The following is a 102,561-nucleotide window of genomic DNA, read 5'->3' as shown; positions in this document are numbered from 1 at the left end:
ACGAGGACTTCGACGCCACCGCGGCAGCCGAACGCTCCATGGCCTTCGAAGCCCTCGACCAGCTCGCCATGGAACACCTCATCGGCGCCCGCTGACACCCCGGTGTCCGGCGGCCCAGCGTCGCCGGACACCCCCAGCTCCCCCGCCGTGACACCGCCGGATCCGCGCAGGGGCTTGACGAGCACCCCGTGGGAGCGTTCCCATGACTCCGGCCACCTCTTACCGCAAGGGCACCACCGTGACAGAACCTTCCCCGGACGGGCGGATCCGACGCCGCAGCCGCCGCACCAGCCGGATCGTCGTCCCTCTCACCGTCGTCTCCGCGATCGTCGCCGGCACCGTTCTGTCGGGGTGCGCCCAGCAGCGGGACGAGGACGTCTACACCGTCATGAACTCCTCGACCGACGAGTCGTACCACCGCTGGGACGGTGACACCCTCGAACGCTGCAGCAAGCAGCTCGGGATCACCATCGAGCAGCAGAGCGTGCCCGCCGCGCAGCTGATGACCAAGGCCCTGCGCATGGCGTCCTCGAAGTCCCTCCCGGACGTCCTCCAGCTGGACGCCTCCGAGATGCCGACCTTCGCCGAGGCCGGCGGACTGATCCCCCTGAAGGATCTCGGGCTGAGCACGACGGACATCCCCGAGGGGATCGTCGACTTCGGCTCGTTCGACGGGAAGTACTACGGGGCCGCGCGCACGGTGAACACCCTGGCGCTGTTCTACAACAAGGACACCCTCGCCAAGGCCGGCCTGGAGGTGCCCACCACCTGGGCCGAGATGCAGTCGACCGCCAAGCAGCTGACCCAGGGCAAGCGGTACGGTCTGGCCCTCAGCGCGGGCGGCGCGGAGGACGGTGTCTTCCAGTTCACGCCGTTCATGTGGTCCAACGGCGGTGACGAGTCGAAGCTCGACACCCCCGAGGTCGCCGAGGCCCTCGACTACTGGAAGGCGCTCCTGAAGGACGGCTCGCTCTCCAAGTCCACGGTCAACTGGACCCAGGCCGACGTGAACGACCAGTTCATGGCCGGCAACGCGGCCATGATGATCAACGGCCCGTGGCAGGTCGAGACCCTGAACGCCAAGAAGGGGCTCAACTGGGGCATCGCCGAGATCCCGGTCCCCGAGGCGGGTGACGACTCGGTCGGTCCGCTGGGTGGCGGCGTGCTCACCGTGCCCAACACCGGCGACACCGAGCGCGAGAGGACGGCCGCGAAGATCATCGGATGTATGGCGGGCGAGCAGGAGCAGATCACCTACGCTCTGAACAGCTGGATGGTCCCGGCGAACACCAAGGCCGCCGCCGTGTGGCGTACGAAGGCCCCTGAGCTGGCCGCCCTGGCCGGACAGGTCGCCACGGCCCGTTCGCGTACCGCCAAGGTCGGCGCGCAGTGGTCCTCCGTGTCGCTGGCCCTGCAGAGCGCCTTCCAGTCCGCGCTCACCGGCCAGTCCAGCGAGGCCGCTCTGAAGCGTGCCCAGCAACAGGTCACGAGCGGGAACTGAGGTAACGAACCATGTCATCCACCACAGCCTCAGCCTCCGCGCCGACGGCCGGCCCGAAGGCCTCCTCGGCCGGCGCGGTCAGGAAGCCCGCGAACCCGCGGAGCGCGAAACGGCGCAGGACACTCGCCCAGTGGGGGTTCATCGCCCCCGCCGTGATCTTCATGGCGCTGTTCTTCGGCTACCCGCTCGTCCGGAACATCGTGATGAGCTTCCAGGACTACTCGCCGTCCACGTTCTTCACCGGCGAGGCGCCGTTCAACGGCACGGACAACTGGAGCAACGTCTTCAACGACGGTCTGTTCGGCAAGGCCCTCTGGCAGACGATCCTCTTCACCGTCGGATCGCTCGTCGGGCAGTTCTGCATCGGCCTCGCCCTCGCCGTCTTCTTCACCCGCCGCTTCCCGCTGAACGGGATCCTGCGCTCGCTGATCCTGCTGCCGTGGCTGGTCCCGATGGTCGTCTCCGGCATCGTGTGGCGGCGCATCTTCGACCAGGACACCGGTGTCCTCAACTCGTTCCTGGGCACCGTCGGCCTCCCCGGTGACACTCCGTGGCTGACGAGCACCAGCATGGCGCTGGTCTCGGTGATCCTGGTGAACATCTGGATCGGCATCCCGTTCAACATGGTGATCCTCTACGGCGGCCTCCAGGAGGTCCCCAAGGAGCTGAACGAGGCCGCCGCGCTCGACGGCGCCTCCGCCTGGCGTACGTTCCGCTCGGTCACCCTGCCCATGCTCAAGCCCGTCATCACCGTGGTGCTGGTGCTCGGCTTCATGTCGACGGTCAAGATCCTCGACCTGGTCCTGGCCCTCACCGACGGCGGGCCCGCCGACTCCACCCAGACGCTCGGCACGCTCACGTACCAGAACTCCTTCGTCCAGATGGACTTCGGAGCCGGTGCCGTGGTCGGCAACATCCTGATCCTGATCTCCGCCGTCTTCGCGGTGTTCTACCTGCGGGTCAACCGCAACGAGGGGAAGTGACCGGCATGGCGACCACCACCCAGATCCCCGCCGCCCCGGCTCCCGCCGCCGTCCACCGGCCCAGGCGCCGCTGGGGTGCGACCGTCTTCGGCGTCGTCGTCCTCGCGGTCATGCTGTTCCCGCTGTACTGGATGATCAACACCGCGCTGCAGCCCGACGCGAGCCTGGTCGACGTGGGACCCGTCCCGACGGGCATCGACTTCTCCGGCTTCACCTCCGCCATCACCGAGCAGGGGGCCAACCTGCTGACCTCGCTGGCCGTGGCGCTCGGCGCGGTGGCCATCTGCCTGGCGATCTCGGCCCCGGCGGCGTACGGCCTGGCGCAGTTCAAGCTGCGCGGCAGCAAGACGATCGTCTTCGGCACGCTCATCACCCAGATGGTGCCGGGGATCGTCATCGCGAACGCCCTGTACAGCGCGTACGTGGACCTCGGCCTGGTCAACTCCTACTTCGGCCTCATGCTGGCGGACGCCTCGCTGGGCATCCCCTTCGCGATCGTGCTGATGCGCTCGTTCATGGTGTCGATCCCGCGAGAGGTCATCGAGGCCGCCGAGGTCGACGGCGCGGGCCGCATCCGTACGTTCGTCCAGGTCGTCCTGCCGATGAGCCGCAACTCGCTGATCACCGCCGGACTGTTCTCGTTCCTGTACGCGTGGAGCGACTTCATGTTCGCGCTCACGCTGAACACGACGGACGACGTCAAGCCGATCACGCTGGGCATCTACCAGTACATCGGCGCGCACGTCGGTGACTGGGGTTCGGTCATGGCCGCCTCGGTCCTCTCGGCGGTGCCCGCAGCCGTTCTCCTCGTCCTGTCCCAGAAGTACATCGCCGCCGGCATCACCGGCGGCTCGGTCAAGTAAGGGTTCCCATGAGTGACTTCCCGGTCTTCCCGCCCGGTTTCGTCTTCGGCGCGGCCACGGCCTCGTACCAGATCGAGGGTGCCGTGGAGGAAGACGGCCGCGGGCCGTCCATCTGGGACACCTACAGCCACACGCCGGGCCGGACGGACGGCGGCGACACGGGTGACGTGGCCTGCGACCACTACCACCGCTACCCGGAGGACGTGGCCCTGCTGCGCGACCTGGGAGTGGAGTCGTACCGCTTCTCCATCGCCTGGTCCCGGATCCAGGCGACGGGCAGCGGCGCGGTCAACCCCAAGGGGCTGGACTTCTACTCCCGGCTCGTGGACTCGCTCCTGGAGGCGGGCATCGAGCCGGCCGCCACCCTCTACCACTGGGACCTGCCGCAGGCCCTGGAGGACAAGGGCGGATGGCGGGTACGCGAGACCGCCGAGCGCTTCGGCGAGTACACCGCGATCATGGCCGAGCACCTCGGCGACCGGGTGCCGCGCTGGATCACCCTCAACGAGCCGTGGTGCAGCGCCTTCCTCGGCTATTCGGTGGGCCGGCACGCACCGGGCGCGCAGGAGGGCCGCGGGGCGCTGGCCGCCGCGCACCACCTGCTGGTCGGCCACGGCCACGCGATGAACGCCCTGCGCGCGGCCGGTGTCCGCGAGGCGGGCATCACGCTCAACCTCGACCGCAACGTGCCGGCCACCGAGTCGGACGCCGACCTCGCCGCCGTCGTCCGGGCGGACACCCAGCACAACCTGGTGTGGACCGAGCCGCTCCTCGCGGGCCGCTACCCGGCCACCGAGGAGGAGACCTGGGGCGAGCTCATCACCGGTCAGGACTTCCGCCGTGAGGGTGACCTGGAGCTGATCTCCCAGCCGATGGACTTCCTGGGCATCAACTACTACCGGCCGATCGTCGTGGCCGCCGCCCCGCACCGCGAGGCGGACCCGGCGCTGCGCGTGGCCACGGACAACCGTTACGCGGAGGGGACCTACCCGGACGTCCGCAGGACGGCCATGGGCTGGCCCGTCGTCCCGGAGTCCTTCACCGATCTGCTGACCGCGCTGAAGCAGACCTACGGCGACTCCCTGCCTCCGGTGCACATCACGGAGAACGGCTCGGCGGAGTTCGACAGTGTCGAGGCCGACGGTGCAGTCCACGACGCCGACCGGGTGGAGTACCTGCGCACCCATCTGACGGCGCTCCGGGCTGCCATGGACGCCGGTGTCGACGTACGCGGGTACTACGTGTGGTCGCTGCTGGACAACTTCGAGTGGGCACTGGGCTATGCGAAGCGGTTCGGGATCATCCGGGTCGACTACGACACCCTGGAGCGCACCCCGAAGGACAGCTACCGCTGGTACCAGCAGCTGATCGCGGCGCACAAGGCCTGATCGCCGCTCACGGGTGCGGGCCGGGCCGGCTGGTCAGCCGGCCCGGCCCGCACCCGTATCCGCGTGCCCGGACGGATCCGTCCCGGCGGAACCGGTTTCCGTTCGGCTGTGGCGGTTACCGGACTCCCATGGCACGGACACCGGAACCACAGGCTCACCCCACCCGCGACGGCCATGACGCCGCCGACCGCCACGGAGACGGCGCGGACGACCCCACCCGGAAGCCGGACCGCTTCGGGCCGGACCCCGAGGTGGAGCGCGACGCGCCCGACGGGCCGGCCGGCATTCCCAGGAGGTCGTGGTGGGCGGTGCTGAAGCGCACCGTGCGGGAGTTCGTGGAGGACGAGCTCAGCGACCGGGCGGCGGCCCTGACGTACTACAGCGTGCTCTCGCTCTTCCCGGCCCTGCTCGTGCTGGTCTCGCTGCTCGGTGTCGCGGGGAAGTCCGCCACCCAGAAGGTGATGGACAACCTCCAGGACCTCGCCCCCGGCCCGGTCCGGGACATCCTCTCCGACGCCGTACAGCAGTTGCAGGGCAACGGCGGCACGGGATCGCTGATGGCCGTCGTCGGTCTGCTCCTGGCGGTGTGGTCGGCCTCCGGCTACATCGCGGCGTTCATCCGCTGCTCGAACGCCGTCTACGACATGCCCGAGGGGCGGCCTGTGTGGAAGGTGCTGCCCCTGCGACTGGGCCTGACGGTGACCCTGATGGTGCTGGCGGTCCTCAGCGCCCTGATCGTGGTGTTCACCGGGCCCATCGCCCAGCGGGCCGGCTCCGCCCTCGGGGTCGGTGACCCCGCCATGACGGCCTGGTCGATCGCCAAGTGGCCCGTTCTGGTCCTGCTCGTCACGATCATGATCGCGATCCTGTACTGGGCCGCGCCCAACGCCCGGGGCCGGGGCTTCAAGTGGGTGACGCCCGGCAGTGTCCTCGCCCTGTTGCTCTGGATGGCCGCCTCGGCCGGCTTCGCGCTGTACGTGGCCTACTTCTCCTCGTACAACAAGACCTACGGCGCCCTCGCCGGCGTGATCATCTTCCTGGTGTGGCTGTGGCTCACCAACCTGGCGATCCTGCTCGGCCTCGAATTCGACGCGGAGATGGCCCGTCAGCGGGCCATAGAGGGCGGCCACCCCGCGGCCGAGGAGCCGTACGTGGAACCGCGCGACACCGCCAAGTGGACCGAGGAGGACCGCCGCAACCTCGGCTGAGCTTCCCCGGGACGGCCCGTGGGGCGTACGCGTTCACCGCAGCGCGTACGCCGCCGGGTTCTCCAGCACCTCGTGCACCACCCTGGCCGCCGCACCTCGCGCCGCGTCACCGGAGACGGACGACGCCCGCAGTCTGCTGCCGTTCTCGTGCCAGCGGCCCGACACCACCCGTGCGGTCAGCTGGGCGTCGGCCGAATCCTCCAGCCAGGGCATCAGGCTGCGGTAGATCCCGCCCAGGACGACGGCCTCCGGGTCGAAGAGGTTCACCGCCCCGGCCAGCACCACGCCCATCCTGTCCCCCGCCTCCCGCAGCGCCGAGACGGCCCGCTCCTGACCGGCGGCGGCGCGCTGCTCCAGCTCGGCGATGCCGCGCACGCCCGTGTCCGGGTCGATGCCCGCCGAGCGCAGCAGAGCGGCCCGCCCGGCGTACTGCTCCAGGCAGCCGTGCGCGCCGCAGCGGCAGAGCGGGCCCTGCGGGTCGACGACGACATGGCCGATCTCGCCCGCGAACCCGTGGGCGCCCCGGAGCATTTCGCCGTTCACCACGAGCGCGCCGCCCACGCCGATCTCACCTGTGAGATAGAGGAAGGTGCGTACGCCTCCGAGTCCGCCGAACCACAGCTCCGCCAGGGCCGCCAGGTTGGCCTCGTTGTCCGAGCCGACGGCCAGCGCCCTCCCGGCGGGGCGCAGCGTGCTGAGCGCCTGCCCGAAGATGCCCTCGGCCGCGACCCTGCTCCAGCCGAGGTTGGGGGCCTGCCGGACGACGCCGCCGGAGACGAGGCCGGGCAGGGCCAGCTCGACACCGACGACCCGCAGTTCCTGTTCCCGGGTGGACGCGATGACGCGGTTGGTGAGCCGGGCCGCGTGTGCCAGGACCTCCGCGGGCGGGACGTCCCGGTGGTCGGTGTGTTCGGTGACCCGGACCCGGTCGGTGCCGGTGAGGTCGACGGCGCACACGGAGACGTAGTCGATGTTGATCTCCACCCCGAGACCCGCCGGCCCTGTCCGGGAGAGTTTCAGGACGGTGCCGGGGCGCCCGGCGGATCCGCTGGAGGTCTTGCCGGACTCGCTGAGGCAGTCGAGCGCGAGCAGTTCCTCGACGAGCGAGGAGACGGCGGCCCTGGTGAGCCCCACGAGGCTCGCCACCCGGGCCCGGGTGACCTCGCCCTCGTCGCGGACGGTCCGCAGGACCAGGCTCAGGTTGTGACGGCGCACGGACTCGTGTCCGGCCTTGGCCGCGGGCGAGGTGAGGGTGTTCTTCATCAGACCTTCGAGCCTAACGGCGAAGGGCCGCACCCCAGGGTGCGGCCCTCGCTCACTTCGCGGTGCCCTTACTTGCGGATCAGGCTGCGCAGCACGTACTGCAGGATGCCGCCGTTGCGGTAGTAGTCCGCCTCACCGGGGGTGTCGATGCGGACGACGCCGTCGAACTCCACACCGGTGTCGGTGGTGACCTTGACGGTGCGCGGCGTGGTGCCGTCGTTCAGCTCGGTCACGCCGGTGAAGGAGAAGGTCTCCTCGCCGGTCAGGCCGAGGGACTCGGCGGTGTGCCCCTCCGGGAACTGGAGCGGGAGGACGCCCATGCCGATGAGGTTCGAGCGGTGGATGCGCTCGTAGGACTCGGCGATGACGGCCTTGACGCCCAGGAGCGCGGTGCCCTTGGCCGCCCAGTCACGGGACGAGCCGGAGCCGTACTCCTTGCCCGCGAGGATGACGAGCGGGGTGCCCGCGGCCTGGTAGTTCTGCGAGGCGTCGTAGATGAACGACACGGGGCCGTCCGCCTGCGTGAAGTCGCGGGTGAAGCCGCCCTCGGTGCCCGGCGCGATCTGGTTGCGCAGGCGGATGTTGGCGAACGTGCCGCGGATCATGACCTCGTGGTTACCACGGCGCGAGCCGTAGGAGTTGAAGTCACGGCGCTCGATGCCGTGCTCCGTGAGGTACTTGCCGGCCGGGGTGTCGGCCTTGATCGCACCGGCCGGGGAGATGTGGTCGGTGGTGACCGAGTCGCCGAGCTTGGCGAGCACCCGGGCGCCGGTGATGTCCTCGACCGGGGTCGTCTCCATCGTCATGCCCTCGAAGTACGGGGGCTTGCGCACGTAGGTGGACTCGGAGTCCCACTCGAAGGTGTTGCCGGTCGGGATCGACAGCGCCTGCCACTGGGCGTCGCCCGCGAAGACGTCCTGGTAGGACTTGTTGAACATGTCCTCGCCGATGGAGTTGGCGACGACGTCGTTGACCTCGGCCTCGGTCGGCCAGATGTCCTCGAGGTGGACGGGGTTGCCGTCCTGGTCGACGCCGAGGGCGTCCTTGGTGATGTCGACCTTCATCGAACCGGCGATGGCGTACGCGACGACCAGCGGCGGCGACGCCAGGTAGTTCATCTTGACGTCGGGGTTGATCCGGCCCTCGAAGTTGCGGTTGCCGGAGAGCACCGAGGTGACGGCCAGGTCGTGGTCGTTGACGGCCTTGGAGACCTCTTCCGGCAGCGGGCCGGAGTTGCCGATGCAGGTGGTGCAGCCGTAACCGACGAGGTTGAAGCCGACCTTGTCGAGGTAGGGGGTCAGGCCCGCCTTGTCGAAGTAGTCGGTGACGACCTTCGAGCCCGGGGCGAGGGTGGTCTTGACCCACGGCTTGCGGGTCAGGCCCTTCTCGACGGCCTTCTTCGCCACGAGCGCCGCGGCGACCATGACGTACGGGTTGGAGGTGTTGGTGCACGAGGTGATCGCGGCGACGGTGACGGCGCCGTGGTCGAGCTCGTACGTCGTGCCGTCGGGGGCGGTGACGGTGACCGGGTTCGACGGGACACCGTTGGGCGAGACGGCCGGCGAGTCGGAGGCCGGGAAGGACTCCTTGCTCGCCTCCATGTCGTCGGTGACGTAGTTGCGTACGTCCTCGGCGAACTTGGACTTGGCGTTCGCCAGGACGATGCGGTCCTGCGGGCGCTTCGGGCCGGCGATGGAGGGGACGACCGTGGAGAGGTCGAGCTCCAGCTTCTCGGAGAAGTCCGGCTCGGCGGCCGGGTCGAGCCAGAGGCCCTGCTCCTTGGCGTACGCCTCGACGAGCGCGACCTGCTGCGCGTCGCGGCCGGTCAGGCGCAGGTACTTCAGCGTCTCGTCGTCGATCGGGAAGATCGCGGCGGTGGAGCCGAACTCGGGCGACATGTTGCCGATGGTGGCGCGGTTCGCGAGGGAGGTGGCGGCGACGCCCTCACCGTAGAACTCGACGAACTTGCCGACGACGCCGTGCTTGCGGAGCATCTCGGTGATGGTCAGCACGAGGTCGGTGGCGGTGGTGCCGGCCGGGAGCTCGCCGGTCAGCTTGAAGCCGACGACGCGCGGGATGAGCATGGAGACCGGCTGGCCGAGCATCGCGGCCTCGGCCTCGATGCCGCCGACGCCCCAGCCCAGCACGCCGAGGCCGTTGACCATGGTGGTGTGCGAGTCGGTGCCGACGAGGGTGTCGGGGTACGCCTGGCCGTTGCGGACCATGACCGTGCGGGCCAGGTGCTCGATGTTGACCTGGTGGACGATGCCGGTGCCCGGGGGGACGACCTTGAACTCGTCGAAGGCGGTCTGGCCCCAGCGCAGGAACTGGTAGCGCTCCTTGTTGCGGCCGTACTCCAGCTCGACGTTCTGGGCGAAGGCGTCGTTGGTGCCGAACTTGTCGGCGATGACGGAGTGGTCGATGACCAGCTCGGCCGGGGCCAGCGGGTTGATCTTCGCCGGGTCGCCGCCGAGCTCCTTGACGGCCTCACGCATGGTGGCGAGGTCCACGACACACGGGACACCCGTGAAGTCCTGCATGATCACGCGGGCCGGCGTGAACTGGATCTCCTGGCTGGGCTGGGCCTGGGAGTCCCACCCGCCCAGCGCACGGATGTGGTCGGCGGTGATGTTCGCGCCGTCCTCCGTGCGGAGCAGGTTCTCCAGCAGCACCTTCAGGCTGTAAGGGAGGCGCGCGGAGCCCTCGACCTTGTCCAGCTTGAAGATCTCGTACGACTCGTCGCCCACGCGCAGCGTGCTGCGGGCGTCGAAGCTGTTCGCCGACACGACAGTCTCCTTCTTCAATGTGCGCGTTCAACCGCGCCGCGCCTCATGTGCGGCCGGCGCCGCCTGCGGCCCCCACCATCCGCTAAGGTAAGGATTAGTTAGGTAACCCTTACCGAGCGGCGGCTGCGGTGCGCCTCGGCAGATATCTCGATGTCGAGATAACTCTAGTACATCGCCGCCGCGCGGTCATGCCCGGGCACCTGTGTCCTGCGCCGCTCCGCGATGACCCGCGGCCGCGACCAGGGCCGGGCGGTCCCCTCCGAAGCCCGGCGAGACCGTGTCCCCGCAGCGGAGTACGGGCGCGCGCGCCGGAACGTGACGAGAGGTCGCGGTGTGCGGGCTCCGGCGCGCGGCAGGAGGACCAGGACACATCGACGACGACCACCCCGCCCGGGAAGGCACCGTGCACTTCACCAACACCTCCGAGGCCGTACGGGAATGGGTCCACGGCTGGGCCCTCTCACGGGGAGCGGCCGAACCGGACCCCTCACCCTGGGGCTTCACCGTGAACATCGGCCTCCCCGGACACGTCATGAGCCACGTCCTGCCCACCGCCGACGCGGCCACCGTGCGGGAGATCACCGGAAGCGCCACCGGGCCCGGCGTCTGGCTGAAGGCCTTCGTACGGGCGGAGTCGCTCGCGTCCTGGATCGCACCCGGCTGGTCCCTCCCCGGCGAACCCGGCTACCTGATGTCCACCCCGCTCCGCCCCGCCCGTGCCCCGGCCCCTCTCCCCCCCGGCTACCGGCTCCGCACCTGGACCCGCGACGGCGTCACCCACGCCCGGGTGTCCGCCGCCGACGGCACCCGCGCCGCGCGCGGCCAGACGGCCGTCACCGGCGCCACCGCCGTCGTCGACAAGGTGGAGACCCACCCCGCCCACCGGCGCCGCGGCCTGGGCCGCCTGATCATGCACACCCTCACCGACGCGGCTGCCGAGCAGGGCGCCACGGTCGGCCTGCTGGCCTCGACGGCGGAGGGACGGGCCCTGTACGAGACCACGGGATGGGCCGTATCGGCGCCCCTGGCCAACGCCCTGCGGGGCCCGGACCCGGTGCCACGCTGACCACGCCCACGGCGGCGCGCGGCGCGGGGCGCACGGCGCGGGTGCTCGCCCACGCCGTGCGGCGCGGGTCGCGGGTCGCGGGTCGCGGGTGCTCGCCCACGCCGTGCGGCTTCTCGCGCATGACCCGGCCGCTTCGGGATACCCGTACTCCTGACGAAGGAGGCGCAGATGCCGCTCACATTCCGAAAGAGCTTCCAGATCCTTCCGGGCGTCCGGCTGAACATCAACCGCCGCTCGTGGTCCGTCACCACCGGCGGAAGGCACGGGCCGAAGCACACCACGAGCAGCACCGGCCGGCGCACCACGTCCATGGACCTGCCGGGCCCGTTCGGCTGGCGCAGGACCACGCGCCGCCGTCGCTGACCTTCACCTGTTCGGCCGCATTCCGGGTGCCGGGCCGTCGGGCGCGCCTGATCCTTCAGACAGGCGGCCACCCGCGGCCGGGCGCCCGGCCGTCACCCGAACCGCGCACCCCGGCGCGATCTTCATCTCATATCTGAGATAGCGTGCAGACATGGAAGATGACTACCTCGCACGTATCGGCAAGCTCATCCGTGACGCCCGTCAGCATCGTGGCTGGACACAGAGTCAGCTTGCCGAGGCGCTCGCCACGAGTCAGAGCGCCGTCAACCGCATCGAGCGCGGCAACCAGAACATCAGCCTTGAGATGATCGCCCGCATCGGTGAAGCCCTCGACAGCGAGATCGTGTCGCTCGGTTACGCCGGACCCATGCATCTGCGGGTGGTGGGCGGACGCCGGCTCTCCGGGTCCATCGACGTCAAGACGAGCAAGAACGCGTGTGTCGCGCTCCTCTGCGGTTCCCTGCTCAACAAAGGCCGCACCGTGCTGCGCCGGGTGGCCCGCATCGAGGAGGTCTTCCGGCTCCTGGAGGTCCTCAACTCCATCGGCGTACGCACCCGGTGGATCAACGACGGCGTGGACCTCGAGATCCTGCCGCCCGACCGGCTGGAGCTGGAGTCCATCGACGCGGACGCCGCGCGCCGGACCCGCTCCATCATCATGTTCCTCGGCCCGCTGCTGCACCGGACGGACCGCTTCACCCTGCCGTACGCCGGCGGCTGCGACCTCGGCACGCGCACGATCGAGCCGCACATGATCGCGCTGCGCCGCTTCGGCCTGGAGATCGCGGCGACCGACGGGCTCTACCACGCCCAGGTCGACCACGAGGTCCGCCCGGGACGCCCCATCGTCCTGACCGAGCGCGGCGACACGGTGACGGAGAACGCCCTGCTGGCCGCCGCACGGCACGACGGCACGACGGTCATCCGCAACGCGTCCTCCAACTACATGGTCCAGGACCTGTGCTTCTTCCTGGAGGCGCTCGGCGTACGCGTCGACGGCGTCGGGACGACGACCCTCACGGTGCACGGCGTGCCGGAGATCGACGTGGACGTCGACTACTCCCCCTCCGAGGACCCGGTCGAGGCGATGAGCCTGCTGGCCGCCGCCGTGGTGACGGAGTCCGAACTGACGATCCGTCGCGTGCCGATCGAGTTCCTGGAGATCGAGCTCGCGGTCCTGGAGGAGATGGGCGTCGACTGCGACCGCACGGCGGAGTACGCCGCCGACAACGGCCGCACCCGTCTGGTGGACCTGACGGTCCGGCCCTCGAAGCTCGAGGCGCCCATCGACAAGATCCACCCGATGCCCTTCCCCGGGCTGAACATCGACAACGTGCCGTTCTTCGCGGCCATCGCCGCGTCCGCGCACGGCAAGACCCTGATCCATGACTGGGTCTACGACAACCGCGCGATCTACCTCACCGACCTCAACCGGCTGGGCGGCAGGCTCCAGCTCCTGGACCCGCACCGTGTCCTGGTCGAGGGCCCGACCCGCTGGCGCGCCGCCGAGATGATGTGCCCGCCCGCACTGCGGCCCGCGGTGGTGGTGCTGCTGGCGATGATGGCGGCCGAGGGGACGTCCGTACTGCGCAACGTGTACGTGATCAACCGGGGGTACGAGGAGCTGGCGGAGCGGCTCAACTCGGTCGGCGCGCAGATCGAGATCTTCCGGGACATCTGACCGGCGGGGTGTCGTGCCCCTTGAGGGCAAGGGCACGACACCCCAATGTGCCCGCTGACCTGCGGATACCTACCTTCGCAACCCCCCACAGATCACTGTTGCCTTTCAGCACCTTGTGCAATGCATGTGCAAGATGATCTTGAATAGAGGCGGCACATCAAAAAAATCTGAGTTCCCGTCAGCCTTTACGGAGGGTTGTCGCCGAAGCGGCCTCGCCACGTCCGATGCCGTTCGTGTCACGTCGGGTCGCTATTCGCCTGCGTCTGGTGAGCAGCCCGGGCTCGACCTCGAACAGTGCCACGAGCGTCTCGCACTCTGTCGGCTTTCGGTCGGTCAGTGCGAACGCGTCGGGCAGGCCGCGCAGAGTGCACACCATGTGCAGCCGCAGCCTCAGAAGGGCCGTGAGCGACTGGGGGCAGGAGACGCACTCGGCCCACCCGGGGATTCGTCAGCTGAAGCGCTGGGTGAATGTGCGGGCGGCACGCAGCGGCAGGCCGCTGGGAGCCGTCGGGGTGACGAGGGTGGCCTTGAGGGCCGCGGTGGCACAGACCGGCGCGGGTCCCCAGATCAGCGGTCGCACGGTGAGCGGGAGTCGGATGCCTGCCGCGCGCAGAGCTCGAACCCTCCGACGCGTCAGCAACTCCGCTCGTAGACTCTGTGGTTCACACCGAAACAGGGGGAACGGTGACGTTCGAAGACGAGTGGGCACAGCTCACATCAGATGCACGGGATCGCCGGTCCGCACAGATGCGACTGAATGCAGCCGGGACGACACCGAGTGGGTCCGGAACTCACGGGGACCTGGTGGTCCACCAGGACGACCTGGGCGCTGTTGGCAATGAAGCGTTTCGGGTCCATGGGGCGCTGCAGAAGAGCGCCGATATCGCCGGAGCCGGGATGGACAAGTCGGGTGCCGGGACTACGGCCCGCGCCGCGGCGGAGTTGAAGAGTCGGAATTTTGACCTGGGCACCGAGCTGTACACAACGCTCGAGGTTTGGACCTCGCAGGTCAAGACCGCCCTGCAGATGTGTGCCCACATCTCCAACCACTTGGACTACTCGAAGAAAAGTCACGCCAAGGACGAGGCGGAGGTCCTCGCCACCCTCACGCGGAGGGATGGCTCCGCAGTCCCGGTGTCCGAGCTACTCAAGTACGTGAAGTGAGCAGGTCGGACCCCATGGGAACGTTCAGCTATACAGATCTCGTCGAAGTCGACCTCGGAAGGCTGAGTACCGCCGCCACCGACTGGAAGTCCACGGCCGCGAGCCTGGCAAAGCTGAGGGCCGAGGTCTACAGCGGCCTTCTCCTACTGTCGGACGGGGCTCAGTGGGCAGGCGAGAACGCCTCGGTCACCAAGGAGTTCGTCCGTAAGACGGCGAAAGAGGTCGCGGATCTGCACCTGGAGGCCACCAGCGTCTCCGCGGTGCTCGAAGACGCCCACGCCGAACTGACACAGATCCAGAAGAAGGCCCGAAACCTTTCCGCGGAAGCACGTCGGGGAAATCCCGCTCGCAGGGCGGGCCCAGATCCTGGCCTGATGGTGACGGACGGCCCCAACGGCACGGTAAAGGTGACAGAGGCCTTCTGTGATGCGGATGGAACCTCACAGCGGACCAAGGACTTGATGCAGTGGTACGCGGATACCCTCACAGGATTGGTGGCTCATGCGGCCGAGGTCGACGCAGCGGTGACTCGCGCACTGAAGCGCAGCCACGGCGGTGACCCGCACAACGCAGGGCATGCGGCATACACCTCGCTGGACGAGGACCAGCTGCCCCGTGCCACGAAACTCGCGTCGCTCGGCGACGACGCGAACGCCGCGCAGCGTGCCGAGCTACGGCGGCTGTGGACGTCCTTGAGCCCCAAGGCTCGCGGGGAGTTGTGGGCAGGACACAGGGGCGACCTTCTGGCCGCCGGGTTGCTCGCTCCTTCGGTCAAGCAAGCCGCTGCCGACCGGGGCTCCGGCCCGTACGCCGTCGAGGAGCCGGGCGCGGAGGAGCGCAGGAACCGGGAGAAGATGAACCTGGTAGCCGAGTTGGCCGACTGGAAGGGTGACAACGACGCCGCCCGGCACATGGCGCACTACCTGGGCAATAGCGGGACGGACATGGACCTGCCCATCGACAAGATGATGTCCGAGGTACCCGAATTCCGCTCGCACATCGACCGCACTGTCACGGATCACCAGGACGCATGGCGTGACCAGGCGCTGGCAGAGTTCAGGAGGAACGGTGGGCAGCCCGTGTCGATACCCGTGGAGACCGAAAACCGGGACTTCAGCTTCACCCCGGATGTCAATGAGAACTGGTTCTACGCGGTGGGTTCGACCAGGTCGAACGTGACCGGAGTCGTCACGGTCGAGCCCGATGCGAACGGAAAGCCTGTGGTCGGCTTGGACTATCAGGCCAACGCGTGGGACCGCTACAACTGGGACGAGGACAAGGGAGTGACAATCCCCGTCCCGGGAGTCGACGACATGAGCGTCCCTGATGGTCAGATGGCACGCTTCCACACCACCGGCATTGCCCGCGAATTCGACATGGCGGGCAGCAGTTCGGTCAAGCACTACGATCTGGGCGTGTCCGACCCGCACCAAGGCCCGCTGCCGCAGCCCGACGAGCCCGGACGTGCTGGCGATCGTACAGATCCCGGTCGTGAGCAACAGGAAGGGCGATAGAGACTCGTATGAATGGTCCCGGTCATGAAGTCGAGGGTGGACAGCCCAAGCCTCCGCGTCGCCTGTGGGTCCCGATCGTCATCGTCGCTCTGGTGTTCTGCGTCGGTGGCGCGGCCGTGGCCGGCGGGTTGTGGTGGGTGGCCGACCGCGCGGAGTCGGATCTGCTGGACCAGGAGATGAACTGCTGCTGGGAGGAGGGGGCGACCCCGGCCTGGATGAGCAAACAAGTGGGCATCCGCTTCCCGGAGCAGGCATCGGACCGGCGCGCTGGCTACAAGGTCGGGCAGCGCTACGACACGGGACTGCTTTCCTTCGTGCTGCCGAGTGCAGAAGCGCAGACCTACACGGACCGGCTCGTCCCGGGCAACATCAAGATGTCTGGAAACACCCTCATCAAGGGGAAGGACTACCGCCCTGCGGCTACGTTCACTCATCTCGGGCTGCCGGAGCCGGAAACATTCACCCGGGACCTTCGGAGGACCAGCCTCTGCCCCGAAGGGCTCGACACCCCTGAAGGCGCACAGCTTCAGCGCTGCATCGACCTGTTCGTCCACGAGTACAAGCCGGGCACAACGCGGATATACGTCCGGTCGACCATCGAACCGTCGATGAAGCCGCCGCCGGCGGGCAACAGGCAGTAGGCGTGCGCGCGGCCCTGAACAACCCCCAGGAGACGGGGCAGCAACCTCCGGCCTCGGCTCTTCGGAGGTGCGTCGTCCGGTGGATCCGGGCCCATTCCCGAGCAGGCCGAGATCCGTCAGGATATCCGAATCGGCTGCATGCGATACGTCCGAGGTACGAAGTACTGCTAGCGGGCGGCGTCGATGTAGGAACAGTCGGCCACGATCAGGGATTCCCCGGCGTTCGCAGATCCGGATGATGCGGCGGGTGTGCAACGGTCGAACCTGAGCCGCTGCAGACCAACCCGCGCCGGTCACCGCCACCGCAATCCACGTCCTGGAGAGATGACGCTGAAAAGGCTCAGCGAGGGGGCTACGTCCGGGGACACTCAAGCGACCGTTGACATCGTCAACACGTCGATGTGATCCTTGATAAACACGCAAGGTGTACGCTCCCTACAGAATGTACCCACCTTGTATGCGACGGGTGAAGCGGGGAGGGCCAGTGGGCCAGGGGACGGTCGACGGACGATTCCAGATCACGGGGGTTCTGGGGCGCGGGAACATGGGTGAGGTCCACCGGGCCCAGGACCTTCAGGCGGATCTCGGCTCCCCCCACCGGGAAGTCGCGGTCAAGACGGTGCTGCGCGCCCGGACCGGAGTCGCCGTCGACACCTCGGGGTCGAGCAAGGACATCAAGCGCTTCCACCGTGAAGTGCGGATCATGCGCATGCTGTCCCAGGGGCACCCCAACCTCACCCTGCTGATCGACGGTGGGGTGGACCAGGCCCCCGCCGGTAGCGGGCTCCCCTATCTGGCAATGGAGTTGCTGGACGGTAACCCCCTCGCGGAGCTGATCGACGAGGAGCCCCAGCTCCCCGTCTCCTGGGTCGCCGCGATCGGAGCTCAGATCGCCTCCGGGCTCGCCGCCGCACACACCGCCGGGGTCGTCCATCGCGACCTCAAGCCGGCCAACGTGATGCTGACGCGCGACGGCACGGTCAAGGTTCTCGACTTCGGTATGGGATCGGTCGTCGACGATCCCGACCAGACTCGGCTCACCAGCACGGGTGTCAGTGTGGGTACAGCCCGCTACATGGCGCCCGAGCAGTTCCGCGCCGAGCAGGTCACCGCCCTCGCCGACCTGTACGCGCTCGGCTGCATCCTGTACGAACTGCTCATCGGGCGGCCGCCGTTCTCCGCCCGGACACCCTACGAGCTCTCCGAACAGCACCAGCACCAGCAGCCGCCTCAGCTCACCCTCGTCCGGCCGGACCTGCCGACCCCGCTGGTCCGTCTCGTGAACCGGTTGCTGGAGAAGGACACTGAGCTGCGGCCCGAGCATGCCGCCCTCGTCCACGACGCGCTGGTACCGCTCGCCCTCGCTCCGGACGACACGGCGGATCTCCTCGCGCCACACTGGCAGGTGATGGATCCGGTCGCGCGGCTGCGCGCCCTGCTCCCCGAGCGCGCGCCGGCGGCCCCGGTGCCGGTGCCGCGCAGGGCGCCGCGCCTGCCCGAGACCATGGACGTCTTCGGTATCCACGCCGACCTGATCCGTGAGTACGAGAGTTTCACGAAGAGTGCGACGGTGATCCGGGACGCCCGGATCGACGGCTTCGTCGAGGACGACCTCGGGGCGAAGTCACAGTGGCCCGATCCCTGGCTGTCGCTGAACCCGTTCTTCGCCGACGGCGGCCATGTGACGGACCTGGTGAGGGACGGGGTGCTGCACCCACGGTGCGCGGAGATCTTCCAGGCGGGCAAGAAGGAGGATTCCCGTCGCCCGGACGGCCGTCCGCTGACCTTCCATCTCCACCAGCGCCAGGCGATCGAGGCCGCCCAGGCGGGCGACTCCTACGTGCTCACCACCGGCACGGGCTCCGGCAAGTCCCTGGCTTACATCGTTCCCATCGTGGATCGTGTCCTGAAGGAGCGGCAGGCTGCGGGCCCAGGCGTCGGCGGCCGGGTGCGGGCGATCGTCGTGTATCCGATGAACGCGCTGGCCAATTCACAGCTCGGGGAGCTGGAGAAGTACCTGCGCCACGGCTTCGGGAAGGACCGGGAGCCGGTCACCTTCGCCCGCTACACGGGGCAGGAGTCCGACGAGGTCCGCAAGGAACTGCGTAAGAACCCTCCGGACATCCTGCTGACCAATTACGTGATGCTCGAACTGATGCTGACCCGGCCCGAGGACCGGTCCGGGCTCATCGACAAGGCGGCGGGGCTCCAGTTCCTCGTCTTCGACGAACTGCACACCTACCGCGGCCGCCAGGGTGCCGACGTGGCGTTCCTGATCCGCCGGGTCCGTGAGGCGTGCCGGGCGTCGGCGACGCTCCAGTGCATCGGCACCTCGGCGACCATGTCGACCGAGGGCTCCTGGGAGGACCAGCAGCGGGAGGTGGCGAAGGTCGCGGGCCGGTTGTTCGGCACCACCCTGCTGCCGAAGCGGGTCATCGGCGAGACGCTCGTCCGGGCGACGGAGGAGGGGCCGGTGGCGGTTCCCGCCGAGCGTCTGCGGGTCCCGGCGGCGCCCCGCGCGTACGAAGCGCTGACCGAGGACCCACTGGCCAGGTGGATCGAGTCCCGGTTCGGCCTGGAGCGGGATGAGACCGGCCGGCTCCGCCGCTGCGCTCCGGGCACGGTCGAGTCGGCAGCGGAGGAGCTCGCCGCCGCTTCCGGAGTGAACGAGGAGGCGGTGCGCGAGGCGATCCGCACCACCTTGGAGGCCGGCGCCCAGGCCAAGAATCCACGGACGGAACGGCCGCTGTTCGCCTTCCGGCTGCACCAGTTCCTCTCCAAGGGCGACACCGTCTACACCACGCTTCAGGACCCGCTCACCCGGCCGCTCACCCGCACGTACCAGCTGGAGCAGCCCAGGAGCGGCGGTATGCCGCTCTTCCCGCTCGCGTTCTGCCGCGAGTGCGGCCAGGAGTACCTGACGGTGTGGCGTACGGAGGAGAGTGGTGCCTTCCGTTACGAGCCGCGCCGGGACACCTCGGCCTCGGGAGGCCGGGAGGGCGAGGGCTATCTGTACGTCGGCGTGCCCGGCCAGGACTACGAGTGGCCCGCCGATCCTCAGAGCGCGGTGGACGACAGGCGACTGCCGGAGTCATGGCTGGAGGCGGACGCCCAGGGCGTGACGGTCGTCAAGAAGTCCTACCGGCCCCGGGTGCCCAAGCGCGTCGTCGTGGACGCGTTCGGGCATGAGGCGGGCGAGGGCCTGGTGGCGGCGTTCGTCCCCGCGCCCTTCCTGTTCTGCGTGCACTGCCAGGTCTCCTACGAGCAGACTCGTGGCCGGGACTTCGCCAAACTGGCGACGCTCGACCAGGAGGGGCGTTCCTCGGCCACGTCGCTGATCTCGGCGTCGATCGTGAAGTCCCTGCGGGCGGTCCCCGAGGAGAGTCTGGGCAAGGAGGCCCGCAAGCTTCTCACCTTCGTCGACAACCGGCAGGACGCGTCACTGCAGGCCGGTCACTTCAACGACTTCGCCCAGGTGACGCAGTTGCGCGGTGCCCTGTACCAGGCCGCTGTGCGGGCGGGCGAGGACGGGTTGCGTCACGACGACCTCGCCGAGGCGGTGACCGAGGTGATGGGCCTGTCCCCGCGTGACTACGCGACGGGCGCCTCCCTGCCTCCGTCGCTTGAGCTCCGTGCGAAGAAGGCCTTCCGTGACGTCGTGGGATACCGGCTCTACCGTGACCTCGAGCGCGGGTGGCGCATCACCATGCCCAACCTGGAACAGACGGGGCTGCTGAGGATCGGCTACGAGGACCTGGACTGGATCGCCGGGAAGCAGGAGCGCTGGGACGCGGCCCACGCCGAGCTACGCAACGCGGACCCCGCCCTGCGTGAGGAGGTCACCCGCACCCTTCTCGACTACATGCGCCGTGCCCTCGCCATCGACGTGCAGTACTTCCGGGATGACTTCGACACCTTGCAGCGGGCGAGCGAGGAGCGTCTGGCCGGCCCGTGGGTGCTGAGTGAGAGCGACCGCCCGACCGTGGGCACCGCCTACCCGTACGGCTCGAAGCCCGGCATGGAGCGTTCCGCTCTGTTCCTTTCGGCCCGCGGCAAGTTCGGCAAGTACCTCCGCCGGAACATGCCCGAGCTGCGTGATCTTCCGCTGGAGGACGTCCAGGGTGTGATCGAGGACCTGCTGAAGGTACTGCTCGACGCCGAACTCGTCCACGAGGTGGAGTCGGCCCCCGAACACGCCGGCCCTGCCTACCGCCGCCGGGCGGCCCAGAAGCGAACCGGGTTCCGGGTGTCGGCCGCGGCGCTGGTGTGGCGGGCCGGGACCGGTGAGCGGGGCACGATCGACCCGTTGGCGCGCACCTACACCAGCGGGGAGGGTCCGCGCGTCAATCCGTTCTTCCGTGATCTGTACAAGACCGCCGCAGCCGAACTGGCGGGTCTGTTCGCCCGGGAGCACACCGCGCAGGTCACACCGGAGGACCGGCTGGAGCGCGAACGGCAGTTCCGCGCTGCCGAACTTCCCCTGCTCTACTGCTCCCCCACGATGGAGCTGGGCGTGGACATCTCCTCGCTCAACGCCGTGATGATGCGCAACGTCCCGCCGACTCCGGCCAACTACGCGCAGCGTTCGGGCCGGGCGGGCCGAAGCGGTCAGCCCGCTCTGGTGACGACGTACTGCGCCACGGGCAACAGCCACGACCAGTACTACTTCCGCCGTTCCCAGGACATGGTGTCCGGTCAGGTGGCACCGCCGCGCCTGGACCTCGCCAACGAGGATCTGGTCCGCTCGCACCTGCAGGCCATCTGGCTGGCGGAGACCGGCATGAAGCTCGGCACCGCGGTCCCGGACGTCGTCGATGTCGCCTACGACCCCGAGGGCGGCGACCGCCCCGATCCGCTGATGCCGCTGCCCCTGCGGGCCGATTTCCGCGACCGGTCCCTGGACGAGGGGGCCCGTCGGCGCGCGGCGGTTGCCGCTCGCGGCGTGCTCGCCCCGCTGATCACCGATTTCGAGGCCACCACCTGGTGGTACGACGAGTGGGTCGAGGACCGGATCGAGCGGGCCCCGAAGCTGTTCGACGCGTCCTTCGAGCGGTGGCGCGACCTGTTCCGGGCGGCGGTGATCGACCAGTACGAGCAGAACAAGCGCGTCGTCGACCACACCCTCTCCCCCGGTGAGCAGTCCCGGGCGCGCACCCGGCGCCGTGAGGCGGAGACACAGACGCACCTGCTGCTGAACCGTTCCTCGGACAGCAAGTCGGTGACGAGCGACTTCAATCCGTACCGCTATCTGGCGTCCGAGGGATTCCTGCCCGGCTACAGCTTCCCCCGCCTGCCGTTGGCCGCGTACATCCCGCGGTCCGGCAACCGCCGCAACGCCGACGGGGACTACCTTCAGCGCCCTCGGTTCCTCGCGATCCGCGAGTTCGGCCCCGGTGCGCTCATCTACCACGAGGGCGCCCGCTACCAGGTGACCCGTGTGCAGCTGCCGCCGGACGCCTCCGGTGATCTGGCGACCGCGGAGGCCCGGCGCTGCGGCGGCTGCGGCTACCACTACGCGGTCAAGGTCGGCACCGACGTCTGCTCGATGTGCGGGGAGTCGCTGCGCGGCAAGCGCACGGGCCTGCTCCACCTGCACACCGTGTACACGACGCCCCGTGAGCGGATCTCCTCCGACGAGGAGGAGCGCCGCCGGGCCGGTTTCCGCCTGGAGACGTCGTACGCCTTCCAGGAGCACGGGGCCCGCAGGGGACGCCTGACCTCGCATGTCAGTGACGCGGGCGGCGCGCCCGTGCTCGACCTGGACTACGGCGACTCGGCAACCGTCCGCATCACCAACCTCGGCCGGGTGCGTGACAAGGAGGGCGAGCCGGACGGTTACTGGCTCGACCTCGGTGACGGCCGGTGGCTCAACGACAGGGCCGCCGCCGACGCCATCGAGGGCACGGGAATGCCGGTGGTCGACGAGGACGGCAACGAGAAGCGCCGCAAGAAGCGCGTCCTGCCCTATGTGGAGGACCGCCGCAACATCCTCGTGGTCACCTTGGACGAGGCGCTGCCCGAGCCGGTGGCCCTGTCGTTCCTGTACGCGCTGGAGCGCGGCATCGAGGCGGCGTTCGAGCTCGAGGACTCGGAGCTGACCGCGGAGCTGCTGCCACCGGACAACGGCCCCCGTGGGCGTCTGCTGTTCACGGAGGCCGCGGAGGGCGGCGCCGGTGTGCTGCGGCGTATCCAGCACGAGCGGGACGCTCTCGCGAAGGCGGCTCGCACCGCCCTGGCGATCTGTCACTTCGATCCGGACTCCGGCGACGACGAGGGCGGGCCGGCAGCCGATGAGGCATGCGCACGCGGCTGCTACGCCTGCCTGCTGACCTACGGCAACCAGACGCACCACCGCCGGCTGAGCCGGCACGCCGCCCAGCCGCTGCTCATGCGGCTGGGCCGTTCCCTCACCGCCCGGGAGGACCGCGGCGAGTCCCGCAGCGAGCGCTTCCGCCGTCTCGCCCCGGCGACGGGCGTGACGACGGGTGCCAGGGCAGCTGAAGGCACCGGCCCGGCGGCGGGCACCTCGGCGGCAGAGCCGGCGGAGAGCGCCACTTCCGCCGCGCAGTCGTCCGTGCAGGCTCCGACTCCGCTGGAGACCGATCTCGCCGCGCTCGTCGCGAACGGGGACCTGCTCGGCTGGCTGAGGGCGAAGGGCTACCGGGTACCGGACGAGGTCGGCCCCTTCGTGGGCGCCGCGGCGGCACGCCCCGACCTCGTCTTCCGCCTGGAAGGCGTCAACCTCGCCGTGTTCGTCGACGTGCCCGGCCAGGCGGCCGACTCATCGCGCGACATCGAGGCCGGTTACCGCTTGGAGGACGCGGGCTGGGATGTGCTGCGCTTTCCCACGGACGCCGACTGGGACGCCATCACCGCGCACAACGCCGCCTACTTCCACCTGCGCTGACCCGCCGGGCCCCTCTCGTCTTCTCAAGGAACTGGGACATCTCATGAGCCTCACGTACACAGCCGGCTCCCTGGTGGCCGCCCGCGGCCGGGAATGGGTGGTGCTGCCGGAGAGCGCCGCGGACATGCTGGTGCTGCGTCCCCTGGGCGGGAGCGAGGACGACATCGCTGCCGTCTTCCCCGCCTTCGAGGAGGTGCGTCCGGCGGAGTTCGCGGCCCCGAGCGCCGCCGACCTGGGCGACCAGCGGGCCGCCGGTCTGCTGCGTACCGCGCTGCGCATCGGGTTCCGCTCGGGCGCCGGGCCGTTCCGTTCGCTCGCCTCGATCGCGGTGGAGCCCCGCGCCTATCAGCTGGTGCCGTTGCTGATGGCGCTGCGGCAGCGCACGGTGCGCCTGCTGATCTCGGACGACGTCGGCATCGGCAAGACCGTGGAGGCGGGGCTGATCGCCAAGGAGCTGCTGGCCCAGGGCGAGGCGACACGGCTGGCCGTGCTGTGCTCGCCCTCGCTGGCCGAGCAGTGGCAGGGAGAGCTGCGGGAGAAGTTCGGCATCGACGCCGAACTCGTGCTGGCGTCCACCGTGACCCGGCTGGAACGGAACCTGGAGCTGGGCCAGACCCTCTTCGACCGGCATCCGTACACGATCATCTCGACGGACTTCGTCAAGTCGGCCCGGCACCGTGAGGACTTCGTACGCCGCTGTCCCGACCTGGTGATCGTCGACGAGGCGCACTCCTGCGTGGCCTCCGACGACCCCGCGCAGGGGGCCACGTCGTCCGCCGCGAACCAGCTCCGCCACGAGCTGCTGCGCAGGGTGTCCGCCGACGCCGACCGGCACCTGCTGCTGCTGACCGCCACCCCGCACTCCGGCAAGGAGTCCGCCTTCCGCAACCTGCTCGGCCTGGTCCGTCCCGAACTCGCCACGCTGGACCTGGAGTCACCGGCCGGCCGGGCGAAGCTGGCCGAGCACTTCGTGGCCCGCAAGCGCGCCGACGTCCGTGAGTACCTCACCAAGGAGGACGGTCTCGCCGACGACTCCCTGGCCGAGCGTACGGCGTTCCCGTCCGACCGCTGGACGAAGGACGAGCCGTACAAGCTCACCCCCGTCTACCGTGCTCTGCTGGACGACGCGATCGCCTACGCCCGCGACCGGGTCCAGGCGGCCGGGGAGCAGGGCAAGCGGGAGGCCCGCATCGCCTGGTGGTCGGTGATCGCGCTGCTGCGCTCGATGGTGTCCTCGCCCGCAGCCGCCGCGCAGACGCTAAAGACCCGCTCGGAGTCCGCCACCGCGCGCACCGCGCAGGAGGCTGACGCCCTGGGCTCGGTCGTGGCCGCCGACTCCGCGGAGAACAACCGACTGGAGGGCATGGACGTCGCCCCGGGCGCGGCCGAGTCGGAGGAGGCGGGCGCACGGCTCCTCGACCTGGCCCGCCGGGCGGCCGAACTCGTCGGACCGGCCGAGGACGCCAAGCTCAAGGCACTCACCCGGCATCTGAAGAGCCTGATCGCCGAGGGCTACCACCCCATCGTCTTCTGCCGTTACATCCCCACCGCCGACTACCTCGCCGCCCAGCTGGAGGGGAAGCTCGGCAAGAAGACGAAGATCGCCGCGGTGACCGGCACCCTCTCGCCGCAGCAGCGCCTGGAGCGCATCGAACTGCTCGCCGCAGAGGCTGCCGAGGAGGGCGGGGAGGGCGGCGACCCGGCCGTCCGCCGTGTGCTCATCGCCACCGACTGCCTGTCCGAGGGCGTCAACCTCCAGCACCACTTCGACGCCGTCGTCCACTACGACCTGGCGTGGAACCCGACCCGCCACGACCAGCGCGAGGGACGCGTCGACCGTTACGGGCAGAAGCGCGACCAGGTCCGTGTCATCACCATGTACGGCGAGGACAACGGCATCGACGGCAAGGTCCTGGAGGTGCTGTTCAAGAAGCACCGCCAGATCCTGAAGGACCTCGGCATCTCCGTCTCCGTCCCCGACGAGACCGCGTCCGGCGTCACCGACGCCGTCGTGGAGTGGCTGCTGCTGCACGGTCGGCAGGGCAGTCAGGAGAGCCTGTTCGAGATGGACGAGCACCAGGAGTCCTTCGACCGCATCGAACGTGAGTGGAGTTCGGCCGCCGAACGCGAGAAGACCTCCCGCTCCAAGTACGCCCAGCGCGCGATCCATCCGGAGGAGGTGGCCCTGGAGGTCGCGGCCGTGCGGTCGGCGCTCGGCGGTGCGGACGAGGTCCGCGGCTTCGCCCTGGAGGCGCTGCGCGAGCTGGACGCCCTGGTCCGCGATCCTCGCGACGGCACCGGTGACTTCACCGCGCAGCCCGGCGGCGCACCGGCGGGCCTGCGGGACGCCCTCGCGGCCACGCTCGGTGGCCGGCTCGTCGAGGAGGACCGGCAGATTCCGTTCCGTACGACCCCGGCGGTCGGCCGGGGCGAGGTGGCCCTGGTCCGCACCGATCCGGCGATCGGCGCGATCGCCTCCTACGTCCTGGACTCGGCACTGGACGCCGACACCTCCGGCCCCCGCCCGGCCCGCCGGTGCGGCGTGGTCACCACGGACGCGGTCACCACCCGCACCACCCTGCTGCTGGTCCGCTACCGCTTCCACCTCACCCTGCCGTCCCGCACCGGCGAGCGCCAGCTCGTCGCGGAGGACGCCCGGCTCCTCGCGTACGAGGGGGCACCGTCGCGCGCCCGCTGGCTGGACGACGACGCGGCGACGGCGCTGCTCGAGGCCCGTGCGGCCGGCAACACCCATGAGCTGGCGGCCCGTAACGCCATCGCCCGCGACCTGGGCGGTCTGCCGGACCTGGCGGGGCACCTCACCGAGTACGGCACCCGTCTGGCCGCCGAACTCGACGCCTCGCACCGCCGGGTCCGCAAGGCCAACGAGGAGATCGTCCGCGGCCTCAAGGTCGTCCCGCAGGAGCCCGCCGACGTCCTCGGCGTGTACGTCTACCTGCCGCAGCAGCAGTCCGTTCCCACGACGCCCGGAGCCGAAGCCTGATGCCCGCCGCCACCCGCACCGCCCTGGCCTTCACCGCCGTCACCACCGTCGGCGGCCTCCTGCCCGCCGACATGCTGCTGCGCATCGCCGAGGCACGGACCCTCCCCGGCACCAAGCCGGCCGACTACGGCCTGCCCGCCTCGGTGCCTGTGCGCGACGAGGCCGAACGCGCCTGGGAGTACCTCAAGCCGCTCTGGCGCGAGCTGCGTACCGCTCTGCCCGCCGACCCGGTCACAGGCGCCCCCGCCGCCGACCCGACTGGCCGCGCCGGCACCGACTGGCTGTCCCAGCTGTTCAGGAAGCTGGACTTCGGGGCGCTGAGCGAGGTCGGCGCCTCCGGCATCCCCGCCGACTCCGATCCGGAGAAGCGCTTCCCGGTCTCCCACCGCCACGGCCCGGCCCTGGTCCACCAGATCCGGTGGAACCAGGACCTCGACAAGCGCGCGACGGCCGGCCAGGTCCCCGCCCAGTCCATGGTCCAGGACTGCCTCAACCGCACCGAAGCCCACCTGTGGGCGGTGCTCACCAACGGCCGACGGCTGCGGCTGCTGCGCGACTCCTCGTCGTTCGCGACGGCCGCCTACGTCGACTTCGACCTCGAAGCCATCTTCGACGGCGAGCTGTTCAGCGAGTTCGTGCTGCTGTACTGCGTGCTCCACGCCTCACGTTTCGCGGTGCCGGAGGGGGCGGCGGCATCGGGGTGCTGGCTGGAGAAGTGGCGTGCGGAGGCGGTCACTTCGGGCGCCAGGGCGCTGGACCAGTTGCGGCTGGGCGTACAGAACGCGCTCACGGTACTCGGCACCGGCTTCCTGCGGCACCCGGACAACGCCCGGCTGCGCGAGGACATCGTCCCGAAGGACCTTCGGGACGCACTGCTGAGGATGGTCTACCGGCTGCTCTTCGTCTTCGTCGCCGAGGACCGTGACGCCCTGCTCGACCCGGCGGCGGGCGAGCGGCAACGGGATGCCTACGAGCGGTACTTCTCCTCGGCACGGTTGCGGGAGCGGGCGCGACGGCGTCAGGGGACGGCCCACGGAGACCAGTACGAGGCGCTGCGCATCGTCCTGGACGCACTGGGCGCGGAGGCCGGGCGCCCGGAGCTGGGTCTGCCGGGGCTCGGCGGTCTGTTCTCGCGGACGGACGCGGACGCGCCGCTGGACGGTCTGAAGCTGTCCAACGAGTCGCTGCTGACCGCCGTACGCCACCTCGCCCAGGTCCGGGACCCGAGGGCGCGGCGCTGGCGGGCGGTGGACTACCGGCATCTGGACGCCGAGGAACTGGGCTCGGTGTACGAGTCGCTGCTGGAGCTGGAGCCGAAACACTCGGCGACGGACCGGTCGTTCGAGCTGGTGGAGGTAGCCGGTAACAGCCGCAAGACGAGCGGGAGTTACTACACCCCGTCGTCGCTGATCGAGTGCCTGCTCGACACGACGCTCGACCCGGTGATAGACGACGCGGTCAAGCAGGGCGAGCGGCGGGCCACAGAGGCGGGACGCCCCGACCCGACTGCCGACATCGTCGGCGAACTCCTCTCCCTGACGGTCTGCGACCCGGCGTGCGGCTCCGGGCACTTCCTGGTCGCCTCGGCGCGCCGCATCGCCAAACGGGTGGCCTCGGTGCGCGAGCGCAACCCGGAACCGACGGTCGACGCCGTGCGCCACGCCCTGCACGAGGTCATCGGACGCTGCATCTACGGCGTGGACCTCAACCCCATGGCCGTGGAGCTGGCGAAGGTCTCGCTGTGGCTGGAGGCGATGGAACCCGGCAAGGCGCTCGGCTTCCTCGACGCCCACGTCAAGCGGGGCAACGGCCTGATCGGCGCGACGCCGAAGCTGCTGGCGGACGGTGTCCCCGACGACGCCTTCAAGCCGATCGAGGGCGACGACCGCAAGTACGCGTCAGGGCTCGTCAAGCGCAACAAGGCCCAGCGGGGCGGCCAGGACGAGCTGCTGTTCGACACGAGCGCCCTGCCGGGCAACGAGCGGTACGGTGCGGAGCTGGCCCGGATCACCGGCGCGCCGTCGGACCGGCTGGAGCAGGTCCGGGCGCAGGAGTCCGCCTACCGGAAGCACGTCGGCTCGGCGGCCTACCGCGACGACGTGCACGCCGCCGACGCGTGGTGCGCCGCGTTCGTCTGGCCCAAGCACGAGGGGGCGCCGGACGCCCCGACGGATCAGGTGTTCCGCGCGCTGCGGGGGCGTGACCGGTCGGTGGTGTCGGAGGCCACGCACGCGGCGATCCGGGAGCTGCGGGACGCGTACCGCTTTTTCCACTGGCACCTGGAATTCCCTGAGGTGTTCGCCGTCCCCGAGTCGGGGGCGGGCGTGCAGGAGGGCACGGGCTGGGCCGGCGGGTTCGACGCGGTGGTGGGGAACCCGCCGTGGGAGCGGGTCGAGATGGTGGAGCACGAGTTCTTCGCGCAGAGGGACCCGCGTATCGCCGGGGCCACGAACTCCGCCGCGCGCAAGCGACTCATCGCCGAGTTGCGCGATGAACGCGATGGCGCGCGGCTGTACGCGGAATTCGAGGCTGCTAAGCGGCGTGCGGAGGGTGAGAGCCACTTCCTGCGGAGCAGCGACCGCTTCACGCTGACGGGTCGGGGGCGGATCAACACTTATGCCGTTTTCACAGAGACGGACCGCGCGTTGACGGGACCGAGGGGACGAACGGGTGTAATCGTCCCGTCGGGAATCGCGACTGACGCGACGACACAGTTCTTCTTCAAGGACATCATTACGAAGGGGCAGCTTGTCGCCCTGTACGACTTCGAAAACGAAGACAAGGTCTTCGCCGAGGTACACAACCAGCTCCGCTTCTGTCTGTTTATGCTGCGAGGAGCGGGCGCCCTCAGTGAGCCGATCCGGATGGTCTTCAAGGTGCGCCAGCCCGAGCAGATCACCGGTCGGAGCTACCTGCTGACGGGTGAGGACATCCTGGCCATGAACCCGAACACCGGTACCTGCCCCGTGTTCAGCGGCAAGCGGGATGCAGACATCACCCGGGGCATCTACCGCCGCGTTCCAGTGCTGATCAACGAGACGACGAAGGCGAACGGGAACCCTTGGGACATCTCATTCACGCAAGGCCTGTTCAACATGGCGAGCGACTCGTCTCTGTTCCGCCCCGCCGCGCAGAGTAATGAGACCCTCGACGATCTACTCAAAACGGGTTGGGCCTTCGCTGGCAACACGCTCGTGCGCGGTGAGGAGCGCCTGCTCCCGCTGTACGAGGCGAAGATGCTCCATCACTACGACCACCGCTTCTCCACGTACGAGAACGCCACTGAAAAGCAGCTCAACAAGGGCACCCTCCCCCGTTTCACGCTGGAGCAGCACCAGGATGCTTCCGCCCTGCCCTTGCCGCGCTACTGGGTGCCGGAGCAGGACGTACCGACCGGGGAGGTCGACAAGCACGGCAAGCCCGTCATGGAGCCGGGCGTCCGCAGCCGCTTGGCCGCGAAGGGATGGGATCGGCAGTGGCTCTTCGGCTGGCGTGACGTCTGCCGGGCGAGCGACGAGCGCACCATGATTGCGTCAGCCGCTCCCGCCCACGGCTTCGGCCACAAATACCTGCTCGCCCTCGCCCGGGAAGCAACGCTGCTCACGGCTGTCTGGTCTTCGTTCGTCGTTGACTACATCGCTCGACAAGCTGTCGGCGGCACTTCGATGAGCTACTTCATTGTGCGGCAGCTTGCCGTCCCCACCCCCGACCAGCTCGCGTCCCACGCTGAGACTATCGGCCCCCGCCTCCTCGAACTCACCTACACCGCGCACGACATGACCCCCTTCGCCCGCGACCTAGGCGACACCGGCGCCCCCTTCCGCTGGGACCCCGAGCGCCGTGCCGTCATCCGGGCTGAGCTGGACGCGCTCTTCTTCCACCTCTACGGCATCAGCCGCGCCGACACCGACTACATCCTCGACACCTTCAACGTCACCCGCGACAACGACATCAAGGCCCACGGCGAGTACCGCACCAAGCGACTGATCCTCGCCGAGTACGACCGCATGGCCGCCGCCGGCCTGGCCATGGAGAACCCCCTCACCGAGGGCGAGAACGGCACCTACCACTCCACCCTCACCCCGCCCCCCGGGCACGGCCCCCGCCACGACTGATCCACGAAGGAGGCGAACACGCCGTGGTGCGCCGCAGCCAGAGCAGCAATCCCCGCTCGACCGTCGTCCTGACGTCAGGGAGCGACTGGGGCACCCGCGCGGCGGGACAGTCCCGGTCGAGCGGGGCCGATCTGCCGTTGCCCCGGAAGCAGCCGGCGAAGCTCAAAGCGCTGCGGCAGACCATCGGGGTGATCCGCACGGCGCTCAACGCCAAGCGCTGGCACCAGGCCCGCTTCGGGCTCAGCCGCGCCCAGGCCCTGGTGAACGCGCTACCGGCCGACCTCACAACAGACGAGCGCGCGCAGCTCACCGCCCTGCGGAAGAAGTTCGCGGCGCGCAACACCCGGGCCGCCGCCGATGCCCGGAAAGCCAAGGCAGCAGCCCTCTCCAAGCGCTCAGGCGGCAAGAGGTCCGCACCCAAGCCCTCGGCCAAGAAGTCCGCCACGCGAAAGTCCCCAGAGAAGGTGTCGCCCGCGCCCGTGCGCGAACTCGGCGACCGCCTCGTCAACCGTGCCGCCCTCGGTTACGGCCCGGAGGCACAATCCCGCAACCAGTAGGACTGACCCGCCGCACGGCAGCGCACGACGGGCCGGATGAAAGGAACAGCCGATGGAACCTCGCGGATATCGCATGGTCGTCTCGACCGATCTGGACTATGTGCAAGCCTGTGCCGTCGCCGAACGGGAACTCATAGCCTGGCTCCGCGACAAGGGCTACGATCCATCCGGCCTGGACGAGGGCAGGACGGAGGTCGCTCCGCACGCCGTCCTCGACCGGGACTCCGAATCCGGCAGGAACGGCGCGTACAGCCGGTGGCGCATGCGTGAAACGCCCACCGAAGCCTCAGGGACCTGGCAGTCCACCCTCGTCGTGCGCGCCGGGCTTCCGGAGGACGAGGGACGCGCCTGGCTGCAGGTCGACATCGAGCACCAGCCCGCCGACGAGAAGCAGTTCCCGACCAAGGCCAACACCCCGAAGCTCGTCCGGCTGCTGCTCGACTCCCTCGAAGCGCGCGACGGACAGGCCGACGTGACCACCGAGCCGGCGTTCATCGAGCCGGAAGACGTCGGTGACCTGATCGAGGAACTCTGCGACACCGAGCGCCGGTTACCCGTCGTCATCGCCACCGTGCCGTTCGGAAGGAACCCGGACGACTGGTCCCGCGATGTCGTTGAGCCTCTCTTCCGCAACCTGCACGGCCTGGCGGTGCTCTACGTGCTCGCACCCGAGGCCATGAACCGGTTCAACAAGGCGCTGGAATACCACCCCGTGTTCGGCGGCGGCGTACGCACCTACGTCCCCGGGCTCGACCCGGCCTGGAAGCCCGACGCCCAGCGGCACCCGGTGATGTCGCGCAGGACGATCGAGAGCAATCCCCGCCGCGCCTCGTCCATCCTCGCCGTCCTGCCTCAACGTCTCTCCGCCCGAAGCGCCCTGCCCGCCGCCCTGCTCAGCGTGCCGCGTCACCGCACCCGCACCCGGCCCCGTCCCAAGCCGGACGCCACGGACCTCGCCCAGCTCCGTGCCGATAACGCCACGCTCACCACCATGCTCGACGAGGCGGAGCGCGCGGAGGGCCTGCGTGTCGACGAGATCAACGACCTGTACGCGGAGGCCGCCAAGTCGGAACGGACCAGCGACGAACTCCGAGGCGAGAACGAGGAGCTGTACGACAAGCTCCAGGAGTCCCAGCGGCTGATCTCCTACCTGCGAGAACAGCTGCAATCACTCGGCGAGTTCACCGCCGCCTACGCCCCTGCGGACAGCCCGCCCATCGACTACCCCACGTCCTTCGCCGAACTACTGGACCGCCTCACCGAGCTGCCGTACCTGTCGTTCACCGGCAACCGCAAGATCACACAGGGGCTCGACAGCCAGTCCGTGGACAACTGGCTCAACGTCGCCTGGGACGGTCTGCTCGCGTTGAACCACTTCGCCGAGGCCTCGGCCGACGGGGGTGCAAGCGGCGACTTCCTGAGCTGGTGCAAGTCCGACGAGTCCGGCGCCTTCCCGTTCCCCGCGGCCAAGGTCGCCATGCGGGAGTCGGACGCCGTCGCCAAGAACGGAAAGCTCCGCAACGAGCGGATGCTGCCGGTCCCAGTAGCGGTGGAGCCGGGCGGCAAGGCGTTCATGCAGGCGCACCTGAAGATCGGCCGGGGCAACACCGTCGCGCCGCGCCTGCACTTCTACGAGGACGGCCCCCGCTCGGGCAAGGTCTACATCGGCTACCTCGGCCCGCACCTGCGCAACACCCTGACCTGACCGCTCGCCATCGCGCGTGTGCTGCCCGCCCGTGGCCGGGCAGCACACGCTGGTCGCTCAGCGCTCCGAGGCGAACCGCACGAACGGCTCCCAGGACTCCCGTCCCACGGCGAACGCCGGGCGGCTCACGTCCTTGGAGTCCCGCACGTGCACGGCCTGTTCGGCGGCCGCGATCTCCACACAGCTGTCGCCTTCACTGCCGCTGTAGCTGGACTTGAACCAGGCGAGTTCCGTCGTTCCGCTGTTCATAGCTCTCCTCGCAGTCGCTCCAGCAGGCCCCGGGAGTCCGACGGACTCAGGGCCTGCGAGCGCAGTGTTTCATAGCGTCGGCAGAGCACACTCACCTCTTTGGGATCCGAGATCAGCCGCCCGTTCTTCTGCCCCTCGGAGTATCCGAGCCGCCGCCCCTCCGGTGTCTCCAGCACCTGCACCGGCCCGTCCAGGCAAGCATGCAGACCCGCGCTCAAGGGCACCAGCTGCAAGGTCACGTTCCTCGGAGCACTGCGATCCAGGACGTGGTCCAGCGACTCGCGCATCTGCTCCGCGCTTCCGAAGCCCCTCCGGAACACGTGCTCCTCGACGATGAAGCTGAACGGTACCCTCGGCCGCTCCCGCATCATCGCCTGACGCTCCATCCGCGCCGCGAGCTGCGCCTCCAGCTCCTCGTCCGTCCGCAGCGGGATCGTGCCCTCGAACACCGCCCGCGCGTACCCCTCCGACTGCAACAGCCCCGGCACCAGTCGGCACTCGTAGGTGCACAGGCTCACCGCCTCCCGCTCCAGCCGGGCCCACCGCCGGAACCAGGCCGCGAGTCCTGCCTCGCCCCTGCTCAGGTGGCGCGATGCCTTCCGCAGCGCGCCAGTGTTACCCAGGGCCTCCTCGGCTCGCTCGACGAATGCCTCGTCCGGCATACGGCGGCCCAGCTCCACGGACTCGACGGTGTGCCGGGAGTACTGGACGCGGGCGCTCAAGTCACCCCGGCTGAGTCCTGCGTGCTCGCGCAGGGCCTGGACGACCGCGCCGAAGGTGCGCAGACTGTCCGACGGTGAGGGTTCGCGCTCGCACTCCCCCGCCTCGGCCGACCGCACGCGAGTGTTCCCGACCACGTCTGCGTCCACGCCGACACCGCCCATCCGCCGCCCCTCTCCGTACGCACCACGGCCGCGTTCCGCGCCGCGCGTGCAGGGCACTCAGCGTGACGGATAAGGGGCCGTACCGTCCACTCCCCGTGCCCGTACGCTGACTCCGCGTACGGGGCCGGGCTGTCGCTCTTGCCGCTTCCCCGCGGCCAAGATGCCCCCATGGACCACCTCGCCGCGCCCATCAACACCCCTGCCCACGCACACACGTTCACCCAGCTGTTGTCCCCCACCCGCCGGGGAGCCCGGCTCGCGCGCCTCCTCGCCGTCATGCAACTGCACGCCTGGGACGCCCCGCAGGACCTCACGGAGCGTGCCGAACTCGTCGTCGGGGAGCTGGCCGCCAACGCCGTCCTCCATGGCCTCGTGCCGGGACGTTGCTTCCGGATCACCCTCGCCTTCGAGCCTTCAGCGAGGCGTCTCCACGTCGAAGTCACCGACGCGCGCGGCGAGTCGCCCCCTCACTTCCCCGCAGCGGACGCCGAACCGGAGGCGCTGCTCACCGGCGGACGTGGCCTGCTGCTCGTCGCTGCCCTCTCCGATCGGTGGGAATGCGTCCCCTACCCGCCAGGCGGCAAGACCGTCCGGGCGGAGTTGTCAGCGCCGTGAACAGAGGGAGCGCGCAGGTCCGGTGTGCCCCCGGGGTGTCTTGAACCGGTGGGTTCGACATCCGGGACGGCTACGATCTTGCTCAACGCAGTCGACGGGTCTCAGGAACCCATCCCTTGCGATGGGCCTTCCGGTCCTGACGTCCGGGTGCTGATCACACCGGATCCAGGGGTCGAACCCTGTGCTTGTCACAGGGTGGTGGAGGGGACACAGCAGCCGCCCGTTCAGGGGCGGTGGAACAGCTCAAGGTGAGGCCCGTCGGCTGCGTCTCACCAGGGGGGGACGGGGCGGTTCGATGACGGCGGCAGACGACTTCTGGGATCTCAGACCCGAGGCGTTCATCCACGCGGTGGTCAGCGGCTCGATCTACCCGTACACCGAGCACCGGATCCCCAAGCCCCGCGGAGGACTGCGGACCCTGCACGCCCCCATCCGGCGCCTGTCGTGGATACAGCAGGAGATCCTGGCCCGCCTGGGGACTCTTCCAGCCAGGTTCCAGCCGCACCCGGCGGCGTTCGCCTACCGCAAGGGCCGCTCGGTCGTGGACTGCGCGGCCGTCCATCTGCGGGCCCACACAGTGATCCGCCTGGATGTCGCCGACTTCTTCGGGAGCATCAGGGAGCGGCATGTGCACGCGGCTCTGAAGGGCGCGTGGCCCCGCACGGCAGGTCCTGAGTACAGGATCGAACTCGTGGAGGGCGACGACGGCTCTCCGGAGATCGGCCTGCGCCGTGTCGGCCGTACCCTGGGTGCCTACACCACGGCCCGGCTGGTCACCGTCTCGCCACCCGAGTCGAACCACACCTGGCCGAACCGTGGCACCGGGCGCCGCGATGTGCGTCTGGAGGCCACCGGGCAGCGCTTCTCCGTCCGCCGGCCCACCCTCGTCCACCAGCACACCCACGAGGGCTTCCTGCCGCAGGGCGCACCCACCAGCGGGTACCTGTCGAACATGGTCATGCGCGACGTCGACGCGGTTCTCGCCCACAAGGCCGAGTCCTGGGGTCTGCGCTACACCCGCTACAGCGACGACCTGTACTTCTCCAGCCGTGGGCCCGTGCGCCCGGAGCGTGTGGACCGTCTCGTCACCGAGGTGAAGAGGGCCCTGGAGCCTCTGGGTATGAGGCTCAACGCGAAGAAGACTTACGTGGCTCGTCCCGGTGCCCGCAGGAGCGTTCTGGGCATCCTCGTCGACGGCTCCACGCCTCGCCTGACGCGCGCGTACAAGCGGCGCATCACCCTGCATGTGCGAGGAGCGGCGTCGTTCGGTGTCATGCAGCACTGCTATCACCAGAAGTTCGAAGATCTGGCGGAGCTGGACGCACATGTCACCGGGCTGCTGTCGTTCGCGCACATGGTCGAACCCCGGTGGGCCGGAGAGCAACTCGCGGCATGGAAGAGGCTGCGCGAGATTCCGCTGGAACACGAAGAACCGGTGATGACGCAGCACGGGCTGGACCTCTTGTTCGACGAGGAGGTCGACGTCTCGCAGGCGGACCTGGCCAAGGCCTCGATCGACGATCTCGTCCGTGGTGCCCAGCGCTACCGTTCGTCCGCCGATTACGTGCAGCTGCTCGACTTCGTGGGCCGCTTCAAGCGGTATGCCCCGTTCAATGCGATGGTGGTCCACATCCAGAGGCCGGGCGCTCGCTATGTCCTGTCCTCCGCGGAGTGGAAGTCGAAGTTCCTGCGGGTGCTCAGGCCCGGCGCCCAACCGCTGTTGATCTTCCAGCCCCGGGGGCCGTACATGCTCGTGTACGACGTCGGGGACACCGAAGCCCTTCCGGGAGCCCGGCCCCTGCCCAGGGAGGTGACCTCCCCGGTGGCGGTGACCTCCCGGGCCGGTGCGAAGAAGGTCGCCGAGGTCTGGCACCACACGGAGGCGAACCTGGCGCCCCTGGGAGTCAGGCTGACCCTCGTCGACCACGCGGCCTCCTCCTACGGGCGCACGTACCCGAGCAGGTCAGACGGTTTCGTCAGCCGTCCTGGCGGCAGGCCCGGGGACCGGCCGGAGAAGTACCCGATCCTCTTCGAGATCGAGGTCAACCGGAATCTGTCCCTGCTGGACCGGTACACCACGCTCGCCCACGAACTCGGCCACCTGTTCTGCGGACACCTCGGTGCAGGTCCTGGGGATGCCTGGCCCGACCGTCGGTGGCGGCCCCGCTCGGACGAGGAACGCATCGCGGCCCATGCCCGCGACGAGGTCGAAGCGGAGTCCATCGCCTACATGGTCCTCAAGCGGCTGGACCCGGATGTCCAGATGGGCGACTACATCACCGGACACCTCGGCCCCGACCAGCAGGTCCCCGACAGCGTCGCCCTCAACCTCACGTTCAGGGCCGCCGGCCTGATCATCGAGATGGGTCAGAAGCGCGTCCCGGCCGCCAAGCTCCAGAAGACGAAGAAGTGATCTCCAGGACAGCTCTGCGTGCCTTCTCGTCGGCTGCGGCGACGAGTCTCGTCCCACCACCATGGGTCCGGAAGTCCGCCGGAGACGTGCCCAGGAGGACTTCCGCCCTGCTCCACAGGTCTACGCCGGCACCGCGGGAAGCACGAACACCGAGCCGTCCCTGCCGCGGGCGATCTCGATCGCCACGTCTGTCGTACGGCTGTTGACGGTGACGCCACGTCCCAGCTGGTGGATCCGGTGTGCCGCGCCCATGAGGCGATCCACTTCACCGGTCGTGAAGACGGGCGCCCGCAAACCGCTCGGGCGTGCCAGCTCCAGTGCCGACAGGCGTACCAGGACACCAGCGATGCCCGACTCCATGTCGTCGAGGCTCTGCTGATCGCGCTTGAGTTCGCGGGTGAAGTTCTGGAACGGATTACCTTCGTCGCTCTGCGCGTGCTCGACGGCTTGGAGGATGATCACCCGCCGCTTCAGCGCGATGGCCAAGGACGCGAGTTCGATGTGGGTGCGGAACGTACCGCCATGGTCGTCGTCCACGCCGGGGAACGCCTTCGTCAGGGTGGCCAGTTCGACCGTCTCGCCGTCGCGGAACGCGTCGAGTGCGCCCTGCCACCGGGAAAGACGCCCGTCGGCCTTGCTCAGCGCCGTGTCGATGGCGTGCACCGCCGAGTCGAGCCCGAGGGAGACACCGAGCTTGCCCTGGTCGAGCAGAATGGCCGTGGCCTTGTCGACTGCGCCGCGGCAGCCGTCGAGTGCGCTGCGCTCGTCGTCGAGCCTGTCCTCCTGAAGGCTCTCAAGCAGCTCAGTGATGTGCTCGATGGCCTGCTGCCGCCTGCGGTCGGCGTGCGCGCTCACCCCAACCGCCACGGCCATGAGTACGAGCGGAGCCGCCACGGTGAGCGCCGTGCCGCCGGCGGCCACCGCACCGGCGGTCGCTCCGGCCCCGCCGGCCGTGCCCGCCGCTGCCGCGCCTCCGACGGGCACGAATTTCGCATGGGCGGCGATCTTTCCGCCGGAGTCGATGAGCGGACCGTAGATGCCTCCGGCCGCGCCCTTCGGCACCATCGAGCGGACGCACCCCTGCCCGAACTGGGCGGCGACCTTCGCCGGGATCACCATGCGGTACAGGTTCTCACCGGAGGCGGTTGCTCTGGCCGCCGTGAGAGAACTTCGCGTCGACTGCGTGATGAACTGCGACAGGTGCTGCGCCAGCGGGCTCGCGGCGTCGAGCGCGATGCCGCGACCCCGGTCGATCTTGTCCGGCAGCGGATGTACCTCAAGCGTAGCGATCGGCTCGTCGGCCAGAGCGGCCAGCACTCCGCGCAGTTCGGCGAGGCGTTCGCCCGTCAACGACTCACCTGCGGTCAGCCCCGGCACTCGGACGTCGGCGGTTGCCAGCGTCCACACCGGGACGGTCGCCCCGCGGTCCTCAGTCATCTTCTTCCCCTTGCGTTCTCGCAGCAGCCTACGTCCGACAGCGCACGGAATGGTCTCAACTCCGCATCTGAGCCCATCCATTCAGCCCTTCCAGATGCCGCGGAAGCCGGTTCCCCTGCCAGCCGACCACCAGCCGCTGCCGGGCGCGGGTGATCATCGCGTAGTACGCCATACGCAGGGTCGCCGACGTGGGATCGATGGCAGAGTCGGACTCCGCGTCGGCGATGACGACGGTGTCGAATTCGAGGCCCTTGACGCTGGCGCGGTGGACGACGACGACCCCGGGGCGGGCCAGGTCGAGGTCGCGGTAGCGGCCTGCGGAGGCTTCCGAGCTGTACAGCTGGGGTTCGTGGGCGAGGCCGGCGCGTTCCAGGCGACGCATCAGGTCGCCGCCTGTCGCCATGGAGTTGACGATGACGCCGAGGCGCTCATCCGGGAGCCTCACCGCCTTGATCACGATGTCGTCAGCGAGGTCCCTGGCGCTGGAGTAGTGCCGGATCAGTGGCAGGGTGCCGCTGCGGACGGGCATCCGGGGGATGGCTCCGCCGGTGCGGAAGTGTTCGGCGAGTGAGGCGATCTCTCGGGTGTTGCGGTGGTTGCCGGAGAGGTCGGCCCGCCCGGTGGATCGGCCGAGGGCGTCGCTGATCTCTGTGAGGGTGGAATTGGTGTCGGTGAGACGCTGGCACTCGTCGGCGAAGACCGACACCGACTCGGCAGCGAGGCGGACGAGCCGGTAGAACTCCGGAGAGACGTCCTGCCCCTCGTCGACGACAAGGTGGGGCGTGGTCGCGTCGTGTGTGCCGCGCATCCCGGCGGCCTGGCCGGTGAGGGCCGTCCAGTCGAACCAGCCGTCCTGGCTTCGCGGTATGCCGTCACCGAAGTGCTTCTGGATCCAGGCGTGAATGGTGGATGCCTCCACTGGGGCTCCAGGGACCGCGAGTCCCTTGAGCATGTCCCGCAAGAGCTGCCGCAGGAGGTTGGAACGCGACAGGAGCACAGTGGGGCGGCCGGTGAGCGCCAGGTGGACGGCACGATGCGCGGCGAGCAGGCTCTTCCCGCTGCCTGGTGGGCCGCTGACAACGTGGTTGCCGGTCAACGGCAGGGCATCCAGACAGTCGCGCTGGACCTGAGTGAGGCCGGGGTGGAGCACCAAGGTGCGGGCAGCGGTCATGGGTGTCATCCCTGGGCGATGGCGGCAGCGGACTCGCGGCTCGCGGTGAGGACTTCGGCGAAATAGCCGGGGACGCGGGCTGAGCCGACGACCAGGGCGCGGTCGAGAAGGGTGTTGCCTGTCTGGCAGCTGGTCTCGGGCAGCAGCGTGCAGGCGTGGCAGGCGGCCCGGTTGAGGTTGCCGAAGCCCTGGCCGGTGTGCTCGGCGCACAGCGGGTCGGCGGAGCACCAGGCGGCCGCCTCCAGCATGCGGATGAGCGTCTCGGCGAAGTGTGGTGCCTCGCCCTGGCGGACGAGGCCCCCGAGGGTCCCCTCCGCGTCACCGGCCGCCGTGTAGATCAGCAGCCCTCGCTGGCCGTGTTCGGGGCGGCCGTACACACGCTCTCGCAGGCTGGCCGTGGTGTAGCCGGAGTCGAAGGACAACTGGCGGATGAGCAGGTGAGCGACGGTGTGGAGGAGCAGGAAGCGGGGCGAGAGGTCGTCCCCGGTCGTCTCGGCGAGCTGCTCCTTGCGGAACGACGCGTCGAGGTCCGTATGGATCCCGCGGACGTGGGCCTGCACGCGCAGGTCGTTCTCCCAGGCGGTGAGACGCTGTTCGTCGAGGGAGAGGACGATGCCCTCGCCGTAGACCTCGGTCGCGGGGAGCCAGCGCAGTCGGCCACTCGTATCGGCGGGAACGAGGGTGCCGGCGGGCGAGCGGCGTCGGAAGCCGGTCAGTGCCCGCACCTCGCGGAGGCGGTCGGCGAGGATCATTCCGCCGATGTGCCCGTCGAGGGTGGCCCAGGGTTCCTCCTTTTCACCGTCGAGGCCGAGTCCGCCCCGCCGGACGGCGAATTCGGCGGTCGGTTCGGGAAGTAGGGAGGCATCGAAGGCGTACCACTCGTCGCGGCTGAGGTCGATGCTCCCGGCACGGGCGGACTCGGGCCGGCCGGGAGGCGTCGTGGCGGGGGCACCGGTGGCCTCCGCGACGAGCCGGTCGATGAGGCTGTCGGAGCAGTCGGTGTCCTCCTTGATCATGTCGCGGAAGACCGTGGCCCTGGGCGTGCCGAGCGCCCCGATCAGGTGCGTCCAGTATCCGTGGTCCAGGACGGCATCCGTCATGCTCCGCTCCGCCCGCGGGGCTTCGGCGGTCCGGGGTATGTCGAGTGCCGAATGGACGACCGGATAGTAGACGTTGCCGGCGGTGCGCTGCACGACGTGCACCTGCTGACCGCAGGGAGTCCGGGCATCCCGGTGCTGCCAGGGGTTGCGGCCCGAGCAGCGTCCGCTCTGGGGACCGAGGATGTCGAGCAGGCCACGTTCGGCACCGCAGGGCTTTCCGCTCCGCCCGGTGGCTCCGCATCGCACCGACAGTGCTTCGAGCCCGGAGGCGCGGTCGGCGACGCGGAAGCTGAGCCGGCCGGCCTTCCAGGCGTGCTTCGACTCGGAGCAGGCGTCCCGCTGTTCGGGCGGGAGCTTGGAGTGGGCCCAGTACCACCAGTCGACGTCGTCGAGGTGCCCGTCGGGGCAGATCCGGATGAACCGCATCGGGGTGAGGCGGGGCCCGGCAGCGCAGGACATGCACGCGGGCGGCTCGCCCGGCTTCTCGTTCTCGCGCAGGAAGCGGACCATGGTCCGGCAGGAGCCGCAGAACAGCCAGCCGGGGAAGCGCACATAGGGGACGCCAGGACGGTCGGCACTGTCGTAGCGATCGTTGAGCGTGTGCGGCGCGGCGAAGAAGCCCGTCACGCCGAGGCGGGCTGCGAGCCGTTCCGACGGGACGGGGGTTTTCAGCCTCGGCCAGTGCTCGATGCCGGCGGCGACGAAGGACTCGCCCTGGACGTCGAGTACCGCGCCCACACCGAACGGCAGCACGGTCTGCGCCTGGCGGACCCGGAGTCTGCGCTTCACTTCCCTGCTCCCGTCACGGTGATCTGGCACTCGCGGTCCACGCTGCGCATGGAGTTGGGGGTCTCCCACAGGCCGTATCGCTGCTCGAAGGCCTTGAGCAGGTTGTGCTGGCCCTTGCCCTGGCTGCGGTAGTAGAGGTCCTTGCCGTCGGCGGCGGCGGTGCCGGCCTGCCGGCACCAGTCGTCCAGCAGGTAGCCGAGTTCTGCTCGTACGTCGGCGCGTACGGCGTCGGCGTCAACCCCCGTGGAACCGGATTCGGCGACCGCGGCCCGCTCTGCGAGGCCATCGGCGATCCGTCCCGCCGCTTCCTTGTGGACGGCGATCCGTCCGGCCTGGTTCTCGGCCCCCAGGCCGAGTCCGTGGCGTACCAGGATGACGAGCGCCGCGTGCAGGGCGCGGCGGCGTGCGGGCGGGGCCCAGGGGGTGACGCTGGCCGGCTCGACATAGCGGTACAGGGCCCGGTGGTAATCCGTGAAGGTCTCGTAGTGGGACCGGTCGCGCGGGCGGCTGGCGTTGAAGTAGGTGACGACGAGTCCGGGCACGTGGTGGCGGCCGACGCGGCTGGTGGCCTGGATGTACTCGGCGGTGGTCTTGGGCTGGCCCTGCATGAGCATGTAGGCGAGCCGCTTCACGTCGATGCCGACGGAGAGCATGTTGGTGCAGGGCAGGAACGACACCGACCGGAGGTCCGTCCAGGGCTTTTCGAGGCGGTCGAGGAGGATGGGCTGATCGGCACGCTTCACGCTGCTGTCGAGTTGCTGCACCTGCTCGCCGACCAGCTCCCGCGTGCCCGAACCCTCGTCGAGGCCGCGGAGCTGGGCGGGGATGTCGTCGCCGGCCGCGGTGACGGTACGGCCGAGTTCACGCAGGCTGTGATGGTAGGCGACGAGGGTCCAGTAGTCGTCACGGTGTTCCTCGGGCAGTTGGTGGACGCCCTGGAGCATGGCCGCCGTGGTGGTCACGGCCCCTCGGCCGGCGGTGTGGCCCTGAGCCATGACGCCGAGGTAGAGGCGGCCGGTGCGGTCGGTGTCGGGGACGGCGAAGAAGCTGTCCCGGGCGTCTGGCCCGGACGGCGGGAACAGCTGGACGTCCCGGTGGTGCAGGGCCCGGACCTGTTCGGCGGAGCGCCGGATGGTGGCCGTGGCAGCGACGATCTTGGGCGGGCGGCGGTCCGGAGCGGTGCACAGCTCCAGGATGGCTGCCTCGTACAGCCCGACGGTGGTGCCGAGCGGCCCGGTGAGCAGGTGCAGCTCGTCCTGGATGATCAGGGACGGTGGCGGGTTGCCGGTGCCCGCGCCGAAGAGGCGTCCGGAGTCGGGCTCCCAGGCGAGCCGGGCGAACTTGTCGACGGTGCCAAGGACGAAGGTGGGCGGATCCTCGTAGAGGTGCTGGTCCACGACGGCGACGGGCAGGACGTCGTGGAATGCGCACTCGTCACGGGTGCAGTGGAAGGCGAACCGGTCCGTCTCGGCGCGGACTCCGTAGTCGGAGCGCACCCCGGACCAGGTCGGCGGCAGAATGCGGGTGCCGCACCACGGGCAGCGGTCGAGGATGAAGACGTCTTCGGGGTGGCTGGCCTCTCGCTGCTCGTCGAAGGCGGTCTTGGCGCTCTCGTACCTGTTCGGAGTGGTGGTGTCTCCGACCCAGAGGCCGATGGTGATGGGCGCCTCGCCGAGGCCGAGTCCGGGTTCGGTGCGGCGGAGGTGCTCCAGGGCGCAGATCGTGGTGGCGGCGCGCTGGAACTGCTGGGTGGTGAGCAGACTGAGGGTGTAGCGGCTGAGCACGGTGGTCCCGTCGCCTTCACCGCGGATCCGGCGCAGGGCGATGGTGAAGGCTGCCAGCAGCAGATACGCCTCGGTCTTGCCACCACCGGTGGGGAACCAGATCAGGTCGGTGGTCTCGCGGTCCCGATGCCCGGGATCGGCGACACCGTCGAGGGCGAGAAGGAAGAAGGCGAGCTGGAAAGGGCGCCAGGCGGCCTCGGGGTCGACGGCCGGGTCCAGGGCCACGACATCGGAGCGGCGCCATCTCTGCCCGGCCTGGTCGGGGGCGGAGTGCCGCATCTGTAACAGCATGGTCCGCTGGGCGATCCGGAAGGCGTCGAGGAGTTCAGGACGGCCGGGGTCGCACAAGGTGCGCACGCCCGCTTCGATGCGGGTGACGGCCCGGCGGACGCGGTCGAGAATCCGGTCGGCCGCCTCCTGACCCCACTCCGGCACCCGCACCGACCGCTGGCCCACGTACCAGGCGTGGTAGCTGGCAGCGAACTCATGCAGTCCTTCGCGGAGTTGGCCTCGGTCGACAGCCGGGTCGGCCAGATGGGCCAACGTGAGAACCGGGGAGTCGAGCGGGCCGCCGGCTCGGATGGCGGGCACCTCGGAGCGCGGCAGGACGTCACAGCTGAGGAGTTCGACGGCGCCGTTCTCATCGTGGTCCTCGCGGACGGCACATCCGTGGCCGACAGCGTGGGTGACGACGTGGCGGTACTGCAGACGCAGTTCTCGCTCCTCGGGATCACGGCTGGCCAGCCGGACACTCGGGTAGGGCAGCACGGCGCCGCCGACGGGGCGGACGCTGAGCCGGCACTGGAAGAGCATGTCGTCCCAGTGAGGCGTCTTGTCGTCGGCGCCGCCGTCGTGGGCGTTGTTGACCAGGGACACCGTGAGAAGGGTGCCCACGCCGTAGGAACGCCGCGTAATTTGGATCGTCGCGCGGGCGCGGTGGTCGCCGAAGACGGGGACCTCCTTGACCTCGGGGCCGACCGTGTGGATCTCGGGCTCCAGAGCGACGCGCTTCCAGCGCCGTCCGCGCCCGGCCCCGCTGCGCTGCGTCTCGTAGTGGGCGGCGGCGCAGGTCACCTCGACGCGTACCGCGTCGGTGTAGAAGCTGACGCCGAGAGACGCGGGGAGCCAACTGTTGGCTTCGGGCAGGAAATCGAGAGCAGGGTCCACGTCGGGGGCGTCGCGCTCGGTGCCAGGTGCCTCCGGATCGTCCGCGGCAGGGTCGAGCCGTCGCCGACGGTCCGCCTCCTGCGGGTAGAGCGTGCCCATCAGGTACTGACGGTCCGGCGGCGCGTCGAGCACCTCGTCGTCGGCGCCGGCGGGGCCTACGAGCTGGCGGGTGAGGTAGTCGACCAGCTCTTGGCGCGGGTCCATGTGCGGGTTCCTTCGGATCGGATCAGGTGCGCCGTCGACTCAAATGTGGGACGGCATTTCTTGGTACGGATCAGCGGGTCACCGAACGCGGATCGGTGGCCGACGAGCCGGGCCGGCTGGTTGTCTGATCCTGCGCGCCTCCTCCACCTCGGCAAAGGTGAGACCGCTGACGTAGGCCACGTTGTCCACCGTCAGGGCACGGCCTTCACCCGAAAGCCTGCGCTCGGCCTTGGCCACCTTGCCGACCCGTTCGCGGACGTCCTTGGGCAGCCGCACCAGAGGGCTTTCGTCAGCGATGGCCTGAACGATGGCCTTCTCTATGCACGCAGTCGCGTAGGTCGCGAACTTGTTGCCTCTGGTGGCGTCGAATCTGCGGACCGCGCCGAGCAGTCCGATGCTTCCGTGCTGGACAAGGTCCTCGATGTCCAGTTTGCGCCCCCGGTGACCCTGCGCGATCCTCCGCACGAGCCGCTGGTTGTGCAGAGCGAGACACTCGTAAGCGCGCCGGCGCTCGCTGTCGTGCGGCAGCGCCGCGATCTCGCCCTCCGGGACATCGCGACTGAGGTCGGTGCCGCCGCGGAGGAGAACGGCGAGGCCGACTTCCTCGTCCGCCTTCAGCACCACCCTGCTCACCTCCCTGCGCCACCGGTCTTCGTCCAGGACGGCTCGGGCGGCCCGGACAGCATCGACGAGTCCGGCGTCCAGGGGAGAGAAAGCAGCGGATCGGGCTTCGCGCCTCCGCCCGGCCGGGGGCGTCGTCGTCGCCCCGCCTGATGACGTCGCACGTGCCGAGCGGGCCGTCACGCCACCGATCGGCACGTGGGCGACCGCGCTGGGCAGACCCGGACGGTTGACCGGAAAGTCCACAGCCAGTTCCCGCGCTTCGCCGGGAGCGAGCCCATGGAGCCGCACGACGCCCTCGTGGGCCAGCTTGCCGACCTTCCCTTCGGCGTCGGCATAGCGGGCCAGCATACGTCGGGCCTGAGCCAGTCGAGCGGCCGCTTCTGTGGGGCCGGGTAAAGGCCCGGGTGTCACGCTCCCATGCCCCCTCGGTCGAGGAGCGGGGGCATCGCTCCGGGCGGTTGACGCGGCGGCAGAATCCGCGACGGCCCCTCCGTACCGCTTCCGGCCCGTACGCTGCAGACGCAGGCCCACGGCGGCAAGCCCGTCGCGCAGCCTTCGCTGCTGCTCAAGGCTCGTGAGCCCGAGCCTGTCCGCCTCCAGGGCGAAGGCCCGGTGACTCACGATCCCCGAGCGGGACGCGGACCGCCTCAGCCTCTCGATCACTGACGGCAGTTGCGCCTCGATCACCCGCCGCCTGACCTCGGTCGTCGGCTTCCCACCCATAGTGCCCCCCACCTGAGCGCTTGAGCACCGACCTTCCGAAATGACTCGGCCGGGCACAAACAGACTCTAGAGCCGACACGTTTACACCGTCAACGCGTTCACCTTGATCATCAGTCGCTTGTTGCGGTCACTTGACGACGTCAACAGGTAGGGTAAGAGGGTCGTTGCAGGCCTCGCGCAGGTTTCGGAAGGTCGCCGTGTCCCAATCTGAACTCCTCTCCGGTGCACCCGAGTTCCGGGTCCAGTTGCCCAAGGACGGCGGTGAGGCGCGAGGGCATCTGCTCGCCGAGTTCGGTGGCAACGGGACGCACAAGTTCCTCCTGCGGGAGGGTTCCCTGGTGGTCGCCGAGGCGTGGCCCGGGCTCGGCGACCACGCTCGTGGTCACCGCGAGGCCCTGAGGGCGAGCGGCACCTTCGTGGACGCACCCCCCGTGGGAGGCGAACCACAGACCGCGCACCGGTGGCTGGTGACACGGGACGTCGAGTGCAACTCGTCGTCCGCCGCCGCCGCGCTCGTCTACGGATACGCCGCGTCCGGCCCCGAATCCTGGCGTACCGCAGAAGGACATCCGCTCGCCGACTACCTGTCAACCGGCTGGCGGGCGCCCCGGAAGGCCTGGCTGGTGCGGGGCTCCAACGTCTCCGGGCGCAACCTGGTACGGCAGTTGTGGCTCGAGGAGGGGATCATCTCGCTCGCCGCCGCGCATCTGCCGCCCCTGGAGGAGACGGATCCGACGAAAAGCACACTGCGTCGATTCGTGGAGGACGGCTACGAGGGCGCGGCCTCCTACAGCCAGAAGCGCGGTCTTGTCGACGAACTGCACGCCTTTCTGACGCAGATGCGCGCCGGGGACACCGTGGCCACCATCGGCGACGGGCGACTCCACATCGGTCGGATCACCGAAAGGGCGGTGCAGACCTCGTCGCCGGGCGGCCTGTCCAATCTGCGCAGGAGCGTCTCCTGGCTGCCAGGGAGCCATGCGTACGAGGAGCTTCCGGAGGAGGTCCAGCAGAAGCTGTCCGTCCAGCACGATGTGGTGGACCTCACCGGCGTGCTGGACGCTCTCGACGTCCTCACCGGGCAGACCGATCCCGGATCTCCCACCGTTTCCGGCGGCAGCGGCGAGGAGTCCGCCATGGAATGGCAGACGCCACGGGAGCTGTGGCTCCCGGAGATCAGCGAGGCACTCGCAACCGAGCTCCTCGTCCATGACCACGCCTGGCTGCAGGAGATGCGTGAACTCCTCGTCGACGAGAAGCAACTGGTCTTCTACGGCCCACCGGGTACCGGCAAAACCTATCTGGCGCTCAAGCTGGCCGAGTACCTCGGTGGCGGTCCGGAACAGGTCAAGATCGTTCAGTTCCATCCCTCGTACGCCTACGAGGACTTCTTCGAGGGGTTCCGTCCAGTGGAGGACCCGGAGACCAGGGAGGTGGCCTTCCGGCTGACGGCAGGCCCCCTCCGCGAGCTCGCCGATCTCGCCTCGCGTGAGGGCAACCGGCACATCCCGCACTTCCTGATCATCGACGAGATCAACCGTGCCAACCTTGCGAAGGTTTTCGGCGAGCTGTACTTCCTCCTGGAATACCGGGACCGGTCCGTCCGCCTCACCTACTCCGGGGACGACTTCCCCCTGCCGCCCAACCTTTTCGTCATCGGCACCATGAACACCGCCGACCGTTCGATCGCCCTCGTGGACGCCGCGATGCGCCGCCGCTTCGCCTTCGTGGAGCTGTCCCCACGCGCCGAGCCGACAGCCGGGCTGCTCGCCCGCTGGCTACGGCGGGAGGGCCGGGACCAGGAGCCTGCACGCCTTCTGGACGCGCTCAACGCGCTGATCCAGGACGCCGACTTCGCCATCGGGCCCTCGTATCTGATGAAGCCGGGCGTGTATCGTGACGGCGGCCTCGCAAGGACCTGGCGTACCAAGATCCTGCCGCTGCTGGAGGAGTACCACTACGGCGAGGGCCTCGACGTCCCCGGCCGCTACGGCCTCGACTCGCTGCGCAAGCGGCTTCCGTGACGACTGTGCCGAGTACCGCCCTGCCAGGGGCACCCGCTCCCGTGGCCGAGGTATCGCTGCGTGAGTACGGGCCGGCCGTCTCCGTGGAGCTGAGTGCGGCGACCGGACGGTCCCTGGCCGCCTCAGGCATCCTCCTGAGCGTGACCCCCGATCCAGGCCGGAGCGGGCACTGGCTGCTGAGGGCCGGTAGTCGGGTCGGAGCTGTGCGTACGCCCGGTGGACCGGTCGTACGCATCATGCCCAAAACTCCTGTGGCCAGGCTGTTCTTCCTTCTCGGGTACAGCCTCGACCCGGGGCGTGCCTGGCGTGAGGGCGGCGAGGGCGCCGTGGACACCGGCGTGTACGACGACGTCGTGCCCGCGCTCGCGCACGCTGTGGAGCGTCAGATCGACCGGGCCTTGAGGCTGGGCGTCCTGCAAGGCTACCGACGGGTGGAGGAGTCCGCACTGGTCGTGCGCGGGCGCCTGCGCGAGGCCGAACAGATCCGGCGTCACTTCGGCCGCACGCCGCCGGTGGAGATCGCCTACGACGCCTACACCGCCGACATCGCCGAGAACCGCATCCTGCGCGCCGCCACCGAGCGGTTGCTGCGACTTCCGGATATACCCGGTGTCGTCCGGCGGCGTCTGGCCCACCAGCGCGTACGGCTGGCCGACGCCCAGGCCCTGACACGTGGGCAGGAGATGCCGAGTTGGCAGCCGTCCCGCCTCAACTTCCGTTACCAGCCGGCGCTGCGGCTCGCCGAGGCCGTGTTGCGCGACATGTCACCGGAGCACCGGGCCCCGGAGGCCGATCCGCTCGCTGTGGACGGATTTCTCCTCGACATGAACAAGCTGTTCGAGGACTTCGTCACCACCGCCCTGCGCGAGGCACTCCGAGGACGCGGCCTGACGGCCCACTTGCAGGACACCCACCACCTGGACCGCGCGGGGCTCGTCCGCGTACGCCCCGACCTCGTCGTCCGCGACGGTGACGGTCGCACTCCGGTCGCGGTCGTCGATGCCAAGTACAAAGTGGCGAAGGCGGACGGGCAACTCAACGCCGACCTCTACCAGGCGCTCACCTATGCCACCGTCCTCGGCCTGCGCGAGGCCCATCTGGTGTACGCGTCCGGGCGGCGGCCTGAGCGCACACACCATGTGCAGGGTACGGCGACCGGGCCGGACGACCTGGGGATCCGGCTCCATCAGCACAGCCTCGATCTCGCCCACGAACCGGGACGGCTTCTCGCATCCGTGGAGCAGATCGCCTCGCGGCTGGGCAGAGACCCCTCCAACCCGTGATCATGAATCCGTGCGGCGGAAAGGAAGAAACCCATGCCCCGGCTCGCCTTCACGCAGAGCTTCTGGGACGGCTACGACACCCTGGAGAAGCCGATCCGAACCGGCGTGCGCAAGGCCATGGCGAAATTCCATGCCCTGAGTGTCGCCGAACTCAACGCGGACAAGGGTCTGCACCTGGAGTCCGTGGAGAACGCCCGGGACCCGAGGATGCGCACCATACGCATCACCGACTTCTGGCGGGGCGTCGTCCTCGCCCCCGATGACGGCAGTGACACGTTCCTGCTGGTCAATGTCCTGCCGCACAACGACGCCTACACCTGGGCGGCCAAGCGTATCTACAGCGCGAACTCCGCCACCCGGGCCCTCGAGGTGCGTGACGCCGTCGCCCTGGACCAGCTGACGCCGCTGTACGAGACAGCGGCACGCACCGCTCCCCAGCTGCTGTTCGCCGATGTCTCCGACGGCACTCTGCGCGAACTCGGCATCGATGACCAGGTCCTGCGCGCCGCACGTTCGCTGGCGGACAAGGCGCAACTGGACGCGTTCGCCACACTCCTGCCGGAGGACCAGCTGGAGGTGCTCCAGTACCTGGCCGAGGGGTTCAGCCCGGAAGAGGTCTACCGGGACGTCGTGGTCGTCCGCCGGCCGGCCGACGCACCGGCCGAGCCCGTCGAGGACCTCGCCACGGTGATCGCCAACACCTCCGCACGCATCCGGCTTGTCACCGGTGCGCAGGAGCTGGAGGAAATGCTGGAGAAGCCGTTCGCGGCATGGCGGGTCTTCCTGCACCCCTCCCAGCGCCGTGTCGCCTACCGTGCCTCGCACAGCGGTCCCGTCCAGGTCACCGGCGGCCCCGGCACCGGCAAGACCGTGGCCGCCCTGCACCGGGTCAAGCACCTGCTCGGCCGCTCCGACGACGGCCGAATCCTGCTCACCACGTACACGAACGCACTCGCCGCGGGCCTGCGGGACGTGCTCGGCCTGCTCCTCGACGAGGACGAGGCGCTGCTGCGGCGCGTGGATGTGACCACCGTCGACGCGTTCGCCAACGGCGTGGTCCGCACCGAATCCGCCACCGCCCCCAAACCGATCGGGGACCGGGACCAGCGCCAGTTGTGGGAGAAGGCGGTCAAACAGCTCGGCCTGACCTGCACCGCTCGCTTCCTGGCCCAGGAGTACCGCCACGTCGTCCTCGGCCAGGACCTCCGCGACATGGACGCCTACCTCGCCGCGAGCCGCCGGGGCCGGGGCACCGGCCTCGGCCCCGCGCGCCGGCGCGAGGTGTGGAGCGGCGTGCAGCGCTTCGAACAGTTCCTGCGGGATCGCGGTGCGACCACACACCTGCGGGTCTGCGCGCGTGCGGCCGATCTCCTCGGCGGCCGGCAGGCCCCGTACGCCCATGTCGTGGTCGACGAGGCGCAGGACCTCCATCCAGCGCAGTGGCGTGTGCTGCGCGCTGCGGTCTCCCCCGGTCCGGACGACATGTTCGTCACCGGAGATCCGCATCAGCGGATCTACGACTCCCGGGTGTCCCTCGGTTCCCTGGGAGTCACCACGACCGGCCGGAGCTTCCGACTGCGCGTCAACTACCGTTCCACGGAAGAGATCCTCGCCTGGTCCGCCCGGCTGCTCACTCCTGTTTCCGTCGACACACTGGAGGGTGAGGGAACGGACTCGCTGGCCGGGTACCGCTCGCTGCTCCACGGGCGCAGCCCTCAGGTCCAGGGGCACGCCACCCGGCAGGAAGAGGCCGAGAGCCTCGTGGATCGGGTCCGAGCACTGCTCGACGCGGGACTGGCACCACACGAGATCGGCGTGTGTGCCCGCTTCAACCTCTTCCTGGATGCCGCCGAGGACAAGCTTAAGGCCGCCGGCATCCCGGTACTTCGGATCAGAGGTCAGGCCGCACGGCAGGCCGAGGGTGTACGGCTGGCGACGATGCACGCGATGAAGGGGCTGGAATTCCGGGCCGTGGCCGTGCTCGGAGCTGCCGAGGGCAGCGTGCCCTTCGCCCGTGAGATCACCCCACGTGAGGCTGATCCGCTCCAGCACGAAGCCGACCTGCTCCGGGAGCGGTGCCTGCTCTTCGTCGCGTGCACACGAGCCCGTGAAATCCTGAGCGTGACATGGAGCGGGGCCGCGAGCCCGTTCCTTCCGAACACCACCTGAGCGATTCCGCGATCCCCCCGCTCCTGCGCGTAATCGTTACTCGGGCGCGCAGGCGCATGGGCGCATGGTCACTCCTCCGGTGCCAGGGCGCCCGTCGCGAGTCCGTCCCGGGCGACCTCCGCGAGTTGGCGACTCAGCTCGTCGACCTTGCGCATGCCTTCCTCGAACGCGGTCAGGGTCCGAAAGGCGGAGCCGTACCGGCGCTGATCGTCGATGCCCATGCGGGGGATGCGTGCACCCTTGCCGTCGAAGCGGTAGGTCCCGCTCGCGCTCGTGGTCCTGCGGGCGTTGGCGGAGCTGCGCAGGAAACCTTGCAGATAGTCCGTGTCGAGCTGGTCGCTGGCCGAGACCGGCTCCTGCCCCTCGTAGGTCACGAGTCCCGCACGTGCGAGATCCGCGACGCTGGTGGTGGCACCGTCCAGCGAGCCCGGCCCGTCACCTGCGGAGAGCACGGGCGGCAGGGCGGCCAGCCGCCGGATCTGGTTCTCCAGTTCCTTGCGCAGAGCAGCGTACTCACCGGGGTAGTCACGGTGCCGGGGCCGGAGATGACTCCCTGGTGTGAGGTCGACGGTGTCATCGAGGAGTTCGATGAGGGGGACGTCGGCCACCTGGTCCCTGCGCGGTTTCAGATCCCCGTCGGGGCTGTTGTCCGTCAGGTCGACCATGCGCACGGTGCGGTGGGTGTCAGCGGCTCCTGTGTGCTCGGGTCTTTCCAGGCACCATAGATGGACGGGCAGGGCGTGCGAGGTCGCTGTGCCAGGCGGCAGAGCGACAACCTGGCGCACGATGCCCCTGCGTACGAGCTCCGCCCGGATGCGGCGGCCAGCCCTGCGATAGGCGACAGAAGCAGGCATGACCATGAGAACGTGGCCCCCTGGCGCGGTATGTGCGTAGGCGTGCTGGAGCCAGGCGAGCTCGCCCTCGGCCTTGGACGGGGTACCGAGGTCCCAACGGGAGTCGAGTAGCAGTTCCTCTCTCCCCCACTCGGTCACGCCGGACGGAGGGTCGCAGACGACCAGGTCGACCTTGAGGTCTGGCCATACGTCCGCCCGCAGCGAGTCACCGGCCACGATGTGCACGTCTGAACGCCCCAGCAGGTCCGCGCGGAGCTGCGCGAATCGGGCACTGTCGACATCCAGCTCCTGGCCGTGGCACCGCGTGGCCGCAGGGGCGACGGACAGGAGCAACACACCGATTCCGCAGGCGGGATCGAAGACTGCGGCGTCGGGTGCAAGTCGGGGAGCGAAGTGGCGCACCGCGCGCACCACCCGCTCCGATGTCACCTGATCGGAACCTGCACGCCGGGCGGAGTCCATGAACCGCTCGGCCAGTCCGTTCACGACATCGGCAGTTGGTTCGCCACGGACGAGCCCTTGTACGCGGGTGGCGATGCCCTCAGGTACTTCGGATCCCGCTTCACCGGCGAGCACCTCGGCGACTTGCGCCAGGCCGGCGATCATCTGCTCCCCGTACACGGCACGCATGGCCTGCCACAACTCGACCTCGGGCGAGACCTCTTGCCCCTTGCGCTGCTTGTCCAGCCACTCCTGGACTTCCGCCAGCGCGTAGAGCGGGCTGTTCGCGCCACCTCCTACGGGCGTGGGGAAGTCGCCGTAGCGCCGACGCCAGTTGGAAACAGCAGCTCGGGTTACGCCGGCCAGCCGAGCGATCTCGGCGCCGGTGACCAGTGGTCCGACCGATGAAGCGGCAGTGTCCGTCATGACCCCAGCGTACACGGATATCCCATCACCCTCTAGAGTGACTACGTTGACAACGTACACACTCTGCAACATTATGGATCCGTGTACCGATCCCGCGCTGAATCGGTGCGCCTCGACCCGCGCCGCAGCCCCTGCCCTCCATGGAGGCAACCCTCTTGACCTCGCACACCGCGGTTCGCACCGTGTACCGACTGTCCGGTGTCGCCCCCACCGAGGAGGCCATACTGTCCGCCCTCGACCTTGCGCTCCTGGACGGACTTGGCGCTGAGTTGCATGCACCCGAGGTGCTGAACACTCCAGCCGTGTACATCACCTGCGGAATGGAACGCGCCGAGGCCCCTTGGTGCGGCTCCATGTCACGCACCACCGGCATCACGGTCAGCGAGAGCGTCCGCCGTACCGCTGCCTTGCTCCTGCTCGCCGTCGATGACGCGGTGTACGCCATAGGCTGCGACCAGGGGTACCGGCTGATCCCCGAGCACCTCAAGGACAAGCGGTTCGGTCTCTCCTTCGCCATCCGCCAGATGGACCCGAACATGATCCGCGGCGCCGTATCGAGGTCACTCGGGCGGGCGCGCACCGACATCTCGCTGGTTCCGGGAGGTGCTCCGGTTCCGCTGCTGGGCATTCGTGATCACTCCCGCATCGTGCGAAGTCTCGGCGGCTACCTCGACGACCTGCCACTCACCCGGTCGCGTTACAAGCGTGGAAGGGCGGTCAGCGCCCAGGGAGGCTGCGGACTGAGGATCGCTCTCGGCGTCGAGCCCGATGCCTTGATCTCCGACCTGCGTACGATCGCGAGGATCTGCCGTGAGGACATCCCGCACCAGGAGCTGGAGTTCGTCGACCACATCGTTCCGGTCACCGACACGATGACTCTCGACGAACTCGATCAGGGCTTCGACGAGCGCCTCGGCGGGCGCGCCGAGGCGCTCGTCTCCGTCTCCGTCCCCTCCGAACACCACGTGGCGTACGGGGACGCCACGACGTATCGGACGCAGATCAACAGTCCGGGCGCCCTGGTCTCCGGCGACTTCGACCTCGGTTACACGCTCACCCGGGCGCGACTGGCGCCCCCCGGCCGACGCCTCAAGGCGCTGCGCGACGGAACAGTGACGCTGGCCAGGGACCGTCGCGCGGGAGTCACCGACACGCTCGCCGTCACCAGCGCGTTGAGCTGGCTGGAGACCAGCATGTCACTCGGCCCCAAGCGGTTCTTCCTGATGGAAGGCGAGTGGTACGAGGCAGGAGCCGCCTACGTAGAGGAATGCCGTGCCACAGTACGAGCCCTGTTCTCGCCCACCCCGTCCGTGTCCCTTCCGTCCTGGTCGGACGGGGAGACCGAGAACACCTACAACAACAGGGTGGCCGATGACCGGCCTGGCTGGCTCTGTCTCGACACCAAGAACGTCCCCAACCCGCTTCGCCCACGGGACCAGGTCGAGATCTGCGACCTCCTCACTCCGGACGGCACCCTGATCCTCGTCAAGCGCGCGGGGGGATCCGGCCCGCTGAGCCATCTCTTCAGCCAGGCCAGGGTGGCGGTGGAACTGCTCCAGGAGTCCCCTCAGGTCCGGGCGGACTTCACCGCGAAGGTGGGGCGGCTGAGCGGCGGAGCGCTGGTACTTCCGGAGGACTACACGCCGCGGCGGATCGTCCTGGCGATGCAGCTCAAGAATCGCGACGGCCTCACTCCGGAGTCCGTATTCGGCTTCTCGCAGATCACCATGGCCCAGACCGCGAAGGCACTTGCAGCACGTGGGGTGACGGTCGAGGTGGTCGACATCCCTGAGGGCGGCGCCAGCCCCTGTCCTCCGCCTTCATCTCGGGCGGCCGGCGATGTGCGGGTGCCCGCACAGTTCTGCGGGCCGGTGTCGTGATGCATGTACGGGCGCACGGGCAGCCTCCATCTCTGCCTGCCCGGACTTCTATGACCCGCTCATCAGCGCGCCTTGGGCTTGCCGGCCTGTGACTGCCACTGACCTGCTGCGCTGACCGATCTGCACTGTCATGGGATTCCCGGGACTCGTCTGGGGCTTCGACTACCAACTGTCATGAAAATGCGACAACTGGCGACAATTCATGCAGGTCAGCGACCAAGCCCTCCTCATCGTGGCGGGTCGCCGCGCCGGCGGGTCTCTTCCGGGACATCTGACGGGAGAGGTGGTGTGCCCCTTGGAGGCAAGGGGCACCTGAGTGCCCGTCAGCTTTTACGGAGGGTTGTCGCCGAAGCGGCCTCGCAACGTCGGTGTCGTTACGTTCGAAGACGAGTGGCCGCAGCTCACATCAGATGCACGGGATCGCCGGTCCGCACAGATGCGACTCAATGCAGCCGGGACAACACCGAGCCGCGCAGGCGGCTGGGAAGCGCGATCGCCGCCGGAGCCGCCTCGTGGAACCGGAACGTCAGCAACGTCAGTCTCGTCGAAGCCGCACCCGGCACCCGGCACCCGGGCCGAGAAACAGATCATCGCCATCGGTGGCTGGCCGCAGGCGACACTCGGACCGGTGCGCCCGGGTGGCCAGGTGCGTGTCGAACTCGGCAGCCAGGCGGTGTCCGACGGGTATGACAAGACCCGCATCGCCACCCACGAAATGGGGCACAGCTGGGCCTGCCCGGCACAAGGCCCGGCCCGTGCTCCCAGCCGATGTCAGGGTCGGCCGCGGGCGCCAGTTGCACGAACGCGGTTCCGAACGCGACTGAACGATCCCGCGTCGAGTCCGCCCACGCCGGCGGCCTCGCCCCGCTCGTTCCCGCCGACGGCCGCACTCCGGTGGACGCGCCTCAGCCGGCGGGACGACCATCGTGCGAGGGGCCCGGCCCACTCCGTGCGGCCGGACACCTCGCGCGCGCCGGATCACACCGCTGTCGCCCGATCCGGGTCGTCAAGGGGGGTGTTGACCCTCAGCCACCGGTAGCCGTACGGGTCCAGCGGGACATCGACGAGGCCGGCGGCCGCCGACTTGAGGGTGTCACCGGTGAAGACATCGGTGAGCAGCCGGCCGCCCCTCAGTCCCGGGACCTCGACGGAGGCGGTGACGGACCGTTCGGAGAAATTGTGCAGCACGAGCACCGCGCCGCCCTCCAGCGAACTGAGGTGGGCCAGCACGCCCGGATCGTCCGCGTCGATGACCCGGTAGTCGCCCCAGGCCAGCTCGGGGGCCTCCCGGTAGCGTTCGATCAGCGTCCGCATCCGGCCCAGCGGCGAAGCCGGGTCGTGCGTCTGGTCGTGCGCGTTGACCTTCGCCGGGCCGAACGCACCCGTCACGACGGGATTGGGCAGCTCCACTCCCTCCCCCGCGGTGAAACCGCCACTCTTGTCGGGCGTCCACTGCATCGGGGTGCGGACGGCCTGCCGGCCCTCGGCGGCGAGGTTCTCGCCCATGCCTATCTCCTCGCCGTAGAACAGCACCGGTGTGCCGGGCAGGGAGAAGAGCAGGCTGTACGCCAGTTCCACGCGCCGCCGGTCGCCGTCGACCATCGGCGGCAGGCGGCGGCGCAGGCCCCGGTCGTAGAGCTGCATGTCCTTGTCGGGGCCGAAGGCGGCGAACACCTCGGCGCGCTCGTCGTCGTCGAGTTTGTCGAGCGTGAGCTCGTCGTGGTTGCGGACGAACGTCGCCCAGTGCGCGTCGCGGGGCGCCGCCGGGCGCTCCCGGAGAGCCGCCGCCAGAGGGGCCGCCTCGCCCCGCGCCATCGACAGGTACATCTGCTGCATACCGATGAAGTCGAAGCACATGGTCAGCTCGTCACCACGGGAGGACTCCGAGTCGCCGAAGAACTTCGCGGTGTCCGGGTAGGGCAAATTCACCTCGCCCAGCAGCACCGCGTCACCGCTGCGACGTCCGAGGAAGGCCCGCAGGTCGGCGAGGTACTCGTGCGGGTCGGGCAGCTGGTCCGCGTCCTCCTGGCCGTCGGTCTCCAGCAGGAACGGCACCGCGTCGACCCGGAATCCCGACAGTCCGAGCTGCGTCCAGAAGCCCATGATGCGCGCTATCTCGTCACGGACCGCCGGGTTGGCGACGTTGAGGTCGGGCTGCTGCTTGTAGAACCGGTGCAGGTAGTACTGCTCGGTGGTCTCGTCGTACTCCCACACGCTCTTCTCGACGTCGGGGAAGACCACACCCTCGGGGCCGTCCTCCGGCGGGCTGTCGCACCAGACGTACCAGTCGCGGTACTTCGACGTGCGGCTGGAGCGGGCGTCCTGGAACCACGGATGGTGGTCGGAGGTGTGGTTGACGACCAGGTCCGCGATGACCCGGATGCCCCGGTCGCGGGCGGTGCGCACGAACTCGGTGAAGTCGCCCAGCGTGCCGAGCCGGGGATCGACGGCGTAGAAGTCGGTGATGTCGTAGCCGTCGTCGCGTTCCCGCGTCGGGTAGAACGGCATCAGCCACACGCAGGTGACGCCGAGGCGCACCAGGTGGTCGATGCGCTGGGTCAGGCCCGCGAAGTCGCCGGTGCCGTCGCCGTCGGAGTCCTGGTACGTCTCCACGTCCAGGCAGTAGACGACCGCGTTCTTCCACCACAGGTCGGAGGTGCGGGTCATCCTCATCGGACACCCTCCGCGACGGCGGCCGGGGGCCGGGTGACGTCCAGCTGCGGAAGCACCTTCGCGCCGAACGCGTCGATGAAGGCGCTCTGCTCCTTGCCGACGTGGTGCAGCATGACGGCGTCGAAGCCCAGGTCGGCGTACTCCTGGAGCCAGGCCGCGTGGCGGCCGAGGTCGTCGGAGATGTTGACGGACTCCGCGACCCTGTCCGGTGAGACGTGCTCGCTGACGTTGTCGAACAGCTCGGCCGAGTCCAGGTCCCAGCTCGCCGGCGGCCCGTGGACATTGGTGCGCCACTGGTCGTGGGCGAGTTCCCGGGCGGTCCCCAGGTCGGGGGCCCAGCTGAGGTGCACCTGGAGGTGCAGCCGGCCGGCGCCGCCCGCCGAACGGTAGGCGTCCACGATCCGGCGCAGCGTCTCGCGCGGCGCGTTGACCGTGATCAGGCCGTCCGCCCATTCCGCGCACCACCGCGCGGTCGCCTCGCTGCACGCGGCTCCCACCAACGGCGGCACCGTCTCCGGGCGCGTCCACAGCCGGGCCCGGTCCACGGTCACCAGCCCGTCGTGGCTCACCTCCTCGCCGCGCAGCAGCGCCCGGATGATGTCGACGCACTCGCGCAGCCGCGCGTTCCGGACGTCCTTGCGCGGCCAACGGTCGCCGGTTATGTGCTCGTTGGACGCCTCACCGCTTCCCAGAGCCGCCCAGAAGCGGCCCGGGTACATCGCGGCGAGGCTGCCTATCGCCTGCGCGACGATCGCCGGATGGTAGCGCTGGCCCGGGGCGTTCACCACTCCGAAGGGGATCCGGCCGGTGGCCTGGAGCGCCGCGCCGAGCCAGGACCAGGCGAAGCCGGACTCACCCTGCCGGACGCTCCAGGGCGAGAAGTGATCCGAGCACATCGCGGCGGTGAAGCCCGCGCCTTCCGCGCGTACGACGGCTGCCAGCAGGTCGGCGGGAGGTACTTGCTCGTGGGAGGCGTGGAACCCATAGACGGTCATGAGGTCCGCGTACCCGGTACCGGAGGGATCATCGGTCGGCGTCGCGCCCGCTCGGCTCAGTCGTTGCGCCGGTGTACCCGCGCCTCCCACGGGGCGAGCACGAGGCGGCCGGGCCGCGCGGGGACCGAAGGGCCGTTGCTCATGACGAGTTCGGCGCCGTCCCACCCGGCGGGCATGACGGCGGAGGCCGTGTCGCCGGTGAAGTTTCCGACGACCAGGAGCACTGTGCGGCCGTGCCGGCGTGTGAACGCGTAGATCCGCTCGTCTTCCGGCAGCAGCATCGTGAAGTCGCCGTGCACGACGGCCGGTTCCTGGTGCCGGAGGGCGATCAGCCGACGGTAGTGGTGGTAGACGGAGCCGGGATCCGCGAGGGCCGCTTCGGCGTTGACCTCGGTGTGGTCCGGGTTGACGGGGATCCACGGGGTGCCTGTGGTGAACCCCGCATGCGGGGACGCGTCCCACTGCATGGGTGTACGGGCGTTGTCGCGGCCCATCGCCCGTAGTCCCGGGAGGACGTCTTCGGGCTCCGCCCCCGCGCGCAGCGCCTCCGTGTAGTGGTTCAGGGACTCGACGTCCCTGAAGTCCTCGATGGTGCGCAGGGGCGCGTTGGCCATGCCGAGTTCCTCGCCCTGGTAGACGTACGGCGTGCCCCGGTGCAGGTGGAGCACGGTCGCGAGCATCGTCGCGGACCGGGTCCGGTGCCTCGGCCCGTCGTCACCGAACCGGGAGACCACCCGGGGCTGGTCGTGGTTGTTCCAGTACAGGCTGTTCCACCCGACGTCGGCGAGGCCGGACTGCCAGCGGCCGAGCGAGGCCTTGAGGTCGGTGAGCCGCAGCGGGCGGGGATCGAACTTGCCCCGCCCGTGGTCGAGCCCTACGTGCTCGAACTGGAAGACCATGTCGAGCTCGGCACGCGCCGGGTCGGTGAACAGGCGGGCCTGCTCGACCGTCACCCCGGGCATCTCCCCGACGGTCAGCAGCCGGCCCGGGTACCGGGCGATCACCTCGCGGTGCATCTCCTGGAGGTAGTCGTGTATGCGGGGTCCGCAGACGAAGTAGGGCGAGCCGTCACCGTACGGCCCCTGTTCGTGCACCTCGGCGTCGGGGAGAGCAGGGTCCTTGGAGATGAGGTTGACGACGTCCATCCGGAAGCCGTCCACGCCCCGGTCCAGCCACCAGCGCATCATCGCGTACACGGCCCGACGCATCCCGGGGTTCTCCCAGTTGAGGTCGGGCTGCTTTGGCGAGAAGAGATGGAGGTAGTACGCGTCGCTCGCCGCGTCCAGTTCCCAGGCGGAACCGGAGAAGAAGGAGCCCCAGTTGTTGGGTTCGCGTCCCTCACGTGGCGGACGCCACCAGTACCAGTCGCGCTTCGGGCTCGCCGGGTCGCGTGACTCCTGGAACCACGGATGCTCGTCGGAGGTGTGGTTGACGACCAGGTCCATGACGAGTTTCATCCCGCGCTCGTGCACGGCGCCCAGCAGCCGGTCGAAGGCCGCCAGGTCACCGAAGACGGGGTCGATGTCCTGGTAGTCGCTGATGTCGTACCCGTTGTCGGCCTGCGGGGACGGGTTGACGGGCGACAGCCAAAGCACGTCGACGCCGAGCCCGGACAGATGGTCCAGGCGTCCGGTGAGGCCGTCCAGGTCGCCGACGCCGTCACCGTCGGAGTCGGCGAAGCTGCGCGGATAGACCTGGTAGACCACCGCGGACCGCCACCACGCGTCCTCGGCGTGCCCCATGTCGTCGGCTGCCATCGGAGGACTCCTCTCGCCCGGGGTGGGGAACGTGAGTCTCCTTTCCCCGGGGGGCTGAGGTCATACCGGTCAGGGCGGCATCGCCGGCCGGGCGCCCCGGCTCCCCCGGGACGAACCGGCCCGCTGGGGCCCCTCCCTGCGCGCACCGGACGCCGCCTTCTCGGCGAACTCCCGCGCGACCTCGGAGTTGGTGATGGCCTGATGGTCCCAGGGGCCATCGGGTTCGACCATGCAGGCGGTGAGCACGACGTAGCCCGTCACCAGGTCCCTCACGGTCAGAACGGTGGCGCGGACACCGGTTCCCCACCGTCCCACGGCCTGGGAGTGGCCCTCCTGCGTACGGGTGGCTGCACCAACGCCTCGGTTCGCTTCAGTGTCTCCCTCGCGTCGTCCACGTTCCGGTCGGAGGCTCGGCCCCATGCCTCGGCGGCCGGCGCCTCGTCAGCCCCGGGAGGACGGCTTCCATGGCCGGGGCCGCGTTCACCCCCGTAGCGCCCTGGCCTCCTCGCGCGCGCACAGCGCGGACGCGTGGTCACCCGCCAGGTCGTGCGCCTCGGCCAGTGTGTCGAGGCCCACGGCCAGCCAGGTGCTGGAGCCGATGCGCCGCCACAGTCCGACGGCGGCCTCGGCCCGTCTGCGGGCGTGGGCCGGGCGATCGACCGCGAGGTGTGCCTCGGCGAGCGCGTACAGGGTCGCGGCCTCACCCCAGAGGTTGCCGAACCCGCGGTAGGCCCACAGGCTCTTCGCGAGCAGGCGGCGCCCTTCGCGGTGTTCGCCCAGCCGGGCGAGGACGTCGCCGAGCCAGCAGGTGGCGTGGGTGGCGGTGAGGTGGTCGCCGAGCTGCTCGCTGATCACGGCCGCCTGCCGATAGGCGTCGGCGGCGTCCCGGTAGGCGCCGCGCGCCCGGTGGCTCTGGCCCAGGCAGCGCAGGGCCTGGGCCTCCCCCGGCAGGTAGCCCGCGAGGCGGCTGACCCGCAGGCACTCCGTGAACCTGGCCACCGCGGCGCCTACGCGCCCCTGCTCCAGGTCGATCACCCCGAGGCCGTTGGTCGCGTACACGAGGCAGTTGACGTTCCCCGCCGATCCGGCCAGCTGGACGGCCGTTTCGAAGTGGCGGACGGCGGAGTCGTACTCGCCGAGCAGCCGGTGGACGTACGCCAGCCCGGCCGTCGCGCTGGCGCGATAGGTCGATTCCTGCCCCTCGGCGAGCAGCAGCGCCTGCTCGAAGTGGTGCAGGGCTTCCGGGTACCGGTCCAGGATGGTGGTGAGCTCACCGAGGCACCTGTGGAGTTTCGAGGCGCTGTGGTCGTCGCCGTCGCGCCTCGTCGCCTTGAGTGCCCGGCTCTGGAGCCGCTCCCAGTCGTCGAAGTAGCTGCCGACCTGGAAGAAGGCCGTGAGGGCGGTGGCGAGCCCGGCGGCGGGTGCGGTCTCCCCCCGGTCCAGGGCCTGTTCCACGACACCGACGAGGAACTGACGTTCGTCATCGAACCACGCCTGCGGGTCGGCCAGCAGGGAGCCGGTGTCGGCCACCGAGAGCCGCCAGGACACCAGGTCCTTCTGAGGGATGCCCTGGAAGTCGACGCTGAGGGTGTCCGCAGCGAGGTCGGTGAGGTGCAGGCTTGCCCCGAGCAGCCGGGCCGACGCGGCCGCGCGGTCCTGGAACGAGAGGCTCTGTTCGGCGCGCTCGCGCGCGAACAGCAGCACCAGATCGTGGAGTTGGTACCGGATTCCGGTCGCGCGGGCCGTGCCGGCCTGGACGAGGTGCACCTCCACCAGGTCGTCGAGGACGGCCTCTGCCTCATCCAGGCCTACGTCGAGGAGCGCGGCCAGCGCCCAGGCGGCGAAGGCCGGTCCGGGGAGCAGGGCCAGCGTCCGCAGCGCACTCTGTGCCGCCTCGGACATCCCCTGGTACGTCAGCCCGAGGCTGGCCCTTACGGCGATGTGGCCGACGGCCAGCTCGTCCAGCCTGCGCTGTTCGTCGGCGAGGGCGCGGGCCACCTTGCTCAGGGGCCAGTGGGGTCGTGCGGCCAGGCGGGCTCCGGCCACCCACACGGCCAGAGGCAGCCCACCACAGGTCTCGACGATGGAGCGGGCCGCGTCGGGCTCCGCCGCGGTCCGCCGGGGTCCCAGCATCTCGCGCAGCAGGGCGAGTCCCGTCGTGGAACTCAGTACACCGAGGGTGATGCGCCGGCCGCTGATCTCTGCCAGCGTCGCCCGGCTGGTGATGAGGGCGGCGCAGTGCCCGCCGCTCGGCATGAGATCCCGCAGTTGCCTCGCGTCGGCCGCGTTGTCCAGGACGACGAGTACCCTGCGCTGGGCCAGCAGCGTCCGATAGAGGTGGACCCGGTCGGCCAGTTCGCCGGGGACGCTCCCGCCGCTGACACCGAGGGCGCGCAGGAAGGTGCCCAGGACCGTGTACGGCTCGGCCGGCTCGTCGCCGAAGCCTCGCAGGTCGGCGTGGAGCTGCCCGTCGGTGAAGCGCGAGGCGAGTCCGTGCGCCGTGCGGACGGCGAAGGCCGTCTTCCCGACTCCGGCGGGCCCGGTGACGAGCAGAGTCACGGGGCCGGGCGCCGTCTCCCCGGCGAACACCTGCTGTGCCTCCGTGAGTTCGCTCTCCCTGCCGACGTAGAGCGGCAGGTCCGGGGGCAGGAGGCGAGGGACGAGCTGCCGTTTTCCCGAGGCTCGGGGCGGGGAGACCGTGGCTTCGTCCCCGTCGGCCGGCTGCGTGGTGGCGGGCCGCGCGGCGGGACGGGTCGCGGCCAGTTCGGGGCCCGCCGCGAGGATGCGCTCGTGCAGCCGCCGTAGTTCGGCACCCGGGTCGATCCCGAGCTCCTCGGCGAGGCGCCGGCGGGCGCGATCGTAGCCGTCCAGTGCCTCCGCCTGGCGACCGCATCGGTACAGGGCCAGCATCAGCTGACCGACGACACGTTCGTCGAAGGGCCGCGCGGCCGCGCGGTCGCGCAGCTCGCTCACCAGTTGGGCGTGGAGCGCGAGGCGTAATCGGACGTCGACCAACTCCAGTTGGGCGGACAGGCGTTCGCCGTCGAGGAGGTCGCGCTGCGCATTGAACCAGGGTGTGTCGACGCCAGTGAACGCACTTCCCCGCCACAGGCCGAGGGCTTCGCACCAGACCGCCTCGGCCTCTTCGTCGGCGGCCGTTCTCCGGGCCAGGCCGGACAGCTCCCGGAAGCGGTGGAGGTCCACCGACGCGCGTTCGACGGCCAGGCGGTAGCCGCCGCCGCTCTCCCGGGTGAGGGAGGCGGTCCCGCACCCCGCCCGCCCTGTCGCCAGCACGTGTCGCAGGCGGGAGACGTATCCGTACAGTTTCGTGCGTCCGCTCCTGGCGTCGGTGTCTCCCCAGACCCGGTCCACCAGCACGTCGGACGGCACCACCTGGTCCGCGTCGACGAGGAGCGCCGCGAGAACGCGCCGCTGCATCGCATGCCCGGCATCGATGAGGACACCGTTCCGCCGTACCTCGATCGGCCCGAGGACCCCGAAGCACGTGGCCATCAACTCCTCCTCCCGTTCGGCCGATTACCCCCCTTGGCCACTCTGCGGGCCGCCGGTCGACGGGCCAAGGCGGATTCCGGCATTTCCGGAGGTGTGCCGACGGCCTTCCCCGCACCCCGGGACCACGGGTGACCGCTCGGGAGGACCGGGGATCGGCTCCGACGAGTGCCGTGCCGTGGTGACCGGTCGTGTCAACAGCTGACCCGTGCCCGGGACAGCTCGGGGCCCACCAGGACGGCGTCCGTCGGAGACGGACCGTGCACAATGGGTGTCGGCATGTCGCTGAGCCACATAGTCCTCTCGTCCGGTCGCTCGATCGAGCTCGCCGAACTGCGGATGTCCTCGGTCTATGGGGGGATGCTGGAGGGCTACCCGTGCAAGCGCCTCAACGACATGAAGGTCAGCGGCCTCCAGCGGCAGGCGGAACGCGCGTTCTCCTTCGCGCCGGTCCATCTCGTTCCGCCCTGCCGCGAGTACCCGGACCGGACCGCCGGCCCCTTCGGCCCTGTCGAGGTGCTGCCTTCCGTGGCTTGCATCGGTGTTTCCGGCTCGACGGCGGTCGCTCCTGAGCTCGACCCGGTACTGAACCGCTCCGCCCCTGCCGTGGCCTGGTTCCAGCCCACCCCGGACGCTCCGTCGGGCGAGGATGCCGATCTCGCGCTCCGCAGCATTCGCCGGGAGGAACTGGCCCGTGGCTCAGGCCCGGACAGCAGGAGGCGTGTCCAGCTGGGCCGGAGCCGGGCGGCGCGCGACGGACCGCCGGAGGCGGTTTCGGTGCCGGCCAGCCGGCCGAGCGTGGTGGACTGCGGGCAGCGAACGCCCCGGCCGGCATCTGCCTGCCGAGCCGGTTCACCGGCCCCGCGGGTGCCGAGCCCCGGGTGGGCGCGGCGAGCGTCCGCGGCTTGTCCTCGTCGCGCAGCCGGCGGACCGGCACGCGGTGACGAGCCGCGTCCCGGGCGTCGAGTCTCCGTGGGACGAGGTGTGCCACGGCCCGCCCGGGCACGCGCGTCCTTCCGTGCCCGGGCGGGGGGCGTGGCCACGAGGGTCGTGCCGAGCCGGATGTCAGTGGCCTGCGGCGACGCCGGAGAGTTCGTTCGTGCTCTTCGGCAGCGTCACCGACGTGACCTTCTCGCCGGACTCGATGTCGACGGCGTGCAGCGTGCGCTTGCCCGGTTCGGAGACGTACGCGGTGTGGTCGCGGACGAACAGCGTGGGCCGGGGCTGCTGCCAGTCGAGCGGCTCCTGCCACTTGTCCACGACGGGGATCTTCTTCTCGACCTTGCCCGTCTCCGGGTCGATGACGTGGAGGGCTCCGTCGGTGCCGAGGACGAGTGCCTCGCCGTGGGGTCCGCGGCCGAGCGAGCGGAACGAGTAGCTCGTGCCCAGGTCGACCAGGCGCAGTTCGGCGGTTTCGGTGTCGATGAGGGAGACGCGCGTGGGTCGCTCCAGTTCGGCGTCCGGGTCGGTCTTGTAGTCGCCCAGGAGGACCGGCGACGCTTCGCTGCCCGCCTGGTTGCCGATGCGGCCGTAGTCGTCGGGGGCGTCGACCTTGGTGAACGTGCCGTTCTTGTAGATCAGTACGCCGTCCTCGCAGCCGACTGCCACGGCTTCGCCCTGGGCGGCGGCTTCGCCGTGGACGCCGGGGCACTTCTCGTTGCGCTTGATCTCCTTGTTGTTCTTGTCGAGGACGAGTGCGCCGGTGCGCTTCTCCTCGGTGCCGAGGGTGCTGAGCAGTTCACCGTTGCTCAGTTCGATGGCCACGCCGTGATGCGCCTCGGCGGAGGCGTAGGTGCGGCCTTCGGGCTTCTTGCCGTCGGCGAGGCCGGCGGGGTCGAAGACATTGACCTCCCCGGTGCCGTCGGTGAACAGGACGGTCTTCCCGGCGTGCCGGACGACGTGGCCGGGCTTCGCACCCTCGTAGGTGATGTCGGTGAGGTTCTGCGCGGCGGCGTCGAGGACCCGGAAGCCGGCGTCGGTGGACACGATGACGTGGGAGTCGTCGCCTGCGGGGTTGACGCGGTTGAAGCCGGGCATGGCGATCGTCCTCGTCAACTTCAGGCTTTCGCCGTCGAGGACGTACAGGCCGCCGTCGAAGGTCGCGACCAGCGGGTCCTTCACCGTCGCGGTGGGCCGGGCACTCGGCGAGTCCTTCGCGGTCCCCGCGTCCGAGGTGCCGCCGTCCTCTCCCCCGCAGGCGGTGAGCACCGTGGAGACGGCGAGGGCGAGGGCGGTTCCGGCGAGGGCTCTGCCGCGTATCGTCTTGTTCACTTTGTTCGTTCCCTTTTTTTCCGGCCGCGCGAGCGCGGCGTGAGTGTGTCTCTCTGTGACGGGCCGTCCCGCCTGCTCCTGGCGGGCGGTGGCGCGGCCTCAGCCGCCGGTCAGGCCTCCGGCCATGGCGGTGGTGTTGGCGCGCATCATCTGCAGGTAGGTGCCGGCGCCCTTGTCCTTCTCGGTGAGTGACTCGGAGTAGAGCTCGACCACCCGTACCTGGCCTCCCAGCTCGGTGCGCAGGACCTCGGCCAGCCGCGTGGGCTGGGAGGAGTCGGCGAACACCGTCCGCACCCCTGCGTCACGCATGGCCTCGGTGAGCGAGCGCAGGTCGGAGGAGCTGGGAGAGGCAAGCGTGGTGCCGCTGGGGATGACGGCGCCGATCACCCGGAACCGGAAGCGTTCCGCGAGGTAGCCGAAGACGTGGTGGTTGGTCACCAACGCCCGCTGCTCCTCGGGGACACGGCCGAAGGACTTCTCCATCCAGGTCGTGAGATCGGCGAGTTGCCCGTCGTAGCGGGCGGCGTTGGCCCGGACCGCCTTCTCGTCCACCCCGTCCACGTGCTCGACGACCTGGTCGGCGATCAGGCCCGCCGCCTTCCGTACGCGGTCGGGGTCGGTCCAGAAGTGCGGGTCGGGCTGCCCGGCGTCCTCCCCGGGGCCCCCGTCCGCGTGCGGCTGGAAGGTGAGGGGGTCCACCGCCTTGCCGGCCTCGAAGGCGGCCACGCCCGACTCACGGGCGGCGTCCACGTGCCGCAGCACGTTCTCCTCCAGGCCGAGTCCGTTGAAGACCACCAGGTCGGCACGCTCCAGCTCGGCGGCCTGGACGGCCGACAGCCCGAAGGAGTGCGGATCGGCGTTCGGCTTCATCAGGACCGTGACCTCGGCCTCGTCGCCGACGATCTCCTGGGTGATGTCGCCGAGGATGTTGGTCGTCACCACCACCCTGGGCCGGTCGTCGCTGCTCGTACAGGCGGTGGCCGTGGCGGCGACGGCGAGGGTGACAAGGGTCAGCAACAGGCGGCGGAGCCGCAGAACGGTTCGCTTCGGTGTCCTCATCGTCCGGTCTCCACCATCAGTGCCGGCTTCATGCCGAGGTCGAGAGTGCGGGCGACGCGCAGGTTGTCGTTGTAGTCGATCTCGTGGACGCGGCTGCCCGCCGGGTCGTTGAGGTACGCCCGGCTGCGGTCGACCTCGACGACAGGGCCTGGGGTGCCGTCGGCTCGGGCCTCGGGGACGACGGTGAGGAGCCGCTCGGTCCCCGACACCCGCTTGCCCGTGGCGATGTCGTAGCCGTGCAGGGCCCCGTCGTCCTCGACGACGAGCAGCGGTGCTCCCTCACCCGCGGTGTTCGCGGCGAGGACGGGCCCGGTCTCCACCCGTGTCCAGGCGCGCTCCGTGACGTCCAGTACCCACACGGCACGGTCGCCGGCCGGCGCGGTGAGTGTGTCGCTTCCCGCGCGGTGGCTGAAGGACAGGGCCCTTTCACGGGCGGGGACATCGGCACCGTACGGTATTTCCTCGGCTGCGAAGGTGCCGTCGTCCTCGCTGATCAGCAGGGCGCCGTCCGCACAGCCGAACACCACTCCGCGCCGGGTGACGGCATCGCCCCGCGGGTCCTCGCACCCGGCGTCCGGCGAGGCGACGCGCTTGCCCTCCCGGTCGTGCACCACGACCTTCGTGGAGCCGCCGGGGCCGCCCGTGAGGGAGAGGAGGTGCTCCGCGTACGGTACGACGGCACTGGCGTGCACCCCGGACAGCGAGCGGGAGACGCCCACTTCACCGTTCTCGAGTGCGGCCCGGCGGTAGACCGCGGCCCGGCCGTCCTCGGCGGTCACGGCGGTCACGGCGGCGTCGCTGCGGACGCCCGCGCCGGTGCCGCCCGGTATGCGGCCGACGTCGCGTATCGCTGCGCGGTAGTAGTGCACGTGGTCCCCGTGGTCCACCATCCAGGCGCCGCCGTCGATGACCCGTGTTCCGCCCGCGGCATGGAGGTATCCGAACCGGCCGTCCGTGGTGAGGCCCGAGGCGCCGGTGGTCCGGGGCACCTCGTGCGTCTTGCCGGTGATCAGGTCGAGGACCCGGGTGTCACCCGTGCCCGGGTCGTTGAGAAGGAGCCGGGACTGCTGCTCTGCCGCCTCCTGCGCCCCCTCCACGTATCCGTGCGGAGTCCCGGAGGCCGGGGCACTCGCTTTCCGGGCGGACGCGTCGCCGTCCTGTCCCGCGCAGCTCGTGGCGAGCAGTGCGAGGGCCACGACCGCGGCCGGCGCCCAGGAAGTGACGTTTCTTCGGACAGACGGGACGCACAGGACGGACAAGGGAATCGCCTCAGGTCTTTCTCAGTCGGTTGTCGCCGGGCGGATGCCGGCCGGGCGTGCGCTGCGGTGGTGGCGGATGCCGGATGCCAGGTGGGAGAGGAAGAACAGGCCGACGGCCAGGGCCGAGACGGTCGCACCGGCCGCGGTGCTCAGGTGCCAGGACAGGAGCAGGCCTCCGAACGTGGCGGTCGTGCCGAGCAGCGCCGCGAGCACCATCACGCCACGGACGCTGCGCGCCCATGGCAGCGCGGCCGCCGGCGGGGCGATGAGCAGGCCCAGGACGAGCAGCGTTCCCACGATGTGGAACGAGGCGACGATGGCCAGCGCCAGCAGTCCGAGCAGCACGGCATGGGCCAGTCGTGGCCGCAGACCGAGCGTCCTGGCCTTGCGCGGGTCGAACGCCAGGGCCAGGAAGGCGCGGTGACCGAGGACGGAGACGGCCAGTGCCAGCAGCAGGGCCCCGCCGAGCAGCACCAGGTCCTGTTCGCGGACGGCGAGGACGTCTCCGAAGAGAAAGCCGGTCAGGTCCACCGCGAAGGACTGCGAGCGCGACACGATGATGACGCCGAGCGACAGCATGCCCACGAAGAGCAGCCCGATGCCGGTGTCCTCCGAGAGCCGGGGCCTGCGGCCGAGGGCGGTGACTCCGGCCGTCATGACGGCCGCGCTGACCAACGCCCCCACCAGCAGGTTTCCTCCCAGAAGCGCGGCGAGTGCCACGCCGGGCAGCAATCCGTGTGACATGGCGTCACCGAGGAAGGCCATGCCTCTCAGCACCACCCAGGTCCCTGCCAGGGCGCAGATCGCCGACACCAGGACTCCGCCCCACAGGGCACGCTGCACGAAGGTCACCTCAAAAGGGCCTGTCAACCACTCCATGCCGAGCACACTACAATGAAAATCATGTTCAACAAACAGGACCTCTCGCTCCCCTCCGCCACGGACCCGACCCTTCGCATCCGGATCGAAGGGCTGTCCGCCGGCTACGCCGGACACCCGGTTCTTCATCAACTCAGTGCGCACATTGTCAAGTTGACCAACACGGCGCTCGTCGGCCCGAACGGCAGCGGGAAGTCCACACTGCTCGGTGTGCTGGCCGGTGTGATCCAGCCCACCGCCGGCGAGCTGGAACACGCCGGCGGCCGGCCGCCGGCGTTCGTCCCCCAGCGCGGAGCCGTCGGCGACACACTGCCGCTGACGGTCCGGCAGACCGTGGAGATGGGGCGCTGGGGCGAGCGAGGCCCGTGGCGTCGGCTCACCCGGCACGACCGGACCGCGGTGGACACGGCGCTGGAACGCCTGGGCATCGCCGACCTGGCCGCACGACAGCTGGGAGAGCTGTCCGGCGGGCAGAGGCAGCGCGCCCTGATCGCCCAGGGGCTCGCCCAGGAGTCGGACCTGCTCCTGCTGGACGAGCCGACCACGGGGCTCGACCCCGAGGCCAGGGAACGCATAGCGGCGCTGCTCACGGAACTGGTCGCCGACGGCGTGACCGTCGTCCACGCCACCCACGACCTGGACGCCGCCCGCTCGGCCGACGCCTGCCTACTGCTGCGGGAGGGGCGCCTGGTGAGCCAGGGGCACCCCGAACAGCTCCTCACCCCGTCGGCACTCGCCCACGTCTGGCAGCCGGCCTGAGGTCACGCCGGCCACAGGGAACACGTGGCGGAGCAGGAGGAAAGGACGCCGTCACCCCGGTCGGTGACGGGGGCGCGGACGCCCTCCGGTCAGAGCGGGATCTCGAAGTGCACGGTCGCCACACCCGGCCCGTGCTCCCCCGTGGCGCGCGCGTCGAACACCTCCTTGGCCACGCCCCGCCAGAAGGACTCCGCGCCCTCGACGTTCGCGTCGGTGTGGAGGTAGATGCACTCGTAGCCGGGCGTGTCCAGGACGAAGTCGCGCGCCGCGTCGACCAGCGTGCGGGCGAGGCCTCGCCGCCGGTGCTCCGGCCGCACGTAGACCCGGACCAGTTGTGCCGTGGTGCCGGACGGGTAGCGCTCGGCCAGGTGGCGGGGGTGAGGCGGGTGGGCCGGGCCCTGGGACCGCACACCCGTGGTGGCGACCACCTCGCCGTCGTGGACGGCCACGAGCAGGGCGTGCCGCGGATCATCGAGGTACGTCCCCTGGACGTCCATCACGTCCCGGTGCCACCGGGGCACGTACCCGTATCCGAAGTCCTTGTAGAACGTGTCGAGCATGACGTGGCGGGCACCGTCCACGTCCGCCGGTGACGCGGGGCGCACGGCATAGCCGACGGGCAGGGTGTGACTCATCGAGAGGTCCTTCCACGGGAGGCCCTCACAGTAGCCAGATGAAAACGATATTCAAAAACCTGGGCGTGTCAGCACACCCATAGATCCGGCCGCAGAGCGCACAGGGCAGCCGCGCCACTTCTCCGCGGCGGTTCCGCAGGCACAGCGGCCCATCTCCACGCCGCCGGGGACCTGTTGACCGACAGAGCCGCAGCCTCCCCACCCGGCCCCCTCGCGGCACCATCGCCCCGCCGAACGCCTCCGCTTGGCCGCTCCTCCCGGGGGTACCAGCGGAACACCGTCCGAGGAGAGGAGCTTGTGGTGTCCGGAAAGCGTGACGTGGTGGCCGTGATTCTCGAGGACCATCGCACCATGGAGGGGCTGCTGCGGCGGATGCGGAGCGTCGAGGAGGACCGCGGGGCGGCCCTGCGGGAGTTCGCCGCACTCCTGATCGCTCACGGCGAGGCGGAGGAGGCCGAGGTCTACCCCGCGCTGAAGCGGTTCCGGAACGTGGACAACGAGGAGGTCGAGCACGGAGAAGAGGAGCACCACGAAGGCAACGAGGCGCTCCTCGCCCTGATGGAGGTGGAAGAGGTCGGCTCCGACGAGTGGGACGAGAAACTGGAGGAGCTCGCAACGGCCGTCACCCACCACCTCGACGAGGAGGAACGCACGATCCTCAACGGAGCCCGGGAGAACGTGCCCGACGAGCGCCGCGCCGAGCTCGGCGAGGTCTTCCTCCGCGACCGGAAGAAGCACCTGGAGGCCGGCTGCGGGGACGTCGACAGCGTCCGCGCGGCCGTCCGGGCACACTGACCCCCGCAGGTGCGCGGCACCCGTCTCCGGACGGGTGCCCTCGGCCGGTGCCCCGCCTCCCGGCGGTGCGCGTCACCGGCCCGCAGCGCCTGCCGGGTCAGCAGCCGCCAGGTGTCCCCCTCGGACGGTTCCGTCCGAGGGGGACACCTGGTGACCCGAATGCGCTTTCGCGTTTCCGCGCCGTCCGCCGCCGCCCTCTCCGTCGGCACGTGTTGACTTCCGCGTCTGGTGCAGATTCACTAGTCCAGCACTGGTGTCCTCGCACTATGAGGTAGTGATGCGGCAGCTGACTACAGGTGACCCCTCCGCAGGAAGGGCTCGTGGGACCACGCTGCACAGGGATGCGCCGCACGTGAGCACGGAGAGGTGCGGGACGCTGTGACCGTCTACCCGTTCACGTCGAACGCCGCGGTTCGTTCGGGCGTCGTGCGAGTGACTCTCGCCGGCGAACTCGACCTGGACACCGCCCCCCATGTCCGGGAGGCGGTGACGGCTTGCCTGGCGAAGCAGCCGGTGAGCCTCTGCCTCGATCTGAGCGGGATCTCCTTCTGCGACTGCGCCGGACTGAGCGCCTTGCTCAGGGCACGGACATCCGTGCTCCGGGCAGGCGTGGATCTCGCCGTGGAAGGGGTCGGCAGCCAGTTGGCACGACTGCTCTCGCTCATCGGGGCGGACGACATCCTCGCCTGGGGAAACGCGGCCATGGACACGGCGTCGGCTCCTCACGCTCCGGGAACGGCCACCACGCGCCGTGAGGCGGAACCCGCGGCCGTCGGGGAGGCGTCGCTCCGGGACCTTCTGGCATGATCATGCGGTCCGCCACCTGCAAGGATGCACCGATGCCCTCACCCTCCCCGCACGACCGACCGGTCAGGATCCTGTTGGTCGAGGACCACGACATGGTGGCCGAGGCGATCTGTCTCGCCCTGGAGCGCTCACCCGACCTGCAGGTCGTGGCGCGGGCGGCTTCGGTGGCGTCGGCGCTGTCCGACGCGCGGCGATACGAGCCGGACGTCGTGCTCATGGACCGGCGCCTGCCGGACGGAGACGGGGTCACCGCCATCGCCGATCTGCGCGCACTCGCGCCGGACGTGCGCGTGCTGATCCTGGCGGGCGAGGGCAGCGGGTCGGTGGCCGCCCGCGTCGCCGAGACCGGCGGAGCCGGACTGATCCTGAAGGCCCGCGGTCTGAGCGAACTGGAGGACGCCGTACGCAGGGTGGCGGCGGGCGAGGTCGTTTTCGACCAGGACCTGCTCGGTGACGTGCTGGGGCGGCTGACCGGCCGGGAGCCGGGGGTCGGTGCGAACCTGACTCCGCGGGAGCGGGAAGCTCTTGACCTGCTGGGGGAAGGACACTCCACCGCGGAGATCAGCGACCGGCTGGGGGTCGCCCTGAACACGGGGCGCAACCACGTCCAGCGGGTCCTGGAGAAACTGGGAGCGCGTTCCCAGCTGGAAGCCGTGACGATCGCGCGACGTGAAGGGCTCCTCGGGTGACCCGGGAACCGCGACCGCAGAAGTGGGCGCGGAAGCAGGCGGCTCCTCTGTCGGAAACGGCCTTCACACTGCTGGTTCAGGGAGTGCTGGACTACGGCATCTTCATGCTCGACCCGCAGGGCTACATCATCAGCTGGAACGCGGGGGCGGAGCGGATCAAGGGGTACGAGGCCGCGGACATCCTCGGACAGCACTTCTCGGTCTTCTACCCGCCCGAGGACCAGTCGTCGGGCAAGCCGCAGTGGGAGCTGGAAACCGCCGTGGCCGAGGGCAGACTGGAGGACGAGGGCTGGCGTGTCCGCCAGGACGGCTCCCGGTTCTGGGCGAACGTGGTCATCACCGCCCTGTGGGACGAGAAGGGCGTGCTGCAGGGATTCGGCAAGGTCACCCGGGACATGTCCGAACGACGGGCGGCGCAGCAGGCCCTCAGCGAGCGACGGCGGCTCTTCGATCACCTGGTGCAGGCGCAGGAGACGGAACGACGCCGCATCGCGTGGGACGTCCACGACGACTCCATCCAGGCCATGGTCGCTGTCGCGATGCGGCTGGAACTGCTGGCGGATCGGGTGCCGGAGGCGCACTCCGCGGAACTGCGGCGTCTCGACGCGACGGTACGCGAAGCGATCGGCCGACTCCGGAGTCTGACCTTCCGGCTTCATCCGCCGGGGATCGACAGGCATGGCCTGGTCGAAGGGCTCGCGAGCCACCTGGACGACGTCGTCCGCTCCTCCTGGGGGATGGACTACTCGTTCGATCACCAGCTGGACCGTGCGCCCACGCCCGAGACGGCCATCACCATCTTCCGTATCGTCCAGGAAGCGTTGCTGAACGTGCACAAGCACGCGCGTGGGAGCCGGGTCGACGTGCGCGTCACGTCGGCCGACGGCGGCCTCCTGACGCGGGTCGTGGATGACGGAACCGGCGAACCGATGTCCGTGGACGGTGCCCGCGAGCATTTCGGGGTCATCGAGATGCGGGAGAGAGCCGAGACGGCAGGAGGGTGGTGGTCCATGCACAGCCGCCCCGGGACGGGGACGACGGTCGAGTTCTGGGTGCCGAACCCGCTACCGCTTCCGGCGTCGGAGCCGAAGGACGGTACGCCGTGACCGCGGCGACACCGGGCGGCTCCCCCGGCGCACCGTTCAGCGTGCTCCTCTGTGACGACAACGTGATGCTCCTGGAGACCCTGAGCGAGGTCATCCGGGCTCAGCCCGACATGGAGGTCGTGGCCACCGCGTGCGACGGCGAGCAGGCGCTCCGGCTCGCCGGGTGCCACCGACCGGACCTCGTGATCCTGGACGTCCGCTTCCCTGGCGACGGCCCCTCCGTCGCCAGGGGCATCGCGCGGTGTTCGCCGGACAGCCGCATCGTGGCGTTCTCCGCTTACGACGACAAGGGCTCGGTCGAACGGATGACGAGCGCCGGTGTCTCCGAGTACGTACTCAAAGGCATGAGCAACCGGGAACTCCTCGCGGCCTTGCGCCGGGCGGCACAACCCTGATGGAGGCGGCCGGGGCAGGTGCGGTCCGCCACCGAGGACTTCCCCGGCTCACTCCAGTCCCATGTGGAGACGGAGGACGAGCCCCTGCTCCACCGCCCGGAACTCGACCAGATCGCACACCTGGTGCATGATCCACACGCCTCGGCCGCCGGCGGCCGCCCGGGGGTCGGGCCGACGGCGGCCCATGAGGGGATCGGCCAGCCGGCCCCGGTCGCGGATCTCCGCGACCAGCTCGCCGTCGGCGCACCACAGTCGCAGAGTCCCGCGGCCTCCTCCATGACGGACCGAGTTGGCGGTCGCCTCGCCGATCGCGAGGAGCCAGTCCGTACGGCGGACCGGCGGCAGACCGGCGGCGGCCGCCCAGCGGTCGGCCTCGTCACGCACGGAGGCCAGGGCCCGTTCGCCGAACGGGACGACGACCGCGTCCGGCGGCTCGGGCAGCGGAGTGTCGCAGTCGCAACAGACCTCGTGGGGGTCCGTATAGCGGGGGCTGGCCCGGTACGCCCCCGGAGCACCGACCACCGGGTGGGTGCGGTGGGCCTGTGCCAGCACGTCCTCGGGCAACGCCGTGTCGTAGGGACAGAGAATGCTGACCGGGCGCCCGGTGAAGGCGAGGTTGATCAGCGCTTCGTGGCGGGTCGCCTCCCACGCCTCCGCCGGCGTACGCCCGACCCAGATCGGCTCTCCGACGATCGATGCCTGTGTGCGTGCGTCCACCGCGCGGTCGGCGAACTCCTGGAGCATCGACAGGATGCGACCCGGGTTGCGCCCCGCCTGCCGCATGTCCACCCACGTGACGTGCTTGCGGTTGCCCTCGACGAGGTCCTGCAGCAGTGGAAGGTGCGGGCCGGGCACGGCCACCAGCACGGAGTGCTCCCGGTCCAAGGCGTCCTGGACGAACGTCCCGACGCCGTCGAGGTACTCGCCCTCGGTTCCGTAGAAGAGGGCCGGGTGGTAGAAGGCGGCCTGCCGGCCGAGGCCGGCCGAGGCCGGCCCGTATGTTGTCATCGGTCCACGACCTCCACCACGGAGTCGAGCTCCGGGAACAGTTGCAGTAGTCGCCGCAGGGGCGAAGGTGCCTGCCTGACCTTGAGTGGCGTGCCACCAGGCCGCCCGGCCGCGGCGTCGGCCAGCACGGCCAGCGAAGCCGCGTCGAGGTGGCGCAGATCCGCGAGGTCCAGCTCCGTCCGGGCTGCCGCGCCCGAGATGACGGCAGCCGCGGCGGCGACCGCGTCCCGTGTGTCGTATCCGGCCGACCCGGACATCAGCAGCCCCGGCCGGTCCGCCAGGGGCGCCACCCGCAGGGCGGGTACGGCGTACGGTTCCCCCCTGTGCGTCAGGTGGGCACTCGCCAGGACACTCACGTACGCGTCGGCCATCAGGCGGCGGTCGTAGAAGCACCACGCCGTCAGCGGCACGTGCGCGAAGACCTCCTCGTGTACGCGCAGTTCGTATTCGAGCAGCCTGTCGGCACCGGCGACGTCCCTCGCGCCCCAGGACATCTCGCCGATCACCCGCAGCCCTCGGTATCCCGAGGCCGAGGCCGCTTCCGCCGCGTCGAACCACAGCCCGATCATCGTGTCGGGATCGAACCCGGAACCTGCGAGGTACGTCTGCGCGGCGACCGACACGGACAGCTGCCCTCGCGTCACGGCGCCGGCCGCGTCGATGCCGGCCTCGGTCAGCGCGCGCAGTACTCGTTCAGGGGCGGTGGTGTCCGCGAAGTACTGGATCTGCTCGCCTCTCTCGAGTCCGCTGCGGACGAAGACGCCGAGATGCTCGGCCCACTGCCGGTCGTCGGAGAAGACCACGCTGGAGTGGCGTCCCTCCGGCGAATCCGGCTCGGGGCGCGCCGCCGCCCTTCGCGCCACCGGCATGCTGTGCTCCCTCGCCCGTCCGATATGACTCCCCCGACCATGGAAGCACACCGATGCGACGCGTCTGGTGCCGATGGCGGCCCCTGGCGTCTGCCCGGCCTCCGGCGAACGACGGCTGCCCGGCTGCGGGGCGGGCAGACCGGGCGCCGGGGCCCCGCGCTCCGGGTGATGCCCTCACGCGCCGGGGCCCCGCGCTCCGGGTGATGCCCTCACCTCAGGGGGAGCCACCGACAACGGAGCTGGACGGCTGACCACCTCCTGACCAGTGCCGCATCACGCCCGAGGATCGCTTTCCGGCACGTCGGAATTCCTCGGCGCCTTACCGGCCACACTTCCCGGAGGGTCAGTCCCCTTCGTGGAGCACGAGCATGACGTGCTCGTGCTCGCCGTACATGACCGTCCCGGTGCGCCGGAAGCCGTGCTTCTCCAGCAGCCGCACCGAGCCGGTGTTCCCCGCGAAGGGGTCGGCGTGCAGTGGCCGGGTCGTCTCCTGGTCCAGGAAGAGCCGCAGCGCCCGCGTGCCGACGCCCCGGCCCCAGAACTCCCGGCCGAGCCAGTACCCGATGAAACGCCGGTCCTCCTCCCACCACGCCACGAGATTGCCCGCCAGCTCCCCGTCGACGGTGACGGCTCGCACGAAGTTGGAGGGGTCTCCCAGGACCTTCGTCTTCCAGTGCCGCAGGAAGACCTCGGGTTCCCTGGGCCGGAAATTCGACCGGTGCACGGCCTCCGGATCGTGTTCCTGCGCGAGGAACACCTCCAGATCGGCGTGACTGACCTCTCGAAGACGCACCTGTTCGCTCATGCCCAGGGAGTCTGGCACCCGCCTCTGACAATCCCTGCGGCGGACGGCCCGCGTCGGTGCGGGGTGCCCTACGTCCTCGCTCGCACCCCCTGCGGCGCGGGCAGGAATCCGGTCTCCTGGAAGTAGCTCAGGTAGCGCGTGAGAACGTCGTCCGTCAGGGGCGGCAGATGGACTCCCAGGGCCGACGCCGCCTTGGCCGTCCAGCTGGAGTCGAAGCCGCGGTGGTCCGTCGCCTCGTGCCGGGTCCGCCCCCCGTCACCGAGGAACAGTTGCGCCGCGTTGTCGTGCCGCGCCGCCACGCTCGCCTGCCACTGCGGCACGGTGACGGTGCGCAGCTCGTGGCCGAGGCGGGCGGCCACCTCGAAGACGCGGTCCAGCCCCGGGGCGTCCGGGTTGGTGAGGTGATACGTCTCGTCTCCGCTCCGGCCGGAGGCGGAGAGCGCCACCACCGCCGCGCTGACGTAGTCCACGGGTACCCAGTCGGTCGACCCGTGCGGCAGGTCCGGCACCGCCCCCGCCTGGAGGCACCCCTTGATGAGCTGCCAGAGCAGGTCGCGGTCCTGGCAGGCGCCGGTGGTGGTGTCGCCGCTGATCCGGCCCGGCCGGTACACGGTCACCGGCAGGCCGCGTCCACGGGCCAGGCCGACGAGTTGCTCGGCGACCCACTTGCTCTGCGCGTATCCGTCGGGCAGACCGGAGGCGGGGCCCGTCGGGGTCGACTCCGTGACGGTGACGGAATCGGTGCCGGGGACCGGGGCGTAGACGCTCGTGGTCGAGACGTAGTGCATCCCGGGTGAGGCGGAGTCGGCCAGCAGGCGCAGCAGTTCCTCGGTGCCGGCCACGTTGGGGGCGCGCAGATCACCGTAAGCGGCGGCGAAGTTGACGCGTGCGCCGTTGTGGACGACGGGGCCGAGACGGCGTACCAGGGCGGTCCGGTGTTCGGGTGACAGACCGAGGCCCGGGGCGGCGAGGTCCCCGGGGACGGGGCGGATCAGGTCCGCGTAGCGGGGGCGCCAGAGGCCGTAGCGCTGCAGGTTCTCCCGCAGCCGGTGCGCGCCGCGCAGCTCGTCCTCGGCCCGTACCAGGCAGTCGACCGGACCGTCGGTGGTCTCGATGAGGTCGCGCAGGAGGAAGGCTCCGAGGAACCCGGACGCACCGGTCAGAAGGGGCCGGGGGGAAGGGCGGGAGGGCCTGCGCGCGGGTTGGGGCACCGGGGCCGAAGCGGCCCGGCCCGTCCCCGTGATGTCCGGCGCCAGCCGGACCTCGCCCGCGAGGTCCGGTGCGACGGCGTCCTCCTGGCCCTCCTCCCCCGCCTGGCCTTCCAGCAGCCGGGCGACGCCCTCGACGGTGGGCGCCGCGAACAGGGCACGGAGGGAGGGGCGCCGGCCGCAGCGTTCACCGATCCGCTGGGCGAGCGTCACGGCGAGGAGCGAGTGGCCGCCCAGGGCGAAGAAGTCGTCCGTGACGCCGACCTCGGGTACGCCGAGTGTCTCCGCGAAGGCCTCGCACAGGGCACGTTCGCGAGCGGTGCGCGGGGCACGGCCACCGACCGGTACGGCCGGCCCGGGGGCGGGCAGGGCTCGCCGGTCGGTCTTGCCGTTGGGGGTGACGGGCAGGGCGTCGAGCCGTACGAGGGCCGCCGGGATCATGTGGCCGGGCAGGGTGGCGGTGAGGTGGGCGCGCACCTCACCGTCGTCCGGGCCCTCCGTACCGGTCGTGGCCACGGTGTACGCGACCAGACGCCTGTCACCGGGCCGGTCCTCACGTACGACGGCGACGGCCGCGGCGATGCCGGGCAGGGCGGTGAGCGCGGTCTCGATCTCGCCGAGCTCGATGCGGAAGCCCCGGAGCTTCACCTGGTCGTCGACCCGGGAGACGTAGACGAGCTCTCCTCCGGCCGTCCAGCGCACCAGGTCACCGGTGCGGTACATGCGGCCCCCCGACCGGTCGAAGGGGTCGGCCACGAAACGGGACGCGGTCAGGGCGGCCCGGCCGTGGTACCCACGGGCCACCCCCTCACCCGAGACGTACAGTTCGCCGACGACGCCGGGCGGCACCGGGGCGAGCCGGCCGTCCAGGACATGGACGCGGGTGCCGTCGACGGGTACGCCGATGGGCACGGTGCGGTCGGGGGCGAGCGGCCCGTCCGCGTGCTGGAAGGTGCTCATGGTCGCGCAGACGGTGGTCTCCGTCGGGCCGTAGGCGTTGACCAGGAACCGGTCCCGCGCCCAGGTGTGCACCAGGGCGGGCGGGCACGCCTCGCCGGCGAGGACCATGGTGGTCCCTGCGGGCAGAGAGCCGGGCGGCATCACCGCGAGGGCGGCGGGCGGCAGGGTGAGGTGGGTGATGCCCCGGTCACGGACCAGGGCGGCGAGGGTGGGGCCGGGCAGCAGGGCGTCGCGTTCGTCGATCTCCAGGCAGGCCCCGGCGAGGAGCCCCATGCACAGCTCCCAGAACGCGGCGTCGAAGCTGACCGAGGCCATGTGGAGCACCCGGCTGCCCGGGGCGACGCGCAGCCGCTCGATCTGGGTCCTGGCCATGGCGCCCGCTCCCCGGTGGGTGACCACGACGCCCTTGGGGCGGCCGGTGGAACCGGACGTGTAGATGACGTAGGCCGGGTGCGCCGGAAGCAGGGCCGGGACGGGGCGCGTGGGGGCGCCGTCGCGCACCGCCGGCGCGGCGCCGGCCTCCCCCAGGTCGCCGACGTGCAGGTACGGCACCGGGGTGTCGGGAAGCCGGCGGCGCACGGCGGGCGTGGTGAGGAGCAGGCGCGGCCGTGAGTCGTCGAGCATGTGCGACAGGCGCCGGGCCGGGTAGTCCGGATCGAGCGGCACGTACGCGGCCCCGGCCTTGAGGACGCCGAGGAGGGCCACGACGAGGTCGTGGGTGCGGGGCAGCGCGACGGCCACCCGGTCCTCGGGGCCGATGCCCCGCGCCGCGAGGTGGCGTGCGAGGGCCTCGGCGCGGGCGTCGAGTTCGCCGTAGGTGAGGGTGGTGCCGGCGTCGCGGACCGCGGGGGCGTCCGGGGTGCGCCGGGCCCGGTGCCCGAAGAGCGCGGGGACGGTCGACTCCGGCACGCTCCCGGCGGGCCCGGTCCCCCAGGCCGCGAGGCGGGTGCGCTCGGCGGCTGTGAGCACGTCGTACGTGCTCAGCGGACGGCCTGGATCGGTGGTGACGGAGCCGATGAGCTGGACGAGCCGCTCGGCGAGGCCGCGGACCGTGGCCGCGTCGAAGATCTCCGTCGCGTAGTCGACCGCGGCCCGCATACCGCTGGGCGTGCCGCTGTCGTCGTACGTCTCGGTGAAGGTGAACGACAGGTCGAACTTGCTGACCCCAGGGTCGACCGGCACGCCCTCGGCGGTGAGGCCGGGCAGGTCGAGGGGCGCGGCGGGACTGTGGTTCTGGAGGATGAGCATGGTCTGGAAGAGCGGGTGGTGGTTCTGCGAGCGCGCGGGGTTGAGCAGTTCCACGAGACGTTCGAAGGGGACGTCCTGATGCGCGTAGGCGGAGAGGTCGAACTCCTTCACCCGGTCGAGGAGTTCGAGGAACGTGGGGTCGCCCGTCAGGTCCGTGCGCAGCACGAGCGTGTTGACGAAGAAGCCGACGAGGCCGGAGGCCGCCTCGTCGGTGCGTCCGGCGACGGCTGTGCCGATCGGGATGTCGTCACCCGCACCGTGCCGGGACAGCACGGCAGACAGGGCGGCCTGCAGCACCATGAAGACGCTGCATCCGCTGGTGCGGGCGAGGTCGGCGACCGCCCGGGCGGTGGTGGGGGCGAGGGCGAAGTCGTGGGTGGCGCCGGTGTGCCGGGGCGCGGCGGGGCGCGGACGGTCCCGGGGCAGCTCGACCATCTCCGGCAGCCCGTCCAACGCGGTTCTCCAGTACGCCAGCTGGCGTGAGACGACACTCCCGGGGTCTCGCTCGTCGCCGAGGAGGCGGCGCTGCCAGAGGGTGAAGTCGGCGTAGTCGACCGGGAGTTCCGCCCAGAGCGGCGCCTCGGCCCGCACGCGGGCGCGGTAGGCGGTGCCGAGGTCGCGGGTGAGGGGCGCCAGGGACGAGCCGTCGGCGGCGATGTGGTGGACCACGAGGACCAGGACGTGGGCGTCGTCGGCCGTGCGCAGCAGGGTCGCCCTGAGCGGGAGACGGTGCTCGATGTCGATCGGTGCGGCCGCGGCGGCTTTGATCCTCTCGGTGAGTCCTTCCTCGTCGACGGCTTCGAGCGCGAACGGGAGGTGGACCTCGTCCGGAGCGGTGACGTGCTGACGCGGCCGGCTGTCGTGCTCCGGGAAGACGGTACGCAGCGCGGAGTGCCGGGTGATGACGTCGCGGAGGGCCTGGCGCAGGGCTTCCGTGTCGAGCGGTCCGTCGATGCGCAGGGCGAAGGGGATGTTGTAGGTGGCCGAGGGTCCTTCGAGGCGGTGGAGGAACCACAGACGCTGCTGGGCGTAGGAGAGCGGGAGCGCCGCGGGGCGTTCCTGCGGTACGAGGGCGGGGCGGGCGGGCCGGTCCGCGTCCCGCAGGGCCCTGGCGAGCGTGGCGACGGTGGGGTTGTCGAAGAGGGTGCGGATCTCGGTCTCCGTGCCCAGGGCGGTACGGATACGGCCGACGAGACGGGTGGCGAGCAGCGAGTGGCCGCCCAGGGAGAAGAAGTTGTCGTCGGTTCCGACGCGGGCCACACCCAGCACGTCGGCGAAGAGCCCGGCGAGGATCTCCTCGTGGGCGCCGCGCGGCGGCCCCCCGCCGGCGCCGGGCCGGGTGGCGGGCGCGGGGAGGGCGGACCGGTCGAGCTTGCCGTTGGGGGTCAGCGGCAGCACGTCGAGCGGCTGGATGACGGCCGGCACCATGTAGGCGGGCAGCCGGCTGCCGACGTGCGCCGCGAGCCGGCCCGGGTCCGGGGTCCGCCCGGGGGCCGGGACGACGTACGCGGTCAGGGTGCGGTCGCCGGGCAGATCCTCGCGGACCAGGACGCAGGCGGCGCGCACGGACGGGTCGGAGCAGAGGGCCGCCTCGATCTCGGCGGGCTCGATGCGGTGACCGCGGAGTTTGATCTGCTGGTCGGCCCGGGCGACGTAGTGCAGGGTGCCGTCGGCGCCCCGGCGCACGAGGTCACCGGTGCGGTACATCCGCGCCCCTGTGCCGGTGAACGGGTCGGCGACGAACCGGGTGGAGGTCAGGCCGGGGCGCCCCAGGTAGCCGCGCGCGACACCGGCGCCCGCGACGTACAGCTCGCCCTCGGCGCCGGGCGGCACGGGCCGCATCGCCGCGTCGAGTACGTAGGCGCGCATGCCGTCGAGCGGCCGGCCGATCGGGGGCACGGCGCCGGGGGTGTCGCCGGGCCGGACAGGGTGGAGGGTGGCGAAGGTGGTGGTCTCGGTGGGCCCGTAGACGTTCAGGAAGGCGGTGCCCGGGTGGGCGGCGGCGAGCCGCTGGAGGACGCCGGGCGCCGCGGCCTCGCCTCCGGACGCGGCCAGCCTCAGCAGGCCGAGGGCACCTGGGTCGGTCTCGGCGATGACGTTGAACAGGGCCGTCGTCAGGAATGCCGCCGTCACGCCGTGCCGGGTGACGAGGTCGCGGAGCACGGCGGGCTGGAGGGCGCCCTCGGGCGCGACGACGACCCGGCCCCCGTTGAGGAGGGGAGCCCATATCTCGAAGGTGGAGGCGTCGAAGACGTACGCCGAGTGCAGCAGGACCGCGTCGGCCACACCGTCGCCCCAGGTCCGGTCGGCCGCGAGGGCGGTGATGTCCGCGTGGGTGACTCCGACGCCCTTGGGCATGCCGGTGGAGCCGGAGGTGAACATCACGTACGCGAGCCGGGCGCCACCCGTGACGGCGGGGAGGACCCCCGGAGCGGCGGGGCCGCCGTGCCGGACACGGCCCGCGGCGTCGACGGTCAGCACGCTCGTCCCGGGCTCCTGTCGGCGCACCCAGGGGTGCGTCGAGGTGGTCCGGTCGACGATCAGGACGCGCAGGCCCGACACCTCGGCGGCGCGGGTGAGCCGGTCGGCCGGCCAGCGCGGGTCGAGCGGCACATAGGCGGCGCCCGCGCGCAGGGCCGCCAGGGAGGCGGTGACCAGTGCCGTGGAACGGCCGATGAGGATGCCGACGCCGTCCTCCGCACGGACGCCCAGCCCTGCGAGTGCCCGGCCCAGCTCGGCTGCGGCTGCCTCGAGTTGTCCGTACGTCAGCTCCGAACCCGCTTCGACCACGGCCACCGCGTCCGGGTGCCGGGCGGCATGCCGGGCGACGGCGGCCGGAATGCCCTCGTCGGCGTCGCCGCCCAGGAGTTCGGCGCCGCGCCCTTGGGAGAGCAGCGTCTCGCGCTCCCCGTCCAGGAGGACGGGGAGCGCGTCGGCACGGCGGTCGAGCCCCTCCGCCATCGCGGTCATCATGCGCCGCATGCGGTCGACCGTGAGGGCCACCTCCTCGCGTTCGAGGACGGCGGCCCGGTAGCCGAAGGTGATCCTCAGGGCGTCGCCCGGGGCGATGGTGAGGGTGAGCGGGTAGTGGGCCGCGTCCGAGCCGCTGAACCCGGTCACGGCGAGGCCGGGCAGTCCCTGCTGCGCGGTGCGCAGGGCCTCCGCGTCCATGGGGTAGTTCTCGAACACGGCCAGCGTGTCGAAGAGTTCGTCCAGGTCCGTGACGCCGCGTATCTCGGTCAGACCCACGTACTGGTGCCCGAGGAGACGGCCCTGCTCCTCCTGGAGCCGGGTCAGGAGCGCGGCCAGGGTCTCGCCGGGCGCCGGGCGGACCCGCACCGGCACGGTGTTGATGAAGAGGCCGACCATCGACTCGATGCCCGGGATCTCGGGCGGGCGGCCGGAGACGGTGGTTCCGAAGACGACGTCGGGACGCCCGGTGAGATGCGCGAGCAGAAGGCCCCAGGCGCCCTGGACCAGGGTGTTGAGGGTGAGCCGGTGGGCGCGGGCCGTTTCGCGCAGCCGGTGCGTCGTGACCGGGTCCAGCTCGAGGACGAGGGTCTCGGGCAGCTCACCGGCACCGGGCACGTCCGCCCGTCCGCGCCCTGCGAGCAGGGTCGGCGCGTCGATTCCGCTGAGTGCGGTGCGCCAGGCGTCCAGGGCGGCGGCGCGGTCCTGCTGTGCCAGCCAGGCGAGGTAGGTGCGGTAGGGGACGACGCGGGGCAGGGTGCTGTCGTCGCCCCGGTGTGCGTAGAGCTCGAAGAGTTCCCGCACGAGCAGGGGCATCGACCAGCCGTCGAGCAGGATGTGATGGCTCGTCATGACGAGCCGGTGGTGTTGCGGGGCGGTACGCACGAGGGTGAACCGCATCAGCGGCGGGGTGGTGAGGTCGAAACGGCGGGTGCGGTCCGCGGCGAGGAACGTGTCGAGGCGCTCCTGCACCGTGCCCGTGCCGGCCGCACCGGTCAGGTCCAGTTCCTCCAGCGGTACCGGCACCTCGGCGGCGACGGCCTGCACCGGCTCGTCCAGGTCCTCGTGGAGGAATCCGACCCGCAGGTTGGCGTGGCGCCTCAGCAGACCGCCGACGGCGGCGTGCAGGGCGGGGACATCGACGGGGCCTTCGAGATCGAAGACGAACTGGGCGGTGTAGACGTCCACGTCGCGGGAGTCGTACAGCGCGTGGAAGAGCATGCCTGCCTGCAACGGCGTCAGCGGCAGTACGTCTTCCAGACGGAACCCGGTCACTTGCGTCCACCCCACTTGTTCTGCAGTCGGTCGATCTGGGCCTGGTCGAGCGAGACCAGGGGTAGGTCGGACGGCGTCCAGCCGCCTGCGTCGGGCCGTTCGGCGTGTTCCGCGATCGCGCGCAGGGCGCGGGTGAAGGCGTCGGACAAGGACTCCATGTCCTCCTCCTTGAGCAGGTCGCTGGGCCAGGTCCAGCGCGTCACCAGGCGCGGGCCGTCCGGCAGGTCCTCGGCGTGCGCGTTGATGTCGAGGACGTGGTGGACGGGCATGTCGGGGTCCTGGCTGCGCGGCCCGCCGCCGTCGAGCAGTACGTCCCAGTCGGCGCCGTCGCAGCCGCCCACCTCCTCGGCCGGAGCGGCGTACCGGCCGAGGTAGTTGAAGCCGATCTGGGGGGTGGGTGCGGTGGCCAGCAGTGGGCCGGTGACCGGATTGAGGTGGCGCAGCATTCCGTAGCCGACACCGTGGTCGGGGATGGTCCGCAGCTGCTCCTTGACCCGCTTGAGGGCCCGTTCGACCAGTGCGGCGTCGAAGCGTCCGGGCTCGCGGGCGTCCACGGGTCCGGGGTCGAGCCTGACCGGGTAGAGGCTGGTGAACCAGCCGACCGTACGGGACAGGTCCACGTGGTCGGCGATCTGCTCGCGGCCGTGGCCCTCCAGGTCGAGGAGGACGGCGGTACTGCCCGGCTGGTGCCCGCCCAGGGCGGCGGCCCGTTCCGCACGCCAGGAGCAGACGGCGAGAGCGAGGCCCGTGAGCAGGACATCGTCCACGCCTGCGTGGAAGGCGGCCGGCACTGTGGTGAGCAGGGGCTTCGTCCATGTGGCGGGCAGGCGGGTGACCAGGGTGCGTGTCCGGTCGGCGGTGTCCAGGTCGGGGTCGAGCGGCCGGTACCCGAGCTGGGGGTCGGGCGTCCTCGACACGTCCTGCCAGAGGTCAAGTTCCGCCTCGCGTACGGATTCGCGCGCCTGGGCGGACAGGAGTCGTGCCCAGTGCCGGTAGGACGTGGTGGCCGGAGGGAGCGCCGCCGCACGTCCGCCGGTCCTCGCGGACTCGGTGACGGCCTGCCAGGCGACGGCCACATCGGTGGCGAGGACGCGCCAGGAGACCGCGTCGACCGCGAGGTGGTGCACGACGAGCAGCAGCTGTCCGCGTCTGTGCGGCCCGGCGTCGCACCAGACGGCCTCGACCACCTCACCGTGAGCGGGGCGCAGCCGTCTGCGCGCCTGTTCACCCGCCTCGGTGACGGCGGCACGGACGGCTTCGGCGCCGAGACCCGCGACGTCCACCCGGGTAAGGCGTTGTCCGGCCGCCACGGCGCCCGGCGGCAGTGCCTCGAGGACCGGTGCGCCGTCGGCCGACCGCGTGGTCCGCATGCGGAGCATGTCGTGGTGGTCGATCAGCAGCTGGAGGGTGGCGGCGAGGGTGTCCTCGTCCGCCCCCGCGGGTGTGCGCAGCACCCCTGACTGGTTGTAGCCGTCCGTGGTACCGGGCCGCTCCAGGAACCAGGCGGCGATGGGCGTCGGTGGCATCTCGCCGGTGCCCTGCCCGTCCGGCGCTGCCGTGTCCTCGCCGAGCACGGTGGCGATGGCCGCGATGGCCTCCGGTGTGCGATGGACGAAGACGTCGCGCGGGGTGACGCCGAGGCCGGCCCCTCGGACGCGGCTGACCAGCTGGATGGAGAGGATGCTGTCGCCGCCGAGCGCGAAGAAGTCGTCGTCCGTGCGGACGGCGGGAGCGCGCAGGACGGAGGCGAACACGTCGCACAGGACGCGTTCCTGTGCGGTGCGCGGCTCTCCGCCGGGCCGGGTGGCGGCGGGGCGGGCCGGGACGGGCAGGGCCCGCCGGTCGGTCTTGCCGTTCGGCAGCAGCGGCAGTGCGTCGAGGGGGACGAAGACGGCGGGCACCATGTACGGCGGCAGCGCCGACATCAGCCGGGCGCGCAGCTCGCCGTCCGGGAGGGCCGCCGCGCCGCCGGGAACGGTGTAGGCGACCAGACGCCGTTCGCCGGGCCGGTCCTCGCGGACGACCGCGCAGGCCGCGGCGACGCCGTCGAGCGCGGTGAGGGCGGACTCGACCTCACCGAGTTCGATGCGGAAGCCGTGCAGCTTGACCTGGTCGTCGGCGCGGGCGACATAGCTGAGCAGGCCGTCGGCGTCGCGTCGGACGAGGTCGCCGGTGCGGTACATACGGCTTCCGGCGGGGCCGTACGGATCGGCGACGAACCGCGCGGCGGTGAGGTCCGGGCGCCCCAGGTAGCCGCGCGCGAGGCCGTCGCCCGCGACGTAGAGCTCCCCGGTGACGCCCGGCGGCACCGGCTGGAGACCGGCGTCCAGGACATGGGCCCGCGTGTTGTCGACGGGGAGGCCGAGCGGCACGTTCCCCTCCCCCGCGGGGACGTCCGTGCTCCCGCCCCGGTGGTGGTGCGCGGTGGCGTCGACGGTCGTCTCGGTGGGCCCGTAGAGGTTGTGCACCTCGGCCCGCCAGGCCCGCCGGACGCGCTCCGCGAGGTGCCGGGACAGGGGTTCACCGCCGCACAGGACGGCCCGCAGCGTCGCGGGCGCCTCGTCGGGAGCCGTCTCGGTGAGGATGACGGAGAGGTGCGAGGGCACGAACTGGGCGAGGGTCGTGCCCGCTTCACGCATGCGGGCCAGCAGCCCCGCGGGGTCGTGGTTGAGGGCGGGCGGCACCGGGCAGGTGGAGCCGCCGTGCAGGAGCGGCAGCCAGGTCTCCCATACCGAGGCGTCGAAGCTCGGCGAGGTGCGGGCGAGGACCCGGTCGTCGTCGGTGAGGCCGAGGTGGTCCGCCATCCACGCCATGTGGTTGGTCAGGGAGGCGTGGGTGACGACGACGCCCTTGGGGCGGCCGGTGGAGCCGGAGGTGTAGATGACGTACGCCGCGTCGCGCGGGTCCGGCGCGGCGGCCGGCGGCACCGTGCGCCCCGTGGACCAGGCGGTCCGGTCGTCGAGGGCGAGGCAGGGCACGGACGCGCCGTACCGTTCGGTCCGAGCGGTGCCATGGGTGAGGAGCAGGGCCGGGCGGGCGTCCTGGAGCATGTGGGCGATACGCGCCTCGGGGTACTCCAGGTCGACCGGCAGATACGCCGCCCCGGCCTTGGCCACCGCCAGCATCGCGACGACCTGGTCGGCGGTGCCCTCCAGGGCGAGGGCGACGAGGTCGCCGCGGCCGATGCTCCTGCTGTGCAGGTGGTACGCCAAGTCGTCGGAGAGCGCGTCCAGTTCGCCGAAGGTGAGGCGGTTCGCGCCGTCCAGCACGGCGACAGCCGCGGGGGTCCGTGCGCACTGGGCGCGGAACGCCTCGGGCGCCGTGCCCGCCGCCCCGGCCCGGACCGGGCCGTGCGCGGCGCGTTCCAGACGCCGCCGCTCGGACGTGTCCAGGACCTCGACGGTGTGGACACGGCGGCCGGGGTCCGCGGCGAGCGAGGCGAACAGGCGGATGAGCCGGTCGGCCAGGGTGCGGGCGGTGGCGTGGGCGAAGAGTTCGGTGGAGAACTCGAGGACGCCGTCGAGGCCCGCGGGCCTGCCCGCGCCGTCCCGTGTCTCGGTGAAGGTGAAGGTCAGGTCGAATTTGCTGATCCCGGTGCGCACGGGCTGCTCCGTCACCGTGAGGCCGGGCAGTTCGACCACCGCGTCCGCCTGGTTCTGGAGGACGAGCATGGTCTGGAACAGCGGGTGGTGGTTCTGGGCCCGTACGGGGCTCAGGGAGTCCACCAGCCGCTCGAACGGCACGTCCTGGTGAGCGTAGGCGGCCAGGTCGAACTCACGGACCCGGTCGAGTACCTCGTCGAAGGTGGGATCCCCGCTCAGGTCGGTGCGCAGGACGAGGGTGCTGACGAAGAAGCCCACCAGATCGTCGAGGGCTTCGTCGGTGCGTCCGGCCACGGCGGTTCCGAGCGGGATGTCCTCACCGGCGCCGTGCCGGGAGAGGAGAACCGACAGGGCCGCCTGGAGCACCATGAAGAGGCTGCACCCGTGGGCACGGGCGAGATCCGCCAGTGCGCGGTGGGTGTCCGCGTCGACGGGGAAGGCGAACGCGTCACCGCGGTGTGCGGTGACGGTGGGGCGGGGACGGTCGTAGGGCAGGTCCAGCAGTTCGGGGGCGCCGGCGAGCGCGGTGCGCCAGAAGTCGAGCTGACGGGCTGCCTGGCTGGAGGGGTCGTCCTCGTCGCCGAGCAGGGCCCGCTGCCACAGGGTGTAGTCGGCGTACTGGACGCCGAGTTCCGTCCAGGAGGGCTCCACGCCCTCGGTGCGGGCCCGGTACGCCTCGCCCAGGTCGCGGGCGAGCGGGGCGAGGGACCAGCCGTCGCCGGCGATATGGTGGACGACCAGTGCGAGGACGTGGTCCTCGGCACCGAGCCGCAGCAACCGGGCCCGTACCGGAAGCTCGGCACTCACGTCGAAGGCGTGCGACACCTCGGCGCGCAGGGCCTCGTCGAGGTCGGCGGGATCCGTGTCGCGGGGCGTCAGGTCGAGGTCGGCGCCACCGGCGTCGAGGACGACCTGACGGGCCACGCCGTCGGTGTCGGGGAAGACGGTGCGCAGGCTCTCGTGGCGTTCGACCACGTCCGCGAGGGCGCTCTCCAGGGCATCCGCGTCGAGCGGGCCGCCCAGGCGGAGCACGAGCGGCACGTTGTACGTGGCGCTGGGCCCCTCGAACCGGTTGAGGAACCACAGGCGCTGCTGCGCGAAGGACAGCGGCAGCGGATCGGGGCGGCCCGGGGCACGCTCCAGGGGGCTTCTGGCCTCTTCGGCGGCGTCCAGCGCCGCGGCGAGCGCGGCCGGGGTGGGGTGCTCGAAGAGCGCCTTGACCTGGACCTCCACGCCGAGCGCGGTGCGGATGCGCGCGACGAGACGGGTGGCGAGCAGGGAGTGGCCGCCCAGGGAGAAGAAGTCGTCCTCGACTCCCGCCCCCGTCAGTCCGAGCACGTCGGCGAAGAGCCCGCACAGGATCTCCTCGCGGACGGTGCGGGGGGCACGCCCGCGGAGAGGAGCCTGCTGCTCGGGGGCGGGCAGTGCGCGCCGGTCCACCTTTCCGTTGACGGTCAGCGGCAGCGCGTCCAGCAGAACGAAGGCGGAGGGGACCATGTAGGCGGGCAGGGACCGGCCGACGGCCCGGGCGAGGTCGCCGGGTTCGGGACGCGCCCCGCCGGCGGGCACGACGTACGCGACCAGCCGCCGGTCGCCGGGAGTGTCCTCGCGGACGACGGCGAAGGAGTCGGCGACGCCGTCGCAGCAGGCGAGCAGGCCCTCTACCTCTCCGAGTTCGATGCGGTGGCCGCGCAGCTTCACCTGCCCGTCGGCGCGGTTCACGTAGGCGATCTGGCCGTCGTGGGTCCACCGGACGAGGTCGCCGGTGCGGTACATACGCCCGCCCGCCGGATCGAACGGGTCCGCCACGAAACGCGTGGCGGTCAGGCCCGGGAGCCCGGTGTACCCGCGTGCCACGCCGCGCCCGGCGAGGTACAGCTCGCCCACGACCCCCGGCGGGACGGGGCCCAGCGCGCCGTCGAGGACGTACAGGCGCATGCCGTCCAGGGCGCGGCCGATGGGCGGCGGGCCGGACGCCAGGCCGGGCGACACGTCGTAGCGGGTGGCGAAGGTGGTGGTCTCCGTGGGCCCGTACACATGGAGGACGCGCACGCCGGGCGCCGATCCCGCCACCCGCTGCATCGCGTCGGGCGAGGCGAGTTCCCCGCCCGCGCAGACGAGCCGGAGGCCGGCGAACGCGCCCGGACCGGTCTCCGCCATCACGTTGAACAGGGCGGTCGTCATGAACACGGCGGTAACCCCCTGCTCGTGCACCGCGTCGCCGAGGACGCGGGCGTCCAAGACGCCCTCCGGTGCGACGACGATCCGGCCGCCGCGCAGGAGCGGCGCCCAGATCTCGAACGTGGAGGCGTCGAAGACGTAGGCCGAGTGCATCAGGACCGCGTCGGCCACGCCGTCGTCCCACGCGGAGTCGGCCGTGAGCGCGGCCACGTCGGCGTGGGTGACTCCGACGCCCTTGGGCAGGCCGGTCGAGCCGGAGGTGAACATCACGTAGGCCAGCGCGCCGGGGCCCGGCACGGCGGCCGGGCGGCCCGGTCGGGCGGGCGCGCCCCGCAGGATCCGGCCGAGCCGGTCCACGACCACGACCGGCAGCCGGCGGGCCGTCGCGGTCACCCAGGGCGAGGCGTAGGCGTCCTCGTCGACGACGAGGACCCGCACGGCCGCCACCCCGGCGACCTGTTCGAGCCGTTCCTCGGGCCAGCGCGCGTCCAGCGGGACGTAGGCGGCGGCTGCCCGGACCGTGCCGAGCGAGACCGACACGACGGCGGGCGACCGGGTCAGCAGCACGCCCACACCTGTCTCGGGGCCCACGCCGAGGCCGGCCAGCGCGCCGGCGAGGCCGGCGGCGACTCCGTCCAGTTCGGCGTACGTGAGGGTGACGCCGTCGCCGGTCACGGCCACCGCGTCCGGAGTGCGGTGGGCCCGGGCCGCGAAGAGGTCGGGCAGGGTGGCCCCGACGGTGCCCGCGGGCAGTTCGCGGCCGGTGCCCCAGCGCGTGACACGGACGCGCTCGTCAGGGGTCATCAGGTCGTAGTCCGTCAGGGGCAGACCGGGGTCGGCGGCGACCTGCCCCAGGAGACGGACCAGGCGGGCGGCGAGCGTTTCGACGGTGCTCCGGTCGAAGAGGGCGGTGGCGTACTCGATCCCGGCGGTGAGGCCGCCGTCGTCCCGCTCCTCGGTGAAGGCGAAGGTGAGGTCGAACTTGCTCAGGCCGTTGTGGACGAGCCGGTCCTCGACGGTGAGCCCGGGCAGCTCGGCGCGCGCGGTCTCCTGGTTCTGCAGGACCAGCATGGTCTGGAACAGCGGGTGGTGGTTGTGCGCCCGGGCGGGATTGAGGCTTTCGACCAGGCGCTCGAAGGGCACGTCCTGGTGCGCGTAGGCGGCCAGGTCGAACTCCCTCACGCGTACGAGCAGTTCCTGGAAGGTGGGACGCCCGGACAGGTCGGTGCGCAGGACGAGCGTGTTGACGAAGAACCCGACCAGCTCCTCGAGTGCCTCGTCCGTGCGGCCGGCGACGGGCGAGCCGACCGGGATGTCGTCCCCCGCGCCGTGGCGGTGCAGCAGGGTGGCCACCGCCGCCTGGAGCACCATGAACAGACTGCTGCCCGACTCACGCGCCAGACGCAGGAGTTGTGTGTACACAGGGGGTGGCACGTCGAAGGTGTGGACGGCTCCCCTCGGATCGGTGGTGATCGGGCGCGGCCGGTCGAGCGGCAGGTCGATCAGCGCCGGCAGGCCCGCGAGGGCGGTGTGCCAGTGGTCGAGCTGCTGCCGCAGCACGCTCCCCGGGGCCACGCCGTCCCCCAGGGCGGCGTGCTGCCAGAGGGTGTAGTCGGCGTACTGGACCGGCGTGCCGGACGCGAGCTCCGGCTTCCGGCCCTCCAGACGGGCCCGGTAGGAGTCACCGAGATGACGGGCGAGCGGGGCGAGGGACCACCCGTCGCCGGCGATGTGGTGCAGGACCAGCACCAGGACGTGGTGGCCGGGTGCGGAGCGCAGCAGCCTGGCGCGCAGCGGGACGTCCGCGACGACGTCGAACGGCTCACGCACGGCGGCCAGGACGGCCTGTTCCAGATCGGCGGGGGCCAGGACCGTGACGGGCAGAGACGGCGTGGCGGTGCCGGCGGGAAGGATCAACTGGTGCGGCACGCCGTCCCGTTCCGGGAAGAGGGTGCGCAGCGCCTCGTGCCGCTCCACGACGTCACCCAGGGCGGCACTCAGCGCGTCGGTGTCCAGGGCGCCGTGGAGTTCGAGGACGAGCGGGATGTTGTAGGCGGAGCCGGGGCCTTCGAGCCGGCCGAGGAACCACAGGCGCTGCTGCGCGTGGGACAGCGGCAGCGGGTCGGGGCGCTGTGCCGCGGCCACCACCGGTGGACGGGCTCTGCCCTGTGCGTCGAGGACATGGGCGACACCCGCCGCCGTCGGGTGCTCGAAGAGGGTGCGTACGTCGATCTCGGCGCCCAGGACGGCACGCACACGGCTGATGACGCGCATGGCGAGGAGTGAGTGGCCGCCGAGGTCGAAGAAGCTGTCGTGCGGGCCCACACGGGGCAGGCGCAGGACGTCCGCGAAGATCCCGGCGAGCAGATCCTCCTGCAGGGTGTGCCGCCCCGGCCCGGCGGGGGCGTCGGTGCCCGGGTCGGGCTCGGGCAGGGACCGCCGGTCCACCTTGCCGTTGGGCAGGAGGGGGAGGTCGTCCAGTACGACGACGGCGCCGGGCACCATGTAGTGGGGAAGGGTCTCGGCCAGGGCGTCGCGCAGGGCGGCGGGGCGCGGGGCCGGGTCGCCGGTGACGGCGTAGGCGACCAGACGGCGCCGGTCGGGTACGTCCTCACGGATCACGGCGCAGGCCGCTGTGACGCCGGGCCGTGCCAGAAGCGCGGCCTCGACCTCGCCCAGCTCGATGCGGAATCCGCGGAGTTTGACCTGGTCGTCGGCGCGGGCCACGTAGTCGAGCAGGCCGTGCCGGTTCCACCGTACGAGGTCACCCGTCCGGTACATACGGGAGCCGGTGGCGTCGAACGGGTCCGCGACGAACCGTGCGGCGGTCAGCGCCTGCCGGCCGAGGTAGCCGCGGGCGAGGTTGGGGCCCGAGAGGTACAGCTCCCCGGTGACGCCGTCCGGTACGGGCCGCAGGCGGCCGTCGAGGACGTAGGCGCGCATGGTCTCGACGGGCCGGCCGATCGGGACGGTCTCGGACGGTGTGCCCGTGTCCGCGTGTGCGCCGTTCCCCGGGCCGCCGGTGCGGTGGGCGGTCGCGTCGATGGTGGCCTCGGTGGGCCCGTAGAGGTTGTGCACCTCGGCCTGCCACTGCTCGGCGACGTCGTCGGCGAGGGCGCGCGGCAGCGGTTCGCCTCCGCACAGGACCGCGCGCAGGGCGGGGAGCGGCTCCGCCCGCGCAGCCTCGGTGACGACGAGGGCCAGGTGCGAGGGCACGAACTGGGCGACGGTCACGCCGAACCGGCTCATCCAGGAGACGAGTGCGCGGGGTTCCCGGTTGGCGCCGTCCGGCAGGACACAGACCTCGGCGCCGGCCGTCAGCGGGACCCACAACTCCCATACGGAGGCGTCGAAGCTGGTGGAGGTGCGGGCGAGGACCCGGTCCTCCGGGGTGACGGCCAGGTGCCGCGCCATCCAGTCCGTGTGGTTGGCCAGCGCCTCGTGCGTCACGACCACGCCTTTGGGGCGGCCGGTGGAGCCGGAGGTGTAGATGACGTACGCGGGGTCCGCGGGGCGGGGTGTGCCCGCGACGGCCGGCGTGGGGCCCCCGGGCTGGGCGGCCGGGTCGTCGAGGGCGAGCCACGGTACGTCGCAGGCGGGCAGATCGGCGTGGGCGGCGGTGGTGGTCAGCAGCAGGACGGGCCGGGCGTCGTCCAGCATGTGCCGGATGCGGGCCGGTGGGTACTGCGGGTCGACCGGCAGGTAGGCGGCTCCGGCCCGCAGGACGGCGAGCATGGCGACGACGGTGTCCACGGACGGGGGCGCGGCGAGGGCCACCCTTTCCTCGGGGCCCGCGCCCCGCCCGCGCAGGACGTGGGCGAGGGCGTCGGCGCGGGCGTCCAGTTCGGCGTAGGTGAGGCTCGTGTGCGCGTCACGCACCGCGACCGTGCCGGGGGTGCGCGCGGCCCGGTCCCGGACCGCCTCGGGGACGGTGCGGGCGGGCAGCGGCGGCTCCGCGCCACGCCCCCGGCCGAGGATGCGGTCCCGCTCGCCCGGCTCGAGCGGGTCGAGTTCGCCGACGGTACGGTCGGGTTCGGTCACGGCGAGGGTGAGGACGCGGGCGAAGCGGGCGCACAGGGCGCGGGCGGTGGCGGCGTCGAACAGGTCGGTGGCGTATTCCAGGTGACCGCCCAGTCCCGCGGGGGTGGTGGCGGACGCGCGCCCGGCCGGTCCGGAGTGGTCGCCGGGTCCGGTGGCTCCGGCGCCGGTGGTGCCGCCGGGTGCGGAGACCTCGGCGGTCTCGGCGGTCTCGGTGACCTCGGTGAGCTCGGTGAGCTCGGTGAGCTCAATGAGCTCGGTGAGCGAGAACGTCAGGTCGAACTTGCTGACCCCTGTGTGCCGGGACCGGTCGTGCACCGTGATGCCGGGGAGCCGGAGGCCCGCCCGCTCCTGGTTCTGGAGTACCAGCATGGTCTGGAAGAGCGGGTGGTGGTCCCCGGACCGTTCGGGGTTGATCGCCTCCACGATCCGTTCGAAGGGCATGTCGCCGTGGCTGAACGCGGCGATGTCGAACTCCTTGACCCTCCGGAGCAGTTCGCGGAAGGTCGGGTCGCCCGACAGGTCCGCGCGCAGGACGACGGTGTTGACGAAGAAGCCGACGAGGTCGTCGAGGGCCTCGTCCGTGCGTCCGGCCACCGCGGTACCCAGCGGGATGTCCGTGCCGGCACCGTGGGCGTGCAGTGTCACGGCCAGGGCCGCCTGGAGCACCATGAAGGGGGTGCAGCCGGCGGCACGGGCGAGCCGGATGAGTGCGGCGTGTGCGGGGGCGGGCAGCTCGAAGGGGACCGCGTCACCCCGGTGGGCCGCCACGGCCGGGCGGGGCCGGTCGTGGGGCAGGTCGAGCAGGTCGGGGGCGCCGCTCAGCGCCTCCCGCCAGAAGGCGAGCTGACGTGCGGCGAGACTCTCCTGATCGCCGTCGTCGCCGAGGAGCCGGCGCTGCCAGAGGGCGTAGTCGGCGTACTGCACGCGCAACGCGGGCCAGTCGGGCGTGCTCGCACCCGAACTCCTGGCGCGGTAGGCGGCGCCGAGGTCACGGCTCAACGGGGCGAGGGACCAGCCGTCCGCGACGACGTGGTGGAGGACGAGGACCAGGACGTGCCGGGCGGGGGCGAGGCGGAGCAGATGGGCCCGGATACCGACGTCGCCGCCGAGGTCGAACGGCACCGCGGACAGGCGGCCGGCCCTCTCCTCGGCCCAGGCGTCGGCGCTCTCCCCGGCCGGGGGCGTCTCGACGGCGAGGGGGACGAGCGCGGCGGCGGCGGAGACGTCGAGGACTACCTGACGTGCCACACCGTCGTGCTCGGCGAAGACGGTGCGCAGGCTCTCGTGCCGCGCGACCACGTCGGCAAGCGCGCTCCGCAGGGCGTCCGTGTCGAGGGGGCCGTCGAGTTCGAGAACGAGCGGGACGGTGTAGGTGTCGTTGGGTCCCTCGGCACGGTTGAGGAACCAGAGACGCTGCTGAGCGTAGGACAGCGGTACGGCTTCGGGCCGTTGCTGCGGGGTGAGGGCGGGCCTGGCCGCCCCGCGGGTGTCGAGGGCGGCGGCGAGGGAGGCGACCGTGGGGTGGTCGAAGAGATCGCGCATGGCGGCCTCGGCGCCCAGGGCCGCCCGGACGCGGCCGGTGAGGCGGGTGGCGAGCAGCGAGTGGCCGCCCAGGGAGAAGAAGTCGTCGTCGATGCCGACCGTGTCGACGCCCAGGACGTCGGCGAACAGACCGGCCAGGACCTCCTCGTAGGCGGTGCGCGGGGCACGGCCCCCGGCGGCGACGGCGCGAGGGACGGGCAGGGCGCGGCGGTCGACCTTGCCGTTGGGGTTGAGGGGCAGCGCGTCGAGGTCCACGAACACCGACGGCACCATGTAGGCGGGCAGGGTGCGCCCCACCCGGCGGGCCAGGGCGGCGTCGTCGGGGCGGGCCCCGGCTGTCCGCACGACGTAGGCGACGAGCCGCCGGTCGCCCGGTATGTCCTCGCGGACCAGGACGCAGGCGGCGCGCACGTCCGGGTCGGTGAGCAGGGTGTTCTCTATCTCGGCGGGCTCGATGCGGAAACCGCGGAGTTTGACCTGGCCGTCCGCGCGTCCGACGTACTCGATGGCGCCGCGCGCTGTCCAGCGTACGAGGTCGCCGGTCCGGTACATCCGGCCGCCGCGGGCGTCGTACGGGTCGGCGACGAACCGTGTGGCTGTCAGCCCCGCGCGGCCCTGGTAGCCACGGGCGACGCCGTGGCCGCTCACGTACAGCTCTCCGACGACGCCGGGCGGCACCGTCGCGAGGGCACCGTCGAGCACGTACAGGCGCATCCCGTCGAGGGCCCGGCCGATGGGCGGCACGCCCGGCGTGCCGGCGGAGACCTGGTGGCGGGTGGCGAAGGTGGTGGTCTCGGTGGGCCCGTACACGTGCAGGACGCGCGTGCCGGGCGCGACGGCGGCCACCTGCTGCATCAGGTCAGGGGTGGCGGCCTCTCCGCCCGCGGCCACGAGGCGCAGACCGGCGAAGGCCGCAGGGTCGGCCTCGGCCACCACGTTGAACAGTGCCGTAGTCAGGAACAGCGCGGTGACCCCGTGCCGGTCCACCACGTCCCTGAGGGCCGGGGCCTCCAGGACGCCTGGGGGCGCCACGACCACACGGCCGCCGCTGAGGAGCGGTACCCAGATCTCGAACGTGGAGGCGTCGAACACGTAGGCCGAGTGCAACAGCACCGCGTCGCACGCACCGCCGGTCCAGGCGGTGTCGGCGGCCAGCGCCAGGACGTCGGCGTGTGTGACGCCGACGCCCTTGGGCAGACCGGTGGAGCCGGAGGTGAACATCACGTAGGCGAGCCGTTCGGCGTGATGCACTCCCGGCGAGGGTCTCGGCCGTGGCGGAGCGCCGCGTACGACGCCGCCGAGACCGTCGACGACGATCACCGGCAGGGTGGCGGCCGCCTCCTCCACCCAGGGCTGGGCGGCAGCGGACTCGTCGACCACCAGAGCGCGGACGCGGGCAGCCTGCGCGACGCGGCCGAGTCGCTCGGCCGGCCAGGCGGCGTCCATCGGTACGTACGCGGCCCCCGCGCCGACCGTGCCGAGTGTGGCGGTCACCACGGCTGCCGACCGGCTGACCAGGACACCGACGCCGTCCTCGGCGGCGAGGCCCCAGCCGGCCAGAGCGCCGGAGAGGTCCTCCGCGGCCCTCGCCAGCTCCTGGTAGGAGAGGGTGACGGCGCCGTCCACCACTGCCGGGGCTCCGGGGGTCAGGCGGACCTGCGCGCCGAACGCCTCCGGCAGGCTCGGTGCCGACGCCGTGGCTCCCAGGCCGGTGCCACGCCCCTGGGCCAGCAGTGCATCGGCCGCGGTGTCGTCGAGGAACGGCAGGTCGCGGAGGAGTGTGCCGGCGTCCGCGCGGGCCAGAGCCGACAGGAAGGAGACGAGCGCCTGCTGGAGCAGCCCCACGTCCTCGTGGTCGTACAGCTCCGGGTTGGCGTCGAGGCCGATCAGCGGCCCCTTGCCCTCGGCCCGTTCGGAGACGAACAGGGACACGTCGTCGACCGGGCCGATGGACAGGACGCGGGAGGCGGCGGGGCTTCCGCCGAAGTCGAGGTCGTAGTCGTAGCCCAAGATGTTGACGACGACGTCGGTCAGGCGCGCCGCTCCGTCGCTCAAGTTCAGTTCACGGGCCAGCTGTTCACGTGAGAAGCGCCGGTGCCGCAGGGCCCCGGCCATCTCGGCAGCGACGGCACGGATGAGGGCGCCGACCGTCATGTCGGCGGTGACGGCCAGCCGCAGCGGCAGGATGTTGGCGGTCATACCGACGATGTGCCGCAGCCTGCCGTGACGGCCGTTGGAGGCGAGGCCCACGGTGATGTCCTGCGCCCCGGTGACCCGGCCGACGTAGGCGGCGACCGCGCTCACCAGAACGGCGGACCACTTGGTGCGGTGAGCGGCGGCGAGTCCGCGCAGGTCGTCGAGGACGGTGACGGGCAGGGTCTCGCCCGTGTGCATCCGGACGTCCGCTCCGGCGGACAGCCCAGGTACCGGAGCGTTCGTGCGGCGGCGGACGAGCGCCCTGCCGCCGCGCGCCCGTGCGTCGTCCCCGCCGCCGGGGTTCACCGCGGCGTCGTCCGCCAGGTCGGCGAACTTGCCCGTCCAGTAGGCGCGGTCGGTTTTGAACCGGTCCGAGTCGCGGTAGGCCACCTCGTCGGCTATGAGCTCGCGCAGGGGCGCGGCCGGCAGCTCGGCCCCGGCCAGGTCCTCGCCCCGCACGGCACGCCCGTAGAGGTCGGCCACCATGCGGCCGAAGACCGCACCGCCGAGGCCGTCGACGGCGATGTGGTGGAAGCGTACGTACCAGTAGTGCAGCCGGGCGCCGAGTCGCAGCAGCGCGAAGTGGTGGTGCGGGGCGTCGGGGCGGTCGACGGTGGACATCTCGTCCGCCATGTAGCGCTCGGCGGTTGCGGCGGGGTCGTCGGCGCCGGTCAGATCGACCAGGTGCAGCCGGCCCGTGTCGACCGCGGGGCGGTGGGCGACACGCTGACGCACCGTCTCGCCCTGGGTGACGATCTCGACGTTGAGGCTGTCGCACAGGGCGATGGCCCTGCCGAACGCCGCGGTGAACAATGCCTCGTCGAGCCTGCCGTGGATCTCGAAGCATTCCCCGATGTTGTATTTCGGGCTGTCCGGGTCGACCAGTTGCCCATACCAGACGCCTTGCTGGGCGGCGGTCAGTTCGAGGAGTTCTTCAGGGGCGGCGGTTATCGGGAGAGAACGGTTTTCCTGCATGCCGGTCCACACCTTTGGGGAGAGATTTCGGGGACGGTGATGAAGGGCCGGATGAAACCGACCACGCCGGTGCGCCGATCGTCGACGTCGGGGCAGGCGTAAGCGGAGAGGAGATTCGCCGCACCCTCGGCGACGGGCACGGCCCGGATCGCCTACCGGGCATGACAGCCCGATAGGCGACCGCGTTGTCTTCGCACATCGACAACGGCCGCGAGGCGGCTCATCGATGTTTTATGAACGCCACACAGAGGCGACATGAGCATTTATTGGCGAGGAGTGATGGCTACGTGTTCACACTTGATCGATTCCGCCCGAACGGGAGCGAAATCGATCAGGTTGCGGTGTGGACATGCCGCTCCACCAGGGGATCCCTCACCGGCCCGGCCGTCGGCCTACCTGGCGTCGGCCTCCGTCGCCCGCACCAGACTGGCGGGCCGCATGTCGGTCCAGGCGCCTTCGATCACGTCCAGACATTCCTGACGCGACCCTTCCGGGCCGTTGGCACGCCAGCCGCCCGGAATCTCGATATGCGCGGGCCACAACGAGTACTGACCCTCGTCGTTCACCAGCGCCACGAACCGTCCCGACTCGTCATCGAAAGGATTGGTCACGGCCGTCCCCCCACCTGTTCTCACTCTTTCCACGACATGTTCACCGGTTGTGCCCTGGCATACCGCGTCGGTCTTTTCCCACGGCACATATCAGGCCCTCAACCCCCGCAGCGCGACCCCGGTCAAGCGGAACGGAGATACGTTCCACCTCCGCATACCGCCTGGTTACCTGTGACCGATCCAGGGATAACCCGAGTTCGCCCGCACGCCAATCACATTAGAGGACCCGAGGCAACGAAAGGCTCGCATTCGCCTGGTTACCGACAAGTATCAAATTGGTCGGCACGAGGCGCACCCGCCCGAGGTATATGCCAACTGACCCCGGTGCAAGATATTCGGCCACTCGGTGTCCCAATAGTGCGGGTACAACTGATTTGGGCCATACAGTTTCGGATAGCCTCCGGCGTACGCCCGCGCACTCCCGTTACACACAGAGATCACGTCAAGCTCCCATGCGCCGGTCATGCGCCCCCGCCCGACCAGCGAACCGGACGAGCAGGCCGACCTTGCGCAGCCCGGCGGGCGTCGCAGGCGGGAACACGAGTGGCTGCGAGGACGGCGGAGCACCCTCGGGCCGTCACCGCCGCTCAGGTCGCCGGCTCCGGCGTTCGGCCCCGGCCGGCCCTGTCCGGTTCAGGGACGCGGGAAGCGGGTGCGCATCGCGACGATGCACGTGTCGCGCGAGGTGGGGCCGCCGAAACGAAGACGGTCGTAGGCGGTGAACGCGGGCTCCAGGCAGTCGAGTTCGTCGACCAGGAGATGCAGGCGTTCCGACCACTGCGCCGAACCCGCATCTGGTTCCCCCGGTGCGGCGGCGACGGCGGCCGTCAGGTGGCCTTTGCGCTGGATGGCTTCGGGGGTCACCGAGTGCAGGCACACGTACTGGCCGCTGAGGTAGGCGTTCCATTCCTCCCTGCCGACGGCCAGGTCGGCCCAGTGGGCGGTGAACCAGGCTTCGAGCCTCTCCGCGCCGCCCGCTTCGCCGGCCAGGGTGAGGAGCTCGGCCGGCACCATCTCCCGCCCGTCGGAGCGCAGGTACCCCGGGAGCGGAAGGAGCCGCTCGAGCATCAGCCGGCGGACCTCGTCGGCATCACGGCCGTGGGCTGCGCACAGTTCCTCCAGGACGACGAACTGTTCACTGACGTAGGTGTCGTCGGCCTCGGTCATCGGATGGTCGCCGTTGACCTCCCGGAACCGCTCGGCGAGCTCCTTCTTCAAGTCGATGACCGCCATGTACCGCCCCTTGCTGCAGGCCCGCGCAGGCGTTTCCTGCGGTGCGCTAGGCACGCTATCCAGCCGGCTTTTCGGCGCCCACCGAAGTGTCCGCGCGGACGTGGACACAGGACCGGCGGCATGAGGCGCCCGCGCATGGGCCCACGCGCGTCGGCCCACGGGCGCCGCCCGGACGGCACCCGTGGGCCGGCGCTCCCCCGTACGTCACACTCCCGCCAGCAGCACCTCGATCGCCGCCGCCGTCTCCGGATGCCGGCCGGCGAGCACCGCGCCGGAGGGGGCCGGCGCCTCCGCCTCCCAGGTGCCTTCGCAGCCCAGCAGCTCCGCCACGCTGTCGCACGTCTCAGGGTGCGCGGCGAGCAGTACGGCACGACTCCCCGTGCCGCCACCGGGCGCCGCGGGGTCGGCCGGCGCAGCCGGCGCGGTCCGCCACGGCGGGACCCAGGTGTCCAGCGCCGCCAGACGGCCGGGGAAGACCCGTCCGGCCTCGCGGATCAGCAGGGGCGCCAGGTCCGCGCCCTCGGACCGCAGGGTGGTGATCAGCTTCGGCAGCCAGGGCAGCAGCACCGGGTCCGGCAGCCGGGCGAACGCGTTGGAGACCGCCTCCACGACGAAGTCGGCCAGCTGCGGCACCGGCTCCAGAGCGTGGAGGAATCCGCTGAGGTAGCGCGGATAAGCGGGTACCACCAGCGGGTTGCCCAGCAGTGCGTCGCACCGCTCCCTCAGTTCGGCCCGGGACAGCTGCCCGAGCTGCACCTGGGCCGCCCACAGCAACGCCACCCTGGACGGCTCCTGCGGGTGCGACTGTGCGAACGCCAGGTCCAGCTGCGTCCGGTCGCAGCCGAGCGACAGCGCCAGGCTCTCCATGCTGAACAGGAACCCCAGCATCGCGGCGACCTGGCGGACGGTCGCGTCCTCGTCGGTGAACGCCGTCGGCAGGAGCGTGCAGTAGTGGGCGTATCCCGTCTTGGCGAACGACTCGATCCACGTCGGCAGCACCGGCCGGCTGATCCGGTAGTACGCCAGGAGCCTGCGCACCCTGCGCAGGACCTCCGGCGCTCCGTCGACGCTGCGCTCGGTGGCCAGCACCTCCAGGGCACGCGTGCCGAGCTCGTCGGTGAGGCGGCTGCTCCGCAGGTACAGCACGGCGTCCTCGACTGCTCCGAGGACCTGTGCCGTGGTGGCGTTGGGGGCGTAGGCGGCGCGGCGCAGGCGCTGCTCCAGGACCTGCTCGATGCTGACGCCCTCGTAGCCGAGCTCGATGAGCGCCCGCTGATGGGTGCCCAGCGCCAGGTCCCAGGA

57 protein-coding genes and 2 pseudogenes (1 of these 59 only partly in view) are annotated in these 102,561 nt (G+C 70.8%); 30 read left to right on the top strand and 29 right to left on the bottom strand.

Annotation, left to right across the window (positions count from 1 at the left end):
• Nucleotides 1-202: 202 nt before the first annotated feature.
• From OO67_RS19880 to OO67_RS19860, 5 genes are all read left to right on the top strand, one after another.
• On the top strand, nucleotides 203-1,501 hold the full coding sequence (locus OO67_RS19880) for an ABC transporter substrate-binding protein (RefSeq protein ID WP_382056774.1): 1,299 nt from the start codon (nucleotides 203-205) through the stop codon (nucleotides 1,499-1,501).
• Between the two features lie 11 nt (nucleotides 1,502-1,512).
• Nucleotides 1,513-2,484, top strand: a complete 972-nt coding sequence (locus OO67_RS19875) for a carbohydrate ABC transporter permease (RefSeq protein WP_033302170.1) — start codon at nucleotides 1,513-1,515, stop codon at nucleotides 2,482-2,484.
• Between the two features lie 5 nt (nucleotides 2,485-2,489).
• A complete protein-coding gene (locus tag OO67_RS19870; protein WP_033302285.1) occupies nucleotides 2,490-3,347 on the top strand; it encodes a carbohydrate ABC transporter permease in 858 nt (285 codons plus the stop codon).
• Nucleotides 3,348-3,355: 8 nt separating this feature from the next.
• Entirely contained in the window at nucleotides 3,356-4,735 is a 1,380-nt protein-coding gene (locus tag OO67_RS19865; protein WP_033302167.1) for a GH1 family beta-glucosidase, read from the top strand.
• A 128-nt stretch (nucleotides 4,736-4,863) separates the two neighbouring features.
• Nucleotides 4,864-5,943: a YihY/virulence factor BrkB family protein gene (locus tag OO67_RS19860; RefSeq protein WP_033302164.1), complete on the top strand. Its 1,080-nt coding sequence runs from the start codon at nucleotides 4,864-4,866 to the stop codon at nucleotides 5,941-5,943.
• Between the two features lie 33 nt (nucleotides 5,944-5,976).
• On the opposite strand, the gene OO67_RS19855 is transcribed toward OO67_RS19860, so the two are convergent.
• Together OO67_RS19855 and acnA are read right to left on the bottom strand one after the other, a co-directional pair.
• Nucleotides 5,977-7,206: an ROK family protein gene (locus OO67_RS19855; RefSeq protein ID WP_033302163.1), complete on the bottom strand. Its 1,230-nt coding sequence runs from the start codon at nucleotides 7,204-7,206 to the stop codon at nucleotides 5,977-5,979.
• A gap of 68 nt (nucleotides 7,207-7,274) precedes the next feature.
• Nucleotides 7,275-9,992, bottom strand: a complete 2,718-nt coding sequence (gene acnA, locus OO67_RS19850; RefSeq protein ID WP_033302162.1) for an aconitate hydratase AcnA — start codon at nucleotides 9,990-9,992, stop codon at nucleotides 7,275-7,277.
• A 403-nt stretch (nucleotides 9,993-10,395) separates the two neighbouring features.
• Here acnA and OO67_RS19845 point away from each other — a divergent pair, with 403 nt between their 5' ends.
• The 3 genes from OO67_RS19845 to OO67_RS19835 all read left to right on the top strand — a co-directional run bounded on the left by OO67_RS19845 (nucleotide 10,396) and on the right by OO67_RS19835 (nucleotide 13,102).
• Entirely contained in the window at nucleotides 10,396-11,058 is a 663-nt protein-coding gene (locus OO67_RS19845) for a GNAT family N-acetyltransferase (RefSeq protein ID WP_033302283.1), read from the top strand.
• Between the two features lie 168 nt (nucleotides 11,059-11,226).
• Entirely contained in the window at nucleotides 11,227-11,421 is a 195-nt protein-coding gene (locus OO67_RS19840) for a DUF4236 domain-containing protein (protein WP_033302161.1), read from the top strand.
• A 151-nt stretch (nucleotides 11,422-11,572) separates the two neighbouring features.
• Nucleotides 11,573-13,102: a helix-turn-helix domain-containing protein gene (locus OO67_RS19835; protein WP_033302159.1), complete on the top strand. Its 1,530-nt coding sequence runs from the start codon at nucleotides 11,573-11,575 to the stop codon at nucleotides 13,100-13,102.
• Nucleotides 13,103-13,550: 448 nt separating this feature from the next.
• On the opposite strand, the gene OO67_RS40495 is transcribed toward OO67_RS19835, so the two are convergent.
• Entirely contained in the window at nucleotides 13,551-13,682 is a 132-nt protein-coding gene (locus OO67_RS40495; RefSeq protein WP_279626903.1) for a hypothetical protein, read from the bottom strand.
• 104 nt (nucleotides 13,683-13,786) lie between these two features.
• Here OO67_RS40495 and OO67_RS19830 point away from each other — a divergent pair, with 104 nt between their 5' ends.
• The 8 genes from OO67_RS19830 (at nucleotide 13,787) to OO67_RS19795 (ending at nucleotide 32,709) form a co-directional block, all read left to right on the top strand.
• A complete protein-coding gene (locus OO67_RS19830; RefSeq protein ID WP_033302158.1) occupies nucleotides 13,787-14,266 on the top strand; it encodes a hypothetical protein in 480 nt (159 codons plus the stop codon).
• Between the two features lie 14 nt (nucleotides 14,267-14,280).
• Nucleotides 14,281-15,780 carry a hypothetical protein gene (locus OO67_RS19825; RefSeq protein WP_033302157.1) on the top strand — a complete coding sequence of 500 codons (1,500 nt, stop codon included), beginning with the start codon at nucleotides 14,281-14,283 and terminating at the stop codon, nucleotides 15,778-15,780.
• Nucleotides 15,781-15,788: 8 nt separating this feature from the next.
• Nucleotides 15,789-16,421: a hypothetical protein gene (locus OO67_RS19820; RefSeq protein ID WP_051709581.1), complete on the top strand. Its 633-nt coding sequence runs from the start codon at nucleotides 15,789-15,791 to the stop codon at nucleotides 16,419-16,421.
• Nucleotides 16,422-16,878: 457 nt separating this feature from the next.
• The gene (locus OO67_RS19815; RefSeq protein WP_051709580.1) at nucleotides 16,879-23,328 is read left to right on the top strand and encodes a protein kinase domain-containing protein; all 6,450 of its coding nucleotides are present in this window, start codon (nucleotides 16,879-16,881) and stop codon (nucleotides 23,326-23,328) included.
• 43 nt (nucleotides 23,329-23,371) lie between these two features.
• The gene (locus OO67_RS19810) at nucleotides 23,372-26,332 is read left to right on the top strand and encodes a DEAD/DEAH box helicase (protein ID WP_033302153.1); all 2,961 of its coding nucleotides are present in this window, start codon (nucleotides 23,372-23,374) and stop codon (nucleotides 26,330-26,332) included.
• Nucleotides 26,332-30,447 carry an Eco57I restriction-modification methylase domain-containing protein gene (locus OO67_RS19805; RefSeq protein WP_033302151.1) on the top strand — a complete coding sequence of 1,372 codons (4,116 nt, stop codon included), beginning with the start codon at nucleotides 26,332-26,334 and terminating at the stop codon, nucleotides 30,445-30,447. The genes OO67_RS19810 and OO67_RS19805 overlap by 1 nt, the downstream gene beginning before the upstream one ends.
• A gap of 23 nt (nucleotides 30,448-30,470) precedes the next feature.
• Nucleotides 30,471-31,004, top strand: a complete 534-nt coding sequence (locus tag OO67_RS19800; RefSeq protein ID WP_033302149.1) for a hypothetical protein — start codon at nucleotides 30,471-30,473, stop codon at nucleotides 31,002-31,004.
• 52 nt (nucleotides 31,005-31,056) lie between these two features.
• Nucleotides 31,057-32,709, top strand: a complete 1,653-nt coding sequence (locus tag OO67_RS19795) for a hypothetical protein (protein WP_244300267.1) — start codon at nucleotides 31,057-31,059, stop codon at nucleotides 32,707-32,709.
• A gap of 57 nt (nucleotides 32,710-32,766) precedes the next feature.
• On the opposite strand, the gene OO67_RS19790 is transcribed toward OO67_RS19795, so the two are convergent.
• Both OO67_RS19790 and OO67_RS19785 read right to left on the bottom strand, forming a co-directional pair.
• Nucleotides 32,767-32,958, bottom strand: a complete 192-nt coding sequence (locus OO67_RS19790; RefSeq protein ID WP_033302145.1) for a DUF397 domain-containing protein — start codon at nucleotides 32,956-32,958, stop codon at nucleotides 32,767-32,769.
• The gene (locus tag OO67_RS19785; RefSeq protein ID WP_033302142.1) at nucleotides 32,955-33,842 is read right to left on the bottom strand and encodes a helix-turn-helix domain-containing protein; all 888 of its coding nucleotides are present in this window, start codon (nucleotides 33,840-33,842) and stop codon (nucleotides 32,955-32,957) included. The genes OO67_RS19790 and OO67_RS19785 overlap by 4 nt, the downstream gene beginning before the upstream one ends.
• A 168-nt stretch (nucleotides 33,843-34,010) precedes the next feature.
• Here OO67_RS19785 and OO67_RS19780 point away from each other — a divergent pair, with 168 nt between their 5' ends.
• Together OO67_RS19780 and OO67_RS19775 are read left to right on the top strand one after the other, a co-directional pair.
• Nucleotides 34,011-34,457 (top strand): ATP-binding protein, encoded by a 447-nt coding sequence (locus OO67_RS19780; protein WP_033302140.1) that lies wholly within the window; start codon nucleotides 34,011-34,013, stop codon nucleotides 34,455-34,457.
• Nucleotides 34,458-34,752: 295 nt separating this feature from the next.
• Entirely contained in the window at nucleotides 34,753-36,870 is a 2,118-nt protein-coding gene (locus OO67_RS19775) for a reverse transcriptase family protein (RefSeq protein WP_033302137.1), read from the top strand.
• A 120-nt stretch (nucleotides 36,871-36,990) separates the two neighbouring features.
• Here OO67_RS19775 and OO67_RS19770 read toward each other — a convergent pair whose 3' ends face one another.
• The 5 genes from OO67_RS19770 to OO67_RS19750 form a co-directional block, all read right to left on the bottom strand.
• The gene (locus OO67_RS19770; protein WP_033302135.1) at nucleotides 36,991-38,307 is read right to left on the bottom strand and encodes a hypothetical protein; all 1,317 of its coding nucleotides are present in this window, start codon (nucleotides 38,305-38,307) and stop codon (nucleotides 36,991-36,993) included.
• A 55-nt stretch (nucleotides 38,308-38,362) separates the two neighbouring features.
• Nucleotides 38,363-39,478 (bottom strand): AAA family ATPase, encoded by a 1,116-nt coding sequence (locus OO67_RS19765; protein ID WP_033302133.1) that lies wholly within the window; start codon nucleotides 39,476-39,478, stop codon nucleotides 38,363-38,365.
• Between the two features lie 5 nt (nucleotides 39,479-39,483).
• The gene (gene drmB / locus OO67_RS19760) at nucleotides 39,484-41,367 is read right to left on the bottom strand and encodes a DUF1998 domain-containing protein (protein WP_033302131.1); all 1,884 of its coding nucleotides are present in this window, start codon (nucleotides 41,365-41,367) and stop codon (nucleotides 39,484-39,486) included.
• Nucleotides 41,364-44,522 (bottom strand): helicase-related protein, encoded by a 3,159-nt coding sequence (locus OO67_RS19755; protein WP_033302129.1) that lies wholly within the window; start codon nucleotides 44,520-44,522, stop codon nucleotides 41,364-41,366. The genes drmB and OO67_RS19755 overlap by 4 nt, the downstream gene beginning before the upstream one ends.
• A gap of 78 nt (nucleotides 44,523-44,600) precedes the next feature.
• Nucleotides 44,601-45,494 (bottom strand): sigma-70 family RNA polymerase sigma factor, encoded by an 894-nt coding sequence (locus OO67_RS19750; protein ID WP_051709578.1) that lies wholly within the window; start codon nucleotides 45,492-45,494, stop codon nucleotides 44,601-44,603.
• Between the two features lie 572 nt (nucleotides 45,495-46,066).
• Between OO67_RS19750 and OO67_RS19745 the strand changes: the two genes are divergently transcribed.
• Genes OO67_RS19745 through OO67_RS19735 form a run of 3 tightly spaced genes read left to right on the top strand, consistent with a single transcriptional unit; the run spans nucleotide 46,067 to nucleotide 51,345 of the window.
• On the top strand, nucleotides 46,067-47,893 hold the full coding sequence (locus OO67_RS19745; RefSeq protein ID WP_033302128.1) for a DUF4357 domain-containing protein: 1,827 nt from the start codon (nucleotides 46,067-46,069) through the stop codon (nucleotides 47,891-47,893).
• 41 nt (nucleotides 47,894-47,934) lie between these two features.
• Nucleotides 47,935-49,176, top strand: coding sequence for an McrC family protein (locus tag OO67_RS19740; protein ID WP_033302127.1), 1,242 nt, complete (start codon nucleotides 47,935-47,937; stop codon nucleotides 49,174-49,176).
• A 33-nt stretch (nucleotides 49,177-49,209) separates the two neighbouring features.
• Nucleotides 49,210-51,345: a UvrD-helicase domain-containing protein gene (locus tag OO67_RS19735; RefSeq protein ID WP_033302126.1), complete on the top strand. Its 2,136-nt coding sequence runs from the start codon at nucleotides 49,210-49,212 to the stop codon at nucleotides 51,343-51,345.
• Between the two features lie 68 nt (nucleotides 51,346-51,413).
• On the opposite strand, the gene OO67_RS19730 is transcribed toward OO67_RS19735, so the two are convergent.
• A complete protein-coding gene (locus tag OO67_RS19730; protein WP_033302123.1) occupies nucleotides 51,414-53,066 on the bottom strand; it encodes an N-6 DNA methylase in 1,653 nt (550 codons plus the stop codon).
• A gap of 140 nt (nucleotides 53,067-53,206) precedes the next feature.
• Here OO67_RS19730 and OO67_RS19725 point away from each other — a divergent pair, with 140 nt between their 5' ends.
• Both OO67_RS19725 and OO67_RS36860 read left to right on the top strand, forming a co-directional pair.
• Nucleotides 53,207-54,946, top strand: a complete 1,740-nt coding sequence (locus OO67_RS19725; RefSeq protein ID WP_063746161.1) for a TIGR04141 family sporadically distributed protein — start codon at nucleotides 53,207-53,209, stop codon at nucleotides 54,944-54,946.
• A 340-nt stretch (nucleotides 54,947-55,286) separates the two neighbouring features.
• Nucleotides 55,287-55,852: pseudogene (locus OO67_RS36860) on the top strand (snapalysin family zinc-dependent metalloprotease); the annotation flags it as partial.
• A 72-nt stretch (nucleotides 55,853-55,924) separates the two neighbouring features.
• Here OO67_RS36860 and OO67_RS19720 read toward each other — a convergent pair.
• The 5 genes from OO67_RS19720 to OO67_RS19700 form a co-directional block, all read right to left on the bottom strand.
• Complete coding sequence (locus OO67_RS19720; RefSeq protein ID WP_244300266.1) at nucleotides 55,925-57,613, bottom strand: alpha-amylase family protein; 1,689 nt, start codon at nucleotides 57,611-57,613, stop codon at nucleotides 55,925-55,927.
• Nucleotides 57,614-57,615: 2 nt separating this feature from the next.
• Complete coding sequence (locus OO67_RS19715; RefSeq protein WP_033302118.1) at nucleotides 57,616-58,614, bottom strand: TIGR03885 family FMN-dependent LLM class oxidoreductase; 999 nt, start codon at nucleotides 58,612-58,614, stop codon at nucleotides 57,616-57,618.
• 56 nt (nucleotides 58,615-58,670) lie between these two features.
• The gene (locus OO67_RS19710; RefSeq protein WP_033302117.1) at nucleotides 58,671-60,371 is read right to left on the bottom strand and encodes an alpha-glucosidase; all 1,701 of its coding nucleotides are present in this window, start codon (nucleotides 60,369-60,371) and stop codon (nucleotides 58,671-58,673) included.
• A gap of 69 nt (nucleotides 60,372-60,440) precedes the next feature.
• Complete coding sequence (locus tag OO67_RS19705) at nucleotides 60,441-60,644, bottom strand: hypothetical protein (RefSeq protein WP_157841705.1); 204 nt, start codon at nucleotides 60,642-60,644, stop codon at nucleotides 60,441-60,443.
• A gap of 207 nt (nucleotides 60,645-60,851) precedes the next feature.
• Nucleotides 60,852-63,884 (bottom strand): AfsR/SARP family transcriptional regulator, encoded by a 3,033-nt coding sequence (locus OO67_RS19700; RefSeq protein ID WP_033302115.1) that lies wholly within the window; start codon nucleotides 63,882-63,884, stop codon nucleotides 60,852-60,854.
• 276 nt (nucleotides 63,885-64,160) lie between these two features.
• On the opposite strand from OO67_RS19700, the pseudogene OO67_RS39930 reads away from it, so the two are divergent.
• Nucleotides 64,161-64,577 (top strand): annotated as a pseudogene (locus tag OO67_RS39930) (hypothetical protein); the annotation flags it as partial.
• A gap of 369 nt (nucleotides 64,578-64,946) precedes the next feature.
• Here the strand turns inward: OO67_RS39930 and aztD are convergent.
• From aztD to aztB, 4 genes are all read right to left on the bottom strand, one after another.
• Nucleotides 64,947-66,152: a zinc metallochaperone AztD gene (aztD, locus tag OO67_RS19695; RefSeq protein ID WP_033302113.1), complete on the bottom strand. Its 1,206-nt coding sequence runs from the start codon at nucleotides 66,150-66,152 to the stop codon at nucleotides 64,947-64,949.
• Nucleotides 66,153-66,251: 99 nt separating this feature from the next.
• Nucleotides 66,252-67,211, bottom strand: coding sequence for a zinc ABC transporter substrate-binding protein AztC (aztC, locus tag OO67_RS19690; protein WP_033302112.1), 960 nt, complete (start codon nucleotides 67,209-67,211; stop codon nucleotides 66,252-66,254).
• Nucleotides 67,208-68,407 carry a hypothetical protein gene (locus OO67_RS19685; protein ID WP_106972775.1) on the bottom strand — a complete coding sequence of 400 codons (1,200 nt, stop codon included), beginning with the start codon at nucleotides 68,405-68,407 and terminating at the stop codon, nucleotides 67,208-67,210. Before OO67_RS19685 ends, aztC begins: the two co-directional genes overlap by 4 nt.
• Before the next feature lie 84 nt (nucleotides 68,408-68,491).
• Nucleotides 68,492-69,349, bottom strand: coding sequence for a zinc ABC transporter permease AztB (gene aztB, locus OO67_RS19680; protein ID WP_033302275.1), 858 nt, complete (start codon nucleotides 69,347-69,349; stop codon nucleotides 68,492-68,494).
• Nucleotides 69,350-69,364: 15 nt separating this feature from the next.
• Between aztB and aztA the strand changes: the two genes are divergently transcribed.
• Nucleotides 69,365-70,108, top strand: coding sequence for a zinc ABC transporter ATP-binding protein AztA (gene aztA, locus OO67_RS19675; RefSeq protein WP_033302111.1), 744 nt, complete (start codon nucleotides 69,365-69,367; stop codon nucleotides 70,106-70,108).
• Nucleotides 70,109-70,197: 89 nt separating this feature from the next.
• Here the strand turns inward: aztA and OO67_RS19670 are convergent, their stop codons facing one another.
• Nucleotides 70,198-70,743 carry a GNAT family N-acetyltransferase gene (locus OO67_RS19670; RefSeq protein WP_033302109.1) on the bottom strand — a complete coding sequence of 182 codons (546 nt, stop codon included), beginning with the start codon at nucleotides 70,741-70,743 and terminating at the stop codon, nucleotides 70,198-70,200.
• A 300-nt stretch (nucleotides 70,744-71,043) separates the two neighbouring features.
• On the opposite strand from OO67_RS19670, the gene OO67_RS19665 reads away from it, so the two are divergent.
• From OO67_RS19665 to OO67_RS19645, 5 genes are all read left to right on the top strand, one after another.
• The gene (locus tag OO67_RS19665; protein WP_033302273.1) at nucleotides 71,044-71,538 is read left to right on the top strand and encodes a hemerythrin domain-containing protein; all 495 of its coding nucleotides are present in this window, start codon (nucleotides 71,044-71,046) and stop codon (nucleotides 71,536-71,538) included.
• Between the two features lie 378 nt (nucleotides 71,539-71,916).
• Nucleotides 71,917-72,345: an STAS domain-containing protein gene (locus tag OO67_RS35755; protein ID WP_051709573.1), complete on the top strand. Its 429-nt coding sequence runs from the start codon at nucleotides 71,917-71,919 to the stop codon at nucleotides 72,343-72,345.
• Nucleotides 72,346-72,377: 32 nt separating this feature from the next.
• A complete protein-coding gene (locus OO67_RS19655) occupies nucleotides 72,378-73,034 on the top strand; it encodes a response regulator transcription factor (RefSeq protein WP_033302268.1) in 657 nt (218 codons plus the stop codon).
• Nucleotides 73,031-74,140, top strand: a complete 1,110-nt coding sequence (locus OO67_RS19650; protein ID WP_106972774.1) for a PAS domain-containing sensor histidine kinase — start codon at nucleotides 73,031-73,033, stop codon at nucleotides 74,138-74,140. Before OO67_RS19655 ends, OO67_RS19650 begins: the two co-directional genes overlap by 4 nt.
• The gene (locus tag OO67_RS19645; protein WP_078598111.1) at nucleotides 74,137-74,535 is read left to right on the top strand and encodes a response regulator; all 399 of its coding nucleotides are present in this window, start codon (nucleotides 74,137-74,139) and stop codon (nucleotides 74,533-74,535) included. Before OO67_RS19650 ends, OO67_RS19645 begins: the two co-directional genes overlap by 4 nt.
• 48 nt (nucleotides 74,536-74,583) lie before the next feature.
• On the opposite strand, the gene OO67_RS19640 is transcribed toward OO67_RS19645, so the two are convergent.
• The 8 genes from OO67_RS19640 to OO67_RS19605 all read right to left on the bottom strand — a co-directional run.
• Nucleotides 74,584-75,543, bottom strand: a complete 960-nt coding sequence (locus OO67_RS19640; protein ID WP_033302107.1) for a sensor histidine kinase — start codon at nucleotides 75,541-75,543, stop codon at nucleotides 74,584-74,586.
• Nucleotides 75,540-76,412, bottom strand: coding sequence for an MEDS domain-containing protein (locus tag OO67_RS19635; protein ID WP_033302106.1), 873 nt, complete (start codon nucleotides 76,410-76,412; stop codon nucleotides 75,540-75,542). The genes OO67_RS19640 and OO67_RS19635 overlap by 4 nt, the downstream gene beginning before the upstream one ends.
• Nucleotides 76,413-76,755: 343 nt before the next feature.
• Complete coding sequence (locus OO67_RS19630) at nucleotides 76,756-77,217, bottom strand: GNAT family N-acetyltransferase (RefSeq protein ID WP_078598110.1); 462 nt, start codon at nucleotides 77,215-77,217, stop codon at nucleotides 76,756-76,758.
• A 68-nt stretch (nucleotides 77,218-77,285) separates the two neighbouring features.
• On the bottom strand, nucleotides 77,286-84,878 hold the full coding sequence (locus OO67_RS19625; RefSeq protein WP_033302103.1) for a non-ribosomal peptide synthetase: 7,593 nt from the start codon (nucleotides 84,876-84,878) through the stop codon (nucleotides 77,286-77,288).
• Nucleotides 84,875-99,415 (bottom strand): non-ribosomal peptide synthetase, encoded by a 14,541-nt coding sequence (locus tag OO67_RS19620; RefSeq protein ID WP_033302102.1) that lies wholly within the window; start codon nucleotides 99,413-99,415, stop codon nucleotides 84,875-84,877. Before OO67_RS19620 ends, OO67_RS19625 begins: the two co-directional genes overlap by 4 nt.
• A gap of 392 nt (nucleotides 99,416-99,807) precedes the next feature.
• Nucleotides 99,808-100,026, bottom strand: coding sequence for an MbtH family protein (locus OO67_RS19615; RefSeq protein ID WP_033302099.1), 219 nt, complete (start codon nucleotides 100,024-100,026; stop codon nucleotides 99,808-99,810).
• A 633-nt stretch (nucleotides 100,027-100,659) separates the two neighbouring features.
• Nucleotides 100,660-101,259, bottom strand: a complete 600-nt coding sequence (locus OO67_RS19610) for a DUF6058 family natural product biosynthesis protein (protein WP_033302097.1) — start codon at nucleotides 101,257-101,259, stop codon at nucleotides 100,660-100,662.
• A gap of 204 nt (nucleotides 101,260-101,463) precedes the next feature.
• Nucleotides 101,464-102,561, bottom strand: partial view of a DUF5682 family protein gene (locus tag OO67_RS19605; RefSeq protein WP_033302096.1) — the final stretch only. 1,701 nt of this gene lie beyond the right edge of the window; the window shows 1,098 of its 2,799 coding nt (coding positions 1,702-2,799); its start codon lies beyond the right edge, outside the window — the gene reads right to left on this strand; it ends in the stop codon at nucleotides 101,464-101,466.

This window comes from Streptomyces atroolivaceus (assembly GCF_000717025.1).
Classification (GTDB): domain Bacteria; phylum Actinomycetota; class Actinomycetes; order Streptomycetales; family Streptomycetaceae; genus Streptomyces; species Streptomyces atroolivaceus.
Note: the sequence above shows the minus strand (reverse complement) of the source record. Positions and strands in the feature narration are given on the sequence as shown.

Coding starts and splice junctions, on each gene's coding strand:
- OO67_RS19795 (WP_244300267.1), top strand. CDS start 31,057: ATGGAACCTCGCGGATATCGCATGGTCGTCTCGACCGATCTGGACTAT.
- OO67_RS19790 (WP_033302145.1), bottom strand. CDS start 32,958: ATGAACAGCGGAACGACGGAACTCGCCTGGTTCAAGTCCAGCTACAGC.
- aztA (WP_033302111.1), top strand. CDS start 69,365: ATGAAAATCATGTTCAACAAACAGGACCTCTCGCTCCCCTCCGCCACG.
- aztC (WP_033302112.1), bottom strand. CDS start 67,211: ATGAGGACACCGAAGCGAACCGTTCTGCGGCTCCGCCGCCTGTTGCTG.
- OO67_RS19635 (WP_033302106.1), bottom strand. CDS start 76,412: ATGCCGGTGGCGCGAAGGGCGGCGGCGCGCCCCGAGCCGGATTCGCCG.
- OO67_RS19710 (WP_033302117.1), bottom strand. CDS start 60,371: ATGGCAGCCGACGACATGGGGCACGCCGAGGACGCGTGGTGGCGGTCC.
- OO67_RS19860 (WP_033302164.1), top strand. CDS start 4,864: ATGGCACGGACACCGGAACCACAGGCTCACCCCACCCGCGACGGCCAT.
- OO67_RS19825 (WP_033302157.1), top strand. CDS start 14,281: ATGGGAACGTTCAGCTATACAGATCTCGTCGAAGTCGACCTCGGAAGG.
- OO67_RS19735 (WP_033302126.1), top strand. CDS start 49,210: ATGCCCCGGCTCGCCTTCACGCAGAGCTTCTGGGACGGCTACGACACC.
- OO67_RS19775 (WP_033302137.1), top strand. CDS start 34,753: ATGACGGCGGCAGACGACTTCTGGGATCTCAGACCCGAGGCGTTCATC.
- OO67_RS19840 (WP_033302161.1), top strand. CDS start 11,227: ATGCCGCTCACATTCCGAAAGAGCTTCCAGATCCTTCCGGGCGTCCGG.
- OO67_RS19725 (WP_063746161.1), top strand. CDS start 53,207: ATGGAGGCAACCCTCTTGACCTCGCACACCGCGGTTCGCACCGTGTAC.
- OO67_RS19785 (WP_033302142.1), bottom strand. CDS start 33,842: ATGGGCGGTGTCGGCGTGGACGCAGACGTGGTCGGGAACACTCGCGTG.
- OO67_RS19880 (WP_382056774.1), top strand. CDS start 203: ATGACTCCGGCCACCTCTTACCGCAAGGGCACCACCGTGACAGAACCT.
- OO67_RS19835 (WP_033302159.1), top strand. CDS start 11,573: ATGGAAGATGACTACCTCGCACGTATCGGCAAGCTCATCCGTGACGCC.
- OO67_RS19855 (WP_033302163.1), bottom strand. CDS start 7,206: ATGAAGAACACCCTCACCTCGCCCGCGGCCAAGGCCGGACACGAGTCC.
- OO67_RS19655 (WP_033302268.1), top strand. CDS start 72,378: ATGCCCTCACCCTCCCCGCACGACCGACCGGTCAGGATCCTGTTGGTC.
- OO67_RS19715 (WP_033302118.1), bottom strand. CDS start 58,614: ATGACCGTCTATGGGTTCCACGCCTCCCACGAGCAAGTACCTCCCGCC.
- OO67_RS19750 (WP_051709578.1), bottom strand. CDS start 45,494: ATGCTGGCCCGCTATGCCGACGCCGAAGGGAAGGTCGGCAAGCTGGCC.
- OO67_RS19630 (WP_078598110.1), bottom strand. CDS start 77,217: ATGAGCGAACAGGTGCGTCTTCGAGAGGTCAGTCACGCCGATCTGGAG.
- OO67_RS19810 (WP_033302153.1), top strand. CDS start 23,372: ATGAGCCTCACGTACACAGCCGGCTCCCTGGTGGCCGCCCGCGGCCGG.
- OO67_RS19815 (WP_051709580.1), top strand. CDS start 16,879: ATGCGACGGGTGAAGCGGGGAGGGCCAGTGGGCCAGGGGACGGTCGAC.
- OO67_RS19870 (WP_033302285.1), top strand. CDS start 2,490: ATGGCGACCACCACCCAGATCCCCGCCGCCCCGGCTCCCGCCGCCGTC.
- OO67_RS19670 (WP_033302109.1), bottom strand. CDS start 70,743: ATGAGTCACACCCTGCCCGTCGGCTATGCCGTGCGCCCCGCGTCACCG.
- OO67_RS19865 (WP_033302167.1), top strand. CDS start 3,356: ATGAGTGACTTCCCGGTCTTCCCGCCCGGTTTCGTCTTCGGCGCGGCC.
- OO67_RS19770 (WP_033302135.1), bottom strand. CDS start 38,307: ATGACTGAGGACCGCGGGGCGACCGTCCCGGTGTGGACGCTGGCAACC.
- OO67_RS19875 (WP_033302170.1), top strand. CDS start 1,513: ATGTCATCCACCACAGCCTCAGCCTCCGCGCCGACGGCCGGCCCGAAG.
- OO67_RS19610 (WP_033302097.1), bottom strand. CDS start 101,259: ATGGCGGTCATCGACTTGAAGAAGGAGCTCGCCGAGCGGTTCCGGGAG.
- OO67_RS19755 (WP_033302129.1), bottom strand. CDS start 44,522: ATGGACCCGCGCCAAGAGCTGGTCGACTACCTCACCCGCCAGCTCGTA.
- OO67_RS19765 (WP_033302133.1), bottom strand. CDS start 39,478: ATGACCGCTGCCCGCACCTTGGTGCTCCACCCCGGCCTCACTCAGGTC.
- OO67_RS19730 (WP_033302123.1), bottom strand. CDS start 53,066: ATGACGGACACTGCCGCTTCATCGGTCGGACCACTGGTCACCGGCGCC.
- OO67_RS19700 (WP_033302115.1), bottom strand. CDS start 63,884: ATGGCCACGTGCTTCGGGGTCCTCGGGCCGATCGAGGTACGGCGGAAC.
- OO67_RS19780 (WP_033302140.1), top strand. CDS start 34,011: ATGGACCACCTCGCCGCGCCCATCAACACCCCTGCCCACGCACACACG.
- OO67_RS19820 (WP_051709581.1), top strand. CDS start 15,789: ATGAATGGTCCCGGTCATGAAGTCGAGGGTGGACAGCCCAAGCCTCCG.
- OO67_RS19640 (WP_033302107.1), bottom strand. CDS start 75,543: ATGACAACATACGGGCCGGCCTCGGCCGGCCTCGGCCGGCAGGCCGCC.
- OO67_RS19620 (WP_033302102.1), bottom strand. CDS start 99,415: ATGCAGGAAAACCGTTCTCTCCCGATAACCGCCGCCCCTGAAGAACTC.
- OO67_RS19805 (WP_033302151.1), top strand. CDS start 26,332: ATGCCCGCCGCCACCCGCACCGCCCTGGCCTTCACCGCCGTCACCACC.
- OO67_RS19720 (WP_244300266.1), bottom strand. CDS start 57,613: ATGACCCGCACCTCCGACCTGTGGTGGAAGAACGCGGTCGTCTACTGC.
- aztB (WP_033302275.1), bottom strand. CDS start 69,349: ATGGAGTGGTTGACAGGCCCTTTTGAGGTGACCTTCGTGCAGCGTGCC.